Origin of the sequence: Planococcus donghaensis (genome assembly GCF_001687665.2) — a bacterium.
Taxonomy (GTDB): Bacteria; Bacillota; Bacilli; order Bacillales_A; family Planococcaceae; genus Planococcus; species Planococcus donghaensis.
Genome location: NZ_CP016543.2, coordinates 3,056,059 through 3,171,401 on the forward strand (window position 1 = coordinate 3,056,059; position 115,343 = coordinate 3,171,401).

Genomic DNA, 115,343 nt, shown 5'->3' on the forward strand with positions numbered 1-115,343 from the left:
TGACATGTTCTTTAAAAAGGACATCATACCCTTTTTCTTCATATTGCTTTAGTTCTTCGATTGATAGTTGGCGCAATTGCTCGAAATCCATCGAATTTTGCTCAACTACTTGATCCCGGCTCGTATGCACAGTTGATAGCTTTTCCATCTCAAGTTTGTCATTAGGCTCCAAGTAGAACTCATAAGCCATCCACACTTTTCGGCGTTGCATATCTTTGTCTGCAACTGGTAAGGTGGGCTCTCCGTTGAAACGAAAATGATGAACGGTGTTGAACACCATCTCTACATCAGATTCGCTCGTCTTTTGACTAAGTTGGATAAAGCGCTCGTCGAGTATTCTTCGCTCTCCTTCAAGAAAATGCTGTGCACCCGAATTTGTCATCTGTCCATTAATACCGCTGTCGAAAGAAATCGCTACTGAATGGCTCAGACTTTCCACTTCCACCTTCATTGCTATCAAATGCATGTTATTTAACGATACAAAACGGCTGAATTTAAATTGTAATTTTTTCTTTTTTGGAGATTCCCATACGAATGACCGAGTCAATTCTGCTGTTTTTAAATTGAGTTGTTTGATGTATTCATTGGTCTCTCCAAATTCTAGGCTAAAACGTTCCCCATCAACCCGTATATCGAGTTGCGTAAAATCAGCTGCATTTGGCAGTTCAGTCACTTCATTTTCTTGAGATTTATTGAATGTCCCATTGATGAACAAATTTCTCTTTTCTTGTATGTACGGTTCCTCTGTTGCAGAACGAAGTCCCATATAACCATTTCCGAGCATCATAATGGCTTCACTTTTTCCTAATACATCAGCTGAAAAGTCTGTTTCTGCCACAATCCAGTTTTTCAAATCACCCGTCCCAACCGAGTAATTTATCATTAAAAGTCACCTTCTCTCAATTTACGAAAACGTTTTAGTTTTTCTCAAAAAAAATATTCACGCTTAATTTATTAACTATTTTAACTTCTTTTCACATACTATTAACTTTCTGGAATTGAACATATTTTTGGAATTATTATGGAAAACGCTTACATACCCCCTCATTATAGTTACTCTATTTTGAATAGTCAAGAATATAGATCAAGGAACATGCTGACTATTCACCAACCGGAATCACTCTGCGCTTCGAGAAAGGAAAAAGTTTCTCATTTCTGCAGGATAAAAACTTTTAATTTTCCGCAAATTCAAGAAAATCACTCTCTCTCTCTCAATTAACCACGCAAGCAAACAATCTTCAATCACTCTCCATAATTTGTCTTAGAAATAAATTTAATATCTCACTATAGAGCTTTGGTTGTTCAGAATGGACTAAGTGAGAGGCAAATGGAATAATCGAAACATGAACATTATCTTGCATCAACGGATATGTTATCGCCCCTTTCGTCTCATTTGGATTGCCTTCTCCTACAATGAGTAAAATCGGTGATTTGATATCAGTTAAATCTTTTGTTTCACCAAACGGATACCACTCTGAATTACGCACGACATCTAGTAGGTGTTTCCAATCTGATAAATGCAATTGATCAAAATATGCAATAGCTTCGTTATTTTCCAGCAATTCTGTCTGAAACCTAACTTCCTGTTTGTGCATTTCGAGCCAGTCCTCCGGTTTTTCTGGAGTAATACCCGATAGCGTCAAACTCTTTACTTTTTCCGGAAACCTTTTAGCAAAAAATAACCCTACTAACGCTCCTAAAGATGCTCCGACTATATGAGCTGATTCCACTCCTTCTGCATCTAATGTATGAGATAAGTCTACAGCCGAGTCCTCGAAAAAGTTTGATAAATTATTGTTAATCGATTTTCCATGTCCCCTCAAATCAGGAAGAATGATTTGAAAAGAGCTTTTAAAGTATTCTCTTTGGTACTCAAAATCAGTAGTTCCTGCCTGTAATCCCGTATGTAAAAACACAATTGGCTCACCTGATCCAACTTGTTCAGTATGTAATATCAATGTATTCCACCTTTCTTTAAGTATTCTATATAGGTAAATCGCCTTTTTCCCAATCCATAGGTCCTTCATTCGATGGGATAAACTTATTCCAATACTCGCCTGTTTTTTTATCAAAGATGATGAGGTTATTTTCATTTGCCGATATAAATTCATAGCGATGTTCCTCATTAGCGATACCTGGATTCTGCCCTTTTCCAAATGTCATTCCTATAGTAAAACTTAAAATGATAGAAACTATTAATGCAAAACCTATCGCTACTGCCGCTTTTCTTTTCATTTTACCCCTCCTTTTATCAACTTAACATATAGAGTGAATAATGGAATTATTTACATATTATATTATTAGAAAACGAAATTCTCTATCTTCCTAAAAGGAAAACTTACTTTGTACAAAAAAATTATCAAACTCTAAAAAAATGAATATTTCTTACTTTCGAATACCATATTTTGGTTAAAAACTATTCTCTTATCCCAAAAAAAGTCTTATAATGGGAGGCATAAGAATCACGCTATCCAATAGTATGGTAGGAAACAATCCTATTGTCTGAAACGAGGTGAACGATATTACTAACTTCCGTACGATTCATTGGTTCGGTCTATACATATTTCTACACATTTCCATTTACTACTCTTGGATTTTTTTGAGTAGAACAAGTGACAGCAAATTTGTCCTAGTGGAAAACCTCATTTCATGGTTGGCACCAATCGTAGCTTTTGTGACTTTGTTTATCGTTTACCGAAAGTCAGTGGGCAGGCTACGTCTTTTCTGGTTATTGCTTTCTCTCGGTTGTTTAAGCTATGCCATTGCTGAAGGCATTTGGGTGTATAGTTACAATATTTCTCATGTAGAGCCCAATTACCCTGGATGGCCAGACCCTTTTTACTTTCTTCAGATTTTCTTCTACTTAGCAGCATTTATTTATCACCTGATGCAGAAAAAAGAAAACGCTTATCAAATTAAATTCATCTTTGATATGATGATTATCATTGCTGTCTCAACTGCTCTAAGTTGGCATTTTCTAATTCAACTTCTGCTTCCAGATGCCACAGCTTCACCGCTTTTGTTCGTCGTCTCCATTGGTTATCCCGTTGGAGATTTACTACTTCTGTTCGGTGCGGTTAGTTTATATATTGGCTATTCTTACACATTATCACCTCGTGTATTGATTTTGATAATTGCGGGGTTGGTTTTCCAAGTTTTTGCCGATACGGCTTACTTGTATTCCACCGTTGCAAATACTTACAGCGCAGAAAGTTTCTATAATCCATTGTGGTCGTTAAGTCTATTGCTCGTGGCATTTTCCGGTTTGTATTCGCTAGACCCGATAAAAAAATCTGTTTCTGGCAAGACTTTTATGCACATAACAGACCGAATTTCGGTTCGTATGTTATTACCTTATTTTAGTTTACTTATGCTGTTTATCGTTATTATTGTTGAAGAAAGCAAACACACGAGAGGGTTGGTAGCAGGGGCTTTTGTGGCAACTGCCCTAATCGTCACTAGACAGATTTTCACGTTGCGTGATAACCGAAGATTGTTATTCAATTATGACCAACTAACTTCTGAGCTGGAAGAAAAAATTGCACAACGCACGGTAGAAGTAACTTCTAAAAACCAACAATTAGAAAAAGTCATTCACCAAGTAGAACACATTGCTTACCACGATGAATTGACCGGCTTGCCCAATAGAAGACTATTCCTGAAAAATTTAGAGTCTTCCATCGCTACTGCTGATGAGAGTGGTAAAAAACTCGCTGTGGTGTTTATTGATTTAGATCGATTTAAAAACATTAACGATACGTTCGGTCATGAGTTTGGTGATTTGCTGCTTCAAGATTTTTCCCGAAAAATTTCAGAAAACCTGCGCTCTGTTGATACGATTTCACGTCAAGGTGGCGATGAATTCACACTTATTCTTAATAACATACAAGATGAAGCAGACATTACGCCGACCATTCATCGAATACAAGCTGCTTTTCAACAAGCTTTATCCATTAAGGATCAAGAACTGCACGTCTCTATGAGTATCGGAATCGCGATTTATCCCGATAATGGTACATCGACAAGCGAATTATTGAAACACGCCGATAGTGCCATGTATAGTGCGAAGGCAAAAGGAAAAAACAACTACCAGTTTTTCTCGGACGATATGTCACTCGTTGTTTCACGAAAAATTGCATTGGAAAATGAGCTGCGTCGCGCCCTTGCCAACGAAGAGTTCCTCTTGCATTATCAGCCACAATTTAATGCTCATACAAGAGAAATTACGGGGATGGAGGCATTGGTCCGCTGGCAAACAGCAGAAGACGAAATCATTTCTCCTGCCCACTTTATCCCATTAGCAGAAGAAACTCGGTTGATCCTGCCATTAGGTGAATGGGTTCTCAATACAGCTTGCGAACAAGCCAAACTATGGCACGATCGAGGTCATCATCACTTAAAGTTGGCGGTAAACTTGTCTCCTCTTCAATTTTTAGATGATGACTTGTTGGATATGGTCGAGCGTACATTAGAAAAGACTGGCTTCCCAGCCTCTTCGCTAGAGTTAGAAATTACGGAAAACGTGGCAGTTGATGACATCGATTTAGCCTTATTGCGCATGCAAGCGTTAAAAGACCTTGGGGTAAATCTTGCTATTGATGACTTCGGAACGGGTTATTGTTCATTAAGCTACTTGAAAAAATTCCCGCTTACTAATTTAAAAATTGCGCAGTCATTTGTGCGCGACATGGCGACTAACCCTCATGATGAAGCACTTGTCGAAGCGATGGTGTTGATCGGTCACAAACTCAATATGTCTGTCATTGCAGAGGGTGTAGAAACCGAAGAGCAACTAGCCTTATTAAAAGAGCTTGGTTGCGATGAAATTCAAGGTTATCTGTTTAGCAAACCGCTCACTACCGATCATTTTTCTCAGCTCTTGTCGAAAGAACTTGCAAGTAAAAATCCAATTCACTAAAGATCGCTATTTTAATGCAAATAACCCCAGCATCCTATAAAAGGTTGCTGGGGTTATTTATGGTCTAACACCTCATCATGCAAATCCCATCAATTCTTTTACTTTGTCCTTATTCTCTTTTGACGTGACCATTTCAAGCAGTCTAAAAGCCACATCAAACGCTGTTCCTGGGTTTGCAGAAGTAATAATGTGATCCTCACAAACAATTCGCTGGTCCATCACTTGGACACCGTATTGTTTTAATTGATCACGCCGTTTACTTGTCGGGTGATCGTAAGTTGTGGCTCTTTTGTTTTTCAAAACACCGCTATGTGCCACCATCAATGCAGCGACACAAATCGAAGCAATCGGCTTTTTGTGCGCATCAAAATAACGAACTACTTCTTGGAATTCTTCGCTAAATGCATCTTCATAAAATCCTGCTTCTTCAAAACCGCCAGGAATCGCTAAAGCATCAAATTCTTCTAATGAAATGTCACTTAGCTGCTGCTCAGGAATCACTTGAAAGTTCCACGTACATTGTAGCTGTGGATGCTTTCCGACAGTCACCACGTCTGTAGAGCCGTCGCCTTCCCACTTGTTCCACCCCAGTACATCCGTAAACACACTTGCTTCAGAAGCTTCAAATCCATTGGCTAAGAGTAATAATATCTTTGTCATAGAGCACCTCTCCTTTATACTAGATTGTATAGGATAGTTACGTTTCTACAAATGACTTTATAAAAGATAGTTGAGCTTTTCACCTTACTTTTCTTTGAAATAAAGGGGAGTTATATCGTAAATATTTCCAAAAGTTCCATTAAAAATTTGGTAGCCTGTGATCACCTATTCTACTGTATTGTACAAATCAGTTTGAGTACCAACTAATCCATTAAAAAAAGGGAAAGAAATGCTATTGAAATAGCTTTTCTTTCCTTTTTTTAGATTCCTATTAGATTAAAGAGCCGCATTTAACTCCAATACATCAATATTTGTTCCTAAAAAGTATTGGAAAGCTTTCAGAGATCTTTCGATTTCTGAAGGCTGAATCGTTCTTAATATAAATACTAAATGTGAGTGATGTTCTTCTTCTGGCCAAGTATCCAAATGTTCTGGAGGATGGATGATATGCTGTACTCCATTTAAAACAATTGGCCCCTCTTCTCCAACATCCAATAACCCTTTGACACGAAGAATATCCTCGCCGTTTGCATGAAGAAGTGCACTTAACCACAAGCCAAAAGCTGTCCAATCCAACGGGTTATGAAAGGTAAAAGATATAGATTGAATCGTAGAAGAGTAATGATTTTTGCTTTCTAAATCAGGTATTTCTTTTTCTGCCACAGTGCGTGACAGTTGTCGATAATCTCCTTTTAAGTCATCAAAATCAATATTGCCATGAACGGCTTCTAGTATTTCACAAGATGGGTTGATTCTTTTCAGTTGTTGAATCAGCATTTCTTTTTCTGTCGTTGTTGAAATATCGGTTTTAGTTAGAACAATTTTGTCTGCCACAATCACTTGTTTTATCAATTCCGGATTGTTTTTCATATGAAGCATACCGTTCTTTGTGTCTACAGTTACAACCACGCTATCAATATAGTAATGATGTTGTAGCAGTGGATTTGTTAAAATCGTAAATAGAATAGGAGCTGGATCAGCCATCCCCGTTGTTTCGATGACAATCCGGTTGATTGCTGCTTCTTTATTATGGTCCATACTTAAAAATGATTTAAGTTCATTTTCTAGATCTTCACGGTTATTACAGCAAATGCACCCTCCTTTTAGAAGAGTCGTCTTTTCGTCAGCTTTTTTCAATAAGTGATGGTCTAGCCCTACTTTGCCAAATTCATTTACAATTACCGCTGTATTATTCTGCAATTGAGGTTCTTTTAGTAGTTCTCGCAACAAAGTCGTTTTTCCGCTACCTAAACAACCCGTAATAATCGTAATCGGTTTCTTATTTGTTTTTATCATGATTGTTCCGCTCCTAGTAGCTGCCGTTGCTCTTCTTCAATTTGCTGTAGCAAATGCGGATCTAGCGGATTTACAGGTCTCCCAATCATCTTTTCTGCGGTTCCCCATAGTGCACCAAGGTCATGGACAATTTCTTGATTTCCTTTAAGGTCTCGTAAAACAAACTTACTGCTATTCCAGTCTTCCAGTTTCAAACGATAGTAATGAAGGATTTTGTTGGATAATTTAGCACGTTGCAGACGTGTTCTGTGTCGACTTCTTTGAAGATCACCTACTAGAATCTCGTCATCATCATTCGAGGTTTGGTCAGTCCAGTGTATTTGCATGACGAACTCTCCACATAGAATGCACATTCAAAAACCACCCTTTCCTTTGTTGTATAAACAGATGAATCCGCTCTTATAATAAGAGCGGATTATTTTATAAATGAGGTCTATCCTTTAAACGGATTTCGCTTTGCAAAATCATCTGCAATTTCGTCAAATGTAACCCATTTAATTCCCTCATGCTTGTTAATGTGTTCAATAATTCGTTCGTGCATTTTCAAAACTTGCGGCCGCCCACTGACATCTGGGTGAATCGTCATCGTAAATACGGCATGGTCCATATTTTCATAAACCCAGTCAAATTGGTCCATCCACATTTGTTCAATATCTCGAGGATTTACAAAGCCATGGCTGTTCGGTGATTTTTTGATGAACATCATTGGTGGCAGGTCATCTAAATACCAGTTTGCCGGAATTTCTATCAAACTTGTTTCTTTACCTCGCACCAATGGCTTCATCCATTCTTCAGCTGACTTAGAATAGTCAATTTTTGTCCAGCTATCCCCAATTCTAACGTAATAAGGTGAAAAATCATTATGCATTAAACTATGATCATATTTAATGCCATTTTTGTGAAGCAACTCATTCGTAATATTGGAAAACTCCCACCACGGTGCCACGTAACCCGTTGGTTTTTTTCCGGTTAATTCTTCTACTAAAGTGATAGATTTCAATAACACTGCTTCTTCTTGCTGAGCTGTCATTGCAATCGGATTTTCATGAGAATAACCGTGGATTCCAATTTCATGTCCTCTCGTGTGAACATCTTTCATTTGCTCTGGAAAAGTTTCGATAGAATGTCCTGGAATGAACCATGTTGTTTTCAAGTTGTACTTATCGAATAAATCAAGTAAGCGCGGAGCCCCTATTTCCCCTGCAAATAGCCCTCGAGAAATATCATCTGGAGAATCTTCTCCTCCGTACGAGCCAAGCCACCCCGCTACTGCATCTACATCTACTCCATAAGCCACTAAAATTTCTTTTTTTGCCATTTTCCATTTCTCTCCTTTAATCATATTTTAAAGTTATCAAATTATACTTTAGAAAAATCAAGGTTTTACGACATCGTTTGTTGCCGGATTCAACTTATCTATTTCCCAATCTCCTTTTGAGTTTGGCTGTTCTTCAACCAAACCTTCCACTTCCCAATCTCTGCCCACTGTTGTGCCAAGGTAAGCATCTGAATAGTTGGATTCCACTTCTTTTTGTGGATGTTTTTTCAGATACCAGAACTTCATCAATAGATAGTAGAAAATAATACCAAGCGGGAATCCTACAAGGTACATGTATTGGATAAAGTAAACTGCTAGTCCGCCTGCAGCAATCCATGCAATCATCCCTGCCCAGTTGACACCTTTATCAAATCTGAATTGTCCTTTTGGATCATACAAATCTTGAACGGCAAGACGTCTTTTTCGAATGATGTAATAATCACAGATGATAATACCCGCTACTGCTGATAGAATGGCTCCGTAATAACCCAAGAAAGTAAATAACTGATTGAGTATCGACCACGGTTGGAACAAGGTACCCACTACTCCAGCAATGACAATTCCTGACGTATAAGATAAGTTGAATTTAGCGCCTGCGTTAACGAACGTTAATGAAGCAGGGATTAAATTTGCTGCAGAGTTTGTTGACCATTGAGCTAATACGACCATCGTTAAAAGAATGATCAAGACCCAGCCTGAAGAAGTTGCTTGAATAACTTCAATTGGATTCCAAAGCCCCGCTCCAAGAAGGCTGACTGCTCCAATGACACCCATGAAAGTTTGAACGAGCGGCAATGCAATAATATGAGGCAAATAATTATTTTTGTTTCGTTTAAACCAATTCCGTTCATTCATTGGTGCTTTTACATAGCGAGTAATATTTGGAATATCGACAGCTAAAGCAGACCAGAATCCCATATTGGCCACCATAACCAAGAACCATGTAGTAGATTGTGTCGTGCCAACGTAGTTAAATACGTTTATCCCATTATCAGCGGCCAACCCTACCATATCAATGAAAATCCATACAGATATCACAATAATCGCCGGTGCCGCAATAGCAGCAAAACGATCTACTGCTTTAATTCCGATAGCTGTATTAATTATTTGAACTGCTGCAAATACTAAGTACCATACAAACCAAGAATCAAAACCGGTTAACATATTCACAATGTAGTTAATCGCTGTTGCTCCTAGGTACGTTTGAATTCCAAACCATATCGCTGCAATTATTCCCCGACTGATAGCTGGAATATGAACTCCTGCTGTTCCAAAAGGAGCGCGCATATAAGCTGCAAATGACAACCCATGTTCTATACCAATATCGCCACTCAAACTACCAATGATGGCAATGATTAAGTTTGCTAATAAAATTGCTCCTGCAAGTTGCCATAACGACATCGATTCAATACCGTTGGCACCAATTTGAAATGTTGCGATAATGACGGCCATCCCTACCCAAATGTTAAAAAATCCCCATCCAGAGATAACTCTGTTTTTTCCCTTTGTAGGTATAATATCTTTTGAAATCAGCGAATTTTTTCTCATGTTCTCCCTCTTTTCTTATTAAGTTTATTTATCCAGCTATAAACGCACTTTTTGTAAGCGCTTTAAATCCACAATTAACTTAAGCGAATAACTTTATTCATAAGAGGATTTTTGAATTTGTTGTAGCTCTTGCGTAAATAAGGTTTTATTTAAATCTCTTAAATAAGGCAAGGTTCTCCGCTGCTCTGTAACTTGATTCAAGTCAATTTCGGAAATGATAACGTCCCTTTCCTCTTCGGTATAAACTAAAACCGTTCCAAAAGGATCTATTATGGCACTGCCGCCGCCAAATACAGTTTCTCCTTTTTCAATCCCTGTTCTATTAGAGGCAATTACAAAAACTCCATTTTCCAAAGCTCTCGCTCGTGTCGCAATATCCCAAGCATATCTTCGAGCTTTTCCAAATGCTGATGGATATAAAATGATGTCAGCACCTTTCAATGCTAAAATTCTTGCTCCTTCGGGAAATCCAATTTCGTAACATATTTGAAGTCCAATATTTCCAATAGAAGTTTTAAAAACTGGAAGGTTATCTCCTTTAGCAAATCTAATATTCTCAACATTCCAAAGGTGTGTTTTTCGATAATTTCCGATTAATCCTTCCGGGCCAACCAAAATCGCCGTATCGTAAACAATTCCTTGAACATCTCCTTTTTCTAGAATAGCCGTCGACAAGTAGATATTATGCTGTTTCGCAATCTGTTCCATCCAATTAATCGTGTAACCGGGAATCGTTTCTGCCAATTCTACGTCTTTGTCTTCTACTCTATAGCCGGTATTAAATAATTCTGGGAGCACCACTAGTTTTGCGTTTTTTTGAACTGCTACTTCTATTAGTTTTTTTGCTTCCTCTAAATTCCCTTGAAGATCATAAGGAATGGCATTCATTTGAATAGCTGCAACTGCCAATTTTCTATTTTCCAGTTTCCTTACACCTCCTTCCCCTTTGAATCTTGTACCTATTTATAACACCATTATTTTATTGTCACAATACTTTAAATATTAAAAAACTATGCAAAAATGCATAGTTTTTTAATATTTAAAGCTATAATACTGGTAAAAGCAATTAACATTGTAAGTAATAATAACTATGCAAAAATGCATAGTTATTATGCATTTTTGCATTAAATCCTTTCTTTCGTATATTTTTGGAGTTTTCTGCTGATAGTAGATTGGTTTACCTTTAATACTTCCGCAACTTTTGTTGTAGATCCGTACTTCTTTTCTGCCATTTCTAATAATTCTTTTTCAAGTAATTCTACCGCTTCTTTAAGTGGCATGATTTTGTTAATACTTATACTTTTTTCACTAATATTGTCCACGTTAATATATTCCGGAAGATCTTCTAGTTCGATTAATCCTCCCTCTGAAGTTACAAATAACCGTTCAATTATATTTTGCATCTCTTGAACATTTCCAGGCCATGAATATTCCTGCAACTTTCTTAATACCCGAGGTTGGAATTTCTTCTCTTCCCCATACTTCTGATTTAATTGATCGGTAAAATGAATGATTAAAGGTATAATATCTTCATTTCGTTCTCTTAAAGGAGGGATCGTAATTGGAACGACATTTAATAGATAGTATAGATCTTCTCTAAATCCACCTTCTTCTACTTTTTTTCTAAGGTTTTTACTAGATGCTGTTATTATTCTAATGTTGCTAGTTTTGACCTTATTCCCTTTCCCTTGTAACGCTTTTAGGAACTTTATTTGAGTCGACATGGGCATCTCTTCTATTTGTTCTAGAAACAAAGTTCCCGAGTTCGCCATCTCAATCAGACCCATTTTACTTTCTTTGTTTTCATAACCAAACAACTCTGCTTCTAATATAGCTGACGGCATCGAACCACAATTAAGTGTTATAAAAGGGTGATTATTTCGATTGCTCCATTTATGTATAAAAGTAGCAATTACTTCTTTTCCTACTCCAGATTCACCTAGAAGCAACACCGGGGAATCAACTTTCGCGATTTTTTGAGAAAAACTAACGATGCTCTTCATTTTTTCACTTCTGGAAATAATCTCTTTCTCGATTTCTTCTCTTGCTCGAAACTCTTCAATTTCTTGACGGTAACCTTCTGTCATTTGCCTCAATAAGTCCACTTCAGATTCTAGCTCTTTCACTTCCGTGACATCCCTTGATGCATTAATTACTCTAATAACATTGCCTTCGTTATCTTTAACTGGTGTACCCACTACCATCAAACGTCTTCCTGTTTTCGTTGTCTGGATAAACGATACTTTTTCCTTTTTCTCTAGCACCAACCTTGTAACAGAAGGCTTAAATACCCCTTCCTCTTCTAGTTGATAAACTGTTTTACCGATTAAATCACTTTCTTTATATCCCCAAAGTGCTTCACACGCTGCACTGACCCTTAAAGTTTTCCCTTCTCCATCTGATACATAAATAACATCATATGATGTATCAAAAATCGTTTTAAGATCTAACACTAAATCTTGATAAGAATCCAATTCTTGTGTAAATTCTTCTAACGATGATTTTGTTTGAAAAAAAAGACTAAAACCCGAATCCTCATTTAAAAAGTACAGTGACTTTTTTGCCACAAAACTTTCTTCTGCAAATTTAAACTGAAAGATTTCCGTTTCTTCATCTCTGAGCTCTTCACTAAACAAACGCGGGAATACACCATCCCAATACCGACCAATTACTTCTGCCTTGTTACAATATAGTTTTCTTTCAGCAAACTTATTGAGTTGAGTAATTTTATAATCTCGATCGAAAAAAATTAATCCCATAGGTATCAGATCTATTAGCTGAGAGTGATTATTCATTACTTCCCTACACGCCCTTTCCTATACAGCAACAAGTTTTTCTCTAAATTTTCACACTACTCATTTTAACACCTAAAGTTATGTGCGTAACTAGTTGTTGATAAGAAGAGCATTGATAAACTTATTTGCAACTGATTCCAAGAATAGCTAGTCACCAAACAAAAAATGACCCGAAATATACAATCGTATATTTCGGGTCATTTTTATATTAATTTATCCCTCAATCACGGTCTTAGGCTTCCGTACAAGCGCCATAACACCAGCAATCAGGTAGAAAATACCTGCTAAAACGCCGGCTCCACCACTCACAAATGCAACAATCACCGCTGTTGCGATTAAGATGATTCCTGCCACTACTGGTTTTTTATTGCCTTTTAGCAAGACCATCGCGACAATTCCTAAAATGATAGCTACTACTGAAGAAACCGTGAGAAACCATCCTCCTGTGCCTAGCATATCTAACATTTCATCAAAATCGCCCATACCCATTTCCGGATTTTCTGCAGCCATTTCATTAAATGACTCTTCCATAACTCCTCGATTGTTTTGGAGCCAAATCATGAGGCTTCCAATTCCTGCGGTAAACACATAACCCAGTACCCCAATAATGGCTAATACCATTTCTGCTGTTCTTTTCATACTACTCCTCCTCAATTTTTGTTTATTGTCCTGCGATGTCGCGTTTCGTGAATGCTGTCCATGCTGCTCCTAAAAACACAACAAAGTATACAAGGAGCACTACTACTGAAAACGTTAACGTCATGTCTTCATTGATTGGCATACCACCAGCTACATACTGTTTTAAATTGGTGTTGGCAAATAGAATATATTTAGCCCAGTCGTATTGCGCGAAAAATACAACAATCGTATTGCCTGCCATCATTAAAAAAATCGCCAGTCCAATTGCCATGCCGCTGCTTCTGAAAATCGCCGAAATCATAAAGGCAAAAGTCGCCATCATAACTAAAGTGACCAAACTGTACCCATATGCTTCAACGATTTCACCAAATACACCGACTTGAACAAAGCCTTCTATTTGTCGCTGAACTAACGATGGATTCCAACCATTTAATCCAAACAACACAGTCCCCGTCATCCAAGAAGTTACTAATAGGAATAAGAGCAGGGTTAGTGCAAAAACCAATACGGACAAATATTTGGAGAATAAAATCTTTGTCCTAGAAATGGGACGAATCAGTAACAACTTAATTGTACCCCATTTAAACTCATTTGAAATGATTCCAGCAGCCACGACAATCGTGAACAAGCTGATCAATGACGAAAGGACGCTGTTTTCTAGTACATACTCCCAGCCATCATAAGGTGCAGGCTTAATATCGTTTTCTAAATAGTAGTTGTTTTCTTCAATCATCGGTTGATTTATGCTTTGGATAAATTCATCATTTTCCATCTCAGCGAGAAGCTGTGCGTTTTCTTCTTGAAGCTCAGTTCGCCAGTTATCGCCGTATTCTTTAAAGTCGGCTTCTTCCCCCATAAACTTGGTTAACAATCCACCACCAATGGCAATTGCGAGTATGACAATAAACATCACCCACGTTGATTTTTGGGCATATAATTTTATTTGTTCGTTCCAGATTAAGTTCATGAAATTACTCAATGGTATTCTCTCCAATCAAGTCAAAGAATTTATCTTCGAGTGTCGCTTGCAGCACACGAACGCCATAAATGCTGATTCCTTGTTCGACTAATTTTTTCAAAATGGCTGGAATTTCTTCACGTTTAACTGACAACGACAGTTCTTTCGCAGTCACGCCGATTTTGTTTGCTAATTGCGTTTCTAAATACGTTTTAGCAGGAGCTAACGGTTCTGCTTCGATATAAACTTCTTGAAGCGATTCTTCCGTTTCGACGCTCTGTACGTTTTCAATGGCAACCAATTCGCCATTTTTAATAATGCCGATCCGGTCACACATTAATTCGATTTCCGATAGCAAATGACTCGAAACAATCACTGCGACATTTTCTTTTTCCGCTAAATTGCGTATGTATTTGCGAATTTCTCGAATACCTGATGGATCCAGTCCGTTAGTAGGCTCATCTAATATTAATATCGATGGTCGGTGTAACAACGCTTGTGCAATCCCGAGACGCTGACGCATACCTAGTGAATAGCGCCCTGCTTTTTCGTGAATGGCGTTACCTAAACCGACCAGTGAAACCACTTCGTTCATGCGCGCTTCTGTTACGCCATCTACCATGCGCGCGTATTGCTGCAAGTTTTTCCAACCGCTTAAAAATGGGTACGTCTCCGGATTTTCAACGATTGCGCCTACATGTTGAATCGCATTTTTAAAATCCGTCTTAATACTTTTTCCTTCGATCAACACATCACCATCCGTAATGTCGATCAAGCCCACCATCATTCGGATTGTGGTCGTCTTGCCCGCTCCGTTCGGTCCTAAAAATCCGAACACTTCGCCTGCTTGAATTTCAAAATCGAGTCCTTTAATAATCGGTTTTTTCCCGATGGTCTTTTTTAACTTCACCAATTGCATTGCTGGTTTAGACATACACTCGCCCCCATAAATTATCTTTCCTCCTACTTTTACGAATAGGAAGACAAATAGTTCCTGTAAATGGGAAAATACATGAAAAAGCAACAAGGAAGTTATCTTCACTCCTCTTAATTTACGTTTTTTCACCCTTATTTGCTTGAAGAAGACCTATAAAGGATATAGTAACAGTACAAGATAAAATTCAAACCGGGAAATAGCTGATATTCAATAGGAGGTCTTCATCGTGAAACCACAAATATTGATCGTAGGAGCTGGCCCAACCGGTCTGGCTCTTGCTCATAGCCTTGCCACTCAAGGCGTTCCTTTTCGAATCATTGAAAAAAATTCGGGTACGGGAAAAGCTTCTCGTGCCTTAGCTGTTCATGCGCGAATCTTGGAGCATTATCAACAACTGGGGTTGTCTGAGCGGCTCGTCAGTAGAGGGCAGCCGATTTTGTCATTGGATTTGAGTGATGGCAAAGAAGTAAAAGCCAACCTCAAATTTAACGATTTCGGAAAAGGGCTGAGTCCTTTTCCGTTTATCCTTAGCTTGCCGCAAGATGAACAAGAAGAAATGCTTGTAGATGAATTAAAGAAAATCGGAGTCGAAATTGAATGGGGTACGGAGTTGTCTTCTTTTGCAGACAACGGAGACTCGGTAACTGCAGTGTTAAAGAAAGAGGGACTTCCAGAAGAATCGGCTGACTTTGAGTATTTATGCGGCTGTGATGGTGCCAGCAGCATGGTGCGAAAAGGAATGGAATTCGAGTTTCCAGGAGGCACGTACGAGCAATTATTTTTTGTTGCCGATGTGGAAACCGAAAAATTAGAAGAAAAAATGGAAAAAATGGACATGTATATGGACGATGATGGCTTTATGTTGTATATGTCTGTACGCAACGCCCGCACGAAAAGAATTCTCGGCGTCGTCCCTGAAGAATTTAACGATCAAAAAGGAATCGAATATCGTCATATTAGCGAATACATTGAAGATAAAATTAGAGTGAAAGCATCAATTGTCAATTGGTTTTCTACTTACCGCGTCCATAACCGCGTGAGTGAGCACTTTTCCAAAGGACGCATTTTTATATTAGGAGACGCGGGGCATCTTCATAGCCCAGCAGGCGGACAAGGGATGAATACCGGCATTGGGGATGCCATTAATTTATCGTGGAAACTTGCAGCGGTATGCCAAGGCAAAGCGGCCCCTTCTCTACTCGATACGTATGAATTGGAGCGGATTGGTTTTGCCCGAAAGTTAATCGCGACGACCGACAAAGCGTTCCAAACTATCATTAATCAGCATCTTCGCGGAACTCTATTACGTAAGGTTATAGTTCCGCATATTTTGCCTTCTATGTTCAAGCTAGCGTTTGTTAAAAAGAACGGCTTTAAAATTTTGTCGCAAATCCACATTAACTACCGAGACAGCCCCATAAGTAAAGGCAAAGCCGGCAAAGTCTATGGGGGCATGCGCTTGCCGTGGATTCAAACAGCAGGTCGCGACAATTTCACTCCGTTGCAATCCGTGGATTGGCAAATTCACGTATACGGCAAAGCTAGCAAAGAACTGATCGATTTTGCTCGCTCTCATTCTTTCGAACTTCATGAATTTGCATGGGAACCTGCTATGCAAAAAGCCGGGTTCCACCAAAACGCCTTGTACTTTATCCGCCCGGATGGCCATGTGGCTTTGGCGAATAAAACGCAAGACGTTGGGGTGTTGAAGGGGTATATTGATGAATTTGAATTTGCTGCTTTTCGTGCACAGTGAATTAAACTGAAAAACTTTAGTTAGAGTTTTCTAGATTAGTCAATCTCGTAATAATTTCTTCAATAACAATAAAGAAGACAGTTCGTGTTTTCTCGAACGGTAATAAGTTAGCATCTTGATTGAACTCGGATAAGTAGAACACATAATCTGCAATAGATCCTAGCGTGTTCATATACTCTTCAAGTATCAACATGATACTTGCGCCATTTTCTTTTGCTTTTTCAAACAAAGGATCAAACGAAGAGAATTTGCCCGTTACGGAAAGAACGATGAGCAATGTGTTTTCATCTAATAGCCGCTCGGCAAAATCTTCACTTTGGGTGACCGTTACATTTTTGTCTGATACCGTTGCCAATTTATATGCAAAGTATTCAGCGCTTATATAGGATGGTCCTAATCCAAAGATAATCACTTTATCGTATTTTTGAAACACAGAAACAAAATCATCGATTATTTCTGAGTCAAAATTCTCCAAGAATCGGATTAACCGCTCGATTTCACTTGATTTTTGTTGTTGGTCCAAATTGATTTCTTGTCCACTGCAGTACAATTTGTATTGTTTAAAATTGTGAAAGCCTAGTTTCCGAACCATTTTTGATATTTTAGAGGGGGACACTTCACATATCTTGGCAGCCTCTATTATTTTCAATTTATTGTTGGTAGAAACGGTTGTTGAGAGCTTGGCATGCACCTCTTCTTCTAACTTTGTTAAATTATCTGTTACTAGTTTTATCATGTGGGATAACACTTCCTTTCGCTTAAAAATTATTCTCGACTAACGGGTCTTCTCTTCATGAAGTACCACAACTTATTCTAGACAAAAATTTGTCCGGTAAAACTAGCGCTGATCACATTTCTTTAACTGTACATTAGTTTTGTGTTTTTTAAAATTTTGAGGCGCAAAATCAGGCTGTTACACCCCAAAAGAATTTGATGGTGTAACAGCCTGATCACCTTAATAGATTTGCCATTCAGTTTTTAGATCAATCAACAGGTTGGGCTGTAACTTGATCAGGCACTGGAATTTCAACTTTTTTCGTAACGCCTAGTTTGAAGATTACTGTAACCGTAACGCCTAGTACACCAGCTAGTGCACTAAAGAGGAAGTAAGCATTGTAACCGCCGGCATCGCCAAATGATGAGATCATAAAACTCATCACAAGAGGCAGCAAAATATCCGGCAAATACCCAACAAATGAAATCAACCCAATCGACAGCCCTAGCCGTTCATCGGCAATATTGCAATCGCCTAATAATGACCAATACAGTCCACGAATGGTATAAACAGCAAGTCCGCTTAAGATAACCAATACGTAAAAGAAATATGCAGGCAATGTAGTTGGCAGCACGGAGATCAAGATTAGTAATCCTGATGCTGATGCTAGTGCAATCATTAACACATTACTCTTCCCAAATTTATCCCCTAAGAAACCACCTGCGATACCACCAACTGGTCTCATCCATAGCATGACTACTGTAACCGTCCCAACTATAGATACGTTGACCCCAACATTTGTTTGTAAAAAGCCACCGAAATAATAAATTGTCCATGTCACAATATAGCTCATGAATATGATGCCTCCAAGGAGCCATACAAAGCGGTTCGAAAATACTTGTTTGATCGCATCAACATTTGCAACTGATTTATTTTTCTCTTTCTTGTCTTTTTTGGGTGGTGCACTCTTATCATCGACGCTTACAAAAAGCATGATTAAGATTGATACTAAAATCAGCACTCCCGAATACATGTAAATAACGTTGACCAATGCTTCTTGTTTATCTGCAACGGCCGTACTCGAACCTAGAATTCTAGAGAAGATAAAGATAGCGACACTTGCTAGTACTGCTTCTATTACGCCTCTACCACCATCCAAAATTCCAAAAAATCGACCTTCTTCTTCTCTTCTCGAAATAAGTTTCACCAGTTTTAAATGCGCTGACCAGAACGTTAAAACTGAAAATATCCCCCAAATAACAAAAATCAAAATGACGATTGGATAACTTGGAACTTGAGCAAACCATAATCCCGCTAATCCTACAAACAACAACGAAATCGAAATGAGTTTTTTAGATGAAAATCGATCCGAAATCCATCCACTTGGGAAATAACCAACAATGAACGCTAGCCCTAACACTGAAAAAATCGTATTCAACTGCGGCAAAGTCATTCCGTAAACTTCAAGAATGGTTTCTTGATAATTGGTTCTCAGGTAAATCAATGGAAATATTGCACCGGCAGCTAGAACGATAAGGAGAAACTGAAAATATCTTTTAAATTTAGTTGATTGCATGAGCACCATCCACCTTCTATTTAAAAATAGGATACGTAAGCTTTAGAATATTATCCGTGTGTGTTCTTACGTTTTTTACAACCGTATTATTTAAATCTGTATAAAAAGCATGGTTTTTTGAATCGGGTAAAAAAGTCTTTTCAGTTTCCACCATTTTAGTGATAGCTGCAGAAAAGTCATCATAAATTGATAAGTAAGTAGCTACACAAATAGCTGCTCCCAGACAAGCACTGCTACTGCCTTTTCGTCTGTGCACTGGCAAGCCAAACAAATCAGAGATGATTTGCATCAAAACATCACTCTTCGAACCTCCACCGATGACAATGACTTGATCAAGTTCTAAATTGATTTCTTCTGTCATGTCTTCAATATTGTTTTTAATATTAAATGCAATCGCTTCCAGTATGGACCGATAAATATGGTATCGTGAATGGCGTTGATCAAACCCAATCATGATGCCTTTACGATACGGTTGACCCGAAGAAGCCAACCAATCCAGTATCGTAATTAACCCATCGCTGCCGACTGGTACTTCTTGAGCTTTTCGGTTTAAATATTCCTCTTCGGAAACTCCGATTTTAGACGCTTCTGCAACTAATTCTTCTCCAATTAGCTTTTTGAACCAGCTGACCGTCCATAATCCTCGCCTTATCCCTATTGACTCGTATACGAATTTAAAAGGTACCGAAGCAAGTGTCGGAAAAAAGTTGTTAGCGTTTTCATAATCTTCATCTCTAACGACCATGGCCGAAATAAACGTCCCTAACGAAATCATGATGGCTTGCTCGTTATCCAAACCTGAACCTAGAGCTTCAACAGCCTTATCATTTGATGTCGCTATGACGGGTACACCTTTTTTTAACCCAAACTCAGCGGCAAGTTCTTTACGTAGCGAGCCTAATTTTTCACCTGGTTTTACAAGATTGAATAACATGTCGCGAGTTACTCCATTTGCTTTCATGACTTCGTCGTCTGTTGACCAATCCCATGTTTCGCGATCCAACGGCCAATACAGCTCACAATTCCCAGCAGTGTCATTATATTCTCCTGTTAATTTCAACCCTAAATAACCTGAAGTCGTCGTAACAAACTTTACTTGGTCATCTTGATGCTCATACGGTTTGAATAACCTAACATCCATCCAGCTTAAAACTGGATGGGCTAGATCACCATTTTCTTGCAATAACACGCGACAACAACGAATTGTGCATAACCCAATGCCTTCGATTGCTTTTGGGTCTCCTTGAAAATTCTCCAAACAATTTTTTATCCCGATATAAACGCTGTCCCACAAATCATTGTCGGGGTGAATGACAACGCCTGGTTCAGGAGTTAAGGTTTCTCGCAAAGCACAAGAACCAAAAGCAACTTCATTTCCCTCTAGATCAAAGATAGCTACTTTGCTGCTTTGTGAGCCATTATCAATCCCCATAATGTATCTGTCTGTCATACTTCTCCCCCCATTCCCGCTACCCTCGAATATACTTTTTCACTTCGTTTGGTTGAGGGAAGATTGTTCCATGATTCATAATCCCTTTCGGATCAAAAACTTCTTTTAGTTTTTCTAACATGTAATAAGCCGAACCGTGTTCTTCTTTTGTCCATTCTGAACGATATTTCCCAATGCCATGGTGATGGCACATAGACCCGCCGAGTTTTAGCGTTTCTTCGATAATGATTTCATGAATTGGGTGGTGATAAGTAAGCAGTTCGTCTTCTGGTGCACAGTTGATGGTGTAATTGTAGACAAAGTACATGTTTGTACCGTTAAGATAACTATGAGATGAGTGACCACCAAGCATCGTCAAATCGTCAGCTCGATCAAATTCGTTTTTAATCCTGCTGATTACATTATGGTAAATTTTCACAACATTTTCCCAATCTGCAGATATTTCTGTGGTATAACCATCGTGCGAATTGTGATCAATCATGTCTTGAATTTCTTTTTGAATTCTACTTTCGTCCCAATTCAGGTTATTAAACCACGTTTCGATCAACGAAGAATCCACTTTTTCGATAATGCCTTCTTGGAACTTTTCAATTGCTTCATTGATGCCTTCGTTTGTTGCCTTGACGAGACCTTTTGCTCCTTCTGTTGTAAAGATCAACACACATTTTTCGTTATAGAAGTTTCCGAAATGTTGTCTTGCATCTTCCTCAGAATAAACACGAGCTACTGATGGTCTATATCCGTTTACCATCACTTCTCTCAAAATTTTGATGCCAGTGTCGACGTCTTTAATAAGGTATCCGTGAAACTCATTGTTTTCTGGTGTGTATTTAAATATTTTCACCGTTACTTCGGTGATATAGCATAATGCGCCTTCATTGCCGATTGCAATATGTCTAATATCTGGCCCACCGGCTCTTCTTGGAACGTTCTTGATTTTTGAAACTTGTCCTTCTGGGAATACGCATTCTAATCCAACTACCATGTCTTCGATTGCACCGTAAAGTGTAGAAAACTGACCGATACTTCTAGTTGCGACTAAACCACCAAACTGCGCAACCGGTTTGGATTGAGGTGAGTGACCCGTTGTATAACCTAACTCACGCAATTCGTCTTCAAGTTTTTGCAACTTGACTCCCGTTTGTACCGTAGCTTGCATATTGTACGTGTCAATTTTAATGATGTTGTTCATTTTGGAGCCGTCTATAACAATCGACGTTTCTTTCCAGTTTTCTAAGCCGCCTTCGGTTCCTGTTTTCCCGCTTCTTGGAATCACATTAATATCATTGTCGTTACAATACATCAGAAGCGATTTTACTTCGTCTGTCGACAAAGGAAAAACGATGGCAACTGGTGCAGGCACGTTAAGTGCATTTTTAGTTTTTGCATACTTTTTATATCGATCAGCTGAAGCATCATACAAAGCTTCTGCATTTGTGACAATTTGGTCGGCTGACAGCAATGCTGTTAAATCTTCAATCACCTGTGAGTGCGTTAATGTGTACATAATTTAGTCTCCTTGAATTTCAGTTTTTTAAATCCTGACTCTTATTCAGCTCATCGAACTAAGTATCCGCCATCCACATTCACTAAGGAACCGTTTACATAATTTGAAGCGTTACTTGCTAAGAATACAATGGTGCCCATCAAATCTTGAATGTCTCCCCATCTATTAGCAGGAATATGATCTAGCACTCTTTGGTTACTTTCTGGATTTGCTCTAGTTTCCTTTGTAACATCTGTCGCAAAGTATCCAGGTGCAATGCCGTTCACTTGAATATTAAACTGTGCCAATTCATCACAATACGCTTTAGTAAATCCGGCTAGACCGTGTTTAGTTGCTGCATATGCTGGTGACCATTGACCTCCAAGATAGGAAAACAGTGAACAGGTGTTAATAATTTTTCCACTCTGCTGTGGAATCATGTGCTTAGCAACTTCGTGTGATAGCTCAAATGGTGCAGTTAAATTAACTGAAACCATTTTGTCCCATTGAAACCTAGTAAATTGCGTTACATCTTTTACGTTAATCCCAATTCCCGCGTTATTAATCAGAATGTCGATTTTTCCGAAAGTCTCTAAGCATTCATCTACAACTTGTTTGCATGCACCATCTTTCGTGATGTCCGAAATCATCAAGTGAAATTTAACGCCTTCTGCTTCTATCAACTCTTTTGTTACGTTATTGTCTTCTGCCATGCTAACTGCGAATATATTTGCGCCTGCTTTCGCAAGGGCTAGAGCAAATCCTTGCCCCAATCCAGAATTCCCTCCAGTGATAATTGCAACTTTCCCTTTCAAACTAAAAAAATTCATATTAAAATCGGTGATTTTGTTATTTTCAATTGACATACTGAATCTTCCCACCTTTCAGATTTTTTAAGATAAATTCATTCTAATCTGCAAAAATGCAAAAAGCAATAAAAATTTAGAAAATTTCTTTTTTAAAGCCACTTATTTTTGTTTAAAGGAAAATTTTCCTCATAAACACTTGTTCAGGTCTTAAATTTTCATAGAAAAGGAGAAAAAAGACTTTATAGAATCTCTTTCTTTTAAAGCCATTGAAGTTGATCAATAGGGGTATATGCAATTATTCATTTTTGTCTTTCTATATTACGGCAGACTCTGGACGTTTCTAGTAATAGTCACTTGAAAGATTAACGAGGACGGGCTATGCTTCAATTAGCTATTAGTACAAGACCGTGAGTTTATAAAATTAACCGGGTAAGGGAGCTCTTTCTATGAATTCTTTTCAGCATGTGTACGTCCGAAAAAATACCGGCTCTGTTAAATGGGACATGATCGGTGAAATTTACGGCCTAGAAGATACGTCAGACATTTTGCCCATGTGGATTGCAGATATGGACTTCCCTGCACCGCCAGCTATTTTAAAAGCATTGCATGAACGTGTGGAGCATTCGATTTTTGGCTATTCTTTCATGTGTGAAGAATGTCGAACTTCCGTGATCAACTGGCAAGAAAAACGAAACGGGTGGAAAATCGAAACCGATTGGATGCTGTTTCACCAAGGCATCATTCCAGCCATTGCATCGATTATTGAAACCTTTACCGAAAAACACGATAAAATTGTGGTGACGCCTCCTGTCTATCCCCCGTTTTTCCAACTTGCTGAGCATCAAGATCGAGAGGTTTTGTATTCTCCGCTTGTCGTGCAGGACGGACAATACACAATTGACTTTAACGACTTTGAAGAAAAGCTAAAACAAGCGGCACTGTTTATCTTGTGCAATCCGCACAACCCAGGTGGACGTGTTTGGACTGTTGACGAGCTGACTGAAATACTTCGCTTGTGTACAAAACACAACGTGCTCATTATTTCCGATGAAATTCACGGGGATTTAATGTTAGGTGAAAGCCGTCATACGCCAATTGCCAAAATCGCTGGCAAAGAAAGCGACCGCGTGTTCACGTGTCTGGCACCGACCAAAACCTTTAACTTAGCGGGCATTCAAGTGGCGATGATTGTCGCAACCGACAAAGAAAAACGCGCCAAACTAGAAAAGCATGCACTTGCCCATGGCTCCGGAATACTTAATGCCTTCGCGCCAACCGCTCTGACCGCTGCCTATAATGACAGCGACGCGTGGCTTGAAGAGATGTTACAGACAATTGCCGACAACATCGAGTTTGCCCAGAACGAATTAGAGAACAAAGTGCCAGGCTTGCAAGTGATGAAGCCACAATCGACTTATTTGCTGTGGATCGATTACAGCAAGTTAAACTTAACCGAAGACGAAGTCATGAAAAAATTGCTGTTAACGGGGAAAGTGGCATTAGAACCAGGCAGTAAGTACGGCGATGCTGGACTTGGCTATTTACGGCTAAACGCAGCTTGTCCGAGAGAAACTTTGGCTGACGGCATCAACCGGATTGCGTTGGCGTTAGCAGAGAATAGAGAAAATGGGGGCGTATGATTGAATGAATGCTAAATTTGAAAATAAGTTAATGGTTTTTGAAAACGAACGTTACGCAACGGAGATGACCATTACCGGTAAAGGCGAAGGTCACGACAGAGGAGAACCTCGACTACGTTGCGCGGTTTCTATTAAGCTTCAAGCGAAAGAAACCGAAAACGAATTAAATCTTCGCGCAAATATTTACTGGGATGCGAAATACCCAAAAACCCACCTATTTTTCACCGGTGGAAGCCTTGTGGAGTTTATCGGTCAACAAGGGGATGACTACAGTCAGTTTAAAACAGCGTACTGGAATAAAGTAAAACGTTTGTCTGCTAACGCCTTTACGGATGAAGAAGTTTTAGAATACCAAAAGATGATGAGTGCCAGTAAAGCCTAATTGCTATTTTATAAAACACAAACAAAGCCTCCGAGGATTCCATTTTAGGAACCTTCGGAGGCTTTCTTCCGTTTATTCCAGCTGCGCTACTGGAATAAGCTTATTTTTTCTTGCCTTCGTATAATTTTTCTTCTGCTTTGAGTGACTTGAGCAGCGACCAAACCATCAAGATCATTACAAACGAGAACGGCAAGGCCGCGATGATGATGGTGTTTTGAATAGCGGCTAACCCACCAACCGATAACAAAATAGCGGCAATCGACGACTGAAGAACTCCCCAGACAATTTTGACGCTATTAACAGGCGTTAACGAACCATTGGTAGACTGCATGCCAAGCACAAACGTCGCCGAATCGGCAGACGAGATAAAGAATGTCAACAATAACAAGATGGCGATAATGGAAAGGCCAAAACCAAATGGCATTTCGTTAAAGACCATAAACAAGATGGTTTCGACAGCACCAGCGGTTAAATCGACAGCGCCACTTTGTTGGATGTCGATCGCCGTTGCGCCAAACGTAGAAAACCAAATCGCACACAATAATGTCGGCAAAAGAACGACATAGATTAAGAATTCGCGAATGGTTCGCCCTCTAGAAACACGGGCGATAAACATACTAACGAATGGTGCCCACGAAATCCACCAAGCCCAGTAGAAAATCGTCCAGGCATCTAGCCACTGGCGATCGTCGCTACTAAAAGCTTCGGTTTTTGTGCTGATCGACATCAAATTTTGGATGTACTCACCAAACGATTGAGTGAAGACATTCAAAATGAGGAGAGTGGGTCCCAAAATGACAACCAATACTAGCAGAAGAACCGCCAACACCATGTTGATGTTGGATAAATACTTGATCCCTCGTGAAAGCCCTGACCATGCAGATGCCAAAAATAGAATCGTGATAATGGCAATAATAATCAACTGACTCCAATTGTTGTTGCTAACCCCAAACAAAAAGCTGAGACCGCCGTTTATTTGAACTGCACCAAACCCGAGTGACGTCGCAACACCAAATACCGTTGCGAAAATAGCGATAACGTCAATCATCGTTCCCCAACCTGTGTTCATTTTGTCTCCAAAAAGAGGACGTAACGTACTCGAGATGAGACCACGTTCACCTTTACGGAATTGGAAATAAGCCAGTACCAATGCGACGATTCCATACATCGCCCAAGCGTTAAACCCGTAGTGGAAAAATGTGCGTTGCATCGATTCCTGGAACGCGGCTTGTGTCCCAGGTTCTGCGGTTGCCGGTGAGATGGCAAAGTGGGAGAGCGGTTCATAGGAGCCATAAAATACGAGCCCGATTCCAAGTCCTGCTGAGAAAAGCATGGCTACCCAAGTCGGCGTTCTAAACTCCGGCCGATCTTCAGGGTTCCCAAGTCGGATATTGCCGTACGGACTAATAATGAGAAACCCAACGACTACCAAGATGAGTGTCATAATCAGCATGTAATACCAGCCGAATACGGTACTCAGTAAAGAAGTAATGTTGCTTGTCACTTGTTCGTATGCACCAGGCATCAGTGCAGCAACCAATACGGCGATAATCACCAGTGTGATGGTAATATAAAATACTCTTGTGACTTCCTTCATAGGAGTCTCCTTTCCAACACAAATTTGCGCATAGTAAAACATATATAAAGATAAAAGCGTCCATTCAATCAGGTGTAAATTGACGGAATATACGATTTATATTCCCGAAAATCCAATTATTATGCCTTTTTTCTTTGATTTTCTAGAAAAAACGTAAATTTTGCATTAAAAAAGCACTGCAGAATTTACTCTTCTGCAGTGCTTTCGTTGGATATTTTTTTCGCTAAAGGAATCTATCACCTAAATCAGTAACCTTATTCAAATAAAGGCGTGACCGGTTTTTCGTTATGCACGTGTTCAATCGCTTCAGCTAATAGCGGAGCGACCGACAAAATTTTAACTTTCGGTGTTTGTTTTTCTTCTGGCACAGCGATGGTATTGGTAACCACCAATTCCGTAATCGCCGACTTTTCAATTTTTTGAATGGCTTGACCTGATAACACGGCGTGCGTACAGCAAGCATAAACGGCTTTCGCACCATTTTCGACAAGCACATCCGCCGCGGCGGAAACCGTCGTTGCCGTATCGATGATGTCGACAATAATGATGACGTTTTTGCCTTTGATATCTCCAACAATGTTGACCATTTCCGGCTCATCAGGGTGCATCCGACGTTTATCGATAAATCCGATAGGCACGTCTAAATGACTTGCTAGTTTACGAGCACGTCCGAGTCCTCCGTTGTCTGGAGCTACCACAATCGCATCTTCTAATCCTTTGTCTGTAAAATATTGCTCTAAAATTTTTCCGCCAAGCAATTGATCGACCGGCACATTAAAGAACCCTTGAATTTGCGGAGCGTGTAAATCCATTGTGATAACGTGTGTTGCGCCTGCTTTTTCCAACATATTCGCCACTAGCTTGGCCGTAATCGGCTCACGCGAACTGGCTTTTCGGTCTTGGCGCGCATAGCCGTAATACGGAATAACCACATTAATGGTTTTTACAGAGGCACGTTTTAACGCATCAATCATGATCAATAACTCCATCACATGCTCAGTTCCCGGCTGCGATGTCGATTGTACGATGTAGACATCTGCCCCGCGGACACTTTCTTTAATGTGAATTTGAATTTCTCCGTCACTAAAATGTGTAATCGAGCTTTGCCCTAATTTACATCCAAGCGAATCCGCAATTTCTTGTGCCAACTCCGGATTTGAGTTTAATGTAAACAGTTTAAAGTTTTTTCTTAATTGATATGGCAAGTGATAGCCCCCTCTAGATTTTTTTATCTTCTACTAGCTTACTCGCTATTGCCATGGTCAAGCAATTGATAAATGGCCTGTAGCTGTTGGTTTTATGATAACCTTTTAGTGGGGTAATAGCCATAGATAAAAGCAGAGAAATGGCTATAGACGGTCGCTTTCCGCCTTTTCTACTATTCTTATTAAATTAATTTAATCCAGTAAATATCGATTTTTTCCCAAAATATGCATGAAGTCGATACTCTGCTATTTCCTGAGTCCACCTATACAAACTCTCATTTTCTTCCTGAGAAGGCTGCAAATTGAATTTGAACATATTGTTTTCGAAAGTAACTAACCCTTCTTTTGCGCTACCGCTCCATTTTGTCATCGGCATCTCTGAAATTAAATCAGTCATGTTCTTTTCATCATACTCACGCAATCTTTTCCCCTTAGCATCACTAAAGTCTACTTTCATACGGTAATCTTTTTCCGTTAAATAGTTATGGAAAAATGGAGCCGCTTCTTGTGGAGTTATCGGCTCGAGCCACGTCTCTACCCCTTTTGAAAGCATATAACTCAAAATAACCAGTTTGTAACTTTTGGTCATCAAGGTTTTCTCAACATCTAAAAGCCAGTTCTTGTATTTCAACCACACCTTTTGTTCTGGATCTGTTAGTTCACTTGCGTAAGCGAGCATACCAACATAACTCCCAAACTCTTGCTTTACCGCCTTAGATTCAAGATTAGCATGAAGATGGAACTCCAAATAACTTGGACGTCTTCCCATTTCTTTCTTCAACTCTTGATATTCCATAACTAACAATTCTTTACGCGGGGATCTTTTTCTACGCATTTCTGTTAATAAATCGATGACTTGCAAATCTAAATTAAATTCGCATTGAACAGGAATAAGCGGTTCGACATTCTTATTTCCTACTTTTGTTTCTTCTTTATTAAATACAGCTAATTTCAAATCAGCATTTCGGTAATTGCCAATAAAATCAATAATGACACAATGTGTTTTGCCATCCGCAATACGTAAACCACGTCCAATTTGTTGCGTATAAACTGCAAGTGATTCTGTCGGTCGAATAAATACGAGCGTATCCACTTTCGGAATGTCGACTCCTTCATTGAATAGATCTACCGTGAAAATCAATTCAATATCGCCAGCATCTAATTTGGTACGTGCCGTTTTCCGTTCTTGTGGATGAGATTCACCATAAAGCGCAATAGAGCGCACACCTTTACTCTGGAAAAAGTTATTCATATAAAGAGCTTGTTTTACTGAAGAACAAAAAACAATGGTTCTCGTTTGTTTGTAACGGTTCCACTCATCAAAAATCTTTTCCGCAAAACTCTCACGTAACTGTAACTGCATTAACTCTTGCTCGTCATACCGGTTACCTCGCCATGGTATAGCTGAGTAATCAGTATCATCATGGACACCGTAGTAATGGAACGGCGCTAGCCAATTTCGCTCGATGGCATCAAGAAAATGAATCGAAATTGCTACGTTCCCATCGCATAAAGCATAGACATCTTTATTATCCATACGATCTGGTGTGGCAGTAATCCCTAGCAGAAATTCCGGTTTAAAATGATTTAACAATCGCTCGTAAGTTGGAGCTGCTGCATGATGAAATTCATCCACAACAATTAAATCAAAAGCTTCTTTATCAAAGCGATCTAAATGATATTGGCTGCTCAATGTATAGATAGAAGCAAAAATAAAAGCAGCATCCGTCTTTTTTTCCGAAGCATTGTAAAAAGCACTCGTTCTATCCGGATGTACATGCTTAAATGATTGCTTGGCTTGCGTCAAAATTTCCTCGCGGTGAGCGATAAACAACACTCGCTCGAATTTCTCCGCAAAAAAAGCAGCTAAGTACGTTTTTCCTAAACCTGTTGCTAAAACTACCATTGCCCGACTGTACTCTTCTTCGAGTACATTGTCTAAAGCTTCTAGCGCTTCTTTTTGCGCCGGTCTTGGAGAGATTGACGTATTGTAAATTTCTTGAGTTTCAGCTACTTCTGGTTGTTGCGGCTGAGCCGGTCCTAATGTAATTTCAACTTCTTCCGCCTCTGACCATACCGGACTGATAGGTCTTTGTATATTTGCTTCTTTATGTAATGACCGATATTCTGCTAATGTCTCTGTATTTAGAGCCACTGTTTGATCGGCATAAAAATATTTTAAGAACTGAGTAGTCGCTTCTTCAAAAACTTCTGCATCTACTGCAGTTGGTGCGATTAAGTTCCACTCAACTCCATTAGTTAAAGCAGACGCTGATAAATTAGAAGAGCCCACGATTAACTGAGAGGCTTCAGTCCCACGAAATAAATAAGATTTCGGATGAAATGAAGTTCCCCCGCTCCGCCAAACTCGAATTTCTGCAGAAGGTAACTCTTCTAGTAGTAATTGCAAAGCGTCTGGTTGCGTAACAAAAAGGTAGTCGCCTACTAATAACTTTATCGACACACCTCTATCCGTCGCTTCTTTTAAGAATGGAATGATTTTCTTCACACCAGATTTCATCGCAAAAGCTGTAATCCATTGAATCTCAACGGCTTCTTTTGATAACCTTGCTAAATGTGAAACGAGCTGAGAAGTAACCAGTTCTAGCTTAGTCATCTTCTACCTCGATTAAAAAGATCCGCTTCTCAAAACCACCACGTTTCTCCGCTTTTGTTTTACGAATATTTTCGAGTTCTTCAACTGAAGATCCGTGAATTTTTGTAGCTGCATGTAGAAGTTCAAGTATGTCTGCCAATTCTTCCACTGCTTCCTCGTTATTGTTTGCTGCATTATACTCATCAAGTTCTTCGCTTAGTTTCTTTTTCAACTCCACTCTATACTCGTCTTCTGATAAAATTCGAGTTAAAAATTCTTTCCCTGTTTTTGCGATTACTTCAGGTATCGCATCGCGTACTAGTTTGTTGTAAGTTGGCATGGGTAGGCTCCTTTAAATTATATTTTTAGAAATCATCACTTTAGTACTTTTTACGGTATAAGGATGACATAGTCTCTTGCATACCGAGAAATGCGTATAGAGACATATAGTAATTTTTTGTATCAAATTTTTCAATATATTTCATAGCGTTGGATAGTAGAAACTCAAAGTAGAACTAGAGAGATTAAAGAAAATCCTCTCTAGTTCTATATTTTTTTATCTGAATTTTCATGGTCTTTATATCGAATGCCATCACTTTAATCAAAGAATTTGCTAGTTAATAAAAATCTAATTCGGAACTGTAAACTTCCTCTTTGCAATTTATACAATACCCTTTACCGTTGGTTAATGGTACTGGACACCCACATTCACAACGTCCAAGTACTTTCTAAGTTTGATCTATAGGGACAAACCTATGTCCACAGTACTTAGATTTTTTCATGTAGCTATTATTTTCTTTATTACATTTAGAGCATTTCAATTTCTGGTACCTCTATTCTGCATACTTCACTTTTCAGCTATTTATAATAAAGTTATTTTTCACTTTCAAATCCTTTTTGAGCAACTTTTGATAGATACTAAGAAAGTCCCTAATAGGCACTTTCAAAATCTCGTCTCTGTTTTCCGTAAATTCTACTTGAGCATTTTTCAAAATACCCATCATCATCTGGATAGATATATTCCAGTTTTCGAGGTAGTAGTTCTCTTCTAACCATCTTAAAATAATCGATCTCCACACTTGGTTCGAAGATAATATATAACTAGCACCCTCTACTCGCATCGTTTTCATTCGCTCCAAAAACTCGTTGTATTTTTTTTCAGAGACATGAAAGGTTAAATTCTGTACTTTGCCTCTATTTAACTCATAAAAGAGTTGGCGAAAATGTTCATCCAATTCTTTTTCCTGTCGGGTCATAGCAGTAGATGCAGAAGCTTTCTGAGAAGAAGAGAGAGAGTTATCAGGCTGAGAACTAACTACTTCATATGTTTCTACTTTTTCAATTACTGCTGGATCAACTGCATCTTCATTCTCTTGTTCCCGATTTTCTTGAAGAATTTTTGCTTGTTCCTCTTGCTCGTTAAGCACTCGTTGTTCTATTTCCTCTTTTCTCATCTTAGCTTGCAAGAACGTATCTTTAAAATTCTTTCGAAAAGAAAGTTCTTGTTCTGGGTCTCTTAGCATAAATGCTTCATTTTCAATATGTAATGCTTGGCTAAATGATACTCTAGAAGTTTCGCCAATCAAAAAGCCTCGATAAATACTCTCTTTTAAATCATCAATAAAGCGAAAGACACGTATATAGTTTTTATCTTCTATTAGAGAAATGTAATAGATACTTTTCATTTCAGTCACACGATTTGCTTTTATTCCTGAAGTTGTATATCCCAAAACCTCAAATAGCTCTTCTCGATTTGTATAGGTGGCTATTTCTTTCTTCCATGTATAATCTTCTTTACTAGTATGTGAACTCAACCATTCAATTTCCCACATCAAAATACTGCTCTTCATCGTTTCAGCCGTAAAGTTCGCTTTATCGATTAACCAAAGTGGAACTAGTCCATTTTCAATGAAGTACTGATGTCTTGCTTTAAAATTCCGACTGTGTTCAATGCTTTCATGTTCTGTCATATCTGTTAATACTGTAATGGCCCATTCTTTGCTGCCTATTTGAACATATAAATCTGGATAGTGTTTCGTAAATCGTGGAACTCGATAACCCTCCACAATTTCAACTAAATCTCTTCCGGCTGCAGCTGTGTCTAATTCGTCTTTTATCATACTGACTAGCACTGGATGTCTTAAGGATTCTCGTTGAATTTGCTTTTTGTATTGTCGATAGGCAACCTCTACCTGCTTAGATTCTAAGCAAGCCAAGTTTGAAGGATGGGCGAAATAGGTTCCTCTGTCTTCCCCAGATTTAACTCGTAGCGGTACCTGACAATAAGGACACGTATATAAGTTCTTTTTGGCTAGTTGTTTTAACTGATCGATGGAATACATCTCTTTTAATACATCAATAAACTCTTCTGTTTTATCCCCTTTGTTTATAGCAAAATTCATCTTTTCTCCTTTCTCTGCTTATACTTATAGTAAATTCTAAGTTGACCTCCACTTATTATACCTTATATTACCAATAATGTAGTTCACATTATTTATTATTCCACAAAAAAACAAGCGCTATATAGCGCTTGCCAGTATTCTGTCGTTTTAGAGAGATAGATATTTATTGAGGAATTGAGAAACCTTATGAAGGTTTGACAGTTTCTCGGCAACATTATCAACTGCTATCAAAAACCATTGTTTTTGAGATAAATTATTTTATAGTTTTCTTTGCAAACACTGTAGGGATTGTATCACTAGGTGCCACTATAATTGGCCACCAAAAAGGAGCATCATTCCAACCATTAATTTTTAATCCATTCTGTTTCAATAAAATTAAGGCTGGGATATCATTTGCTAATGACCGTGCTAATCTCAACTCACCTTTTTCACCTTTAGGTGTATCGGGAGAGTTTTCAAAACGATTTTCTCGATCTATGCGTTTAATATTTCTCCCTTCCTTAATAACTAACCATACGTATCCTTGGTTAGGAGAATCGGTTTCAAATGATAAATAATCTAATACCGATAGATACTCTTCTAAGTCCCACTCATAACCCTCTTCCATTTTCAAAGTTTCAAATATCAAAGTAATAATTTGCTTTGCAACATCTACCGATACTTTAATTGTGTCTTCATCTTGCTGAGAATCTTTTTGATTTTGAATTATTTTATCAATTTGCATTATATTTTTCTGTATTTTTGTTTTTGAATTTGTTTGAAATCCTACTGGTAAAAATCGTTTATGTGGTTTTATCATTGTAATATTCGAAAGCAAGATTTTATTTGGACTGCAGGGTATAATTTTATTCACATTATCTCTTTGAATAAATACGACTCCTTGTCCATGTCCTCCTACTTCGACAGCTCTTCGAAGTTCACTATCAAATTCATGTATCTTTTTCATAACATCATAGAGTCTTTTTGTTGTATAAAATCTAGTAACTGACAAATCTTCTATCGATCTAGCGCCATACATCCTCGAGTGTTGTAAAACTGTGTCTTGTTGAAATGACTTTGGGTTACGTCCATAATAAAATCCGATTAGATTTCTGATTGTCACTCCGCGGTCTAATATTTGACCTCCTATAAAAATGTTCATCGGGGTTCTCAATCTCAATTGTCCCGTTTCATCTAATAATTGGTTGACATCCTTTTCAGAATTCACAATTGAACTTAATAAAAATTCATTAACGAGAGAATCTCGGACAGCATTTATTATTTCTTCAAAAGAAGGGCAAGGTAAATTTAATAGACTGACAGATTTCATCAAATCGTTATATGACTCTTTTACAAGAAGGTTAAAAACTTCATCTTGTACTTCAGCAACTCTGCGTAAATTAAGTTCAATCTCAGTTATAATTTGTTCTTGCCACTCATGAGAAGATTTGCCTCTCTCCGTATGAATGATGAATGCATATTTTTGAATTTTTTGACCTAGTTTTTCTTGCTGCCATCTCCTGATACAACTTCCTACAAGAAAATTAACTATAGAAGAACGAATATCTTTTACTGCCGAACTGGATAACAATTTGTCCATCTTAATTCGCCTTAAATCTGGACTCTTTAAAATAACTAATTCCTTTTCTGCTACTTCGTGGTATAAATATGATGCTAAATGACCTTCTTCCTCTGATTTTTCGAAGTACAATTCTCCACCAACATATTGGTCGTGTATAGGAACGAGCTCAGTAAAAGAGGGTCTTATAGGTTGAAATATTTTATGTTCATGAACTCGCATGTCTTCAGGTTGAAGATACAAGGAATATGGTGTAGCTGTTACTTGTAAAAACGATGCTTTGTTCAGCTTCTCTCTTAATTGATCTATTTTTCCTGAGATAACTTTCATCTCAGTAATATCAGATTCTTTTTTACGTTCAAAAGCCACACTAGCAAAATCAGCTTCATCATCAACAAAGAGTATCCTTTTATTTTCCAAATCTGGATACAGTTCAAATAAAGCCTTGTATAATCTGTCCATATTTTTAGTTTCTTTTTTGACAATGATGGCTAGCTTTTGAGAAAGTTCAAATCTTCTTAAATTTGTGGGTAAAGACATAATATCGAAGACCTGCATTTTATCATTTAAAACTTGTTCTGCGAATTCATTACTTAATCTTTCATAAGTTTGTTTCGCTAAAGCATTTGAGTTTTTTGTTAATACAATCACAACATCAACAGAGTTGTCGTACGATAAGCCCATAATTCCTATGAATGTTCTAGTTTTACCTGATTGTATTTTCCCTAATAAAATCCCAGGTGTATTAGAGGTTGTTGATTCCGATTTTAATTTCTCTACAGTGTTTTCAATACATGTTTTGGTATCTTTATCGTATTTATTTTTTTCCGATAAATAATTATAGAACAGTCCATTTTTATTAATTTGAACTTGCATCTCACTTATCATATAAATCCCCCTTTTAATTTACTATTTCTTCAAATTAGTATAGTCAGCTCTAAAGTAAACCTTAAAATCACTAGCCTTTAAATCATATTCTTTCAACATTTTTATAATCAGATTACGAATTCCATTTGCATTTTGATTCGTATCAATATAAATCGAGTCATTAATTTTATACGGTTTTTTCAAATTAACCATATCTTTTGAAAAATATTGATTGATCTTACCATTCATATTAGGTTTCACTTCAAAAGACAAAAATTTCTCTTCGTTCAAGCTAACTAGGATTTCACTCAGTCTTATGAGCATATCACTCCAGCTATTTGTTTCGATTAATTCTAGTGTGTCAAACTTAAATCCAAACGGACGCTTATGTTTGAAGTCTTCATATAGAGTATGTTCCACATTATTATCAACTACGTATTCCAAATAATTCGGTAATGCTCTGATTTTCTTCTCCTCATCTTCCATATCTCCAACTATTTCTTCAACTTCAAGTAAATCGATAATTTCAGCAATCTTTTTTTCATATGAATGTCCTTGCATAGACAATTGGCTATAGGAATCTAAGTTTACAAACTGCCTCTCGTTCACTAAACTTTGTAGCTTGTAACCAATAGTATCTACAGTATCTGAAATAACTGACTGAAGTAACTCCAAACTTTCTATAATATCAATAGCTTTTTCTGGGAAATCTATGCGTATGAGTTCTATAGCATTATTGAGCTGATAAAAATCAATATGCTCCACTTCTTTTTCATTAATCATTTTTTCTTCATTTATTTCTTTATTACTATAGTCCTTTGCCATGTATAATCCTCCAAATATTATGATTTAGTTAGGATATCAAATCGCTAAAATGAAACTAATTAACTAGTAATATTTTACCACAAAGGGGAGTTTTATAAATAAATAGATTTTCCAGGGAAAAAGAAAATAAAGTTGCATAAAATAATGTGAAAATAGACTAAGTAGAAAGAAACTAATGCATTCCTTTCAAGTTCTTAGTTTTTTATATAAGTAAAAGAGACAGGAAGAAAATTAAAATCTTCTTCTCTGTCACTTATAAATTATCGTTTAGACATGCACATTATAACCAATTATTAGATAAGACAAATTTACCAAGAACACCTATCACTAACTACAACGTCTCAGTCAATTTCATTTCTATAAAACTTTCTCCATTTATTAAGTAGACATACGTTTGTTCAATAATACTGTTCAAATCTTCGGTATGTTCTTCATTTAATATAAGATCAGGTTTATCTGTAAGAATAATAAATCGTTCTTCCCCATTAAATCGTTCGCTATAGAAATCCACTAACCCAAAATTACCGTATGTTTTTAATAATTTGCGACCATGATTTCTTTCATGAGTTTCGATTAATTCCGCATAATCTGTTGCGATCAAACGATAGGATAGACCATTCGGAATTAGTTCAAATTGTGCAACTCTCTTTGGAGGCTGCAGTGTAATGGTACGCTGCTTGTCAATAATTCCAAGTCTTTTTGTTTTCTGTTCTTCGATATCAATTAATTGAGCGTTCATTTGATTAATTAGGGCAGAGTTTTTATTGTCCTGATTGTCAGTTTGATAATGCATTAAGCGATCTAATACTTCATTATATTGTTGCTGGAATGTATCAACTAAATAATCATGCATTTTATTTAATTGCGATGTGCGTTTTTTCTCTAATTTGTTTCTTTCTTCAATGGCTAACTGTAAAACCTTCTGTTGCAAAACGGGTTGTTCGTTAAAAGGAAGTTCTGTAACAGCAGGAGTAAATCGATCCATTGATAACCAATAGGGCGTTAATTGGACAACTGAACCGTCCATACGCTTCGCAATAAAGAATAAATGGTTTTTCAATTCTTTGCCGATACCATCTTTATAAACAAGTCGATAAGCATCGACTTCCAAATGTTCAGGTACACTATAAGTCATTAAATAACGCTTAAAGACAAATTGATCCCTTGTTTTTAATAACAATTTCTTAGCTAGTCCGTATAAGGGATGCAATTTGGTTATATAAGATACTTCATCGCTACTGTGCTTCATATAACCTGTATACCGATAAGAATCTGTAAAGCTTCCTTCTTTTGCGAATTGATCGCGAATAAGTTTAGGGAATCGATCTACACGTTTTATTTGGTTTTCATGACTATTAAATATTTTTACATTCGAGCTGATAAAGGCATGATCCATCAATTCAATGTACATTCGATTTGGTACTTTGTTGATTTCAATATCGACTTGAGACTGCTTTATTGCAGAAACATCCATGGCATCAGAGTCGAACTGCATTTTTTTCATCGTTTGAATTAATTCGTGGTGTTCGTCACTCAGTCCCTTGTCCATTTTCTTTATGACATCATCTAAGTTCTCACGTGTTAAGATAGCTTCTTTCATTAACTCGGCCAGATTTATTTCGCCGTCTAATAAATCTCCCATAATGTTATAGACTAAATCATTACCAAGATCTTCTTTCATCGAATCTAGCTTTGTTAACAACCGGGATAAAACATAACCTTCTCGTGTATTCGCAGCCACCAGGTTAAAAATAAACACTTCGTTTTTCTGCCCAATTCGATGAATTCGTCCCATACGTTGCTCTAATCTATTGGGATTCCAAGGGATATCATAATTAATCATTTGATTACAAAATTGAAGGTTAATAGATTCTCCACCAGCGTCTGTAGCCAACATAATTTGGGCATGGTGACGGAACATCTCTACTTGGTTACGTCGTTCATCCATAGAGTAACTCCCCATAATTTTTGCAATTTGATCAACTCTAGTACTCAATTTTGTATCTAAATATTTTAGCGTATCTACGGATTCTGTGAAAATCAGTATTTTCTCTCCCGTGTAAATTAAGCCATCTATTCCAAATAACATCGTTTCTAATTCTAAATATTTTTTCTCTATCTCATGCTTTTTCAAAGAAGTTGTCATGTGTAATAACTTTTCAAGCTCAGAAATTTCTTCCTCTAGCAAGTGAATATCGATAGTATCTATAGAAAGTTCAAATTTCTGTTCAAGTAAGTCCAGGGACTCCACTACATCTTCTTCTAAATTACTTTCATATAGCTTTTCAAGCTTTTGTGCGTATTCTTTTCTTTCCAATTCGGTATTAGCTAAAATAGCTTGTACTTTTTCATACCGACGCTCAAGAGATTTATGTATGGCTTCAATTGATGAACTTAATCGACGCTGCAAGAGCATCATTGCAAAGGCAGTACTATTATGACCTGTATTTAATGCCCGATTAAAATGAGTTTGTACATACTCTGTTACCGCATTATACAATTCCAACTCGGGTTCTGTTAAATTATATTGAATCGTTTTGGTCGTCCGTTTTGGAAAAATAGGTGTACCATCAAAATTAACCATTGACTCTTTTAATCTACGAATAATAAAGGGATTGGTCTTGTCTTGAAGTGTCTGATTTGCTGAGATGTGTTGAAATATATCCGGTTCTATCAGCTTCATTAACAAACGAAAGTTTTCAGCATCTCCTTTATGAGGAGTTGCAGTTAATAATAAACAATGTTCTGTTTTAGCTAGTAACTTTTCACCAAGCTGATACAGTTTTGTTTTAGATGTTTTCTTTTTACTTTTGCCATAGGAATATGCAGCCATCTTATGCGCTTCATCTACGATGACTAAATCGAATTGAGCTTCTAAAATCAATTCTTTAATTTCATCTCGCGTAGACCAGTAAATCGAAGCCAGGCAGTGGTCGTTTTCGATAAAAGGATTTAAACTGCCATATTCATTTAAAACAGCTCTATTAATAATTTTAAAAGATTCCTGGAATTTTTCGTCCATCTCTTCTTGCCATTGACGAAGTACTAGTGGTGGCACAAGAACTAAAATACGTTGAACGCTTTCACGTGCCTTCAATTCCTTTATTAACATACCAGACATAATAGTTTTTCCAGCACCAGGATCATCTGCTAATAAGTATCGAATATTCGAAGATGGCAACATCCGACTATAAACAGCCTCGATTTGATGAGGCAATGGAATAACTTCTTGATTTCCAAGTGCACGTGTTTTAGAAAATTTATCTTCCAATTCGAGTATTAAATATAATAACTTTTGTTGAATGGATTCTCCTAACAGATCAACGCTCAAATCCTTAGAAGTGCTAACGACTATTAGTTTCTCAATATCATGTGACGTTAATAATTGCTCATAATATTGATTGGATTGACGTCCGATACCCTCTAACAAATGATAGCCTTCTCCATAAGCTTCTAGTTTTTTAATTTCAATTGTCTCAGGAAAAAATGGTCCATTTATAATATCTCCAATGTTCATGCTCTGCCTCCAAAAAAGCCCCTCACTCAAAAGAGCAAGGGACTGTAGGGTTTTTTTCTATTATCGTGTCTCGAATGGTTGTGATGATTGTAAACCGTTCCCGGTCTAAGTCCCCTATACGTACATGGTAATTGAATGGGAAGAAGATTGCACTAGTATTTATTACTTCAAGCGAAATTGTGTTCGTTTCATGGTGCGCCATTAAAACTTCTAGCAATAACGACGATAATAAAGAATTCTCAAGTATTAGTTTAAGCTGTTTTTTTTCATAGACACCCGATTGGATCCTATTTAATATATCCCACTCTTTTATCGAAGAAAAAACTGCACTAGTTGCTACTTCCACACGCCTGCGATCCCCATAGAGATTTTTCATTTGAGATAGTGTTGTTCGACTATATACCTCATCGGCCATTTTTAAATTTTTCCCTACGTATATCATTTGCTCTCTAAAATAAGGGTAGGCAATGCAAACTAAACAATAATGAACAAACTTCTTTTCTATCGCATTTAAATAGGGATACTCCGCAACTAATTTCTCACGGATATCTTGAATAGAAGGCTCTACTAAGCTCCAGGTTTTCATTAACATAGTAATGGCATTTTTTCTTGATTTTGCACCTTTAATCGAACCAAGTAATTCAGCATCCAATTGTGTGTACATATCTTTTTTATCTGTATAATGTCGCAGGAGATTAGCCGTAGTGTCTAGGTGTGCGAGTTGAATTTTCTGGTCAAAACCTACTGCTTTCATAATATCTACCTACTTCCTATCTGCTTACTTTGATGAATGGCACAATCATTTCTTCTATATGAATCCCACCATGCGTCACAATTTTTTGATACTTAGGAACAAAAGCGCTATTTTTATCAGCTAATAAGACATGATAATCACTTGGTAAGCTAGTATCATCCCAGCTGATTGTATCTGGTTGCTCATTAGCTGTATGGTTTCTTATATTAAGTGAACTATATATTCGAGCACGCTCACCTTTGGATTCAACAGTCACACCTTGCGCAATGCGCCCTCTCCCAATACATTCAACGTTTCCATGGTCTGCAGTAAGGTAAACTTCGAAACCAGCATTCATTAAATCCTCTATAAATAAAGTTAGATAATCTGACTGTAGCCACGTGTTCAATTCGGACTGTACCGACTGAAGCCCTTGTGTCGCCCCGTGCATAAATTGATCAACCACATCAATGACTGCACCATATATGCGGATGGCAGGTGACAATTGATAAGCTAGATCCTTTTGATTATAGTGAGCCAAACCCAAAGACTTTTCAAACGCGATATTTTGTTTTGAAAATCCCTGCTCTTCCCAAAATGCTGTCCATAATGACTTCTCTTTATAAGTACTTGTAATGGTTCCGGGAAAGAACCTCGGTTCTTTCCCGGAAAATAATGCTTGTCTAGAAACTGACGTTACACTCGGTACCCAAGCAAACAAAGCATCTTCCTCATATTTCCAATCATTATTATTTAGATGACTTTTAATCATATGCCACTGCGTAAAGCTCATGCCATCCAAAACAATGAGTGCTACTTTGTTATTAGATTGTCGTGCTAAATAATGGGGAATTTGATGAACCATTTTAGGTTTAGGCACGACAGGTAACGATCGAAGTTGATGAAAATTCTCTAGCATCCACTTTTTGAATGCTTTATTTGCATTTTCTATGTCAGCTTGGAAAATTTCTTGGTGCTTTCCCTTACTTAATTGTTGCTGTTGAAGCTCTCCAAGTTCATTAGCAAAACGCAGCCAGTCATTTCGATTGAAATCTTTATATGTCTCCTTGAATGGAGAATGTTCAATAGAAGGCTTCTCTTCTTGCATGATTAATCCAGGCAACATCCATTGTTGAAATGAAATTTCGCTTGGTACTTCAATGGGATTAATGTATGTTTCAATATACTGCTGTAAAAAAGAGTCTTGGAATAAATTGTCGGCATAGGACTCATGACTTTCTGCAACTTGCTTCTTCGCCTGCTTAATATAATAATGGACGTATTGTCGCCATTTTTCATTAAAAAAACGAATGAATTTTTCTTTGGATTGAAAAATTTTTATACTATCTGCTGAAAGTTGATTTGGTGGCATTATGAGCAAGTTCTTTAGGTGCTCCCATAAAAAAGCAGGCAACCCCTCATCAAATTTATCGTAATAGAGCAAGCCAGCTTTCACTAAATCCCTTAAATTATAAATTCTTGATGCATGAATATCACAGACGTCATTGAGCAAGAAATCTGTGGTTTCACGACCATTTAATCTATATCCAATTGAGTTTTGAGCTAAATATATAAGCTCGTACACCCAAATAGGACACTGCCGAACAATGGCAGGATCTAAATTTGGAAACAACTTATTAAAAGATAATGTTACAAAAACCGCTTGTGCATATACATCATAGGGAACTTGATTGAATTGGTTGTTCGAAATAACAAGCAGCAAGCTTGAACGTTCGGTCCTATCTACATGTCGAAAATTCAGCTCATAATACTCACGGAAAACTACAGTGTCTTCATAAAAATGAAACATACACTTTTGTTGGGAGAACGTCTCTTGTATTGCTTTTTGGCTAAGCAGATTATGTTCATCAGACACAACATACAGAAGCCCTTTTCCTGTGAAATATGACGCTATTTTTTCAGACCAATTCAACCTCTTCACCCACTTTTCTTCTTACATATCTAAACGGATTTGTGCATTGTCATAATACATTAATAGCTTATCATCTTCCTGGATGACACTTTCAGGTAAACGATCACCAACTGTAACAATTTTTGTGTAATCTTTATCGCTCCATGATTTTTTGAATCCTGCTCGGATGGCTTCTGTACGGAATTGCTTTAATTTCTTTTTGTGCGTACTCAATTCCTCTACATAACTACCAAATTCACGTAATAACGACTTCTCTCGTAATTTTTCAAGATCTGCTTGCTTATTTGGATCGGCAACATACCACCGATTCATCGCTTTATTTTTCATCTTTATATCGCTATTCTCAAACCCACGTAAATCATGATAATTTCGACGTAGATAGCTACCAATTTGATCTGGAACTACCTCATCTCCTTCATAACGCAAGAAATTTTGCACTAATAGAGAATCTAATTCAGGTAATTGCTCATGTTTGGCAATATGTCGAATTTCTTTCATAAATTGTGGATGCAAGTCTTGACGAGTCTGCGGCTTCCTCATCAATTGTTGACGAATCCATTCAATAGCACTATTCTCGTCCGAAACAAATAAACTCATTTGAGAAAACTCTTTCACAATAGTTCGCTTCTTATCATAATCGGCTACTTGTGATTCTAAGAAAGCCATACCATCTCGCATAGGAAAACGCTGTGTAACACCTAATTGAAATTCAGCTGACGAGATGGGAACCGGGAATCCATGTTGTACATGAAAAGCAATCATCCTATCAAATAAAATACGCGTTGTTCGCTCAGCAATAATTGAAGCTTCACCTTTTGAACCAGAAAATACTGGCAATTTCTCCAAATGTTGATTAAGAAATATCCAGGCAGATTCTTCTGTATTTGTTTGCTTACGCATCTTATCAATATTAAGTTTAGAAGGTTTATACGCAGTTATAACCAAATCTTGCTTAACTGCAATAGTTGAAGTAACTGCTTTAAAGCTACCTTGTTTTTTGTCTAATGCAGAAACGTCAGCAATTACAAAACCAACCTTTTGTAGGGATTCCTGAATAGCGTTCCAGACACTAGCTTGTGAATTACTAAATTCAATAGTTATCCATCTTCCGGGTTTTAATACTCTAAAGTACTGAGCAAAACTTTTTTCCATCAGTTTTTGATATTCAAATAAGGTCTTTTTCTGAGTGTTGTTCATAATGGCTTCAGTCTTATTATTAGTTAAAACTTTCAGCCATGCTTCCCATAGAAAATTCAACTCAGAATACATTAGGTTTTTCCCGAAAGGAGGATCTGTAAATATATAATCTACAGAGTTGTTAGGTATACTATTTGCTTCAGTAATAGATTGAGTAGTAACTAAGGATTTGTTTTTTTCAGTGCTGCCCGTTTCTTTGATCATTTTCAAAAAATCACGAAGCTTATTCTTTAGAAGTAAAATTACATTCCGTTCAAATGTTAAAGAAGGGATATATAAAGTACCACTGAGCCCTCCAGTTCCTCCAAATCTAAAACGATTTGTTTTTGTTGCTCTTGTAATAGACGCTTGGAAGAAGAATAGGAGTTGGTTAACATATTTGGACTTAACCGCGTGTTTATAAAATGTCGATAAGACTATTAAATTTCTTTTTGTAAAATACTGATGAACATGTGTAATGCCGATTCTATCGTTTCTTCTGGACTCATCTCCCTCTGGCATCCTAATAAGGGGAATCCATGATTCCAATTTGTATTGTTCTATTTTTTTTAATAATTTCATTTGCTCTTCGTCTACTTTATGATCATATCTTTTTGTACCTATTGAATAATTAATATTTACCGGAACTTGCTTTGCCATTGAAATATTTTCTTTTAAAAATTCATCGTACACTTGATGCCATGATCGATCTAAAGATTTTTTATCTAACCGAACAGAACAAGTATCACATTGGAATTCATTATACATTTTTTTCTCAGTAGTATTGACTGCAACGTCCCAATAAATAATTTCACTAGAACATGAAGGACAAGTGAATACATCACTCCAAACTGTATAATTAATATTCTCTTTGGAATTGGATTGATCAGAGTTTTTATACAACCACTTACATTCTTGCTCAACAATATCAATAATTTTATTAGCTTCTTGCTCAAATTCAATTATATTAAAGTCATTATTGTAGTTTTGACTGATTAGACTTGCTGCTGGTGACAAATCTGATAAAATTATATTTCTTTCACCAAGTTTACTAATTAATTCGTCACTTGCTTTGACATCTAATTCATCGATACTATAACCAAGTTTCTCAATTTCTGATGGATCCGCACATCTTTTAGCGGCTACACCCGTCATACCTGTACCTGAAAAACCGTCAAACACTAAATCTCCGGGTTCGGTATAGTGAAGTATGTATCGCATAATTGCTTTGTAAGGTACTTTTGTATGATAACTATGCGCATTATATACAGCATCATTTTTCCCCTCAACTATATCACCAATATAAGGAGTTTTATTATATGGACTTTGTTGCTCAACCTTCATTTCTTTAGCTATAACTTCACCTAGCCATGGATTTGGACAAGCAGTGTAGTACGGTGGATCGGATAAAGCAATAATATCTTCATCTTCCCCAATTGGATATCCCTCAATTACTTTTAACTCAGGTAGTTTTTTTCGCAGTTCTTCCCTAAAATAATTTCTACGTACTTCTTCGCTTTCAAATGTCATGCCTAAGCAGACAACGGGTGCGTTGTCTGCAGCAGATTTTTCATCTAAGAAAGAAAGCTGATTGTCTTTTTGGGACATGTGCGTCTCCTCATTTCTTTAACATAATACGTACTTGATTTGTTGGCGTGTTACCAACAGTTTTTGCAATAAGTTCTTCGAATCGTTTGCGCAACTCATCGACTGCTAACGGGTGTCCATTTGCCATCATTTCTTCGATATCTGAAATGGATAATTCGACTTTATGGATTCCTTTTAATAAGTCATTGATTGCCTGGATTAAGCGAATATCTAACGGTAAAGAGAATTCTCGGTTTGCAATGAGTGTTTCCACGAGTTGTTGTTGTTCAGGTTTTAGTAGTGAAATATTTTCTTTTACAGATGGATCATTAAAGTTCGTAAGTAATGTTTCTGTCCAGTTTGTCAGCATTTCAGGAAGCTCGTCTTGCATTTTCTTCAAAGTAGCTTTTTCGTTTGTTGCAATTTCTGTAGGACGGAATTTACACTCGGAGCACACAGGGCTATGTTCTAACTTCTCTTTCGTCACGTGATAGCAAGTCTTTAATTGAGTTAATGTACGTTCCCAACTAAATAGCTCCTCTTTAGGTAATATTGAAATATGCGCAGATAATTCTTTTAATGCCATTGTCTGTGAATCGTTTAATAATGCATTTTTCACCATATTTTCTGAAGCATTTAAACGGGATTGATCATGTGCTTCAATATACAACTGGACATATTCTTTTTTCAATATGTCGAGAGTATTGAGTTCTTTAGTTGTATCTTGATGTTCTTTTAACGCGTCCTGTAATTCATCCAACGCATCATCTACACGCGAAGACCATTCAGACTGGCTGCCAACGTTTGGTTGCGCAATTTGCAAGTAACTTACACGCTGTTGAATTTCTTTAATTTGATGTTCTAACTTTGCAAATGAAGCGAGTTTATTAATGGCTTTTTTTTGCTTTTCAATTATTTCAAGATCATATTTTAAATTACGCATTTTGGCAGGTGTATCATACCGTTTCAGACCTTCACAGAAGTCTTTGTATTCCTCGAGTAGAGTCACATTCTCTTGAATTTCGGCAGGTTTTAATAATGGTCCATCCCATGTAGGAAATCCTTTTTTCACGATTTGAATGGTGTTTAACGCGTCAAGAATCGCATTATTTGCTTTGCCTGCAATCGTCGTAATGGTGCGCTTTAACATTTCATCTTCATAGTTAGGGATGCGCTCGTCAAAGAGATCAGCTACAGCATTTAACTCCGCAATAGGAAGTCCAGTCGGCTTTTTGATATGGCTGAATTGAGCGAGCTTCGGCAAAGGAAGTTGAATGTACTCTTGTAAATTAGAGGCATTATATGTCTTCCCTTCAACTGTCACTTCGACTGTCCCTGTATAAATCATTGCGCCAAATAGAACGACCAAAAGCTCAGGTTCTAGATGAAACTGTTTTGTATATTGAAGGTCTTCAACCCCACGAATAAATACGGTTTCAATAAGTTCATTATGATTAACAACCTGGCCATGTCCTTTTTGTTCTAACAAGTCTACTACCCATGCAGCATATCCAGATTGTTTAATTGACACTTTACCGGCTGGATCAAGTAGAACTAAGCCATCTAAGATAGCTTCCCCTTGCTTCGTTTCTTTTCCATTGAAATAGTAGAGTGCATCACGCACATACGTTTCTAAGTTGTTTTTGGATAAATAAGAACCTTGAATTTTTCTGAACGAAGGATAGTCTTCATATTTTTGCGCAAACCAATCCGTTAAAATCCCCTCTGAAATGATATTGATAATTTCTTGAATGGTAACGTTTGCGGGTAAAAACATTCCGAATTCGAGCACACTTCCCTTTTTCCCTTTATAAGTAATTTCAAATGAGTGTACAAAGTTATCATTTAGCCATTTATTGATTTCTTTAAAGTAACTTTCTATTTTCCTGGTGTATAAATTTCTTGTTGCAGATGCAGATTCTGCTTTCAAATCGTTGGCAGCTGCGTATAAGCGTAACAACTGTGTAAAATGTTCATCTTTTTGATTGAGTTCGAAAAAGAGCTCATCAGGCTTTTGTTCATCTTTAAAAGGTGTTTTTAGGAAAGGACGTAGCATGTAGATATAAAAATCGCGTTCAGGCTGCGCAGTTGAGCGTTCATTTGGTGCACCAAAAAACAAGTATCCTTGCCGAGTAATACGACGTGCATCCCAAGGAAGATTGTGTCGCCAGATTTTATATCCGGATACATACGTATTGTCATCGAGCGTAATCGCTTGCTTTAAAATATCGTAGTAGAAGCGATCTAATTTATCATCCTCAATTTTTTCGGCTTTTTGCTGAATTAAGCTATCAATATCAATATCCTTTTTCAGATCCAAATAATATTGCCCATTCGACTCGTTTGCAGATAGATACTGGTAACTAACTGTTTTTTGGATCTCTCTAACTGCTGCATCGACATTGGTTTTTAAGAAGTCTGACGCATCATCTAAATCCTTTAGAAGATCCATTCCTCCTGGAGGTGTTAATAGCAATTCATCTCTCAATTCTTCAGCGGTTAAACCAACCTTGTCATAAATATCGGATGTAGATAAACGATATAATGACAGTGCATTAATGATTCTTAAAGACATCGGTTTATAAGTACGCTTCTCCAGAGCATTCTGTACACGGTCTTTCAATATTTTTGCTTTATCCATAACTTCTTTAACATCTGGATTTGATTTGTAGGAAGGATCTTCCTCGATGAATTTCCAGTAGCTATCATATGAAATGAGCCCTGGCTCTTCTTCAGGTAGTTCCTTTTCAAGAATGCCATTCATCTCTATGCTTATTGTCTTTAACGCTACACGTTTTTCTATACCGTTTACTTTTTCAAATGCACTCAAGTACGCAGGGTGAATTGGGAAAAGGTTTACGTATGCTTCCATATCTTCATTTAATCGTCCGTATAGCGTCGTGAATTTAGAGAGGTGCTCCCGAATTAACGCTTTTTGCTCTTCGTTCTTTTTTAATAGTCTCTCTGATACGACATGTGCGATATCTTCCCGAACGATACGAACTTGCTCAAAGCGTTCTTTTACACGACGTAATGGTTCGGCTACAAAATTGAAACTAGGATTATCGAAGAGCATTTCCTGAATACCAGCTATGAAGCGAAGACGCGTCTTACTGCAAATCTCTCCTAATTCACGTAAGAACCCTAAATCCAGTGTGATTTCTTGTTCTTTTCTGCCGCGTAAATAATCAAGTAACTCATCTACTACGATAAGTAGCCCGTGCTTGGGATACTTTTCATTGAACAGCCCCATCATTTCTTCGAGTGCATCTTTATTATTTGTAATTTGATCGAATGAAGGGAATGTAAAATTGACATCCATTTCAGCAAGTCCATCTTCAATGTTGGATACTAAAATATCACGTAAAGATGTACCTACGCTTCCGATTTCCAAGCGAATTACTTTGAATTTCCCTTCGATATCTTTAGATTTCTCTGCAACAGAAGGATTTGAAATATGAGCACTGGCCCCTTCGCGTTCTGCAATCGTAGAAATGACGCTCATTAAGTGGGATTTACCTGTACCGTAGTTACCGACAATGAGTAATCCCTTATTATCAATAGATCGATCAAATTGAAGTTGATTGATGATCATATCATTTAATTGTTCGGCCATACGTTCAGAGATTACATATGTATCTAGTAATTGAAACGCGCGATCTTTGTCATTAGCATCTTTTAATTGGATAACTGATTCGATTGGTTCGAATTGTAATAGATCCTTATATTGCATAATAGTCACTCCTTTTATTTGATAACAATTGCATCTTTTGTAGAATACTTAGTGTACTCTGGGTGGCCGGGTTCAGCATAAATAAAATAGTCGCCTTCAATTCTGCCTCGCCAAGTAATAATTAACGTTTTATTTCTACTTAGATTGGTAAATAAATCAAATGGATTAACTCCTAAAGATGGTTCAAATAACATTTCATAATAATCAATACAGACAATTTCAGAATCTACCTTATTAATTAATTCATTTAAAATCTCTGCTACTTTATAAGGTCTTCTTTTCTGAGCTACGGTTTTGATTCTTTCGGATAACAACAAATTTATATTCATTAAGGGATAATGATTAGCCTGACTAAAATACTCTACGCTATTACCTCGCTCATATTCATATACATAAACTTGTTTATAATAAAGTTGAGAAATATTCTGCAGCTTAACGCTAAGATTGTTTAATACAGAAATATTCAATTTAGTAAAACCCCCAAGTGAATGTTTTTGATAATAAACGATTAAGCTTTTAGATGATTTCTTAAAGCTTCTTCCACTATTTCCAACATTGTCTTATCCTGTTCAACTGCAGCCGTTTTCAAACGTTTATGCAAATCTGCAGGCAACATAAAAGTTGCTTTTTTCGTTATTTTTTTTTGAGAGACTTCGTAAATTTTTTGATTAGAAAAATCATAGTCCCCGTCTAAATTGTTACTATCGTTATTTTTAGTTGGCATATTTAAACATCCCCTAAACGAATTAAATTATTAGATATTCATATCTGTCAAAAGAAACCTTTTTTGAATCTAAAGTACTTATAAAATTGTACCAAGAAACCTGATGGACATAAAGCTGTATTTACAGAAACACAGTTTCATACTTAATGAGGGAGAAACAAAATAATTTAATAAGTGGGCGTGAGGACAAAAAAGAATGTCATTTAAATTGACATCCTTTTGATTCATTCACTTATCAAATTCTTGTTTGGCGATTTGAATGTGTTCTTTGAGCTTTTTTTATTTCTTTCTTTTTCTTCTTGTAATTGTATTTAAAAGTATAATGAAGAACCAACATTAAGAAAATATATCCCAAAACTAGAGGAATCATTTGTTTCCAAAAACCAATTATTAATACTGATTCGGCACCGTAAAAAGCTTGACGATCATATAAATATGCTAAATCGCTCACCAATGCTGCACCTAAAAGTAAGGAAACGAGCGTTAATAATATTTGTAGAACCACCCCAATCATATAAAGATTTCTTAAATGTCCTACACTTAAAAATCCATTTGCCATTAACCAATCTACTCCTATCATCTTTTACTCTCTTCATCGGCATATTAAGCTTATTTATTAACTAGAGGAGATGCTCACTAATTACATAAGCCATATATGTTTAATATAGAACTCAATTCATTTGAGGAGGTCTAAGTTGAACATAGGAACACTCTTTCAACTTTAATTACAGTTGAAAAGATCCTTCACCTATTTATCTTGTTTCACCAAATTGCTAAGTGAAAGGTCTCCTCAAAAATGATAAAATTTTTTCATTTAATTTCTTGCAAGATCAGAAGAAAGTTAGGATGTAAATTAGTTGTAACAATCCTCTACTTTCTATATTAAATGAGATTATCAAAGGTTGCGTTTTCAAAATTCTTATACGCCCCTGCTGGTTAAATAAATATTCTTTTTTCTAATAATGACATGCCACATACTTTATAAAATTATATATGAGAAGACAGAGTACTTAAAACGAACCAAGGTAGATCTTTTAAAAGATCCTACCTTGGTTCGTTTCTTCTATATATACGCTCACCATTAAAAGAACCTTCTAACATTTAAAGATTTATTCGATTTCCAAATAAATTTAAATTTAAAATGTTTCTATTGTAATCTCTCCAACAGATTGGACAGTGCACGTCCCAATTATTTTGAACTTGATTATTGTAATTAAGCGATGCATATTTCATTAGTCTAATATCTTGTGTCCGGTGATAATCCCATCTTGAACCACATTTATTAGAGACCCAGACCTCGCCTTCTTCAGCACAAATGTACACCATTTTATGCTTATCTTTTACGCCTTTCACAACCTTACCGCAACTAGGACATATTTCTTCGAGTTCGAAAAAGTAATGAAGTAGCCTTGTCATATAAATTTCTAAATTACCTAATTCTCCTGGAAGCACAGAAAAATGACTAGTTTTATAAATCGAGTCAGAATCTATATTCCAATGAGTAGATTGCTTATCAATATGCACTAAAGCCGCACTTCTCATAGTAGTATTGTCAATATTGATCTGACGATAATATCTTCTACAAGAACGTTCCAAATCATATTCAAATATTTCTACAGCGAAGTCAGAATAAGGTTTATATTTAGCATCGAGCGAATGAACTTGCCATATATCTGATTTAGAACGACGGTAACATATTAAATAGTCGGGTTTGAGTAAACCATTATCTTCTCCTCTAAGGTTCGGTTCATAGTAAATCCAAAATTCTCCTTGGTTTTGCAAAGAGGGAAGATGACAATTCCAGCCATTTATCTTCTTCTCTCTAGTGTATTTCTCAACTAGGCTCTCCCATACTTGCGAGCAATCAAATTGAAGCCGTCTAAACTGATGAATTAACTGAAGAAGCATCCACACTTCATATAGATGGGGTGAATTCATCATTGCTTCTATAAAATCCTGCTCATGTAATTGAATCTTAGGCGTTAACAAATCAATTTCTTCCAACAAATCAAATGTTGCCATATAAGATGGTTCACTAGAGAACAAATGAGTAAATTCTTTTTCTATTGGTGTAACTTGAAAAATCGGTTCTTCTAAAAAGGCTTCTACCTTTGTTAAGCATCCTATCCAGTCCTCTTGTCTTTGCTCGAGGATTCCAATGTCTCGTCGAATTAAGGAGCAACGGAGTTCCATTTCTTTTTTAAAAGAATTGTTATCTTTTGAAAGAGCTTCAATACGTTTAATTAAATCACTATTCAAGTTAACAAGCATTGATTCTTCCACTTCTTTATCTTGAAGTATTCTACTTTTAATCATATCTAACATGCCGCGGATCATCCCGTGCTCCATTAGGTTGGTATCTTTTAGTGTTTCCCTAACTGAAATCTTTTCGCGATATGGATAAATTGTTTTTTCAATAATCGCCTGACTATCCCATCTTTTAATTTGACTCTGAACTTTTTTTGTTCTTACATGCTCTAATTGTTCCATCGGATTTTCAATTATTTTATTCATCCATGGGTCTAATTCTATTAAAAGAGACTTCAAACGGCGAATTGGATACATTACAATTTGGGATTCTCTTAAGATAGTACCGGCTTCTTCTGTACGATTAAATGCAAGAACTTCAAATAAACTCTTTACTTCCTTTTGCATTAATTGGTATTGCTGAAAAGTAAAGTGCTTTGGAAGAACAACAACTTGTTGTTTTGCAATAGGTTTGTCGGACTCATCAAAAGCTGTTATTTCAAAGTTTCCACAAGCATTCATTCCAAAGCGAGATTCCGAACGAATAAAAAAACCGTTTTCAATCCATCGTTTAGACGGTTCATACCAAATTTCCGGTCTGTTTTTAGAACGAACTAATTCTATACTTTTATTTCCCATAGCTACTGAAATCCGTTTAGCTTCTAGTGATTCTACGCCAATTTGGAGCAGCTGATTATTCTCCCTACTATATTCTTTCATTACATATTGATGTTTTTCTTTTGGTAACTCATCAATTACTTTCGTTTCTAATTCTAAATAAATAGGGGATGTTCTATTTACCGGCTCTTGTTCTCTTACATATATTTCATACAGTTTCATATTCATCACCAAAAACGAATGATTCGTTCGTCTTCCAACATACTCTCTAACTTTTGTAAAGAACGCGGATAATTTTTTATACTTGCTTTAAAGTTATTTATTGCTTCTGTACCGTCTGAATCTCGTCTAGATAGTTCAATTCTAGGTAAAATTTTAGTGAATACTAATTGGTCAGTATATTTACTTTCTATTTCAAGAGTACGTTCTTGCTCTGGTGTTCTACTTAAGTAACCAACTAATTGCTTGTATCCTCTGCTATTCAAAGGAGCATTGGGAACCGCGTCTAGTTGATGAGATAAATCCATAATTTTTTGGGCTTCACTTTTTATAGTTTCTTCGTCATGAAGAGGTTTCGAGAATTCTTCCAATGAAAGATCAATAGCACCCACATTTACGTAAGTCTTTAATTCTCTTTCGATTCTTTCTCTGTTTCTTCTTTCTAAGTGGCCTAATTCAATAATAAAACTGCGGTCGATTACTTTAGGACTTAACGGTTTGACGGTATGATCCATATTTACAGTTCCAATAAACCGGACATTTTTAGGAATTGAGAAATCATAAGTATAGCGTTCGATTAATTCAGCAGCATTCACATATTTCTCTTCTAATTTATTTTCAGCTGTCATACTGTTGAGTAATGATTTTGCACTTATAAAATACCGTTTACTATATAAACGAATAGAAGGCTTTTCCTTCTCTCGGGCACTCAAGAATTCAGAGAAATAGTATTCTACATGAGCTAGATTCATTTCATCCAGGCAAATCAAATGAAGATTTTCTGAATCTTGTTTTGCATCTGCTAAAGCTTCCATAAAGGGAGATGCCACATAACACTTATCAATCGGGTTAAAGTATCCGAGTAAATCTTGTGTATCTGTCCAACTTGATTGAACAGGAATCATATGAACTTTAGCCCCTTTGATGGCCTCTCCCATCGCTGAAACAATACTTGACTTACCCGTGCCAGAAGGACCACTAAGAACAACCATTGTATTTGATTGGATTCCCCTTATAAATTGTTCAATTATTACTTCGTCGTATATTAAATCATCATCTGAATTATGATAAATCAACGATTGCAGTAGACTAATCATTTTTTGCGGTTCTTCAAGAGAATATGTTTCTTTTCTTACTTCTTCAACTACCTCATCGAGCTCCCTCAACTCTAAAACTCTATTAAAAATTTTTAGCCATTCTTTGTTTTTATTATCTAATAACACTTCTCGGTTCTCGTATTCTTGCTCTAGAGCAGTTAACTGTTTGGTTAATTGTTGAATTTTCTTTTTTTCTCTACTTATATCTTTTTGAACATCTTTAGACAGTAGTATCAATCTTTCAGTAAGGACTTTTTCCATGTCGCTTTCTAACTCGTTAAGTGCTTGAATATATAAAGTATCGCCTCCGAATCTTTTTAGAACTTCTTCGAAAGACTTTTCTATGCTTTTAAATTTATGAAGGTCAATAGAAAAAATACTAGTCGATGCGATTTTAGGATGTCGTATTTTATAAACTGTATTGAATAACATACCTTCAACTAAAGGTTCACTTAGCTTTTCTTTTTTAATCGTAGCCTTCACTTCCCATTTTTCATTAGGAAGTAGTGGATTAGAGCAATATTGATACTTGCTTCCTTCCATTTGCATGATGTAAGCAGTGATGACATAAAAATTAGTTTCTGTTACATGAAAATTTTTAATTTTACACGTTAGAGTGTTTCCTAAAGGGCCCTCACTTAATAATTCTACAAATCGAGTAATATCTTCCTCAGTAGCACTTTCATTCAACAAAGCTTCTCTTAAGTCATCTATGTCTGCCTTACCATCGGTTTCCATCCATTGTTCGAACGAATATGTTTGATTTACTTCTTCTACAGTAACAACATCCATCTTAAATCCCCCAATCACAGGTATATATACCTTTTTTTATAATATTACTTAGTAGTATTATAAACACTTCCCACTAAATAATATACATTTTTTAGTAATATAATAGTTATTTGTTTACTATACTTATTAATAATTTTTTAAAATTTAATGAAAGAAATTATAATGCTTTTCTTGTAATAAGTGAGTCAAAACTCTTATTGAAATTTTATTTACAATTTTAATTCACAAAAAATTATTCAAAAGATAATGAAAGTAGCGTAGATAAGAAATTTTAATTTTCCAGTAGGTGTTTCCCTACTATTTTCTCCTGAAATATCTATTAAAATTGTCGTTCCAATTACTCGAAAGCGGCCAGTATATTTGATTCGTTTTTTAATATTAATCTTTATACATTGAAATTCAGAGATTTTAATCATAACAATGAGCCAACACAAAATTAAACCTCGGTTCCAAGAACGTGCAACAGTTATTTAATTTTGTGTTGACGAACCGATAATCTTAAGTGAATCAAAATGCTCTATAAGAATTAATTAAATAAACCACTTTTTTTTTGAACTACCAAGTAGAGACTACCGTCTCTACTTTTTTATTTCTCCTAATTTATATAGATAGAGGCTACCGCCTCTACTTTTAATGAATTAAAGAGAATAAAGGCTAACGCCATATCGAGTGAGGGGTGAATAAAACGTGTTTTTTATCTTGCAATACATATTCAGAGGCAATTAGGAATTTCATCTTTCTGTATTGTCACAGCGTAAAAAACCAGTATATTCATCACTTTGATAAAAAAATCACTCACCTAAAAAAAATAGAAATTTGGAGGTTTTTATCATGACAATTAGTCAACATGCAATACAACGATTCCAAGAACGAGTAACAAATGAATCACCTGAATTTATCCGCCTATTTATCATAAGCGATATTCAATCCAGTACTTTTCTATACAGTGTAGAGGATATAGCTACCTTAGAATGTAATGGCATCACGTATATCGTGGACTATCGGAACGCATCGAATCCATTTGTGAGAACGGTATATCTATCAGCATAAATTCAAATACCGATTGATAGATATACCTTTTACAAACCCATAACTAAACAAGAAGAATTAGAAGGAGCTGTTGTGTCATGTTAAGTAACGAAGATCAAAAAGGGTTCGCACAGATATTTGAAGAAACATTTGGGTATTTACTAAATGAATTCGAGGAACAGCAAGAAGAAGTACCAAAAAAATTCGCAGTTGTGCGAAAAGGCCTGCAGATCAAAAATTTTAAGAGTAAGCAACTACTCCCACCGCTAAGCAAGGCACAAGAGTCTCGTGCAATTTCAATTGCACTTCAAGAGATTCGAAAAACGAGAGAATACACACTTACGATTTTCGATCACCAAACCACTGAATTGAATCGTGTATATGCTAGTTACCCACTCCTCTTAGCTAAAAAGTTCGATAAAATTTATTCGGAAGCTTTTCAAAGCATTCAAAACGTAACGAGTAACGCGGAGCATTTCATTACTGGAGATTTTCATAATATCGAAGCTGTAAGAAATGATTTAAGACTAATTCCATCATTAAAGGAAAAACGTTTATCCGTTTTATCTAGCATTCTAGACGTCTACAATCAAAAAAGATAACTCTCATAACGCTTCATTAATCGATATGAAAAAACAGAGCCCATCATTTAATGTTGAGCTCTGTTCCACTATTATCACCTATGACTTTGAAAAATAAATTACCTCTTTATTCACTTTCCCACCTTGTACTGATTTTTCAATAATATCGAGTTCATTTCGTCGAAAAACCGCTGTGATAATCTTTCTTTTCTTTGGGTCATGCCAATGTTGATTTAATAAGTTCTTCAGTGCACTTCCGTTCGTAACTTTCCCTACTGCTGCGGGCAACTTAATATTTTCATTTATAATTTTCTCAGCTGCCTCTTTAACTTTTTCGTCTAATCTCGCCTCAAACTTCGAATCTTTTTCTACGTCCGTTTGAATCAAGCTGACTTTCCCATCAAACATCTTCATCATTCCTTCAATTAAATGATCAAAATTAGTTGCTATGAATATGTGCACGGTCTCATCAGATGAAACCGATAAATTGCGGATATTACTTCGGCTAATTATTTGAAACAGTTCTGCCCGCAAACTTTCTTCATAGATTTTTTCAATTCGTTCATCAGCAAACCAAGCGTTCTTGTTCTTCTTGTCTTTCACTTCCATTGAAAAATCGAGTGGCAAAACCGCGTTCTCATATAAGCTAATCGCCATGGCTTTGTAATAGCTGGCAGTCCTATTGGGTAATGACGTTAAGTACAAACTGTTTTGATCTGACAGGTAATTTTTCCCAACTGTATTCAATAAGTTAATCGGTAACGTAGAATCATCTGAGTCAGATATTTGGAAGTAGGTTTCAAAATTTTCTTTACTAATCACGTTCAATTTCACGTATTCCTTAATCTCAAATTTACTCATAATTGGAAACGGTACAATGCCTAAATTCTGCTGTATCTTTTGAATATCACTTGCTATTAACTTTTGGGTTGAGAACCCTCTCATGATTCTTCTCTTTCTAGCAGAAGTGTTTATACGTTGTTGGTGAATCGTTAATCGTTCATACTTCGTGTGATTGACCGAGGAATGAAGCCTATATTCTTTATTGTAGATTTCTCGCGTATGGGAAGCCGTTCCATCAAGAATCAGAATTGAACAGCCTGACTTTCGATAATCAATTCTCCTGCTACAAATAATCTTTTTATGATCCGAATAGCTTTCTGAGTAAAAACCTGTGTCTATGTATCCTGTCGCATCCACGTAAACCAATTTCTTAAACCACTGAAAAATCCCTATACTCTCTGCTTTACTCATCTTTTCCATGTGATTTTCTACTATTTCAAAAAACTTTATTAGCACTTCTCGATATATCTCACTATCTAAGTGAGATATCAGTGCTTTAGTTTTAACTTCTTTATTTTGCAGAAATTCTCTGGCCAATAGAATTTGAATTAAGCTACGAATCATGATTTGTTGTTCACTAGTAAAAATATGGCCACCGGCTTTGAAACAATCATCTAGCCACTCCAACCCTTTGCCTAATTCGAATGTAGTACTGTCAACAAACACTGGAGCTTCATCAATAATTAGGACTCTTTTTCGGTCTTTCCAAACTTTAAATGCTGACAAGTGATTGGTTGTTCCCTCATTCAAAATTAAATTTTTCAATCGTTCATGAGTAATGATGACAAATTGATAGTCTGAAATGAACGCTTTCACCTGATGGTAATTTTCACTATCCACATATAAAACTCCATTTGGATACCCTTCTGCAAAAGACGCTAATTCTTTTATTTGTTTTTTTTCACGCAAAACAATCAAGCCGCTAACTGAGCTTCGATTTTCCAGATTTTTTTTGATAAATATTTTCAATGCAGTTGTCTTCCCATGCCCTGGTAAAGCATTTAAGACCTCATAAACTGAATCAATCTCGCTTCTCTCCATAAACGTGTCAAAAAATTCTAAACTCTCTATTAATGCTTCCGTTTTCAACGTTTTTAAATACTCTTTCGAAAAATCTCTTTCCCATCCGGTATACCACTTTTCTTTTATCTCTAGCATCGATTGTCCCATCCATTCATTTAACATCCATATTTAAAGAGCTAGTCGACCATAGCATTATGAAATGGAACTCTTCACAGCGCGGTTAAAATTTAACCTCTTCTTTCTTCTATATCGGCGTACAGCACACATTTTTTAACTTCGAAAATCAAAAAGAATGCATTAAAAAGTGAATCAAATGACTTTATAGAAATGATCAATATCCATCCACTTTTTTGAGAATGAATATGTAGTCTTTTTGTTCCTCCGGGAAATGATGGGATAGTGAAATATGTTAGTCTCTTTTGCCCCTCCGGGGGACTTAGGGTGATTTAAAAATTATTTATTACAAAAATCGAGGAGGAATTCGTAATGTCAATTACAAACCATGCAATTCAACGTTTTCAAGAAAGAGTCACAGAAGAGTCCGAAAGTTTTATTCGTTCTTATATTTGCTCTGCTGTAAAAGCTAGTACGCTGCTTTATAGAATAAATGGGATTGAAAAATGGGAATTTGAAGGTATTGTTTTCATAATTGATTCAAAAAGTGGGAATACTCCCGTAGTGCGTACGGTTTATCTTGCTTAAATTGTTGAGATCGGGCGACTTTTCTGTTGTCCGGTCTTATATATATTATGACTAAATTAATTATCCTTAGGAGGAATTCATATGTTACTTATGCCGCGTAAAGAATACGTAGTACATTGCAGAGATATAGACCAAATAGAGTATCGATGGCACTTAGATATGCAACCTGGGAAAAAGTCCTGGCTGGTTGTCAATAAAATAATCGAACCGGGACTTATTTTTAAAGACCACTTAATATTGTCAGTTGAAGAGTTAATAGCTCCTCAATCAAGTTCTACTTTTTATAATTCAACTAAAAAAGCGATTTCAAAAAATGAATTCGACTTTGCTAGTGATACATCAGATTTTATTCACGCTGGCAACCCTTTGTATGGTGATGCTTACAGATGTCACATTTGCGATGGTGTAGTAACAAATAATCGCTGTTCTAGCTGCATGTTTGATTGGGACGATTAAGTAAATAAAAGAAATGGGAAGAGTCTATTCGACTCCTCCCATCCTACTACAACGCTAACCAACTGAGGAACAAATTTAAAAACGAGCTCGATAGAATATCAAACTTAGGCATAGCTTTTTAATTTTAAATCCCATTTTTTACTTCAAATCATTCTTTACCAACAATATGAGCCAAATGAGCCAAATAATTTACTTATGGTATATAACCGCATCCATGGAAGGGAGTGTAATTTGATGTCCTACTACTGATTCATATGTGTTGGATCCTGTTAGTTCTCCATAAACAGTAATTGTATCTCCATCATAAATGCCTTCCATTCCTCCCCACCTTTGGGAAGTCACATATAATATTTCGTCAGGACGGCCATCAATTTGCAAGCGTAGAAACGTGTTGGTGGTACTTCTACCTAGTTCATTCACTCCCTCCTCTTCTTGAATTTGTAAGACTTGCCCAGTGAAAGAAGTAGGAGTCTCATTAAATTTAAAAGGGTTTTTTTCTAACTCTTTATAAAGAATTTTTTCCTTTGCATAATATGCGTATACTTCTTCTATTTCATGAGCTTCATTTACTTCAAAACTATCATCGAATCTAAAATCATACCCTACTCCATCTACAGCTGTACTGAACCAAAAAGTAGTTGATGCAGGGAATTTTTCATTAAAATCTTCTTCCGTAGAGATTTCATCTTGTATAAAAGAATTTTTCGCTTTTGTTACGGGTATTCTTATTAGCGTATATATCATAGAGCTAGGTAATGGCAAACTATTGAAATGGGCGTCATCGAATGTATAACTTATCAGTCCACCTGTTACTGTTGTCTCTACTTCTTTATAAGACAATCGCTCTACATACTCATCAAGTACGTCATATTTTTCTCCCCAGCTGTCTGGGTGACCACTATTCAATATTATTTCTACTATTGTGCCTTCAGGCAATGCTGTTTCGTATTCAATATGCAATGAATTTTCTTCTTTGTTAAACTCCGAAGTCTTCAAGTCAATATCCAGACTTTTTTCATTAAGCAGTGTTTTTTCTTCCTGTTCTTCAACCTCAATTTGATTTGACACTGTTTCTACTGATCCGCACCCTGCTACTATTAGCATACAGAATACTACAACGATAATCTTCTTCATAATAACCACCTAAAATGTATTTTTGGGACTTCGTTCCTTTTCTAGCTTACTATTTTTCTCCTTAAACTAAAACAAAGAATATAACTTATTTAGTTTAAATTATTTATTTTAAAGGTTATTATTGGAAGATTTTATGATTTACAGGCAGAAGAAGCTTCAAAGCTCGCTTTATTACTATGGCCAGATCATACATTAGAGGAATTTGTTCAAGAAATGAATCAGCTTATTATTTAGGACGACTCCACTATTTTCTTAGCCTATCGCAACAACGAAGTAATTGGATTTGTACAATGTTAACTACGAAATAATTAGATTGAAGAGACAAGTTCAAATCCTGTTGGGTATTTAGAGAAGAGTAGCTCGGTGGTGCACCCCAGAAGTTAGAATTCAAACCTAACTTTTGGGGGGATTTAATAGCAAAGATTAATCAATACTTTTAAAAAGTTATTTCTTGTAAATTGTCTCTTCTCTAATCGATAGCTGAAATGGAGACGACTTCACGAACTGAGACGCTTCTTCTTTTGTTGACCTCCGCATAAATTAATACTTGATTTCGAAAATCGATGTCGATAATGACTCCTTCATGATCATGAAATTCCCCTTCTCTCCACGTTTGAATGCAAATCGAACACTTTCTTTTCATCGCCAGTTCCATTTCTTCTTGGATCAGTTGCAAATCCATTTCGGTTAAATCTGGCTTCGCTACCTTTTCTTCTTTTCCTCGCCATGCTTTAATCAGTTCGACATGGTCGGTCAAAAACATCCCTTGCCACTTAATGATTCCACGGTCTTTGATTTCGCCCACGTGTTTCATGTGTTTATTCCGTTTCATGCAATCACCTCCCAAAAATAAGAACATACGTTCTTAATATACCGCTTAAATTCTATTTCTAAGCATGGGTTTTTAAATAAAAAAAGACCCAAAGAATGAATTCACTCTTCGGATCTTACTACATGGGTATTCAGTTCACTCTTTTTTCAAGACAATCTTCAAGTACCGTCACAGCGTACGTTCATTATTCACTACTCATGTACTGCACAATTTGTTTCAATCCTTCTTTACTAATCCACGCTTCGCCAATTCGAATGGCTTCATCGGCAACTTTTCCCGTTACAGCGCACACGTATCGCTGACGATGAGGTTCAATGATGATTTGGCGTTCATTGTGTGTGATGTCGACTTGGTCGCCCTCATGCAACTGAAAAATATCCAGAATTTCTTTTGGTATAACCAAACGTCCTGCGTTGTTAATTCGTTTTGTATGCACGATTTCCCCCCTTACTCTGCCTTCACACTTTCTTCGACTGCTTGATTGAGTTCTTTTAAGCGTGCTTCATATTTCTTTACTGCTTTTTTATCTTTTTCTTTGGCTAACGCTTCTTCAATTTGCTGTTTCTCTGTTCGCCATTCCTTTAACGCGAGTGCCTTCTTTTCGGCTTCGAGCACCTGGCTCATCCATGCTTCCTCGGTTAAACTGTGTTTTTCAAGAAAACCTTTAGCTCCTTGGAAATCCTTTTCTTCAACAAATGCTTCGATGACGGTTTCAATCCGACAATCTGTTAAATCCACTTGATTCTGCAGTTCTACCGTCCCCTTTCAATTTACACCTATAGGATTTAGAAAGGTCTAGCCACAGACAACTCTGGGAATATATAGGTAGACTCTCGTATTGTCCTGCTTTATCGTTAATCTAGGATTGGCAATGAAAAGACAAGCCCAAATGCTATTCAACAAAACCAAACAACAGAAAGGTGGCAACCCGATGAAAGCTATTCAAGTGACAGGATATGGTGATGTAGACAAGCTCAAGCTGGTGGAACTGCCGATTCCAGAACCTGGAGACAACGACGTGCTCATCAAAGTAAAAGCTTGCGCCATTAATAATACGGAAATTTGGATGAGAGAAGGAGCTTATGGGACTGACGCGAAGTCCGGATGGCGCCCAGAAGGTGTTCACTTTCCGAGAACACCCGGTTCAGATATAGCAGGCACAATCGTAAAAGCAGGAAAACGCGTAGACAAATCCATGATTGGAAAAGATGTTGTCATATTCCCCTTCACCTCGAGTGGACAGGAAGGAACGGAACATATCTCAGAAGACATGTCATTTATCGGGTCGGAATATGATGGTGGATATGCGGAATACGTAGTCTGGCCGGCTGACCTTTGTTTTGATATGCCGCTCGCGGACTACACAGAAAGTGCTGTTTTTTCTGTTAGTGGGATGACTGCCTGGCATATGGCAGAACAAATTCAAGCTCATTCTGGTGAGACCATTGTGGTGACTGGCGCAAACGGAGGGGTTGGATCGTTAAACGTCCAAATTGCCTCTAACGTATTTGGCGCGAAGGTCATTGCGATCGTTGGCGACCTAGCTTTAACCGACCGAGTAAAAAAGCTGGGGGCAACACACGTCTTGTCTTATAAATCACCGAACCTCGCCGAAGACATACTCGAGGTAAATGGCGGCCCCGTGGATTCAGTCTTAGATGTTGTTGGCGACGCCTTGTTCTCCACTTCTCTTCAAGTCTTGAAAAAAGGCGGGAAATTTTGTACTTCTGGCTCTGCAGGTGGACAACACACAAACCTGGACTTTAGAACCTTGTACTTAAAACACCTTACGCTTTACGGATCTGTTTTGGGCACGATAGAAGAATTCAAACGGATGCTCAAAGCCATTTCAGAAGGCAAAATCAAACCCGTCATCGACCGGACTTTCCCTCTCGAACAAGCTCCAGAAGCTCAAGTGTACTTTAAGAAATCAGGAAAACTAGGGAAAATTGTCTTGCTGCCAGAAGAATGAGTAAGTACGGATAAAAGAAGTTTGAGATTGTCTGATGATGAATGGATTCACCATGAATTATGCAAATCCGCTCTTATAAACATACAGAAGCGACCCTCCAAATCAGTTAACCTGATTGAGGGTCGCTTTTTCGTCATGCACTTTTGATGAATAGCTGGTACGTCAACACTAAATCAAACAACGTTTTAGGGCTACGTTTCGATAAAGGCCGGATATCAAAATTCAGGATTTCATCCCCCAATATCTCTCACTGATGTCATCCGGATTCAATGAGAATAAAGAGCGTCCAATTTATTACCAAATAAAATATTGTTATTTCCTTACATTCCCCCCTTATTACATGGTATATTTTGGACTAGAAATTAGAGAGAAAGATTTATAGAGAAATAATAGGGGGATTTTTAAATGGATATCGTTTTTGGTTTATTACTATTTGTTGCCTTAGTGGCTTTAGTCGCTAGTATCGTGATGCTACTGGTCAGTTCAATATTTAAAAAGGGATGGACGACAAAACAAGCAGGTTTAGCTACAGGGGTTTCATTTGCAATCATGGTTGGTTCTTTTATTGGCCTGGGCTTTACGATCGAAGAAGTACAGACTACAGAAGAAGTTGAAAGTGAGCCTACAGTAGCGGATTCAGAGAAAGAAAAGGAAGAACTTCTAGCTCAGGAAAATGCTGAAAAGCAGGCTGCCGAAGAAAAGAAAAAAGAAGAAGCACGTCTCTTAGCTGAGAAAGAAGAAAAAGAAAAAGCTGAGGAGCTTTTGAAAGAGCAAGAAGAAGAACGTTTGGCTAAAGAAAAAATTGCAGAAGAGGAAGCTTTAGCAAAACAAAACAATGACTTATTCGCCGGATACAGACTCATCGAAGTCGATGGCGGAGATCAATCCGGACATCGCGAGGCAAACGTAGTCGTCGAAGTCGGGTTTGGTGACCGGGAATATTGGGCGTTCACGAACGAATACGGCCAATTAGAACGGGTTGTAGCGGACGAAATCGTTTTGCAAGATGACGATAATGAACCTGTATTGGCGTCTGGCCGATATTATTCGGATGAAGCCAAAGTTCCGGGTGTGGAAAGTGATGTGTTAGATGAAGGACACGTACTTGCCGATTCGCTTGGTGGGGTATCGAACGCTTATAATATCACGCCACAAGAAAGTACGCTCAACCGACATGGCGATCAAGCCTATATGGAAGATGCGATTCGCAAAGCAGGTGGTGCGACCCATTTTGAAGCAATCATCACCTATGCGGATACAGAAACGCAGATTCCTTCAAGTTATCAATATACGTATACGATAATGGGGAACGAAGTTGTTGATACTTTTGATAACATAAACCCTGATGAACTAAATGCATCGCTCGGTTTAACCCAAAGCGAGCCGACAGAGTCCAGTAGTCCAACGACAACCGAAGATGTTTCGAGTGTAGATACAAACGGCAATGGACAAGTAACGATAGCAGAAGCCAAAGCAGCCGGCTTTAGTATGCCAATCATGCGTGATCATTGGTTATACCCGCATATGCGAGATAACGACAATGATGGTATGGTCGGCGAGTGATTTTTTAACTTGCGAATAGCACTCTACTTTTTCGAACGAATAAAGCCGCAATCAAAAACTTACTTGTTTTTGATTGCGGCTTTATTTTTTTACTTCAGTCCTTTTATAAAATCGTGCTCGAGGTCTCTCCATAAAGTTCTGGTCATTCCTATTGTGTTTCTATGCTAATGTTCAATTACTTCTTTGTTGAATCGTGAATGCCTATTAAACTTCTTTCTTTGAAAAAGACAAATAGGAGAATTTCATCAATACAAAACTAATTAAACTTATTCCAAATAGAAATAGCAACACGGGTAATTGTAGATATAAAAATGAGATAGCCCCTATACTAATTGCCATGATCAAAGTATGCAAGGGGCGGGCAATAACAAGGATAAATGCATGTTTTGGATACTGTGAAAGCTTTAAATCGTAGTGAACAAATACAGAGAAGATATACATTAAACTAAGAAGATATACGAATATAACAACCATAGTGGCACTCATCAGAATTGTATAAAGTGTATCCTGATTTATATAATGTAATGCTTTAAAATCTGCATATAATACTAGTCCAATAAACAACATAATATAGCCTACAATATTGGCTGCTACGAATTCCGATTTAAATTTGGTCCAAAATAATTTTGTGATGGAACTACTGTCTGACTCCATGATAATAAGCCTCATAACCGCAAATAACGCTGCAGTTGCAGGGAAAATCCCTACTATAAACAAACCGAAAAAAGAAAACACAATCCATAAAAAATTTAACAATACTAAATTAAATCCAAGATTCCCTATTCGCATGTACCATTGTGTTCCATACATAATTACCTGGACCCCCATTTAAGCCGGCAAAATTAAATCTTCAGCTGATGTTATTCTCTATATTAGATGACTTCGTCTAAAGTTGGAATAGCAGAAATTGCCCCTATTCTAGTACAAACAATCGCCCCAACTTTATTGCTTATAGAAGTTATTTTTTTGATCTCCTCAAAATTCTCTAGCGTTTTTTTCACATCTTTTTCTTTAGCCAACTGGTAGAGCATTGCACCCACAAACGCATCTCCCGCACCCGTCGTATCTATAGAATCTATTGTAATACTTGGAATGACTTCTTGCTTATCGTCATTCGAAATTAACGTTCCTTCCTTGCCAAGGGTAAGTGCAATTAAGCTTGCTCCCATTTGGTGTAGAAGTTGAATCCCTTTGCTAAAATCTTTTGTACCAGTAATAATCTCTAATTCTTCTTGACTGACTTTCACAAAATCAGCTATTGCAATCCCTTGTTTTGCTAGCTCTATAAAACTAGGTTTATTGTTTTTCCAAAGATCGGATCTGTAATTGGGATCAAACGAAACAAATTGTCCATTTTCCTTTGCCAACTTCATAGTATTTAAATATGTAGATTGAAACGGTCCTTCTAGTAAAGCAGTTGCAGATCCAAAATGAAGAATAGCAGATTGTTGTAATTTCGTCTTATCCAACTCTTCTTCTTTTAAAAATGCATCGGCGCCTCTGTTAAAAACAAAATCTCTTTCTCCACTTTCCATCAACGAAACAAAGGCTAATGTAGTCGGGTGACTATCATCAACTACCAGCATAGAAGTATCGACATTTATAGCTTCCAACGTGTTTTTCAGAAATTCCCCAAACGGATCGTTTCCTACTTTCCCACAGAATAAAGCAGTTCCACCTAACTTTACAATGGTCGCACATACATTAGCAGGTGCTCCGCCAGCCTGTTTTTCAAAAATATTTCCGTCCACTAAATGATCGCCTGCATCTTTACAGTAAAAATCGATTAACAACTCTCCGATACAAACTACGGATGTATTTTTACTCATACCTTTACTCCCCTCGTCAATGTACCAATTATTCTCTTCTTAAACTTTAAAAAGAGGAAACAATCAAATGTTTCCTCTTTTTTAGGTAACCAAACACTATTTAACTTCATGATTATCCCGTTACATTTTTAGCGGGAATTGCTACATAACCATCCTCAACAATCATACGTCCACCTTGACTATAAAGTATTATGCTTTCACAAGTTTCATCCGGATATACTAAACTTGTAATGGCATACGTGCCATCATTGATAAAGATTTCAATGGAATACTTTTCAATAATCACGCGTAATTGAATATGATTTCTCTCACTCATTTCAAGTTCTTGATCGGTCGAAAACATTTCGGAAAACTCCACATTTCCAGAATTTCTTCTTTTTAATAAGATCACTTGATTTATTGCATCATACTCGATGGTGGTGATGTGGGTTGACGTATGATTCAACGCCACACCAAACCGATCCGCCTCATTATTGATATCCAAAAACAAGTCCACATATCGCTCATTCACTTCAAATTTCTTTGAATTAGAAGGGTTTACTTCACAATCTTTAATGGCTTCACTTATTTCAAAATAAGAAGTTAACTCTTCTACCGGATATTGAATAACTTTATAGCTGCCTTCTATGTTCCGAAGGTAAAGTTCTCGCGGAATCGTCATCTGATTTCTCCATCCATCCGTCGGAACCACATTGGCATATCTCCAGTTGCTCATCCATCCCAAGTAAATTCGCCGTCCATCTTCCTCCGGGATATCCGAAAAACTTACACCTGCATAATTGTCTCTTCCATGGTCTAGCCACCTAATGTCCTCATGTTCCGGCGTAAAGACAGAACCATTAAACGTACCCACAAAATACTGTGTGCGCGAACCCATTGTTGATATTCCATTGTCTCCAATGCTGACTATCAAAACCCACTTTTCTTCTCCTGTATCTTCTACCTTTAGTTTAAATAGGTCAGGACATTCCCATACCCCATCATGGGATCCGCAATTATCCCCAAACTCACTTTCAAATTCCCAATCTATTAAATTTGATGAGGAATAAAAAGAAATAGATTGACCTGTTGCTAATGACATAATCCATTTACCTGTTTCGATGTGGTGAAAAACTTTAGGATCTCTGAAATCACTTTTTGTCGCATGAGAAAGTACAGGATTGCCTTCATACTTCACCCACGTTCTGCCATCGTCTTTGCTATACGCTAGACTTTGTGTTTGTTTTTGTGCTATTTCAGCACTGCCATCTTGGTGATGTGTAAAAATGGCTACTAAGCCTGGTTCATCTGGAAAGAACCCTGTCGTATTATTCCAATCTACTACTATACTTCCAGAGAAAATAGTTCCGTTCTCATCGGGATATAATGCTATTTCAAGTTCTTCCCAAGTAATCAAGTCCTTGCTGACAGCATGCCCCCAGTGCATAGGTCCCCATATATTGTCATTCGGATTATGTTGAAAAAACAAATGATATTCACCTTTAAAATAGACTAATCCGTTTGGATCGTTTAACCAATTTTTCTTCGTTGCAAAGTGCAAACTAGGTCTGTATTGTAGCAATTCTTGTTTTATCAATTGGTTCTCCCCCATTAGCTATCAGTTCGATCATAACCTTTTTGTTTAATTTCTAACCATTCTTGTAACCCAAGACGATCTAGCTCCGTCAAGTACTCGTCCCATTCTTCTTCTACCGTTCCCTTTGCAATCCATTCAGCTTTTTTCCGTTGAATATACGGTATCAAATCTGCTTCGATTGTAGATAGACGCTCTAATTCTTCTAGACTGAAAAACACTTTTGGGTATATATTATCCGCCTTCATATGTGGAACCATTACTTCTTTCATTAAATCCAATCTCCAAGCAGCATCATCGGGCTTTGTTGTTACTTTTCCATAATAGCTGTCCAAAATCGCCAACGGGCCGCCAACTGAAGTTCTTTCTCGTAATTCAACAGGTGCAGTTCCTTCAAGACTGAGGTGTTTTAACATATCTTCCTCTTTATCAAATTCAAAGATATTCTGCATGTCTTCGTCTCCATACGTCCCCCAGTTGTTTTGTACAGATTGGTGAGGGGCATAAAATTCATCTACCCATTTTGCCGTTAATTCAAGATTTTGATTGGCACCAGTGATCACCATTTTTGAACGATCAAAACCTAAACCATTTGTTCTAGCGACATTTTTTTGACCATTCGGCCCTTCCAAAGGTGGCATAAGTTCATAGTCGTCATTCATACCTGAAATATTGGCTTTATCCCATGTAAAGTACATTCCATATCGTCCCTCTTGGCCTTTAGCTACATACGTAGACCACTCTTGTTCAAAGGCTTCGATATCAATTAGCTCTTCCTTGTGCAATTCATTCATAAATTTGATAGCTTCTTTGTATCCAGCTTCGCTAGATGTCAATTTAACTTCTCCATCATTTGTCACAACGGTGTGATCCCAATTATCACCTAGACCAAAAGAGCCGAATAAGAATCCAGGATCCTGTCCTCCGTCATTGATAATAAATGACATCGGAATTGTTTGTCCGTTACCTGCAAGGTCATTCTCTTTAAAAGCGATTAACACTTCTTTTAGTTCTTGCGTTGTTGTAGGCATTTCTAAGCCCAGTTCTTTTAACCATGTGACGTTTATCCACGGGAAATTATCTACAGAGTGAATACTTTCTTTTCCTTGACCCAGTTCTTCTATCCAAGGAAATGCATAGATATTTCCGTCTGGGGCAGTCATCATCTCTCTATATTCTGGAACTTCTTCTAGAACTGCTTGCAGATTAGGCATATGACTGTCTATTAAATCGTTCAGAGGAATAATAGCACCATCTTCTGCCAAATTTAATAATTCATAGTCACTGTAACCAGCATTATTAATTGCATCTGGCATATCTCCACTAGTCATTGCTAGATTTCTTTTCTCTCCAAATGTTTCCCCTGTAAAGTTTCTCCATTCAATATGAACGTTTGTTTCCTCTTCTAATCGCTGATTAATCAACTTTTCATTTGGGTCTTCAGGTGCTAACGGAGAACTTTGTGTCATGATTTTTAGGGTCACTTTTTCCTCTAAAGGAAATTCAACGTCCGAAAGTCCATAATCCTCTGACCAAGTATTTTTGTCATTGCCGCTACACCCTGAAACTACTGCTCCGATAATCAGCAGCGATGAAACTGCTTTTAATGCTTTTTTCATAATGATTCCCCGCTTTCTTTATTTTAATGAGCCGACCATTACACCTTTTTCGAAATACTTTTGGAAAAAAGGATACATAATCAATAGTGGTAAGCTTGAAACTACAATAGAAGAATACTTTATCATTTCGGCAATTTTTTGAATCTCGGCTCTTGCAAGCTGATCTGCAATCATCCCCGGCTGTACTTCGTTCTGGATCAGAATTTCACGTAACACTAGCTGCAACGGATAAAGTGATTGATCTTCGAGATAAATCATTGCATTGAAATAAGAGTTCCACTGACCTATAAAAGCATATAAAGCTAATACAAAGATAATCGGCTTAGACAGCGGCAAAATAATCGTTAAAAATATTTTGAAATCTGAAGCACCATCAATTCTTGCTGCTTCCTTCAGTTCATTCGGTAACCCTTTAAAATAAGTTCTAGAAAGGATAATATTCCACACACTTACAGCCCCTGGCAATATGATTGCCCAAGGTGTATTGATCATGCCTAACTCTTTAATGAGTAAGTATGTAGGGATCATTCCCCCATTGAAGAACATGGTTACAATAAAGAAGAGCATAAAGTATTTTTTTCCAACTAAGTTGTCTACGGATAAAGCGTATCCAGCAAGAACTGAAAATAAAACAGAAACGATAGAAAATCCACCTGCATAGAGAATCGAGTTAAGAAACCCTCTGACGATGGTGCCGTCTTCAAATATTCTTCTATAACTATCCAGCGTCCAGTCATCGGGATTAAATGACATCCCTTTTGTCAGCAATACATTGGGATGAAGAAACGAGCCGAACAACACATACAAAAGTGGAACCGTAATAATGAGCACCATTAAAATTAAAATGATTTTGTTAATCAAGAGAAGCATTCTATCTGCTTTAGAATTATTTACAAGGTCAATTTTGGATTTCATTGATTGTGCTCCCTTCTAGTAAAGTGTTTCACCATTTAGTTTTTTGACAACAGTATTAGCAATTACTAGAAGAAGCAAACTAATAACCGAATTGAATAATCCTACAGCAGCTCCAAATGACCAATCCCCTGCTTGTAAACCTCTTTTATATACATACGTATCAATAATTTCTGAAGCAGGTAGGTTCATATCGGTTTGAAGTAAGTATGCTTTTTCAAAACCAATCCCCATGATCCCACCGATTGCTAAAATAAACAGGACCGCTATAGTCGGTTTAAGCACTTGCAGATCAATATGAATAATTCTTTGAAAAAGGGAAGCACCATCAATCGTAGCAGCATCATGAAGTTGAGGATCAACATTCGAAAGTGCAGCAACATAAATAATGGATGAAAAACCTGCTACTTGCCAAACACTAGATGCAATGAATACGCTTCTAAAATACGATGGGTCTGTTAAAAAGGACACTGGCTCATCTCGAAACAAAGTCAAAAATTCATTAATCGGTCCTGCGGGAGATAGAAAGATGAATAACATCCCCGATATGACGACTGTAGAAAGAAAATATGGTGCATAAATAATTAATTGGATATGCTTTTTAACTTTGGCTCTCCTCAGCTGATTTAACATCAGTGCCAAAATAATTGGAATGGGAAAGCCGATGAGCAATTCAAAAGCACTCAACTTTATCGTATTTGTAAATATTTGTTGAAAGTTAGGCGACTGTAAGAAATTAATGAAATGGTCGAAACCAACCCATTCACTCCCCATAATCCCTTTGATCGGACTAAAATCTTTGAAAGCAATTGTAACCCCATACATTGGTATGTAATTGAACACGAACACTAGCACAACTGCTGGCAGCAAAAATAAATACAAAAGGAAATTATTTTTGATGTAGTTTTTATGGCTTTCTTTGCTTTTTGTTGCTTGAACTGTTTTCTCAAATACTGCTTTAGCCACGATCCCTTCCTCCTTCTTATGTTTCATAAATAAACACAGTTTAAAATTCCATTGGCGATGAGCAAGTTAACGCTTTCATAAACGGTTAAAATAACAAAAGACCGAGCTTTTTTTGAATATGTTAACCGGTTGACATATCGTCTTATGAATCTGATTATAAGTAAATCCCTTTTTTATGTCAACCGGTTATCATAAAAAAACAAAAAATTTTAAATATTGACTAATCTTTTGTTTTATGTTGTTTCACTTTCAATTAACTTGACCGGGAGCTTCCATTCCATTTCCGATTCCCTCTCACCATTAATTTGCTTTAATAACAGTTCTACCGCTAACTCTGCTATTTCTTTTACTGGTTGCTGAATCGTAGTTAGTTCCGGTAACAACATTCTAGTTACTTCTGAACCATCATAACCAACCACTTTCAAATCACCGGGTATATTTATGTTTCTTTTCTTTGCTTCTTTTATCACACTTGATGCTATCAGATCATCACTTGCAAAAATCCCATCCATGTTGAGATTCTCATCAAAAATAGTTTCTATAACATTTCCCCCCATTATGTAACTCTGAGGAAGATACTGATTTTCTCTCATTGTATCTTCATACGCTTCTCTTCTTAAATTCGCAGGGGTTTCCAAAGAAGGAGAACCGTTTATATGAATAATCTTTTTACAACCTTTATCAATTAATAATTGGGTAGCCTTTTTCCCGCCATCATAATTATCACCGGATACAACGGGAGTATTTTTAGATAAATAACGATCAATACCTACCAACGGGAGATTTGGGTTGTCATATTCTAAAATCCCTCGGTTATGAGACCCTGCTATAATTCCATCCACCTGGTGTCTTTGCAACATCTCCAAGTAACTCTTTTCTTTATCTTCACGACCTTGACTGTTGCATAATAATACTTTATAGCCTAAAGATTCACATGTGTTTTCTAAATGGAAAATCAATTGTCCATAAAAAGGATTGCTTGTAGTTGGAAAAATAAGGCCAATGATAAAGGTCTTATTAATAAAGAGGGACCTCGCAATTTCATTTGGATGATAATTTAACAGTTCCACTGCTTCATGTACTTTCTTTCTTGTTTTTTCGCTTATATATCCCCGATTGTTTAACACCCTTGAGACAGTTGTCTTAGAGACTCCAGCTTCGGTAGCAACATCATCTAATTTCACTTTTTGATTTAAGCTTTCGTTTGGATTACTCACCATTCATCACCCCTACTATACTATTTGCTAATTCAGCTTTTACTAAAACAAATTAAAATACAATTAAATAAGTTTCACTCGTTAGTTGAAAGCATTCACCTCATCATTCTTATATCTTTTGATAAGCACTTCTTAAATAGAGCTTCTCTTCTTAATCATAGCTTCCAAAAATAAAAAAAGGTGAGTACTATTCAAGGAATAATAAGTATAGGAAGATTCCTTTAAACATCATATCCAACGGGGCATAACGGTGCAACTTTTTTACAACCCAACTACAGCATTCTTCTGACTGAGTCGCGCTGCCATTTCTCCAACATTTGTGGAAAGAGTCCGAAAGTAGAACTGTGAATGTGAAGTGAAACTAACTAAAGAAAGGATGTGTAAATAGAATGATCTATCTAGGAGATAAACCACTACTCGTAGGCGAAAAAGTAATTCTTAGACCGTTTAAGGATGAGGATTTCCCTTTTATAGAGGAATGTTTAAAAGATCCCGAAGTATTAAAACTGACAGGAAGCAATTCCGATTTTAATCAGGAAGTGACTCGCCATTGGTACAAAACGAGAAATAGCCAGACGGATCGGTTGGATCTTGCGATTGTGGACTCGTCTAATGACTTTTTAGTCGGAGAAGTGGTGATTAATGCATACGATGAAGAAAATCACAGCATGAATTTCAGAATTCTCATTGGTCCAAGAGGAAGAAATCAAGGATTCGGAACAGAAGCCACTCAACTGATCATTGATTATGTATTTGAAAATACGACACTCACCCAACTAACTTTAAGCGTCTTCGATTTTAACCCAAGAGCCAAACATGTTTACAAAAAGCTAGGCTTTGTACAATATGGCATTGATAAAAACGATTTGGAGTTCGAAGGCAACTGGATTGATTCGATTAATATGAAGTTAACAAGAGAGAATTGGCGTGACAGACGCAAAAAAGATTGTTGAATGAAAATGGTGTAGCGACTTCTTTCTTAAACGGCTGATCCAAGTGTTAGAAAAAGCGATACATGAAAAAACAGTTAAAATAACTTTTTTGCACATGAGTAGCATTGTTAAGTGCATCTTTTGAAAAAGAGTCACCAAGTGGTGCACTCCTGGCGACTCTTTTTCACTTTTTTGTATGGAAGTGAATGCCGCAACTTTTTTTAAGTCGTTTTATCTAAGATTCGCTTTTTTTGTTTTGCAGCTCATGCAAGAGAACGCGCGCGCCCTCTAGACTTAATGTGAGCCCCGGCGCAAATTCTTTATTTTCTGCTAACACTTCACCTGTTACTAAACAAGCACCCACAGCTTGGGATTTCCTTAACATAATCACGTCTTCTTCTACTAAAACCTCTACTGGATCTCCAACGTTTATCTCCATTCCTCTTCTCAATTCTTTCGGAATGACGATGCGTCCCAGTGGGTCGGTGTTTCTCACGATTCCTGTAGTTTTCATGGTTCGACTCTCCTTTTAATACATACATGTTTTGATCAAATTCATTTCGTGACAAGCATCAACTTGTATTTCTTGAATGCCTGATTTGCTTTTTGTATTCGTAGTATTCAAAACTCCCGCCAAAAAGAACGTACGTTCCTATCATATCATTTAATCTCTACTTTTACACATAAAATTTGGTGAAAAAATTGAAGAAATCAATACTTTTCCAAACCTCTTTCATCGAGTGTGTGTTTTCTATTTTCCTCTTATTTATATTTGTTCTTTACTAAAAACAGTGAAACAAAAGCAAAGCTGACTCGTACTAAGGTTATAGGCATTAAAAAACGGTTCAATTTTTACTAAAGGTGGGAAATCTACCCCCTATTCAAAAGGAGGTTACGGTATTGCGAAAAAGTTTATCGGTAATTTTATTGGTCATTTTCTTAAGTGCGTGTAACCCAGTTAAGGATAGCGATATTGAATTCGAGCAAGGGGAAATCATAACTAATTCGGAGAAATTTGAAGCATTTATCGAAAATCTTAAAAATGGAAAAGAAGATAAAATCCGTATTGTTCAAAGAACGACAGAAGGCGATCCAATTTTTGATACGTTAGATTATAATGGCGAAAATATTACGTATACGTACGATAATTCTCATGATGAACATGGAGGTTTAAATAAAGGAACACAAAGTGGGACTTGCGAAAACCTAGACAGTGAACAAAGTGAAAACGGAAGAATATACCGCCTAAGTGGCTGTTCTTCTGAAATTGGAAAGTATTTTGAACTTGAAGTTTCAGAATAACTTTTTTATATTGTGGCCATCATTAACGAACTTTTAAAGAGGAGTGGTTTCATGACTAATTTAACGAATAACGTCATTCTTGTCACTGGAGCTAATCGCGGTCAAGGAAAGGCAATTGCCGAGCACCTTACTACATTAGGCGCCGTAGTCGGAGTTGGTGCTCGGAATTACGACGAAGCGAAAAGAGTCGCTGAGATGATTGGCGAACGTGCCTTCCCGGTTCAGTTAGATGTTACAAAAGAGCCGGAGTGGCAATCAGCGGTTGAAACGATGGTCAACAAATTCGGCAAACTGGATGTGTTAGTGAATAATGCTGGCGCACTGACGCGCAAATCGTTTCGAGAGACAACGCTTGATGATTTCCAACAATTGATCAGCGTTAACCAACTCGGTGTTTTTCTTGGCATGCAAGCGGTACTTCCGCAAATGGAAAAGCAGCGAAAAGGTTCGATTGTCAACAACATCTCGATTTCTGCATTTTCCCCTATTGCGAAATCCGCCGCTTATGCAGCAACAAAAGCATCTGTCGTGGCCATATCTAAAGTGGCCGCTATTGAACTCGGTTCACTCGGAATCCGCGTAAATATGGTCCACCCAGGCGGAATCGAAACGGACATGGCTACTGGCGGAAAAGAAGTTCCTGCCTTTTACGATTCTGTTCCATTAGGGCGTATTGGCCAACCCATTGAAATCGCAAAAGCAGTCGCCTTTCTCGCTTCTGACGACAGCTCTTATTGCACGGGCACGGAGATTGTTGTTGATGGTGGGATGACGCTTGGGGTTGCGGATGAGTGAGTGTCACCCGACTAATAGTGGATCAAAAGCTCTTATCCAATAAATGAGTTTTGAAAAATAGCGTGATTTTTTATTTCTTATGCCTATATTTGCGAGTTGAATATAGAAGGATTTTGGGTTTTGTAATTCTTTTACTAATGACTTTAAATAGCGAATGAATTCCTGGCGATGCCGCTACGATATTAATTATTTGTACTTGTATCACGAAGTTTTTTCCATATATTTGGATATACTGTCCGAATTAGTCGAAATACTGTCCGATTTGTCTTAAATACTGTCCAAATTGAACTGAATACTGTCCAAATCAACTCATTTACTAGCGAACGAAATTTTTCAGAGGTCAATCAAATTTTCTATAAAGAGATTCCCATTCAAAACAGCCACAGATACCTCTTCTTAAGAGATTTTGTGGCTATTTTCATTCGACAACTACTCTTATACGTTCTTTCTTATTTTATAAATTCTTATAGTTGTCTTAATTAACAGAATAAAATGATAATTAAATGACATTTTGATGAATTTATTGTATAATCCCCCTAACTATTTATAAGCGCGGTATGCAATTTCCGAGTAGAAATTAAGAAGCTATCAAGTCAGTTATGGAATTTTGGTTATCTGCACTTCGAAAAGGAGGAGTAACCATGAAGAAAATACTCTCTATTGATGGCGGAGGCGTTCGCGGCGTCATTCCTGCACTTGTCTTAGCGGAAATTGAAAAACGTACAGGCAAACCCATCTCTGAGCTTTTTGACTTAATTGCGGGTACATCGACGGGCGGACTTCTTACTTTGGGTCTTGTGAGCCCAAACAAAAATGCGACGACCATGTATACGGCACTGGAACTGGTGCAGTTGTATGAAAATGAACGTAAAGTAATTTTTGCTAATTCGTTTCAACACCGACTCCTTTCACTTGGTGGACTTTTGGATGAGCGGTACCCTTCCACAGGAGCTGAATCTGTATTTGAGAAATATTTTGGTGACGCAAAACTTTCTGAAGCTTTGACGGATGTCATTATCACGAGTTACGAAATTGAAACCCGTACTTCTTGGTTTTTTAAAAGTAGGAAAGCCAAAATGAAAGATCAACAAAATCGAGATGCCTATATGAAGGACGTTGCGAGAGCGACTTCCGCAGCTCCAACCTATTTCGAACCAAAGCAAATCAAAATGCACGACACATTTAGTTTTATCGATGGTGGTGTTTTTGCAAACAACCCTGCTATGTGTGCATACGTTGAAGCTAAATGCACTTATTTGAATGAAGAAAATTTTTTAGTCGTTTCTTTAGGAACAGGCGAACAGCAAGATCCCATTTTATATAAAGATGCAAAAGATTGGGGTCTTGCCGAATGGGCCGGTCCGTTATTGAATGTTGTATTTGATGGAGTCAGTGACACGGTTGATTATCAGCTCAGAAATCTTTTGCCCCATCAAGAAGGTTTTGAGCGATATTACCGTTTTCAAACAGATTTAGATACAGTAAGTGACAAATTGGATGATTCTTCCGATGAGAACTTTTATGCGTTGGTTGGTTTAGCAAAAGATTTGATTGCACGGAATGACCAACAGATTACGGCTTTATGTGAGCAGTTAAAATAATTTTTGCTAACTAGCTTATTTTTATTAATTTTATATTTAAATAAAAAGGAAATTAATATTAAAATCAATTAGACTTATTATTACAATCGTGCATTCGGGCGATAAGACTCTACTATATAGCAGAAGTCGATAGATTAAAGTAATTTAAGAGACCACTAACTCATTTGGTTAGTGGTCTCTGTTTTTTTAGACTATTAAATTACCCATGCAAGAGCATCTTAATTATGCATTAAAATAAATCATCTAACCAATCAGCAATTTTGTCAGAAAGATCTGTCTCCTCGTCAATTTTTGTGCCAATCGCCCAACCAAGCTCAAAAGCACCAATCAATAAACCTCCTACACTTGGTTTGCCACTTGACTTCCCACTTTTTTTGTACATTGTGGTAACTTTCCCTTGATCATTGTTAGTCAAATCCTGCATATCTTGTAGTCTGCCAACGGTAATTGGAACCAATGGCTCTACTAAGATTTTCAAATCTTTATCCACTTGATATGATAAAATTTCAGCATCTCCATGTCTTTTACCCGTACCCTCTTGTTTTGTCCCAGTCGGAAGCCATATAATTATGTCTTCTAACTTGTCACAAGGGCATGGTTCTGTCACGCATATACAGTTAGGAAATGGCCGAATAGGAAACCAACCTTTATACGGCTCTTTTTGAAGAGGGATTCCCCTAATCTCAGTTAAAGTGACTTTTTGTAACAGCTCTTCTTTCGTGTTTCTATAATCTCCCATATACTTTTCACTCCCTTTCTTGATAATTTTAAACTTTTGTAAAACCTATCCTATATTTAACGTAGCATTTGATAAATGCGGCTAACACACGTTAAATTAATTTAAACCACTGATTAAAAAAGGAGTTACGAAAGTATTTTTAGCGTAAGGTTTTTCTATTATTTGAGATGAGTTATTTAATTCTCTTTGTCCTTCGAATTCAATGTGATAATTCAATAAATCCTTTATCATATACGACTTTAATGTCTCTGCGCTGCTAACTGTATTTCAGCAAATCTTAAATCGCATGGCTACATTAGTCGTCATTGAAGTACCCTTATGAACACCAGAAATAAGAAATTAAACTACCAAATATATCTATGAATTTTACCTTATGTATGATATTTATTATATTTTTGATTTTTTTACTAATTAATTGTTTATTTGTTCACGGCCCATTATACACCGATAAAAAGAAGATGCAATGAAAAGCACTTATTTTTTTAAATATTTAGAAAACTTTTCGCTCTTCGTATTTTATTTATCTTTTATTCAATTTATGAAAGTTATTAAAAAAGCCTGAAGAATAGACTTATTCTTCATGTTTAGACTCCGAAAATACTAACTTTCACAGGATTTACAACTTTTTAATTTTTATCTAGCAAAAAACGAAAAACCAGCCACAAAATTCTCTTTAAAAGAAATTTTGTGGCTGGTTTCATTTAGCTAAAGTATTTCTTTATTCACCCTTAAAGTCCTGGCAATATTCCCGCAAACAAGTTTAAGATAAACACCGTGATTAAAGCAGTCACGCCTGCAACAAATCCTCCACCTGTCCATGCTAGTAGAGTTTGTGGAATTGTCAGCTTACCAAAACGGTTAACGACCCAAAAGCCGGAATCGTTTGGCAGTGATAGACCAATACCCCCCGCACAAATTGCAAGACCTAGTAGAATTGGCGAAACGCCAAGTTCCCCGACCATTGGTCCAAGAATACTCGATGTCGTAACCAGTGCCACCGTTGCTGAACCAAGTGAAGCACGCAAAATTTGAGAAAAGATAAATGCTAGTAACAGAACTGGAATGCTCCAACTTTGCATTGTCGCAATCAAGTGATCGCCAATTCCACTGCTGTTAATAACTGCACCGAACGCACCACCTGCACCGGTGATCAAAATGATCATTCCTGCTGAGTTGATCGCGTCAGAATACAAACGATTGTTTGGAATTGCGATGTACGGGCGTAAAAAGATAATGGCTGCGAACACACTGATTAAAAGTGCTACGTTTTTCTCTCCAACAAAACCGAAGAAACTGGCAATTGCGGTACCCGGCAACAATAGTTGAGAAACTGTATTTGTTAAGATTAAAACGATTGGTAAAGCTAACATCATGAAGCTTAAGCCTGTGCTAATTTCTTTTTTCGGTAAATCTGCTTTTTCGATGACAATTTCTTCTACTTCTCCTGAATGTTTAATGCGCTTTCCAATAAACATCCCGTATAAGTAACCTCCAACTAACGTAGCTGGAATGGCGACGATAATGCCGTAGATGATAAAGAGACCAAGTTCTGCCCCTGTATTTTCTGCAACCACCAGTGGCCCTGGAGTTGGAGCAATCATATTATGTGACACGATCAAGCCGACACCAAGTGCCGTTACAAAGCTAACGACCGAAATGCCTGTTTTTGTAGCAAGCGAACGAATCAACCCACTTAAAATAACAAATGCGGCGTCAAAAAATACTGGAATCGAAACAGCTGTACCTGTTAATGCTAGACCTGCGGAAGATCGTTTAATCCCAAATACATTTAAGACAGCTTGTGCAATTTTTTCAACCGCACCTGATGCACCTAAAAATTGACCAAAAATCACGCCAAGACCAATTAAGATCCCGACACCCGCGAGCGTATTTCCGAATCCTGCTGTAACAGTCGAAGCGACTTCTTTTAAAGGCATGCCAATAGATAATGCAGTTAAAATAGCGATTGTGATTAACGCGAGAAACGGTTCGATTTTCAGCTTAAGAATTGCAAAAAACAAAATAGCCAGTGATAGAACAAAAATCAAAATCAACAAATTACCAGTAATCATGGAAACCTCTCCCTTTTCAATTCAGTTTTTATGAGGTATAGCTAGTGAAACTACAGTTAAAAAAATGATAACGGTTTCATTGAATTTAACCCTTATCTTCTGAGGCATGCGCGCTATGGCTTCTGCTCGTGAGAAAAGGATTTTCACTCGGGTTGTTATTTTTTGAGCACTTGGATAAATTTCGCTATTACCGGCTCTATTGCTTGTTGCATACCTGCCATGACATCTGAGAGATGCATTGTTTCTTCCTCTTTCAAAACTTGCTTGAGGTAAGAAGTCGCGGCCATCGAGACTTCTGTATTAACATTCACTTTGCAAATTCCTTTTTCAACTGCTCTTTTCATCACATGTTCTGGCGTCCCAGAACCCCCGTGTAAAACTAACGGGATGCTGACAGACTGTTGAATTTCTTCTAACAGCGCTAAGTTAATATTCGGCTCCCCTGTATACATGCCGTGAACCGTACCAATCGCGGCTGCCAAAAAATCAACGCCTGTTTCTTCTACAAACTTCTTAGCATCCTGTGGATTGGTCAATGTGCCATCGCCGTCTTCTTCATCTGAAAACGCACCACGCGCAACTGATCCAATTTCAGCTTCTACACTAACTCCTGCCATATGGGCAATTTTTACGATTTCTTTTGTGTAGCTTATATTTTTTTCAAGATTGTGTTTAGAACCATCAAACATCACCGAAGTAAATCCACAGTTGATCGCTCGAATAACTGATTTTTTTTGATAAGCATGATCTAAGTGAAGCGCAATCGGAATGGCCGATTTTTCAGCCAAGACTTTGGTTAAAGCGGCAAAGCCCTCTACGTCTACCGTATCGAAGTATCTTTCGCCTAACGCAATAATTACTGGATGATTTTCTGCTTCTGCTACGCGAATGACTGCCTGCAAAGTCTCAAGACTGTAAACATTAAAAGCGGCTACGCCGTACTGTTCTTTTTGAGCTGTTAAAAGAATATCTTTTGTATTTAGTAACATTCACAGTCCACCTTCTCCTTGTATTTGCTTGCCATACGTATGAACATTCAATTTATTGGTGCAATAGTTCAGCTACTTCTTTTAAGGTTGTTTTCGAACCGACATTCCCTGGGAAAATAACATAAGCTAAGCCTGGAAACTTACTTTCACTGCCAGTCAGCCATACCGGAATTCCTGGCTTGATTTGGCCGGCAACTGTTGCTCGCTTTACGCCAAGTCCATTCGTTCCAATATCACTAGAGGTAATGCCCCCTTTGGCAATAATAAAGCTCGGTCTTGTTTGAATGTTTTTAACGATACTTGTGACAGCATCCGAAATTTTCACAGACAACAACAACTCTTCTTCTTTTTTATCTTCACCAAGATCGAGCCGCTCCCGCTTCGTATATACGGCAACCGTCTTTCCTTTTTGAATCAGTTGTTCGCTTTTTTGAATGACTCGTTGAATTTCGGTTTCAAACTTCTCTGGATCTAATACTAAATGAACATCGAACTCGATAAATTCTATAAACTTGCATGTTTGCAGTACGTTAAACTGTTCGGTTGTTTTTTTCACATGGGAGCCAATCATTATTAACCCGCCATTTCCAGAATGATCTTTTACCAATTCGTCTCCTGTTAAAAGCGCTTTGTCTTCAATACCGCCAATAATTTTCGTTAATGCGGCAGCACTTCGGAACATAAAATTCTTTCCTGCTTTCATCGCGAGAATAAGAGCGATTACGACAACTTTCACGTCCACATAGTGTGTCGCATTGACAATTACTTTGTTAAAGTCTTCTACTGCCATAAGCTGCTCTACCAGACGGTCAATTTCGAGACCCCGTATGTCTTCTAAAGAAAGATATGTCGCATCGGATGCTTTAAAGGCACCAGCTGACTTTTCTTCTGCCCATTCTCCAAGATGCGAAGACGCATAACCAAATGTGCGATCTTTTGCAAATTCGGTTTCCCCTGCCGGAATTAATTGATCTTCATCTTGCACGTAATGAATATTTTCGATTGTGAAACGTCCGCCTTCTTTGAAAAACGGCATAATCACTTCTCCATCAAATAGACGATTTGATTGCGCTTCTATCGTATTTTTTAATACTTCTGTTTCAAGCGGATAATGACCACGTAATGTCGAGTCCCCACGACTAATGATCATATAGTCTTTTTGTTGTTGCTCCGCCGTTTGAAGAATCGTCTTCGCTATTTCTTCGTGTGCGACTTTTGTTTCCGCAGCTGTAAACCCTCTTGAGTTGGTTAAGATAAAAAACATCGAGTTTTCTTCAGCAAAACCTGCTTCTATGCTTTCAGCTGTCCAATCTGTGTAAACCGAAATGCCGTGTACGGTTTGAACGCCTGTCGGATCGTCATCTAGCACAATGATTTTTTTGTTGAAACTTTGCAATTCATTTGCGAGTAGTTGATTTACTTTTTCTTCATCCGGGACGGATGGCAGATGGCTAAGTGTTTCGGATGCATTTAAAGTTGTAGAATTGGCCATGATCAGGTTACCCCCTTTTTACTTCAACGTTTGCCAATTTTTCGTAGTATTGAATGATGCCGCCATGATCATCGCCAGCTTTTCCATCTACTTTTAATGCATGAAAAATTTCAAGCAATTGGCTCGTAAGTGGTAAAGGCACGCCAATATCATGTGCTGTTTCCATTACGTTTGTAATATCTTTTAAGTTGATGTCAATTCGTCCACCTGCTACGAAGTTGCGATCTAATATTAAAGGCACTTTCGCATCTAGTACCGCACTTCCAGCAAGTCCGCCTCGAATTGCTTGATACATTTTTTCAATATCAATGCCTGCTTTTGCAGCAAGAATAAGGGCTTCAGACATTGCTGCGATGTTTAGGTTTACGATAATTTGATTTGCCAATTTGGCTGTGACACCGCTTCCACTTTTGCCAACGAGTGTAATGTCTGAACCTACCGCTTGCAGTACGGGTTTCACGGATTCGAATACCGTTTCTTTACCGCCTACCATAATCGATAGCGTGCCATCGATTGCTTTTGGCTCTCCACCACTTACCGGAGCATCTAGCATTTCGACGCCTCGTTTTGCAGCCTCGTTAGAAATTTCAACCGAAGCCACAGGAGAAATGGAACTCATATCTATAATGACAAGTCCTTCTTTTGCCGTTTTCAAAATGCCATTTTCCCCAGTCACTACTTGTTTCACATGCTGAGAAGCTGGCAACATCGTAATAATTACCTTACACACAGATCCCATTTCCTGCGGCGTACCTGCTGTTGCTCCAGCTTCTACTAGTGCATTTACACTTTCTGTATTGAGATCATTTACCATTACCTTGTATCCTGCTTTAAGTAGGTTCAGTGACATCGGCTTCCCCATTATTCCTAAACCAATAACTCCAATAGTCTGTGCCATTTCAATTTCCCCTTTCAGTCTTTAAATAGATTTCTTTAGATAGCGCTTTCATAACTCTTAAAATGAATTGTACACACAATTTTATATTTTGTATACATTTTATTTTAAATTGTATACAAAATCTCCGCCCTTTTAAATTTTGGTTATTAAACTTATACTTTAAAATAAGACAACTTACTTTAGGAGACGATTAGATTGACAAAAAAACCAACACAACTTGCTTACGTCCATGCTTATGAATATATACGGGATCGAATTTTAAGTGGAGAGCTCGAGCGCGGAACAAAGTTGGTTGAGGAACGGCTAGCGGAAGAGATGGGCATTAGCCGTACGCCGGTGCGAGATTCTATACGGAAGCTTGAACAAGAAGGTTTGATCAAACAAAAATGTGTTGTAAATCCTAGCGATATGGATCTTCGCCACGTCTTTCAAGTTCGTACGTTACTAGAAGGTTTTGCGGCGAACTATTGTGCTACTTATATAACAGATGAGGCATTGGCTAAACTGAAAAACTGTGTAGACATCGGTCGAACAGGTACAATCGAAGAAGTCATGGCGGCAAATAAAGAATTTCATGAAATCATTGTAGGCGCTACCAACAACCCTGTAATGATTGATATATTTGACCGCATGCAGTCGATTATTTACTTGTTCCGAAAAACAGTAGTCCTTCACAAGCGTCCACTATTAATCGAAGAACATCATGATATTTATGAGGCTATCCGACAACACCATGCGGATGAAGCAGAGCGGTTGATGAAAGAACACCTGCAACTCGATTTGGAGTTTTGTCTAAATCGAATGAAAGGCTAACAGATTTGTTAGACGCATGAAAAAAGAGCATGGCTTGAGTGAATTCAAGCCATGCTCTTTTTTGCGTATTTTTTGTTCATTTAGTGATTATGAAGACTTTTGCTATGAATTTTGGAGAGAATCCTTTTGAAATCACTGCTTTTCGCATGCTTAGCTCGTGTTATTTCCAGTTAATTGGACATACTGTCGGGTTTAGTAGAAATACTGTCCATTTCACAGCAAATACTGTCCAAATGAGGCTAAATACTGTCCAAATGAGGCTAAATACTGTCCAAATCACGCTATTTACTAGCGAAAAATAAAACCAGCCACAAAATCGCTTCAAAAGAGACGGTGTGGCTGGTTTTATTTAACTACATTTAGTGATTGGTTTTCGGAAAAAGCCCTTTATCATTTTTAACAAATGTCCACGCACTGGCACTTAGCAATAAGACGATCCCGCCGACTAACACGGCTTGAATCGTTGTTGCCATCGTTGCGTCTAAGACCCCGCTTGCATATGCGCTATAGATGCCAAAGAAAGCCCAGGCGATAGGAAGCGGGAATGCGGCGTTTTTGTATAGCGCTAAGTAGAAAAATGCAAATCCAATGGCGACAAACAAGATGACCATTGTCCAAATTGAATCAGATAGTCCAAAGCCACCCCACTCTTGCTGCACTAAAAATAACGATGTGTTGACGATTGAGGCAATGAAAACCCATGAGCTGTAGAGTGTAAAACTGATGCCTGCTAATGTACTTGGAAATTGAGAACGATTGTTGGTGATTCGTTTGACGATCAAAATTAACGAGAACAGCAATCCCAAAATCAGTAGCGTGGAAAGCCCGAGTAATTCGTATGAGAACACGATAATCCACGCCATATTAAATATAGCGCTGGCGATAAACAAAGGCGATACCAATCGAATGAGCTTACCGACGCGTTGATCTTTTCGTTTAATAAAGAAATAAATTAACGTTGCCAGCAGCAGCGTGTAGATCACGCCCCAAATTGAAAACGTGAACGGCGCTGGTGAGATGAGTGTCATGTATTTGTCTGACAGGTCTTTTTGACTCATGCCATTAAAAAATCCCGATGACCCGAGATAGTTTACCCCTAAGGTTAGGAAGTAAAAAACTAAATTCAAGATGGAGAAAAACTTTGTTTGCTTGCGTGTTTTATCGTCCATTAGGATTGCGCCTCCTGATTTTTAGTTTTCAAAATGCATCGCTTTAATAAGTTTTCCCTTATGTATGCTCTACTAAACAAAACCTCGATTCTAGCCCCTCTGTTTTAAGTTGGCATTTGATCATCATTCGACAGTTTCGTCATAAATGGATACAGTCCTAAAAACACAATCATTAACGCGGCCGCAAGCAAGAAAATGCCCCACCCATCGAGGTCTAAAATTAGCGTCAGTGCAATAATGAGTAAAGTAGGAATGTAACTGAAAATGGCAGTTAGTTTTCTTGATTTTGGTTTAAGGTATTGAGTTTTTTCGCAATAAGGACATTTGGCTTTATTGGTAAACTTCATTGTATTTTTCACTACTGTTTTCCACGGCCATTTTTGACCACAATTTTCACAGTTCGGCATGATTTCGCTCCTTATTTGATTGATTTTCCTTATGATCTGTTTGCGTATAGCGAATAAAGTAAGCACCGGTAATTAACAATGCCACGGTTAGCACCATAGTGAACACACCAAGTAAGTCGAACCAGTAGCCAACTAAGTTAACACCACTAATTAGAAAAAAACACATTGCGGTTACTCTACTTTGGGGATCTGTATTGGATGTTTTTTTCGCTTTTATGATTTTATTGATTGAGATGCCTAATGCTACAATTGCTAGTAACGTAAAGACGATTGGCCACAAAACAGCGCCCCCCTTATTTCTTATACCAGTATTTACGAGTTGAATACGGAGAAGTTTCGGTTTTTTAAGGATTTTACTTCGCATATGTGGGTGAATCTTCTTTGAAATCGACGCTTTTTGCTTATGGTCCGCCGTCTATTTCCAGTTATTTGGATATACTGTCCAATTTAGTGGAAATACTGTCCGATTCGCATCAAATACTGTCCAAATGGGACCGAATACTGTCCGATTCGTGGCATTTACTAGCGAACGACGCTTTTTAAGCAATTAATATAAAGTAATAGCTCGATATTCTTGGAAACGTAAAAAAGACTGCCAGCTTTAAATAGCCTGGCAGTCTTTTTGGGGTACTCATTATAATACATGAATTCCCTAGTCTCTTCTTTATTAAACCATTTTTTTATTTTATTGAATGAATCGACTAGTCATCGATGCCCATCGATTGTTTATACCCGGTTAAATATGTTTTTTCAGATGCACTGCCCATGTCAAACGAGTTCATGGCGCGGTGCCAGTTCGGATACAGCGGCGCTGGTCGCGCGACCGATTCAATCTGGTCGTGCTCTTCTTTTGTTAACTCGATTTCAAAAGAAGCGATGTTTTCTTTTAGCTGCTCTTCGTTGCGTGCCGCGATAACTATCGGACCGACATTTGGCCGGTCTCGTACCCATGCATAAGCGATTTGCGGCACTGACGCATTGTGGTTGGCTGCGACTCTTTCTAACGCATCAATTACTTGGTAAAGTCTCTCCTGATCTTGTACCCATGGCTCTGGCCATCCAGCTCCTTGGCGTGTATTCGCCGGTGCTTGTTTGTTGCGGCCGATTTTGCCGTTTAGCAGCCCTTCTCCGAGCGGACTCCAAATCATTGAGCCAATGCCGAGCTCACTGCCTGCAGGAAGTAGTTCATATTCCGCTTCTCTGGCTTCTGGTGTGTAATAGATTTGTTGCGTAATCGGTGGAATAAAACCAGATTGCTCAGCGACCGTGAACGTTCGGGCCAATGCCCAGCCGCTATAATTTGAGACACCCCAATGGCGGATTTTACCGGATTTGACGAGGCTCGTCATCGTTTCGACTGTTTCCTCAACCGGTGTCTGCCCGTCCCATAAATGAACAAAATAGACGTCGAGGTAATCTGTGCCTAAACGTTCCAGTGATTGGTCAATGGAGGTTAAGATATTGCTTCTCGAAGCTCCCCTAGCGTTAGGATTTTCACCTAATGGAAATCCGGTTTTCGAAGTTAGCAATAGCTCGTCACGGCGTCCTTTAATAGCCGCACCCAATACACGTTCTGCATCGCCTTTTGAGTACAAATTGGCAGTATCAAACATGTTGATGCCAGCTTCAAGTGACATGTCTACCATGCGTCGAGCTGTGTCTTCATCAATGTTCCCTGCAGCGTTAAAACCATTCGTTCCACTAAAAGGAACTGTTCCGAGTATGTACTTTGGAACCCGCAAACCTGAGTTTCCTAAATAGATATAATCCATAATTGCCTCCTTCTGAATATGTATTTTCTACTAATTAGATTCCCCCGACCATCTCCAGCTAAACTGAAAAGACAAGCTTTCCATTTCCAGTTGTTTACTTTAATTCGACAACGGGAAGTTCTACACTAATACCGTTTTACATTAAAGGAGGAGAACTAGTTGGGACATTATATTGAAGTGGAAGATGGCGTGAACGTTTATGTAGAAGATATCGGATCGGGGCAACCGGTTGTCTTTATTCACGGTTGGCCTTTAAACAGCAAAGCATTTGAGTCACAAGTGAGCGTGCTTGCAGAGCAAAACTTCCGATTTATTGGCATTGACCTTAGAGGTTACGGGAAATCGGACAAGCCATGGTCGAGCTATGATTACGACATGGCAGCAAATGACGTGAAAGCTGTCGTTGATTACTTGAAGCTTGATCATTTTGTGCTTGCCGGATTTTCCATGGGCGGACCGATTGCCATTCGGTACTTAACAAATTTCGATCAGCAAGGCGTTGATAAATTAATGCTGTTAGCAGCGGCGGCTCCGGTGTTTACGCAACGTGATGATTTCCAACACAACTTAAAACCCGAAGAAGTCGATGGCATTATCGACCAACTTAAACAAGACCGTCCCGCTTTTCTTGGTCAATTCGCGGATATGTTCTTTGAACAAGAAAAATCACCGGAATTTATACACTGGTTCCAAACTCTTGGACTCGAAGCCGGTGCTCACTCAACTATTAAATCAGCGATTGCTTTACGAGACGAGGACTTGCGCGATGAGTTAGCTAGCATCACTGTGCCAACGGCTATTTTCCACGGGAAAAAAGACCAAATTTGTACGTATGAATTAGCTGAAGAACTGGACAAACAAATCTCCAACTCCGTGCTCGTTTCGTTTGAAGACAGCGGACATGGCATCAACGCCGATGAGCCAGAACGTTTTAACAGTGAGTTGTTGAAGTTCTTGAAGGGTTCTGATGCAAAATAAAGACTTTATGCAGCATGGAAGTTGTTAGGCAATTAGATGACCCATCGTGATGTCTTGTTCCAGACCTAGTTGCTAACTCAAAAGGATCATTAAGAAAGAGGAGGAAATGTTTTAATGGCTAACGAGCAGTTTTTCACATTTCACAACGGCGTACCAATTCCCAAGATTGGTTTTGGTACGTGGCAAATTCCAAACGAAGAAGCTTACGACGCAGTAACGATTGCGTTGAAAACTGGCTATACGCACATTGATACGGCGTTAGCATATAAAAATGAAGAAAATGTCGGGAAAGCAATCAAAGATTTTAATATTTCCCGGGAAAACGTCTTTATTACAAGTAAGCTACCAGCCGAAACAAAAGGATATGAAGAGACTTTGAAGGCTTTTGAAGAAACGATTTCAAATCTTGGCGTGGATTTCTTGGATCTTTATTTGATTCATGCGCCGTGGCCTTGGGATGACATTGGCAAAGATTGCACAGCAGCCAATATTGAATCGTGGAAAGCGATGGAGAAGCTTTATAAAGAAGGCAAAATCCGTGCCATCGGCGTTTCCAATTTTGCGGAAAGCGATATTCAAGCACTTGTTGATGCTTGCGAGATCGTGCCAATGGCCAACCAAATTCCGTTTTATGTCGGTCGCGACCAAAAGAGCTTGCTGCAGTTTTGTGCAAAGCATGACATTGTGGTCGAAGCGTATTCGCCACTTGCAACGGGTCAAGTTTTGGACAGTCTTGAACTCAAGGAAATGGCCGCTAAATATGATGTTACGCCTGCGCAGTTGTGCATTCGTTACTGTTTAGAAAAAAATACATTGCCCCTTCCGAAATCGACAAACGAAGATCGCATTTTAGAAAATAGCCAATTGGATTTCTCGATTTCTCCAGAAGATGTGGAAGCACTCGATGCATTTGAAGATGTTCGCGCTAAATCGTGATAAAAACCGCCCTCGGGCGGTTTTTTTAGAGAGAATTCGCGTATATTTCGCATGAATTTCCCAGTTAATTGGATATACAGTCCAATTAACTGGAAATACTGTCCGATTTAGATCAAATACTGTCCGATTGAGACTAAATACTGTCCAAATCACTCTATTTACTGTCGAAATAAAATTCCTAACTATTTTTTACCGAAAATGTGATCTAAACTTCAACTCTCTCCGTTATGTCCATAACAGATTAAAAAACGAGGAGTGTTTTTATATGAAATGGAATAAAATCTTAGCACCTGTATTAGGGGCAACGCTTTTAATACCGGGCATGGCAACAAACGTATTAGCAGCTGAAGTATCACCAACTGAAACGACAGGCGTGGAACTTCGCGCAACATTGGATTCATTATTATCCGAGCATTACGCATTAGCAGTAGATTCAATGATGAAAATTTATGACGAAGACGAAGCAGCAGAAGCAGCAATTGCAGCGCTTGACGCCAACGCAGCAGACATGGAGCCTGTTATTGCTTCTGTTTACGGTGAAGAAGGTGGCGCAGCATTCACGGAAATTTTTGACAAGCACAATACTGGGACAGATGATTATGCCGCAGCGGTTAGAGATGGCGATGACGCAATGAAAGAAGAAGCGTTAGACGAAATTCAATCTTTTGTTGACGACATGGGCGCATTTCTTGGTACAGCGACAGAAGGCAACCTTCCTGAAGATGGTGCCACTGCAGCTCTTCGTGAACACGAAGATTTTGTTCAAAACACATTTGACCTTTATGTAGAAGGAGATTATGTTGCGGCTTATACCTCTTACTTAGATGGATTCACACAAATCTTTGGAGCTGGTGGCGCAATTAGTGGCGCTATTTCAACTCAGTTTCCCGATCAGTTTTCAGATCCAAATACGCCAGCTGGTGACTTCCGTTCGACAGTAAACCGGATTGCGGCTGAGCATTTCGCGTTAGCACAGTTGAGCATGCAAAAAGGCTATAATGGTTCTGAAGACTTTGATTTTGCCGATTGGGCGCAAGATCAAAATACAGAAGAATTCCGTGCAGCACTTGCTACGGTTTATGGTGAAGAAGCAAGCAACGAATTTGTTCAACTGTGGAACAACCAACACATTTCTGTTCAAGGTGACTTAGTGATTGCTGTAGCAGCTGATGATAAAGAAGCGGCTGAAGAAGCAACAAATACATTAACAAGTACATTTGCAAAAGACTTAGGAACATTTTTAAACACAGCGACAGAAGATCGCATGCCTTTGGATGAAACCATTGCAGGTGTGAAAGCTCACGAAACGTCAGTTATCGATACGTTCCAACAATACGTATCTGGTGATTACACCACTTCTTATGAAACATACCGTTCAGGCTATGCGATTATGTTCGACATTGGTAAAGGATTGAGCGGCGCAGTTGTTGATCAGTTCCCTGAGAAATTCGAAAACACAGCACCTGAAAAAATGCCTGCTACAGGACTTGGCGGCATGGCCAACCAATCAAACACAATGGTTCTTTGGATCACATTGAGCATGATGATTTTATTGGCAGCTGGAACGATTACTTATCGCCAAACGAAAAACCAACAGTAAAACTTATTAGAGAGAGCCTCAAGCTCTCTCTGTTCCCGATTAGAAAGGAGGAATGACAAATGAAGCAGCTTGTTACCATTGGAACTGCGTTAGTTTTATGTCTCGCTTTGTTTATCATATTAAAGCCTTTGGCCGCTAGTCCCACTTTTGAAGAGCAAATTGAACAGGTCAAAAAAGTGGAAGAAAAAGAGCCGATTAAAAAAGAAGAAGTGACTGGCAACTATGTAGACAAGATTGCGGAGTTTCCCATTCTTCCAGAACAACGCGAAAAGCTACAAATGTTGCAACGCGAACGACAAGAAAGCATTAAGGGCATGGAGCCTTTTCAAATTAAAATTCCTTCCATCGGCGTTGACGCAGCAATCGAGTCGACTGGTATTTTAGACAACGGTGAAATGGGTGTACCTGAAGATGTAGACCAAGTTGGCTGGTTTGAGCCTGGTTATAAAGTGGGCGCAAAAGGCCATGCAGTTTTAGCAGGACACGTTGACAGCTTGACAGGACCCGCCGTGTTTTATGAACTGGAAAATATAAAAATTGGTGAAACCGTTACGGTAACAGGTCCAGACGGACGCGAAATGGTCTATAAAGTGACGGACTTAACGAGCTACGTAACAGATGATGCACCGATTGAAAAAATATTCGGTAGTTCAGACAAACGTCTCTTGAGTTTGATCACGTGTACTGGCGATTATAACCGCGACATCGGTTCACACGAAGAGCGTCTAGTTGTAACGGCTGAATTGATTTCTGATTCAAGCGTTACTGATAAACAACCTGAACCACCGGCAAATGTTTTTGCTACAGCATTCAACATTTCTTGGCACGCAGTGCGTGACGATGCGATTATCGGCTACCGCATTTACGAAGAAGACATCCAAACTGGTGAAATGACAAAAATCGAAACGGTTTCGTTGTTTGACCGCAAAAAAGTAGACATTCAAAAAGATGATACAAAGCGTTATTTTGTTACTTCAGTTGATGTTGATTTGAATGAATCGAAAAAAGCATTAGCAGAAACGAAATAAGTTTTATAGTAGAAAAAATCGTTCTAGCTGGACGCTTCCAAGGGTCACGGCTCACGCAATTAGCCTTTGGACGCACCCTCGCTTAGAAAAACCTAAAACCTGAGAAAGAAAAGCCCTCCACTTTTCTCTCTCAGGTTTTTAAGTATAAGCTGATTGAACAACAAAAAAGCTGTCCCAAAAATCATTCACACGATTTTCGGGACAGCTTTTCGATGTCATCATTAAACTGATTGATTGTCACTGCATGCTTTTTCGTGACGCAGTAGCCATTCTTTTCGCGGCAATGTGCCGGCGTAGCCTGTTAGTTTGCCGTTTGCGCCAATAATGCGGTGACACGGCACGACAATGCTTAGTTTATTTTTGCTGTTGGCGTTGCCTACTGCTCTGACCGCTTTTTCACTGCCGACAGCTTTAGCAATCGCACCGTAAGACACGGTTTCTGCATACGGCACATCGGTTAACGCCGTCCACACTCTTTGCTGAAATTCTGTTCCTGCAGACTCACACGCAAATGTGAAATCCATGCGCTTCCCTTGAAAATATTCTTCAAGTTGCTGTTGGCAATCTTTTAACACTTGCGGGCTATCTGGAGAGAGCGGCATTGTCACTCTACTTTTTTCACTAAACAAAATCGATCGAATGGCTTTGTCGGTTCCGGTGATTTCTACGATGCCGATAGGTGATTGAAATTCAATTTGATGCACGTGATTCATAATAATGACCTCCATAAATAGAATGTGGCATAGGCTTCCCACCCGCTCCAATTGGTCGAAAGCTCGGTAATTTCTGCGAGTGTTGGTTTTCGTTCCATGTTTAATTGAAATTTTAGGGCATTATGCAGCCCAACATCTGCAAGCGGAAAAGCAGATGCATCGTGCAAACATTTCATCATGACGTAATTGGCCGACCATGCGCCGACTCCTCGAATTTCTAACAATTTACTTTCCATGTCTGGCTCTTCTAGCAATCGCTCTTTGTTTAAATCACCGGTCGCCATCATAGATGCAATGCCTAAAATATATTCTGATTTCCGTCCCGTTAACTGTAACGCTCTCAATTCTTCAAGCGTCAATGCCGCGATTGTTTCAGGATGCGGGAAAGTCCAATACGTTTCCTCTTCGTAAACAACTGAATCTCCATAACTTTCGACAAATCTTTTCTTTAAAGTATACGCAAATGTTAAATTGATTTGCTGCCCCATGACAGCCCACACCAATGCTTCGAACAAGTCCGGGACACCTATTATACGCAAGCCGTAATATTGTTGGACTACTGGATTTAAGACAGAATCCGTTTCCGCCATTTCGTAAAATCCTCGCAAATCGGTGTTCAAATCAAACCAGTCTTCTATATATGCAACGACTTGCTCCCTTTCATCTGGAGTAGGTGTACTTAGCGGAAACTCAATGCGTAAAGCTCCCGGAACTGCTGTTAGTTGAAACAGCACCCGTTCTCCGTTTATGTTGAGCAACTTGATCACTTTGTCTTTTTTAATCCGGTATAAGTTTTCTTGCGAAGACCTGCCAAGATGCACGAGACATTCTTCATAATTAAAATCAGCAGGTGTTGAGATTTCTATATAGTGCGTACTTTGTACAGGCTTCATAGAAGAACCAACTCACTTTGCTTTCGATATTCTGATGGTGAATGGTTTGTTAGCTTACGAAATACTTTATAGAAGTTTGATGGGCTTTGAAACCCCACTTCTAGCGCGACTTCAAGGTTTGATAAATCGGTACTTGTTAATAAGCATAACGCTTTATCGATGCGAATTTTTTCAAGACAGGCATGTGGCGTTTCTGCAGTTTCTTCTTTGAAAATGCGCTCTAAGTATGACGGACTCATGCCGACATGGTGTGCGATTTGTTGAAGACTAACCCGCTCTTTATAATTGGCAGTCAAATAAGTCATAACGTTACGCGTAAGTTCTTCAGCAGGAGAATATTCCGTTTCTGGCTGACAACGTTTGCATGCGCGGAATCCGTTTGCCTCTGCCTCTTCTATCGTCAGACAAAATTCCACGTTCACTTTTTTCGGCTTTCGAGAACGACAAGAAGGGCGGCAGTAAATTTTGGTGGTTTTCACGCATGTGTAAAAAAGACCGTCGTACTTACGATCGCAAGCTATTACTTTGTTCCACATTTCATCAAAAGATAACCCCATACTCTCACTCCCGTTCACACTGTTTTAAAGTTTTGCTGCTCCCCAACGCTTGATCTTTAGTTTATCTCTTTTGACTAAAAAGATGCATCCTCAATCTTGCCTTTACAGTCTATAATGACTTTATCAAACCAATTAAGCTAAAAAATCACTCTAACATCGATTACACGATTGCAGAGTGATTTTTTTGGTTACCTTTGGAATTGCCCCACAAATTCACCCAGCGAATCCAGAGTTTTAATATTGCCATTGCACACCGTAGCATCTTGGCAAATGTAATTGCCCCGCTTAACAAATTGCTCGTTCCCTGAGTTTTTCGTCTTGGCGACAAACAGCCCTACTTCACTATGGTGATTGCAGACTTTGCAAATCCCTTGTTTTTGGCTGCGTGTGAAACTGCCTTGAAGACCTATCAATTGATCATTTAACTCCACAACCAAATAGCGCAAGTTGGAGCTTTCCGTCCAGCTTAAATAAGAAGTTTTATGGAAATTAATGATCTCCGTGTTCGGCCCTTTCAGCTTTTTGGCTTTGGGGAATAATTTTTTCAAGTTTTGCTCGGTAACTGCTTTAAAAGAAATAAGATATGGTTGCAGTTGTTCTAAAAAGCTCTCTGCCTCACTTAATTCTTTTATCTGGACGAGTGGCTGAAGAATTTTCTTTTGTTTTTCGGTCAAAACAGGAAATAGATTCTGAACTTTTTCATACGCCAAATGTTTTAGGACATGCAATACTTCAACGTCATTCGTGCTAGTTTGTGCCGTTAACAAAATTTTTGTTTGGTCTTTAATGAAGTTATATTGGTCATTTCGAATAAACGCTTTCGAATGCTCACCATGCTGATTTTCTATTGTTTCTTTTGCCTGAATCATTAACACCCACTCCTTACGTTTTGATACTTGCCCTTTACGGAAGAAAGAGGTTTTCTACATAACAATTTCTGTTACTCACCATGGTTACTTATGATTTCATCATACTTTATCCATTGTTTCTTTTCCATCCATCAGATTTTAGTTGCCCCTATCTGTATCAAAAATGCCCATTAAAAAAAGCTGCATAGCGCAGCTTTTTGAGTCTACCGTCTATTGAGTTGTATAGCCGCCATCCACCATAATCGTAGTGCCTGTAACAAATTCGTTTTCAACTAAAAAGACAATGGCATGTGCGATTTCTTCCGGCTGACCAATTCTACCGACAGGATGCCTAGCGATTACAACATCATAAAGCTCACCTAAGGTTTCTCTATTGACCAATCCCGTTTCTACATACCCCGGGGCTACTGCATTCACACGAATTTTATGCTCAGCATATTGTAACGCCAAAGACTTAGTCATAAGATTCACAGCGCCTTTTGAAGCGTTGTAAGCAAACGCACCACCTTCTCCGACCGACCCCAAAATTGACGAAGTATTAACGATGGCACCCCCTTCTCCGTGTTCAAGCATTTTCTTAATGGCGTGCTTAGCACCGAAAAAGACGCCATCCTGATTGACAGCAATCACCTTATGATAATCTTCATACGTCAGTTCATGTGTTACGCTAAATTCCCCAATGCCCGCATTGTTCACAATAATATCCACTCTGCCAAAACGTTCGACAGTGGCTGAGACCATTTTCTCCACTGACTCTTCACGTGAGACATCGACGCTAACAAATGCTACCTCGTCGCTGCTTTCCTTTAATTGTTGCTCGGCTTGCTGCCCGCCTTCTTCATTGTAGTCACCAATCACCACTTTTGCGCCTTTATCTAGAAATGCTTTCGCTGTTGCAAAACCAATACCAGATGCTCCGCCAGTTACAATTGCTACTTTTCCTGCAAGTTCCACTCGTTCCGCCTCCTTGTATTGGAAAGATGTTACCTCCTATTAAACATCAATTATCTGAATATTACAATTTTAATAACTATTTATGAATGACACAAAAAAAATCTAACCGAAGATCTTTTCACGGTTAGAATTTTTTATTTCATTGTATTTACTTACTTAACTCTACAGCGAGCCATCCTCGCACACCATTGATAAACCAAATAGCATCATACTCTTTTAACTCTTCTTTTAAAATGATTTTTTCTTCAATTTTTTGTTGATCTAATAGGTGCTGCCTAAAAGTGCCTGCTAACAAACCACATTCTACTGGTGGCGTGAAAAATCGACCGTCTTTTTCGACTATCACATTGCCAATGGTGAATTCGGTAATTTGCTGTTTTTCATTCCATAATAAGACTGAAAAGAACTCTTTTGAATGTTCAACACTTGCCTGTTCATAAACTTCACGGTGCGTGGTTTTATGAAAAAAAAATGGGTTTTTGCTATTTATAGGAGAACTAGCTAAGGCACATGTTACCGGTTCCTTCATCGGAGTTGTTTCTTGCGCTTGCAGTTCCAGTTCACCTTTACGATCTACTAAAAGACGCACTTTGTAAGTTCCTTGTGGATATTGTTGGGTCAGTTTGCCCAATTCAGCTTTTACTTTTTCACTATTTCCCGGGAAATGAAAATAATCCGAAGAGTCTTTTAGACGCGCCAAATGATACGACAACAACGGGTACTCCCCATTTTCAAGTTTTAACGATTCGAGCAATTTAAATACAGGACGTTTTGCAGTAAGTACTTCTGCTTTAGTCTGCAACTCTCGGTATTCTCCCTCAGCTGTTGAATCCCACGTAATGCCGCCGCCCACTCCGTAACGTGCTACACCTTTTTCTGCGTCAATCACAACGGTCCGGATAGGTACGTTAAAAACTGCTTCCTTTTTTGGTGTGATAAACCCGATAGCTCCGCAATAAACTTCTCTTGGTGTTTGTTCTAATTCGGCTATGTATTTCATCGTACTAATTTTCGGAGCTCCAGTAATCGAGCCACATGGGAACAGTGCATGAAACCAATCCCAAACTGTTGTGTTGTCTTTTAAATCAGCAGTGACCGTTGAAGTTAGTTGATGAACTGTTGGATAAGTCTCTACTGTGAAAAGAGGATCTGCTTTTACGCTTCCTTTTTCGGCTAAGCGACTCATGTCGTTTCGCAACAAATCCACAATCATTACGTTTTCAGCTTTTTCTTTTTCAGACGACAACAAGGTTTTTATGTGTTCTTGGTCTTCTTGTGTCGTTCGTCCTCTTGGCGCTGTGCCTTTCATGGGCTTCGCGATTAACTTGCCCTCTTCGACTTTGAAAAACAGTTCTGGCGATGCCGATAATAAACGAAAGCGCCCTAAGTTTAAGTAAGCTCCGTAATCTGCTTGTTGGTTTCTTGCTAGCTGGTGATAAAATGCTAAGTCATCGCCAGTAAATTTTGCAGACAAGCGTTCTGTATAATTCACTTGATACGTATGGCCTTCTTCGATGGCTGTTTTGATTTGTTGGATGCCGGTTTTGTACTGTTCTACCGAACTCGCCATTTCCCAATCCGATACACGATAGGTTTCTTGTTCTTTAAAGACTAAAGGCGTTTTTTGCGGCTCTTTAAAAATGCCAAACCAAAGAAGCGGCAGTTCACCTGCCGATTGAACTTGCATTTCCGGTCGAAAAGCTGGAGCTGCTTCGTACGCCACATAACCTGCTGCATAAAATCCTTTATTCACTGCTCGTTCGACTTCCGCTAAAATATCAGCGACTTTTTCCAGTTCGTGTGTTTCAAAAACCTTGACCGGATCACTAAAATACAGCGGTTCGATGTCTCCAACACTGTTTTTAAACTCATACAGTAGGTGAGGGTTCGTCATATTCAGTACCTCCCTTGTTTGTTTCTTTCCACTTTTTAGCTTGCTCATAACTATTTTTCAGCATTTGAAAGCCTTCCACCGTTAATATAGATTCCGGATGAAACTGGATGCCTTCCACTGGCAATTGGCGATGGCGAACGGCCATAATCACACCGTCTTCAGAACGAGCCGTCACTAGTAAGCATTCCGGTAGCGTATTTTCGGCCACTAACGAATGATAGCGAGTAACCGATGTTGGATTGGTGATTTTTTTAAAAAGTCCTTTTCCATCATGTGTTAGGCTAGAAACTTTGCCGTGCATGGGCTGATGGCCTTTTGTCACTATGCCGCCGAAATGTTCCACGATGGTTTGGTGCCCGAGACAAACGCCTAGTATCGGCACGTGTCCACTTAAGTTTGTTAATACGCGCTTGCTCGCTCCACTTGTTGCAGGTCGCCCCGGTCCTGGAGACAGGACGATTAAATCGGGATTTAGCGCTTCTAATTGTTTTTCTATCAATTCATCGTTTTGAAATATACGGACGGATGGATCTAGTTGCTCAAAATAATGAACCAGATTATAAGTAAATGAATCTTGGTTATCGATGATGACAATCATGGAGCACACCTCTTACCTTCGCTTTTATAAAATCAATCAGGTGTTTTTATTATACGCTGTAGACCGCCTCAGATGGAAATGTATGCATTAAAAAAGCCGGTTGTGTATCATCACAACCGGCTTTTTCATCGTTTTTTGTCAAATTCATCATTTGGGTTTGTGTTATTTCTAGTGTTATTAAACTCTGCACTTCATTAAAAACGCCTTTGTTGCTTCAGATGGTCTTGGTTTGCGATTGCCCATCAGTTTTTCGACACTTTCTACCATTTTATGGCCAATTCCTTCTCCTCTAAACGATGGAATGACAGTAATGTGCTGCACCGTAAAAAACTCGTCGTCTTCTATATGAACACCAATGATGCCTACGTAATAATCATTGGCCTTCCAAAAGAAAAGCTGCCAATCTGGGTGGTCATTGTATAGTTCCATCGTTTTCCTTAGTTGTTTTACATTTCGCTCTTCGGGCATGAATGCCAGCAAGCCCATCGCCACTTTTTCATGCGACCGTTTGTATCTAGTTAGCATTACACTCTCCCCCATTCAGTTGTTACTTTACTAGTGAATTTTGCTCTATCGCGTTAAATACAGCAGATAATCTGGTAGCGAAATCTTCAGGTGATTCTTCTGAAGACATATAGATGCATACAATATTCGGGTTTATGTCCACACGTTGTTGATAGTTTATCGGCAACGGAATAGCCTGCTGGTGAAGCGTGTCTGTAAAAAGAGCTAGCTCTTCCGGGAGTAACAATATTCCTGCCTCATTAAGCGCAGTGCCATCTTCTTTAAGGTTTTTAAACGAAATATCATGATCGAGCACACAATTGAAATTTTTGTTTTGAGAAGAAATATTGATGGCCCTCGTTTTTTTGATTAGGCATTCGCCATTTTGTACTTCTACTTCTGCATTCAGCAACACGCCAACTTGTTCGGCCAATCGCTCGAATCTATCCACCCGGTTCACCCTCCTGTTTTCCCATATCAATTTATATGGGATATTAAAATATTGTAGACACGAAAACACCGAAAAGAATCCTTAGACTCTTTTCGGCGTTCCTTACAGCCAAAATCATTAATGGATTGTATGTTGTTGCGCTTTTAATTCTTGATCGAAAAGATGGTGTAAACGAAAACGCCGATTTCTCATTTAGCTATCTTTTCATAAATACTATAGGTGTAAAGTGTTTACAGACGATAAAAATTCACGACAAAAAGTTCCACCGGTTTCTGCAGCTGGAAATAGTAAGAATCTGCTTTCTCGTTCTTTTCTATCCTATACCCCGTTTTTAAAAAATAAACACTTATAAGCAAAAATAAAAAACCGCCTCTCGGCGATTTTTCATCTTCTATTTAAGGAGTGCTACTAATTTCTCACAGCGAATCACGTCTTTTGGTTGAGGCATCAATTCCACTTTCAAGCTAGCTATCAGCAATGTTTTGACGTATAACATATCTCGAAAACGATCGACCGCTCCACAAAATTCTGCAAAAAAACGATCTCCCGTTCCGAAAACTGCTGTTTGTAACTCTTTGTTACCAAGCTGTTCAATCGCTTGATACAATCCATACATTTCTTTTGGAATTTCACCGCTTCCCCATGTATAAGTGCCAATCAACACTTGAGCAAAATAGGGCAGTTCATCAAGCAAAAATTCTTCTACTCGGTAAAGCTCAACTGGAATCCCTTGATTTAGCAGGGCTGTTTGCAGCATTTCTGCCAAGTGTTCTGTATTCCCAGTAACTGAAGTATAAACGATTGCTGTTCTTGGCTTATAGCTCGTCAAAGCCATTTGACTGCGACACTTTTGTGTAGGTTCTAGACTTTTGTTCAAAAAAGTCAGATTTGGTATCGTTCATCATGTCATCGCCAAACACTTGAATCCAAGGCATTGGATTGTTGCGTTCTTCATATAAATTGTCGAGACCAAGCTGACGCAATCGTTTGTTAGCTAAGTATTCCACGTAACCTTCAAACTCTACCAAATCCAACCCTTCAATATCAGCTAAGATATAGTGTGCCCACTCTTTTTCAAGCTGCACTGCTTTATCAATGGTCGTATAAATGTATTGAATGTTTTCGTCCGTATTCAAGTCCGGATTTTCCGTCAGCATGATGCGGATAAACTGTGCGATAAAATACGCATGCTGCATTTCATCGCGTTGAATATAGCTGATCATCGTGCTGGTTTTCAGCATTTTTTGCTGACGCGCCAAATGATAGAAAAACGCAAAGCCGGCATAAAAATAAATGCCTTCTAAATTAATCGAATTGACGCTTAGCTTAAACAAGTTTTGCGGCGTTGGATTTTGACGAAATTCTTCGTATGCATCCAAAATCAACTCATTGCGTTTTTGAACAACCGGATCGCTTTTTGCTTGATTGAAGCGTGCGTTTTGTTCACTCACGGAAACAAGTGAACTTAAAATATACGAATACGACTCGGTATGAACGGCTTCTTGTTGAGAAATTACCGCAAATATTGCTTTAAAGCTCGAATCGGTCACGTAGTCCATTGCTTGACTCATCGTTGGTGTTTGCAAACTGTCGAGTGATGCGAGTTGTGTATTGATACGTAAAAAGACGTCTTTTTCCACACTGCTCAAGCTATCCCATTGCTTTATATCGTCTTGCATATTGATTTCTTGCGCTTTCCAAAAGTTTGCCAACAACGCTTGGTACAAATCGTACATTTGCGGATACGCAATGTCGTTCCAATTCAATAACCCCGAAGACTGACCGTTTAACACGCCAGTCGATTTATTTGGATGTTCTGGATTTAATAATTTAATTTTTTTTAATGGTTCATGTATTGTCATGATCATTCTCCTTTAGCTTTGACATGCTTCGCATTCTTCGATCTCCGCTTGTGATGTACTGCGGACATAATAAGTCGTTTTTAAGTTTTGCTTCCACGCTTCTAAATGCAAATCCAGTAATTCTTTTGCTTTAATCGTGTGCGGCACATAAAAGTTAAAGCTAATCGATTGATCAATATGGCGTTGACGTGCTGCATTTTGACGAATGCTCCATTTTTGATCCAGTACGTGACGAGAACGACGGTAGAAATCATACGTATGGTGATCCAAGTCAGGCGCAGTCACTTTAAATTTGAAGTTCTTTTTCTCTTCAGCGTATTCAACAGCATAGAGCGGATCGATGCCGTCTGTTGAACCACCGATTTTCGCAGTTGATGAGTTTGGCGCAACGGCCATCATCCAGCCATTTCGAACTCCTGTTGTTGCTACTTGCTGTTGCAAGTCGTTCCAACGCTCACTCGTGTAGTTGCGGCGTTCAAAATACTCGCCTGTGTGCCATTCTGATCCGGAAAATTGACTGAACGCCCCTTTTTCTTCCGCTAATTGCATAGAAGCACGAATCGTTTGATAAGCAATTTCTTCGTATAACTTATCGGCAAACTCAACTGCTTTTTCGCTTTCCCAATGAATGCCTTCAAGCGCAAGCAAGTGGTGCCATCCAAATGTTCCTAAACCAATTGCGCGGTATTTTTTATTTGTTACTTCAGCTTGTCCAACCGAAATCGTATTTAAATCAATAACGTTATCGAGCATGCGCGTTTGAATCGGCACTAAACGCTCTAATACGTCTGCTTTAATTGCTCTTGGCAAGTTGATTGATGACAAATTACACACCACAAAATCGCCTGGTTTGCGAATCATAACAAGATTGCCGTCTTCATCAGTATATTCTTTAACAATGGTTGTAGCTGACATGTTTTGCATAATTTCTGTACACAAATTACTGCAATAAATCGATGTTAACCCGCGACCTCTCGTGTGCTTGTTCGGATTTTGACGATTGACTTCGTCGCGATAAAACATGTACGGTGTGCCGGTTTCTAGTTGCGACACCATAATGCGCGCCATAATTTCCATTGCGCGGTACGTTTTGCGCGGCAATAATGGGTGATCAACTGCCTCTTGGTATTTATCGCTAAAGTATTTGGTGTCTTTTTCATCGTAAAAATCTTCGAGTCCTAATGCGTTGCCATTCGCATCTTTCCACCCCATCACTTGCTTGACTTGATGCGGACAGAACGTATGCCACTCCCCAATGCTGCGCCCATTTTCATCTTTTTCTTGCAAACGTTCCATAAACAAATCTGGAATTGATACGCCTGTAAAAATGTCGTGTGCTTTACGACGCTCATCGCCATTGTTTGTTTTCAAATCCAAAAAGCCGTTCATGATGTCTTTATGGAAAACATCTAAGTAAATCGCGACAGCACCTTGACGCTGACCAAGCTGATCGACACTGACCGCCGTATCGTTAAGCAAACGAATCCACGGCACGACGCCTGAAGAATTGCCTTTGAATTTTTTAATATCTGAGCCTAACGCGCGCACTTTGCCGTAATAAATGCCGATGCCGCCCCCGTCTTTACTAAGACGGGCGATATCCCAATTGTTTAAATAAATACCGTCTAAAGAATCGTCTACCGTATCGATAAAGCACGATGACAACTGCCCAAAACTTTTACCAGCATTTGATAAAGTTGGTGTAGCAACCGTCATATACAAATGACTCATCGCCCAGTATGCTTCTTTTACTAGTTCTAAGCGCTGTTCTTTTGGTTCGTTTTGCATCAATGTCATGGCAATGACCAAAAAGCGCTCTTGTGGCAGTTCAAACAAACGCCCTTCGTAATCTTTGGCTAAATAACGGTCTGCTAACAAAAACAAGCCAATGTAATTAAACAGTAAGTCTCGCTCCGCATCGATTTCTTGTCCAAGTTCTGTGATTTCTTCTTGTGTATAAGCAGACAGTAATTCTGTCGAATAAATCCCAACTTGCGTTAGCTCTTGAATAAGTTTGTAAAAATCGCCGTATTTCTCAGAAGCGGAATACTCCCGATGTTCTGCAGCTTTTTTGTATAAATCACTTGCATACAATTCAGCAGCTACATAGGTCCAATCGGGCTGATCCATCGTAATATGGTTTAGCGCATACAATAACGATTGTTCGCCTTTTGCTTGTTCCGCTAGTTCTCCTGCTCGCTCAAGTAGCTCTCGTGTATCTAAACCGTATACTTCTGTTGCCCGTTCAAGCGCTTTTTCGACTGAGGATATTTCCGCCGTCTCAATTTTCATGTTCATATCAGCACAACTCCTTTGAGTATTCGTTTACTTGCATGCGTCGTTGTTTTCGTTCTTGTGCACTTTGGAATAACTTTTTCTCTGCGTCCGTTTCAGGGATTACGCCTTTAACAGGGATTGGTTTGCCGTCACTATCGACTGCAACCATTGTCAATATTGCGGTTGTTGTTAAATTGGTCACGCCCGTTTCAATTTGTTGGCATTCTGCTTTCACATAAACTTCCATCGATGTTCTTCCTGTCGAAATGACGACTCCTTCTAAAATAAAGATGTCTCCTACTTTGGCAGAAGATAAAAAGTTCACGGTATCGATTGAAGCGGTCACAACTGCTTCTCCACTGTGCCTCATTGCGGTAATCGCCGCGATTTCATCTATGTATGCGAGTACCGTTCCTCCAAATATTGTGCCTAAATGATTGGTATCTGGTGGCAACACCAATTTTGTTTGAACTGTTCTAGCCACGCTTGCAGCTAATGCTTCTGTCATACCTTCCATTCCTCCATCTCTACAAAACAAAAAACCCATCCTCTCAAGGAGAGGATGGGTTTGAAAACGCAGAATAACATACCAAGACAGCTGAACTTAACTGCTTGCGCATCATATCTTCGTTATCCCTCTCTACTCCCGGAGAAGATCATAAACTTGTAACGAAGACAGGTCTCCTGGCTCGTGCGTCATCCTTTGCTATCTCCTTCCCGTCCATTGGACAGTGGGTTGTGATAGCTCGTCAGCACTTACAGTTGCGGGTACAGCTCCGGAGTTTCACCGGATTCCCTATTAAGCCTATTTAGGCACCTTCGTTATCGATTTCTACTATATATAGTTTTTTTTTAGAATAAAACACTAAATATTGTACTTAATAAACTATAAACCACTTTTCCACTTTAAACAAGGGGATGATTTTAATTAGCTGTTAACTATTGTTTTAAAGTTTATTTCACAGCATTTATAGTTTTTAACGGGTTAAATTTTACACGTATCGAAAACTTTTATTCCCTAATAAGTTTCCAAAATATCTGAATGATTCTTTTATTTACAGTTATATTTCAACCCATATTAGAACAAAGATGTGTGCTATGATAATAAATTGTGATTTTAGAATATTTTTTGATACTAATTTTGGAAATATAGTAACCAAGTGTTACAGCAATTGGAGATGCACTATGAAACAATTAACAGGAAACGCTTTTCATTATGGCTGGGTCATTATCGCGATCGCTGCCTTGTCTCAATTTTTCTCTGGACCTGGACAAACATATTCTAATTCGATTTTCATCGACTACTATATAGAGGAATTCGGTTGGAGCCGCTCGACGGTTTCGGGAATCTACTCAGCTGCGACATTAACTGCAGGGTTTATGTTATTTTTTGTCGGCCGCCTAATTGACCGAAACGGTTCGCGAAAAATGGCTGTGACCGTTTCCATCGCCTTGGCAGTGGCTTGCTTTTTCAACAGTTTCGTTACCAGTTTGGTTATGTTGTTTATCGGCTTCTTTTTTATACGGCTCCTTGGTCAAGGTTCTATGGCACTTATTTCAAGCTCACTTATCCCTCAATGGTTTGTTAAAAAGAGAGGGCGCGCTATTAGCATTGCCGCAATTGGTGGATTAGTCAGCTCGGCGGCTTTTCCTTTACTAAATGTCTGGCTAATTGAAGCATTTGGCTGGCGCAGTTCATGGCTGATTTTAGGTGCCATCATTGTTGTCTGCTTTACGCCTCTCGCTCTTTTTCTGATTCAAAATTCACCTGAAGAAATGGGCTTATTGCCCGATAATGGGGAAATCCTTAAAAACAAACTCCCCAAAAAAGAAGCGGTTGAAGTTAGTTGGGCAGTAAAGGAAGCTTCTAAAACCCGCGCTTTTTGGTTATTGTTGCTATGTGCCGCTATACCCGGAATCGTTAATACCGGATTAACCTTCCATTTGGTATCGATCTTCGCTGAAAAATCTTTATCGTTAGAAACAGCTGCTGGTATCTTAAGCTTAACAGCATTGATTGGCTTGCCGATTACTTTTATCACAGGTATCTTGTTGGAAAAAGTAAAAGTCCAGTACATGCTTGCAGTCGTTTTTGCAGGGGAACTTTTTTCTATATTGCTTCTTCAAAAAGTAGATGTTTTCGCTGGGGCCGTTATTTTCGGTTTAGTTTGGGGCATTAGTATGGGGATTGAGCGGATTGTCATGGCTGTGGTATGGCCAAATTATTTTGGCAGAAAACATATCGGGAGTTTAAGTGGTATTGCAATGGCTATGGTTGTTACTGGTTCCGCACTCGGACCATTGCCGCTCGGCATTGCTTTTGACTTTTTTGGTGGATATGTAGAAATCTTGTGGATTTTAATGATTTTCCCGGCCTTTGGCATGCTTGCCGCTTTGCTAGCACACCCGCCTGTAAAACAGGATGAAGGCATCCAAAAACGGGTTGACCATACAAATCGACCTGCTAAAAACCCTTTACTCATGGAGTAAAGGGTTTTTTAGAAACTTCCGCTCTGCCACACACAAAAAAAAGGATGCCCTTTTGGACAACCCTCGACATTTTATCTATGCATCGACCCATACAGAAGCTTTTTCTTTATCTGTTTTCGGTTCGTCCGCTTTTTTGTTATTTTTGCTAGTATACGGTTTGAAACTCTTTGCTTTGTTTGCGCCAGATTTCCAGCGAGTCCAGCCTTTTTTGCCAGTTCCTTGACCCGTACCACTTTTTGCTTTCGCTTTTGCTTTGCTCATTTTAATCACTCCATTACTGCTACGATGATGTACAGCTTATCACATCACGGCCTCTAGTGAAACAGAAACCTTTTCGTTAAGAGCGAGTAAGTACTTTTTCGATGTCTTTTCTAAACGACTCCGGCGTATCTTTTGGAGAAAAACGGGATACAATATCGCCATTTGCGTCCACTAAAAACTTCGTGAAATTCCATTTGATATCACTTGTTAAAAACCCTTTTGTATTGCTCGTTAAATACTTAAAAAGTGGATGCGCATCGCTTCCGTTCACTTTCACTAAATCATGCATCGGGAACGTCACCCCATAGGTCATACGGCAAGCTTCTTGTGCTTGTGCCCCTGTAGCTTCTTCTTGCTTAAACTGATTCGACGGGAACCCTAGAACGACTAGCCCTTGTTCTTTGTATTCTTCGTATAATTTTTCGAGACCATCAAACTGATCGCGTAGTCCGCATTTTGTTGCAGTGTTCACAATTAACAGGGTTTTGCCTTTATATTCACTTAATGAGTACTCTTCACCGTTTGGTTTTGATACTTCAATATCGTAAATAGTCATCTTGCTCACTCCTTATTTACTGATTCACGCGACTTTTTACAAATTCATTGTTTTAAACGCTGCGTTCAACTCTTTTAAGTTCTGCATTAACGTCATTGCATTTATGCCCATAAAATTGCAACTCTCCACTTTTTCAAAAACGGCTCTTTCGATAGCCGATTGTTCGTTTTGCGCTTTTTCGGTCAACGCAATTACAAATGCACGTTTATCTTTTTCCGATTGTTGTTTCGATAAATGGCCATTATCAATCATTCGTTTAATGATTGGATTTAATGTACCAGTTCCTAGTCCCAACCGTTCCCCGATATCTTTCGACAGCAATTCGGGCTCCTCCCACAGAACAAGAAGCACCAAGTATTGTGAAAAAGTTAAATTGAAGGGTTCTAATGCTCTTGCATACATTTTTGAAAAATTGCTAGAAGCTTTGTACACTTCAAAACACAGTTGTTGCTCGAGTTTCGTCGGTTTCTCCATTTACATCTCACCTATACTGGTTATTATAGAACAGTTATTTCTACATCTACAGATCCTGCAATCGCTTTTGAATACGGGCAGGTTTTATGCGCTTTTTCTACATATTCTTGTTTTAGTTCTTCATCAATGCCAGTTATATCGACTACCAGTTTGACCGCTAGTTTTACGCCGCCATTTGCTTTGTCTCCGATTAACGCAACAGTTGCTGTTACTTCACTTTTCTCTATCTCCACTTTACCAGCTTCAAGTACTAATTCCAACGCGCTGTTAAAGCAGGCGCTATAGCCAGCCGCAAAAAGTTGTTCTGGATTTGTCGCAGTTGTAGCAGATCCACCAAGCGCTTGAGGTTTTGCTACGTCCATATAAAAAATATTGTCCGGAGAATACACCGCTCCGTCTCTTCCGCCTGTATTGGTCATTGTTGTTTCAAATAATGTTTTCATTGTATGTAGTCCTCCTCTTATTTATATCGCACACGACTTACATTAAACTATATCGTACACGATGTAAAAAGAACTGCTCACCAATGAATAAATCTTATTAATAAACGAACGGGATAAGTCTGGCACGTTTCTTCATCCAAATTTCATAATCGGGACCAAACTTTTCAACCAGTAAACGCTCCTCGTAATTGATGCGCCGAAGCAAAGCCCATACCATTGCAATGCCCCCTATAATTGTCGCAACTAAGCTACCAAAAAACAGGGCCATGCCGAGCGTGATCAAAAATAAGCCGGTATAAAGTGGATGGCGTAGCTTTCTATAAGGCCCACTACTGACAATTTGGTCGCCCTCTCGAACTGTGACGTAACGTGTGAATTGAGATTTCAAGTGCAAAATTCCCCAAAAACGCAAAAACACTCCTGTCGCGAGAAAGATGATACCCACTACTTGCCCTATAAACGAAAGTGTTTGAAACGGCTTGAGTTCTTGTAAAAAATACGCCATTACAATGGTGCCGATTAATACTCCAAAAATCGCAACAAAAGTACGTTTTTCCAACGAATCTCCTTGACCAACTCCACGATTACGAAAAATCAAAAATTCACAAAGCCAAAAGACACTTATTGCTGTAAATACCCACTCCATTATCGTCATATGAAAAGCCTCAACTTCCTATTCTTTTCTTCCCATATTATAGAAGGTTTTCATGTAAAACAATTTCTATTGCTTATTTATAAATTTGTTCATTCGCAGATTCCGAGGGATACATTAGAAGGAACTTTCTTCCACAGTGGCGAATTTATACTATAAGAAACAAGGAGGAATGCTAAATGACGTTAAAATACTCTAATATTTTAGTAGCAGTCGACGGCTCGAAAGAATCAGAACTCGCTTTTAAAAAAGGTTTAGCTGCTGCCGTTCGAAACAATGCAACCTTACACCTTGCACATATTATTGATAACCGCTCATTTGGTTCTATTGAAGCTTACGACCGTACGATTGCAGATCGTACAAAAAAAACGTCTCAAGAGTTATTAGGCAAGTACAAAGAAGAAGCACTCGCTGCCGGCGTTGAAAACGTAAATGTCATTATTGAATACGGCGTACCCAAAATCGCCATTCCAAAAGAACTCGCCCCCAAGCTAAATGTGGATGTCATCATTTGTGGAGCTACCGGATTAAATGCGGCTGAACGATTCGTAATGGGCAGTGTCTCTGAACGAATTGTCCGTACTGCCAAATGCGATGTACTCATTGTTCGCAGAGATCAAGCTGACGTATTAGCAGAAGAATAGCCAAAAGCCTTTCCCGAATTAGATGGGAAAGGCTTTTTCATTTTCACTTTGTTGCAGCTTCCCCTCTTACAAAATTCCTCACACCAACTCAAATAATTAATAAAACTCATAAATAATTACAGAAAAATCTGATTTCTAGTGATTTTTTATTAAAAAACAGCATATAAATATTATTTTCTGATAGTTTGTCATTTACGCATTGAAATTGATAAGAAACTGTAATAATAAATAGGTTTATGTGGTGTTACAATGATTCTGCTGGATTTTTCCTAACAGACACCAAAGTTTCGGGAGAAACCATTTTTTATGTAAAGAATTTTACGATAACTTATAAATAGTCACGGAGTAACTCATAGATAGATAGTCACGGATATATGAAAGGGGAGCAATAGTTTTGAATAGATCATCAAAATTTTTAACAGTCGCTTTATCAACTGTATTGGCTTTAACGATGTTTTTGCCTTCCGCAAATGCTGATAAATTAAGCGATTTAGAAAAACAACAGCAAGAGGTTCAACAAAAGCAAAGCGAATTGAACGCTGGCATCCAACAAAAAGCTAGTGAAATTTCCCAGAACCAAACCACTCTCGAAAAAATCATCGCAAAAATTAGCGAATTAGATAACCAAATCATTGAAACTCAAGATAAAATTGACGTGGCTCAAGCCGAAATCGATCAAACAAAAGTGGAAATCGATGAACTGAGAAAGTCTATTGAAGAATTGGAAAGAAAAATCGCTGAACGCGAAGAATTATTAAAAGAACGTGCACGTGCAATTCAATTAAGTGGTGGATCAGTAGATTACATAGATGTACTACTAGGTGCAAATAGCTTTGTTGATTTCATTGACCGTTTTTCAGCAGTTAACATCTTAATCGAAGCTGATCGTGAAATTATGCGTGAACAAGCAGCTGACAAAAAACTTCTTGCTGAACAAAAAGCTGAAGTTGAAACAAAACTAGCTGAACAAGAAGCGAAAAAAGCTGAACTAGTGGACTTGAAAAATTCACTAGCTGCTAAGAAAAATGAACAAGCTCAACTTGAAGAAGATTTAAAAGCTGAACAAGCGCGTTTAGCAAAAGAAAAGTCTTCATTAGAAGCTGAACATAGTGAAACATTGGACATCAGTGCGGATCTTGAGAAAAAAATTGGTGCAGAACAAGCACGCCTTGCAGAAATTGCACGTAAAGCTGAAGCGGCTCGTTTAGCGAAAGAAGCAGCGGCACGTAAAGCGGCAGCGGCAGCAGCGGCTAAAGCATCTACATCTAAAGCACCTGTACAAGCGGTAGCATCATCTGCTCCATCTACAGGCGGTTCAACATTCATTCTTCCTGCAGCTGGACGCTTTACATCAGGATATGGCGGACGTGACATTGGCGTAGGCGCAGAATCACACCTTGGTATGGATATTGCAAACGTACCTGGTACACGTATTTCTGCTGCAGCTAGCGGTATCGTTTCTTACGCTGGTAACATGGGTGGATACGGAAATGTTGTTATTTTGACACACTCTATTAATGGACGTACACATGCTACCGTTTACGCTCATATGAGTTCAATCAATGTATCAGTAGGTCAACCCGTATCACAAGGCCAACAAGTTGGCGGTATGGGTAATACTGGCCGTTCTACTGGCACACACCTTCACTTTGAAATTCACGTAGGACCATGGAACGGCTCACGTTCTAACGCAGTCAATCCTGCTCCTTACGTACGATAATAGATAAACTCTCGAATTCTCGAATGAGAATTTGGGGGTTTTTTATTTTGGCCTTTCGATTGAAAAAATTTCGCCTATATGCGCATAATTTGCACCTGCTAAACGGCTAACTGCCCCTAAGCCTATAGGGTCAATACGGCCACTTTCGTATATTTTTTCATCTACGTGGAACTGGATTACCTCTCCGATAAACAAATCACTACCAGATCCGTCCCCTCCTAACGAAACGGCTTGTACTAAACGACATTCCATACGCACTTTCGATTCTTTTACACCAGGCACTGAAATTTCTGTACTAGGAATGAGTGTTAAATTGACTTTTTCCACTTCACTTTCTGATGGTGGCAAAGTTGCTGCGGTTTCATTGATTTGTGCCACATTTTCATCATCTACAATATGAACTACAAACTCACCCGTATCATAAATATTTCGAGCAGTGTCTTTCAACTTTCCAGTCGATCGTTGTATGGAAACAGATACCATTGGCGGATTGGAAGACACGATGTTGAAATAACTAAATGGCGCTCCGTTTACTATTCCTGATTCAGATTGAGTAGTGATAAACGCAATTGGTCGCGGAATAATCGAACCTACTAATAATTTGTAATTGTCTCGCTCACTATTTTGTTTAGGGTTGATCGAAATCATTCTAAATATCCTCTTTTCTATTTGAGTGTTTAACATTTTTTAAGTTATTCAAATACTCCTTTTAAAAGATTGATCAACTATTTATTAACTCAGTAAGGTAGCCAAACTTATTTGGCTACCTTACTTTTTTACTTATAACAGTTTTTATTTAGTTGCTAAAACATCTTCAAATTCCGAACGATTTGAAAGTTCTTTTTTGGCAAATGGACAACTTGCCGTAATTTGGACGCCTTCTTGTCTCGCGTAATCTACTACTTTCTCCACAAGCATTTCACCTACACCTTGTCCTCGTAAGCTCTCACTCACATACGTGTGATCGATGTTTATTAACTTAGAGTCGGTTGGTTCATAGTGAAGCTCTGCATCCGGGTCTCCTGAGTCATTCCCAATATAAAATTTGTTTTCTCCAGTTTTAATCTCCATCTTCCATTTCCTCCTCTACTCCATTTTCAGCGGTATAAAGTAATGAGAACAGCCTTCCCACTCTAATTCCGCCTGTAAGACATCAAAAGTCGTGCGGAAAAACGCTTGAACTGTTTCACTTGGGTTGTCTGATTTCATCACGCTTTCAAGATCTAAAAAATATTCGCTCAAACTTGCTTCGTAATAGGCTTCAGCTGGCTTAACACTCGGATAATTTAAATCTTTGTTGATAAATGGATAGGGCAATACAAAGAAAGAAGGTGTATCGGTTTTCTCGTCGCCTAGCCAACATCCATACTCGATCATATGCTCGTCAAATGCCGCTTTTTCAATCACTTTATCTTCCGGAAACTCTTCCATAATTCCGTTTACAATGATGGCTGAAACATCGAACGTTCCCCAAAAAAGAGCCGGTTTTACTTTACGGCATCGTAATGGAGCTAAAAATTTCAGCTGCTCATTTAGGACAAATTGAAAAAGCGTTAATCCTCTCACTGCATCTTGCTGATGGAACGTTAATGGGGTCTCGTCTTCATTTAATAGCTTTTTGTATGCCATTTCCTGTGGTTTTGGGTTTATCGTTACGTCGACCCCTCGTGAATGCAAACTGTGAAATATTTCATCAAAATAATCTTTGATCGATTTTGACGTTTCAATCGGGATGTCTTCGGTTGTTCCATTGACATTTATCGAGATCAAACTATTTCTGACATCGACATCCAGTTGCAAAAGGTCATCCCCTGCAAATAACAAACCCGTAGTAAAGCCGTTTGGCGTTAGCGGAAGTGTGATATGCGCCCATTGAGGTTCTTTATGAGCCGTGACTAGTTTTATCTTCCCTAAAATCTGAGAGACTAAATGCAGCGTAAACTTCGTATCTGCCCATTCTGAATGCTTTATCATACTCGCTTTCATCGTGTCTCCTCCCTCCTCTATTTTGCTCCTTATTAAATTCATATACCCGCGAGAAATTTTTTCTAACATAGAGTAGAGAACTTAACGACAAAACACCCCCAAAGTTAGTTTTTATTGCTAACTTTGGGGGTGTACTATCTTTTTAGTGCTTATTCTTTTCCACCATACAATTGCTTCAGTTCTTCTTCTTTCATCGTGAAGCGATGTTCTTCTGCAGGAAATACGCCTGATTTTACTTCATTCACATACTGAATCAAGCCGTTTTTCATACTCTCGCCTGTTTCAGCATACGAACGAACAAATTTCGGCAAATGATGCGAGCCGTATTTTAAGGTGTCGTGGTAAACAAGTACTTGTCCATCTGTTTCACTGCCAGCACCAATGCCAATGACTGGTATCATAAGGGCTGCCGTTACTTTCTCAGCTAATTGGTAAGGGATGCATTCAAGAACCAGCATGCACGCTCCTGCCGCTTCACAAGCGAGGGCATCGTCGATCAGTTTTTGTGCAGCATCTGCTGTTTTGCCTTGCACTTTGTAGCCACCAAGAACCCCTGCCGATTGAGGAAGCAAACCTAAATGCGCCACAACCGGAATGCCTGTGCGGGTCAATAATTTCATGGCGTCTACCACTTCATCTGCCCCTTCTACTTTCAATGCTTCCGCTCCGGTTTCTTGGAACATGCGAACTGCATTATCTAGTATTCGTTCGGCACTTCCATGAAACGATGCAAACGGCATATCCACTACTAAAAATGTGTCCGGAGCTCCGCGACGAGCGGCTTTGCCGTGATGAATCATGTCGTCTACGGTTACTTTCACAGTGGAATCATAGCCGAGAACGACCATTCCAAGAGAATCGCCGACTAAAATGACATCCACGCCGGCTTCTTCAGCAAGCTTGGCTGATGGGTAATCATAAGCCGTCAGCATGGCGATTTTTTCATTTTGTGTTTTCATTTTGATCAGTGAAGCGGTATTCTTCATTTTTTCTCTCTCCTTTTGGGAGGAAAACCAAAAATAAAGCCCATCTTTCCAATTTTGGACAGACGGGCAGGAAGTTTATTGTAGGTTTTCTCCGTCCCTGTCGATTTATGATCAAGGCAGAACTATGCGATTGTAGGGTAATTTTTACGGGTGCAGTTCAGCAAGGATACTGCCCTTAATTTCACTATAGCAGAAGTGAAGGGATTGGGACATGGTTTGAGTCTTGGCATATACCGATGTTACCAAAATAAGCTATTGTAACATTTCACTCCCCCAAATACTCAACCACCAATTCCTCTTCTCCGCCTTTAAATACGCGGTACGCTTTAGCTGCTAGTCTTGAGCTAACTACCTTTTTAATGTCTTGGTCGATATAATGGACTGCTGCTCCGTCATCTGCGGCAATGCCTGGTTGGAGCGTTCCTTGCTCCACAAATTGACGATAGGTCGGTCTTCTTTCTGCCTCGCCATCGTAATGCGGACAATGACTGCCCAGTAAAAACCCGAGCGCCTCGAGTGGTTCGAGTTTGTCGCCATAAGAATCGGTAACACCTTGTTCATACCAGCAAATCGAACCTGCGCTAAGACCCGCTAAAACAATTCCTTGATCCCACGCAGTTTTCAATAGTTGATCCAATCCCCATTCTTTCCAAAGCACCAATAAATTTTTGGTGTTGCCGCCACCCACATAAATAATGTCTTGTTGTAATACAAACGCCTCTAAGTTTCGTGTATGTGGTTTGAATAAAGACAAATGACTCGGTTCACAGTCTTGCTGATTGAAAAAGTTATAAAATTTTTCAATATAACTATCTGCATCTCCACTTGCTGTTGGAATAAAACAGATTTTTGGTCGAGTTTTGTTTGCTTGTTTTAATATGTATTGATCGATTAGCGGGTTGTCTGGCTCCATAGAGAATCCACCGCCGCCCATCGCGATAATTTGTCGCATGTAAAACACCTCTTTTTTTAGAATTGGAACTTTTATCCTCTTCTGCTATAATAAAAAAATTCAGTCATTGGAGGAATTGCTTATGCTTACGCAAGAAATTGCCGTACAACAAATTACGGAGAGCTTAATAAAAAGCCCATATGTGCGCGCCGTTTTTCTAAAAGGTTCCATGGGTAGAAATGAACACGATGAACATTCGGATATTGATCTGTATTGCTTAGTGGACTCAGAACATGAAGAATTGTTTTTGAAAGAACGACTTGCTCACCTTGAAGCGTATCGACCGGTGCTGTTTCAAGACGATATCTTCATTATTGCGCCTCAATTGATTGTGGTTTTTGATAATTTGTTGCATATCGACTTGTTTACGGTAACGGTTGAATCATTTACCACAAAGGATTTTTTCAAAGTGGTGCATGATCCAGAAAATTTGCTCGATCAATTTGTTGCATCGCAAAACCTTGAGCTGAGTAAAGAAGAATATACAGACCATGTTATTGACGTTGCTTGGTTTTTATTTCAAT

Annotated in this window: 102 protein-coding genes, 1 pseudogene and 1 riboswitch (2 of these 104 only partly in view); of the genes and pseudogenes, 23 read left to right on the top strand and 80 right to left on the bottom strand. The window is 38.2% G+C overall.

Features of this window, described 5'->3' with window-relative positions:
* From BCM40_RS15015 to BCM40_RS15025, 3 genes are all read right to left on the bottom strand, one after another.
* A protein-coding gene (locus BCM40_RS15015) for a glycoside hydrolase family 65 protein (RefSeq protein ID WP_065525164.1) crosses the window boundary here: on the bottom strand, nt 1-883 show its 5' end (the start). It extends 1,496 nt beyond the left edge of the window; the window shows 883 of its 2,379 coding nt (coding positions 1-883); its start codon is at nt 881-883; the stop codon falls past the left edge of the window.
* Nucleotides 884-1,238: 355 nt separating this feature from the next.
* On the bottom strand, nt 1,239-1,958 hold the full coding sequence (locus BCM40_RS15020) for an alpha/beta fold hydrolase (protein WP_065525163.1): 720 nt from the start codon (nt 1,956-1,958) through the stop codon (nt 1,239-1,241).
* A gap of 25 nt (nt 1,959-1,983) precedes the next feature.
* Nucleotides 1,984-2,235, bottom strand: a complete 252-nt coding sequence (locus BCM40_RS15025; RefSeq protein WP_065525162.1) for a hypothetical protein — start codon at nt 2,233-2,235, stop codon at nt 1,984-1,986.
* Nucleotides 2,236-2,632: 397 nt separating this feature from the next.
* Here BCM40_RS15025 and BCM40_RS15030 point away from each other — a divergent pair, with 397 nt between their 5' ends.
* Entirely contained in the window at nt 2,633-4,918 is a 2,286-nt protein-coding gene (locus BCM40_RS15030) for a putative bifunctional diguanylate cyclase/phosphodiesterase (protein ID WP_083394541.1), read from the top strand.
* Between the two features lie 75 nt (nt 4,919-4,993).
* On the opposite strand, the gene BCM40_RS15035 is transcribed toward BCM40_RS15030, so the two are convergent.
* The 10 genes from BCM40_RS15035 to BCM40_RS15080 form a co-directional block, all read right to left on the bottom strand.
* Nucleotides 4,994-5,578, bottom strand: coding sequence for a DJ-1/PfpI family protein (locus BCM40_RS15035; RefSeq protein ID WP_065525161.1), 585 nt, complete (start codon nt 5,576-5,578; stop codon nt 4,994-4,996).
* Nucleotides 5,579-5,854: 276 nt separating this feature from the next.
* Nucleotides 5,855-6,874: a CobW family GTP-binding protein gene (locus tag BCM40_RS15040; protein ID WP_065525160.1), complete on the bottom strand. Its 1,020-nt coding sequence runs from the start codon at nt 6,872-6,874 to the stop codon at nt 5,855-5,857.
* A complete protein-coding gene (locus BCM40_RS15045) occupies nt 6,871-7,200 on the bottom strand; it encodes a hypothetical protein (protein WP_083394542.1) in 330 nt (109 codons plus the stop codon). Before BCM40_RS15045 ends, BCM40_RS15040 begins: the two co-directional genes overlap by 4 nt.
* Before the next feature lie 107 nt (nt 7,201-7,307).
* Nucleotides 7,308-8,192, bottom strand: coding sequence for a polysaccharide deacetylase family protein (locus tag BCM40_RS15050; protein WP_065525158.1), 885 nt, complete (start codon nt 8,190-8,192; stop codon nt 7,308-7,310).
* A gap of 57 nt (nt 8,193-8,249) precedes the next feature.
* A complete protein-coding gene (locus tag BCM40_RS15055; RefSeq protein ID WP_065525157.1) occupies nt 8,250-9,740 on the bottom strand; it encodes an NCS1 family transporter in 1,491 nt (496 codons plus the stop codon).
* A gap of 93 nt (nt 9,741-9,833) precedes the next feature.
* On the bottom strand, nt 9,834-10,649 hold the full coding sequence (locus BCM40_RS15060) for a carbon-nitrogen hydrolase family protein (protein WP_238323736.1): 816 nt from the start codon (nt 10,647-10,649) through the stop codon (nt 9,834-9,836).
* A gap of 215 nt (nt 10,650-10,864) precedes the next feature.
* The gene (locus BCM40_RS15065) at nt 10,865-12,535 is read right to left on the bottom strand and encodes a sigma 54-interacting transcriptional regulator (RefSeq protein ID WP_065525156.1); all 1,671 of its coding nucleotides are present in this window, start codon (nt 12,533-12,535) and stop codon (nt 10,865-10,867) included.
* 213 nt (nt 12,536-12,748) lie between these two features.
* The gene (locus BCM40_RS15070; protein WP_065525155.1) at nt 12,749-13,174 is read right to left on the bottom strand and encodes a DUF4064 domain-containing protein; all 426 of its coding nucleotides are present in this window, start codon (nt 13,172-13,174) and stop codon (nt 12,749-12,751) included.
* A 22-nt stretch (nt 13,175-13,196) separates the two neighbouring features.
* Complete coding sequence (locus BCM40_RS15075) at nt 13,197-14,153, bottom strand: ABC transporter permease (protein ID WP_065525154.1); 957 nt, start codon at nt 14,151-14,153, stop codon at nt 13,197-13,199.
* A complete protein-coding gene (locus BCM40_RS15080) occupies nt 14,146-15,066 on the bottom strand; it encodes an ABC transporter ATP-binding protein (RefSeq protein ID WP_065525153.1) in 921 nt (306 codons plus the stop codon). Before BCM40_RS15080 ends, BCM40_RS15075 begins: the two co-directional genes overlap by 8 nt.
* A 229-nt stretch (nt 15,067-15,295) precedes the next feature.
* Here BCM40_RS15080 and BCM40_RS15085 point away from each other — a divergent pair, with 229 nt between their 5' ends.
* Nucleotides 15,296-16,825, top strand: coding sequence for an FAD-dependent oxidoreductase (locus BCM40_RS15085; protein WP_065525152.1), 1,530 nt, complete (start codon nt 15,296-15,298; stop codon nt 16,823-16,825).
* A gap of 16 nt (nt 16,826-16,841) precedes the next feature.
* On the opposite strand, the gene BCM40_RS15090 is transcribed toward BCM40_RS15085, so the two are convergent.
* From BCM40_RS15090 to BCM40_RS15110, 5 genes are all read right to left on the bottom strand, one after another.
* On the bottom strand, nt 16,842-17,561 hold the full coding sequence (locus BCM40_RS15090) for a MurR/RpiR family transcriptional regulator (RefSeq protein ID WP_083394544.1): 720 nt from the start codon (nt 17,559-17,561) through the stop codon (nt 16,842-16,844).
* A gap of 247 nt (nt 17,562-17,808) precedes the next feature.
* Nucleotides 17,809-19,116, bottom strand: coding sequence for an MFS transporter (locus BCM40_RS15095; RefSeq protein WP_065525151.1), 1,308 nt, complete (start codon nt 19,114-19,116; stop codon nt 17,809-17,811).
* A gap of 16 nt (nt 19,117-19,132) precedes the next feature.
* Nucleotides 19,133-20,566 (bottom strand): FGGY-family carbohydrate kinase, encoded by a 1,434-nt coding sequence (locus BCM40_RS15100; protein ID WP_065525150.1) that lies wholly within the window; start codon nt 20,564-20,566, stop codon nt 19,133-19,135.
* A gap of 19 nt (nt 20,567-20,585) precedes the next feature.
* A complete protein-coding gene (locus tag BCM40_RS15105) occupies nt 20,586-22,073 on the bottom strand; it encodes an FAD-binding oxidoreductase (RefSeq protein ID WP_065525149.1) in 1,488 nt (495 codons plus the stop codon).
* Between the two features lie 50 nt (nt 22,074-22,123).
* Nucleotides 22,124-22,918, bottom strand: a complete 795-nt coding sequence (locus tag BCM40_RS15110) for an SDR family oxidoreductase (RefSeq protein ID WP_156851310.1) — start codon at nt 22,916-22,918, stop codon at nt 22,124-22,126.
* A gap of 389 nt (nt 22,919-23,307) precedes the next feature.
* On the opposite strand from BCM40_RS15110, the gene BCM40_RS15115 reads away from it, so the two are divergent.
* Nucleotides 23,308-24,501: a MalY/PatB family protein gene (locus BCM40_RS15115; protein ID WP_065525148.1), complete on the top strand. Its 1,194-nt coding sequence runs from the start codon at nt 23,308-23,310 to the stop codon at nt 24,499-24,501.
* Between the two features lie 4 nt (nt 24,502-24,505).
* Nucleotides 24,506-24,883: a hypothetical protein gene (locus tag BCM40_RS15120; protein WP_065525147.1), complete on the top strand. Its 378-nt coding sequence runs from the start codon at nt 24,506-24,508 to the stop codon at nt 24,881-24,883.
* Nucleotides 24,884-24,983: 100 nt separating this feature from the next.
* Here BCM40_RS15120 and BCM40_RS15125 read toward each other — a convergent pair whose 3' ends face one another.
* From BCM40_RS15125 to BCM40_RS15205, 17 genes are all read right to left on the bottom strand, one after another.
* On the bottom strand, nt 24,984-26,480 hold the full coding sequence (locus BCM40_RS15125) for a BCCT family transporter (RefSeq protein WP_065525146.1): 1,497 nt from the start codon (nt 26,478-26,480) through the stop codon (nt 24,984-24,986).
* Between the two features lie 254 nt (nt 26,481-26,734).
* Nucleotides 26,735-27,685, bottom strand: a complete 951-nt coding sequence (locus tag BCM40_RS15130) for a ribose-phosphate diphosphokinase (protein WP_065525145.1) — start codon at nt 27,683-27,685, stop codon at nt 26,735-26,737.
* A 187-nt stretch (nt 27,686-27,872) separates the two neighbouring features.
* Nucleotides 27,873-30,302, bottom strand: a complete 2,430-nt coding sequence (locus BCM40_RS15135) for a DEAD/DEAH box helicase family protein (RefSeq protein ID WP_065525144.1) — start codon at nt 30,300-30,302, stop codon at nt 27,873-27,875.
* The gene (locus tag BCM40_RS15140) at nt 30,295-30,621 is read right to left on the bottom strand and encodes a nucleoside triphosphate pyrophosphohydrolase (protein ID WP_065525143.1); all 327 of its coding nucleotides are present in this window, start codon (nt 30,619-30,621) and stop codon (nt 30,295-30,297) included. Before BCM40_RS15140 ends, BCM40_RS15135 begins: the two co-directional genes overlap by 8 nt.
* A gap of 514 nt (nt 30,622-31,135) precedes the next feature.
* Nucleotides 31,136-32,683 (bottom strand): competence protein CoiA family protein, encoded by a 1,548-nt coding sequence (locus BCM40_RS15145; protein WP_065525142.1) that lies wholly within the window; start codon nt 32,681-32,683, stop codon nt 31,136-31,138.
* A 253-nt stretch (nt 32,684-32,936) separates the two neighbouring features.
* Nucleotides 32,937-35,129, bottom strand: coding sequence for a Z1 domain-containing protein (locus BCM40_RS15150; protein WP_065525141.1), 2,193 nt, complete (start codon nt 35,127-35,129; stop codon nt 32,937-32,939).
* 21 nt (nt 35,130-35,150) lie between these two features.
* Nucleotides 35,151-35,933 carry a hypothetical protein gene (locus BCM40_RS15155; RefSeq protein ID WP_083394545.1) on the bottom strand — a complete coding sequence of 261 codons (783 nt, stop codon included), beginning with the start codon at nt 35,931-35,933 and terminating at the stop codon, nt 35,151-35,153.
* Between the two features lie 331 nt (nt 35,934-36,264).
* Nucleotides 36,265-39,450: a DEAD/DEAH box helicase gene (locus BCM40_RS15160; protein ID WP_065525140.1), complete on the bottom strand. Its 3,186-nt coding sequence runs from the start codon at nt 39,448-39,450 to the stop codon at nt 36,265-36,267.
* A 22-nt stretch (nt 39,451-39,472) separates the two neighbouring features.
* Entirely contained in the window at nt 39,473-40,204 is a 732-nt protein-coding gene (locus BCM40_RS15165) for a hypothetical protein (protein ID WP_065525139.1), read from the bottom strand.
* A 16-nt stretch (nt 40,205-40,220) separates the two neighbouring features.
* On the bottom strand, nt 40,221-42,116 hold the full coding sequence (gene pglZ / locus BCM40_RS15170) for a BREX-3 system phosphatase PglZ (protein WP_065527643.1): 1,896 nt from the start codon (nt 42,114-42,116) through the stop codon (nt 40,221-40,223).
* A gap of 21 nt (nt 42,117-42,137) precedes the next feature.
* Nucleotides 42,138-44,900 (bottom strand): DNA methyltransferase, encoded by a 2,763-nt coding sequence (locus tag BCM40_RS15175; RefSeq protein ID WP_065525138.1) that lies wholly within the window; start codon nt 44,898-44,900, stop codon nt 42,138-42,140.
* Nucleotides 44,901-44,910: 10 nt separating this feature from the next.
* The gene (locus BCM40_RS15180; RefSeq protein WP_065525137.1) at nt 44,911-48,612 is read right to left on the bottom strand and encodes a DUF6079 family protein; all 3,702 of its coding nucleotides are present in this window, start codon (nt 48,610-48,612) and stop codon (nt 44,911-44,913) included.
* 14 nt (nt 48,613-48,626) lie between these two features.
* Nucleotides 48,627-49,079, bottom strand: a complete 453-nt coding sequence (gene brxF, locus BCM40_RS15185; RefSeq protein WP_065525136.1) for a BREX-3 system P-loop-containing protein BrxF — start codon at nt 49,077-49,079, stop codon at nt 48,627-48,629.
* Between the two features lie 41 nt (nt 49,080-49,120).
* Nucleotides 49,121-49,336, bottom strand: coding sequence for a hypothetical protein (locus BCM40_RS15190; RefSeq protein ID WP_065525135.1), 216 nt, complete (start codon nt 49,334-49,336; stop codon nt 49,121-49,123).
* 235 nt (nt 49,337-49,571) lie between these two features.
* Nucleotides 49,572-49,916, bottom strand: coding sequence for a hypothetical protein (locus tag BCM40_RS15195; RefSeq protein ID WP_065525134.1), 345 nt, complete (start codon nt 49,914-49,916; stop codon nt 49,572-49,574).
* A 521-nt stretch (nt 49,917-50,437) separates the two neighbouring features.
* Complete coding sequence (locus tag BCM40_RS15200; RefSeq protein ID WP_156851312.1) at nt 50,438-52,423, bottom strand: hypothetical protein; 1,986 nt, start codon at nt 52,421-52,423, stop codon at nt 50,438-50,440.
* Between the two features lie 5 nt (nt 52,424-52,428).
* Nucleotides 52,429-54,309, bottom strand: a complete 1,881-nt coding sequence (locus BCM40_RS15205; RefSeq protein WP_065525132.1) for an McrB family protein — start codon at nt 54,307-54,309, stop codon at nt 52,429-52,431.
* Nucleotides 54,310-55,140: 831 nt separating this feature from the next.
* Between BCM40_RS15205 and BCM40_RS15210 the strand changes: the two genes are divergently transcribed.
* Complete coding sequence (locus BCM40_RS15210) at nt 55,141-55,359, top strand: hypothetical protein (protein WP_065525131.1); 219 nt, start codon at nt 55,141-55,143, stop codon at nt 55,357-55,359.
* Between the two features lie 77 nt (nt 55,360-55,436).
* On the top strand, nt 55,437-55,940 hold the full coding sequence (locus BCM40_RS15215) for a hypothetical protein (RefSeq protein ID WP_065525130.1): 504 nt from the start codon (nt 55,437-55,439) through the stop codon (nt 55,938-55,940).
* Nucleotides 55,941-56,018: 78 nt separating this feature from the next.
* On the opposite strand, the gene BCM40_RS16535 is transcribed toward BCM40_RS15215, so the two are convergent.
* Nucleotides 56,019-57,920, bottom strand: a complete 1,902-nt coding sequence (locus tag BCM40_RS16535) for a DEAD/DEAH box helicase family protein (protein WP_065525129.1) — start codon at nt 57,918-57,920, stop codon at nt 56,019-56,021.
* Between the two features lie 351 nt (nt 57,921-58,271).
* On the opposite strand from BCM40_RS16535, the gene BCM40_RS15225 reads away from it, so the two are divergent.
* Complete coding sequence (locus BCM40_RS15225) at nt 58,272-58,487, top strand: hypothetical protein (protein WP_065525128.1); 216 nt, start codon at nt 58,272-58,274, stop codon at nt 58,485-58,487.
* A gap of 81 nt (nt 58,488-58,568) precedes the next feature.
* Nucleotides 58,569-58,943: a hypothetical protein gene (locus BCM40_RS15230; protein ID WP_065525127.1), complete on the top strand. Its 375-nt coding sequence runs from the start codon at nt 58,569-58,571 to the stop codon at nt 58,941-58,943.
* Nucleotides 58,944-59,132: 189 nt separating this feature from the next.
* Here BCM40_RS15230 and BCM40_RS15235 read toward each other — a convergent pair whose 3' ends face one another.
* The 4 genes from BCM40_RS15235 to BCM40_RS15250 form a co-directional block, all read right to left on the bottom strand.
* A complete protein-coding gene (locus BCM40_RS15235; RefSeq protein WP_065525126.1) occupies nt 59,133-60,077 on the bottom strand; it encodes a hypothetical protein in 945 nt (314 codons plus the stop codon).
* A gap of 469 nt (nt 60,078-60,546) precedes the next feature.
* Complete coding sequence (locus tag BCM40_RS15240) at nt 60,547-60,909, bottom strand: YolD-like family protein (protein WP_065525125.1); 363 nt, start codon at nt 60,907-60,909, stop codon at nt 60,547-60,549.
* A 184-nt stretch (nt 60,910-61,093) separates the two neighbouring features.
* On the bottom strand, nt 61,094-61,345 hold the full coding sequence (locus BCM40_RS15245) for an AbrB/MazE/SpoVT family DNA-binding domain-containing protein (RefSeq protein ID WP_008498882.1): 252 nt from the start codon (nt 61,343-61,345) through the stop codon (nt 61,094-61,096).
* A gap of 11 nt (nt 61,346-61,356) precedes the next feature.
* A complete protein-coding gene (locus BCM40_RS15250; protein ID WP_065525124.1) occupies nt 61,357-61,647 on the bottom strand; it encodes a hypothetical protein in 291 nt (96 codons plus the stop codon).
* Nucleotides 61,648-61,840: 193 nt separating this feature from the next.
* On the opposite strand from BCM40_RS15250, the gene BCM40_RS15255 reads away from it, so the two are divergent.
* Both BCM40_RS15255 and BCM40_RS15260 read left to right on the top strand, forming a co-directional pair.
* Nucleotides 61,841-62,881, top strand: coding sequence for a zinc-binding dehydrogenase (locus BCM40_RS15255; RefSeq protein ID WP_065525123.1), 1,041 nt, complete (start codon nt 61,841-61,843; stop codon nt 62,879-62,881).
* A gap of 405 nt (nt 62,882-63,286) precedes the next feature.
* On the top strand, nt 63,287-64,444 hold the full coding sequence (locus tag BCM40_RS15260; RefSeq protein ID WP_065525122.1) for a DNA/RNA non-specific endonuclease: 1,158 nt from the start codon (nt 63,287-63,289) through the stop codon (nt 64,442-64,444).
* A gap of 204 nt (nt 64,445-64,648) precedes the next feature.
* Here BCM40_RS15260 and BCM40_RS15265 read toward each other — a convergent pair whose 3' ends face one another.
* The 7 genes from BCM40_RS15265 to BCM40_RS15295 all read right to left on the bottom strand — a co-directional run bounded on the left by BCM40_RS15265 (nt 64,649) and on the right by BCM40_RS15295 (nt 72,560).
* Nucleotides 64,649-65,254 (bottom strand): YesL family protein, encoded by a 606-nt coding sequence (locus tag BCM40_RS15265; protein WP_065525121.1) that lies wholly within the window; start codon nt 65,252-65,254, stop codon nt 64,649-64,651.
* Nucleotides 65,255-65,316: 62 nt separating this feature from the next.
* Entirely contained in the window at nt 65,317-66,273 is a 957-nt protein-coding gene (locus BCM40_RS15270; RefSeq protein WP_065525120.1) for a carbohydrate kinase family protein, read from the bottom strand.
* 112 nt (nt 66,274-66,385) lie between these two features.
* Nucleotides 66,386-67,849 carry a glycoside hydrolase family 32 protein gene (locus tag BCM40_RS15275; protein ID WP_156851314.1) on the bottom strand — a complete coding sequence of 488 codons (1,464 nt, stop codon included), beginning with the start codon at nt 67,847-67,849 and terminating at the stop codon, nt 66,386-66,388.
* A gap of 14 nt (nt 67,850-67,863) precedes the next feature.
* Nucleotides 67,864-69,465: an ABC transporter substrate-binding protein gene (locus BCM40_RS15280; RefSeq protein WP_065525118.1), complete on the bottom strand. Its 1,602-nt coding sequence runs from the start codon at nt 69,463-69,465 to the stop codon at nt 67,864-67,866.
* Nucleotides 69,466-69,483: 18 nt separating this feature from the next.
* Nucleotides 69,484-70,380 carry a carbohydrate ABC transporter permease gene (locus BCM40_RS15285; RefSeq protein ID WP_065525117.1) on the bottom strand — a complete coding sequence of 299 codons (897 nt, stop codon included), beginning with the start codon at nt 70,378-70,380 and terminating at the stop codon, nt 69,484-69,486.
* Between the two features lie 15 nt (nt 70,381-70,395).
* A complete protein-coding gene (locus BCM40_RS15290; protein ID WP_420330061.1) occupies nt 70,396-71,277 on the bottom strand; it encodes an ABC transporter permease in 882 nt (293 codons plus the stop codon).
* Between the two features lie 299 nt (nt 71,278-71,576).
* On the bottom strand, nt 71,577-72,560 hold the full coding sequence (locus tag BCM40_RS15295) for a LacI family DNA-binding transcriptional regulator (RefSeq protein WP_238323737.1): 984 nt from the start codon (nt 72,558-72,560) through the stop codon (nt 71,577-71,579).
* 389 nt (nt 72,561-72,949) lie between these two features.
* On the opposite strand from BCM40_RS15295, the gene BCM40_RS15300 reads away from it, so the two are divergent.
* Nucleotides 72,950-73,513, top strand: coding sequence for a GNAT family N-acetyltransferase (locus BCM40_RS15300; protein WP_065525114.1), 564 nt, complete (start codon nt 72,950-72,952; stop codon nt 73,511-73,513).
* 214 nt (nt 73,514-73,727) lie between these two features.
* Here BCM40_RS15300 and BCM40_RS15305 read toward each other — a convergent pair whose 3' ends face one another.
* Nucleotides 73,728-74,006 carry an AbrB/MazE/SpoVT family DNA-binding domain-containing protein gene (locus BCM40_RS15305; RefSeq protein ID WP_065525113.1) on the bottom strand — a complete coding sequence of 93 codons (279 nt, stop codon included), beginning with the start codon at nt 74,004-74,006 and terminating at the stop codon, nt 73,728-73,730.
* A gap of 386 nt (nt 74,007-74,392) precedes the next feature.
* Between BCM40_RS15305 and BCM40_RS15310 the strand changes: the two genes are divergently transcribed.
* The 3 genes from BCM40_RS15310 (at nt 74,393) to BCM40_RS15320 (ending at nt 77,190) form a co-directional block, all read left to right on the top strand.
* A complete protein-coding gene (locus tag BCM40_RS15310; RefSeq protein WP_065525112.1) occupies nt 74,393-74,794 on the top strand; it encodes a DUF4362 domain-containing protein in 402 nt (133 codons plus the stop codon).
* A 51-nt stretch (nt 74,795-74,845) separates the two neighbouring features.
* Nucleotides 74,846-75,589 (top strand): SDR family NAD(P)-dependent oxidoreductase, encoded by a 744-nt coding sequence (locus tag BCM40_RS15315; protein ID WP_065525111.1) that lies wholly within the window; start codon nt 74,846-74,848, stop codon nt 75,587-75,589.
* A gap of 641 nt (nt 75,590-76,230) precedes the next feature.
* Nucleotides 76,231-77,190: a patatin-like phospholipase family protein gene (locus tag BCM40_RS15320; protein WP_065525110.1), complete on the top strand. Its 960-nt coding sequence runs from the start codon at nt 76,231-76,233 to the stop codon at nt 77,188-77,190.
* A gap of 229 nt (nt 77,191-77,419) precedes the next feature.
* On the opposite strand, the gene BCM40_RS15325 is transcribed toward BCM40_RS15320, so the two are convergent.
* The 5 genes from BCM40_RS15325 to garR form a co-directional block, all read right to left on the bottom strand.
* Nucleotides 77,420-77,929 carry a hypothetical protein gene (locus tag BCM40_RS15325; protein ID WP_065525109.1) on the bottom strand — a complete coding sequence of 170 codons (510 nt, stop codon included), beginning with the start codon at nt 77,927-77,929 and terminating at the stop codon, nt 77,420-77,422.
* Between the two features lie 728 nt (nt 77,930-78,657).
* Nucleotides 78,658-80,001, bottom strand: coding sequence for a GntP family permease (locus BCM40_RS15330; RefSeq protein WP_065525108.1), 1,344 nt, complete (start codon nt 79,999-80,001; stop codon nt 78,658-78,660).
* A gap of 155 nt (nt 80,002-80,156) precedes the next feature.
* The gene (locus BCM40_RS15335) at nt 80,157-80,990 is read right to left on the bottom strand and encodes a class II fructose-bisphosphate aldolase (RefSeq protein WP_065525107.1); all 834 of its coding nucleotides are present in this window, start codon (nt 80,988-80,990) and stop codon (nt 80,157-80,159) included.
* Nucleotides 80,991-81,042: 52 nt separating this feature from the next.
* The gene (locus BCM40_RS15340) at nt 81,043-82,482 is read right to left on the bottom strand and encodes a four-carbon acid sugar kinase family protein (protein ID WP_065525106.1); all 1,440 of its coding nucleotides are present in this window, start codon (nt 82,480-82,482) and stop codon (nt 81,043-81,045) included.
* A gap of 7 nt (nt 82,483-82,489) precedes the next feature.
* A complete protein-coding gene (garR, locus tag BCM40_RS15345; RefSeq protein WP_065525105.1) occupies nt 82,490-83,380 on the bottom strand; it encodes a 2-hydroxy-3-oxopropionate reductase in 891 nt (296 codons plus the stop codon).
* Nucleotides 83,381-83,575: 195 nt separating this feature from the next.
* On the opposite strand from garR, the gene BCM40_RS15350 reads away from it, so the two are divergent.
* Complete coding sequence (locus BCM40_RS15350) at nt 83,576-84,193, top strand: GntR family transcriptional regulator (RefSeq protein WP_008427965.1); 618 nt, start codon at nt 83,576-83,578, stop codon at nt 84,191-84,193.
* Nucleotides 84,194-84,552: 359 nt separating this feature from the next.
* Here BCM40_RS15350 and BCM40_RS15360 read toward each other — a convergent pair whose 3' ends face one another.
* The 4 genes from BCM40_RS15360 to BCM40_RS15375 all read right to left on the bottom strand — a co-directional run bounded on the left by BCM40_RS15360 (nt 84,553) and on the right by BCM40_RS15375 (nt 87,541).
* The gene (locus BCM40_RS15360) at nt 84,553-85,362 is read right to left on the bottom strand and encodes a hypothetical protein (protein ID WP_065525103.1); all 810 of its coding nucleotides are present in this window, start codon (nt 85,360-85,362) and stop codon (nt 84,553-84,555) included.
* 104 nt (nt 85,363-85,466) lie between these two features.
* Nucleotides 85,467-85,769 (bottom strand): TIGR04104 family putative zinc finger protein, encoded by a 303-nt coding sequence (locus tag BCM40_RS15365; protein ID WP_065525102.1) that lies wholly within the window; start codon nt 85,767-85,769, stop codon nt 85,467-85,469.
* Nucleotides 85,756-86,049: a hypothetical protein gene (locus BCM40_RS15370; RefSeq protein ID WP_065527642.1), complete on the bottom strand. Its 294-nt coding sequence runs from the start codon at nt 86,047-86,049 to the stop codon at nt 85,756-85,758. Before BCM40_RS15370 ends, BCM40_RS15365 begins: the two co-directional genes overlap by 14 nt.
* A gap of 421 nt (nt 86,050-86,470) precedes the next feature.
* Nucleotides 86,471-87,541, bottom strand: a complete 1,071-nt coding sequence (locus BCM40_RS15375; RefSeq protein WP_065525101.1) for an aldo/keto reductase — start codon at nt 87,539-87,541, stop codon at nt 86,471-86,473.
* Between the two features lie 159 nt (nt 87,542-87,700).
* Here BCM40_RS15375 and BCM40_RS15380 point away from each other — a divergent pair, with 159 nt between their 5' ends.
* From BCM40_RS15380 to BCM40_RS15395, 4 genes are all read left to right on the top strand, one after another.
* Nucleotides 87,701-88,519, top strand: a complete 819-nt coding sequence (locus BCM40_RS15380; protein WP_065525100.1) for an alpha/beta fold hydrolase — start codon at nt 87,701-87,703, stop codon at nt 88,517-88,519.
* Between the two features lie 114 nt (nt 88,520-88,633).
* Nucleotides 88,634-89,455: an aldo/keto reductase gene (locus tag BCM40_RS15385; protein WP_065525099.1), complete on the top strand. Its 822-nt coding sequence runs from the start codon at nt 88,634-88,636 to the stop codon at nt 89,453-89,455.
* Nucleotides 89,456-89,720: 265 nt separating this feature from the next.
* Nucleotides 89,721-91,055 carry a hypothetical protein gene (locus tag BCM40_RS15390; protein WP_065525098.1) on the top strand — a complete coding sequence of 445 codons (1,335 nt, stop codon included), beginning with the start codon at nt 89,721-89,723 and terminating at the stop codon, nt 91,053-91,055.
* A 59-nt stretch (nt 91,056-91,114) separates the two neighbouring features.
* Nucleotides 91,115-92,083, top strand: coding sequence for a class F sortase (locus BCM40_RS15395; RefSeq protein WP_065525097.1), 969 nt, complete (start codon nt 91,115-91,117; stop codon nt 92,081-92,083).
* Between the two features lie 221 nt (nt 92,084-92,304).
* Here the strand turns inward: BCM40_RS15395 and BCM40_RS15400 are convergent, their stop codons facing one another.
* The 13 genes from BCM40_RS15400 to BCM40_RS15460 all read right to left on the bottom strand — a co-directional run bounded on the left by BCM40_RS15400 (nt 92,305) and on the right by BCM40_RS15460 (nt 104,163).
* Nucleotides 92,305-92,796 (bottom strand): methylated-DNA--[protein]-cysteine S-methyltransferase, encoded by a 492-nt coding sequence (locus BCM40_RS15400; RefSeq protein WP_065525096.1) that lies wholly within the window; start codon nt 92,794-92,796, stop codon nt 92,305-92,307.
* Nucleotides 92,793-93,689 carry a DNA-3-methyladenine glycosylase family protein gene (locus tag BCM40_RS15405; protein ID WP_065525095.1) on the bottom strand — a complete coding sequence of 299 codons (897 nt, stop codon included), beginning with the start codon at nt 93,687-93,689 and terminating at the stop codon, nt 92,793-92,795. Before BCM40_RS15405 ends, BCM40_RS15400 begins: the two co-directional genes overlap by 4 nt.
* Nucleotides 93,686-94,246 carry a bifunctional transcriptional activator/DNA repair enzyme AdaA gene (locus BCM40_RS15410; protein WP_065525094.1) on the bottom strand — a complete coding sequence of 187 codons (561 nt, stop codon included), beginning with the start codon at nt 94,244-94,246 and terminating at the stop codon, nt 93,686-93,688. Before BCM40_RS15410 ends, BCM40_RS15405 begins: the two co-directional genes overlap by 4 nt.
* A gap of 188 nt (nt 94,247-94,434) precedes the next feature.
* Nucleotides 94,435-95,115 carry a FusB/FusC family EF-G-binding protein gene (locus BCM40_RS15415; RefSeq protein WP_065525093.1) on the bottom strand — a complete coding sequence of 227 codons (681 nt, stop codon included), beginning with the start codon at nt 95,113-95,115 and terminating at the stop codon, nt 94,435-94,437.
* Between the two features lie 210 nt (nt 95,116-95,325).
* On the bottom strand, nt 95,326-96,069 hold the full coding sequence (locus BCM40_RS15420; protein ID WP_065525092.1) for an SDR family NAD(P)-dependent oxidoreductase: 744 nt from the start codon (nt 96,067-96,069) through the stop codon (nt 95,326-95,328).
* A 148-nt stretch (nt 96,070-96,217) separates the two neighbouring features.
* Nucleotides 96,218-97,963, bottom strand: coding sequence for an aminodeoxychorismate synthase component I (gene pabB / locus BCM40_RS15425; RefSeq protein ID WP_065525091.1), 1,746 nt, complete (start codon nt 97,961-97,963; stop codon nt 96,218-96,220).
* Nucleotides 97,938-98,561, bottom strand: coding sequence for an anthranilate synthase component II (locus BCM40_RS15430; RefSeq protein WP_065525090.1), 624 nt, complete (start codon nt 98,559-98,561; stop codon nt 97,938-97,940). The genes pabB and BCM40_RS15430 overlap by 26 nt, the downstream gene beginning before the upstream one ends.
* A 177-nt stretch (nt 98,562-98,738) precedes the next feature.
* On the bottom strand, nt 98,739-99,086 hold the full coding sequence (locus tag BCM40_RS15435; RefSeq protein WP_065525089.1) for a GNAT family N-acetyltransferase: 348 nt from the start codon (nt 99,084-99,086) through the stop codon (nt 98,739-98,741).
* A 22-nt stretch (nt 99,087-99,108) separates the two neighbouring features.
* Nucleotides 99,109-99,516 (bottom strand): DUF1259 domain-containing protein, encoded by a 408-nt coding sequence (locus BCM40_RS15440; RefSeq protein ID WP_065525088.1) that lies wholly within the window; start codon nt 99,514-99,516, stop codon nt 99,109-99,111.
* 391 nt (nt 99,517-99,907) lie between these two features.
* A complete protein-coding gene (locus BCM40_RS15445) occupies nt 99,908-100,351 on the bottom strand; it encodes a flavodoxin domain-containing protein (RefSeq protein ID WP_065525087.1) in 444 nt (147 codons plus the stop codon).
* Nucleotides 100,332-101,378 (bottom strand): ribonucleotide-diphosphate reductase subunit beta, encoded by a 1,047-nt coding sequence (locus BCM40_RS15450; protein WP_065525086.1) that lies wholly within the window; start codon nt 101,376-101,378, stop codon nt 100,332-100,334. The genes BCM40_RS15445 and BCM40_RS15450 overlap by 20 nt, the downstream gene beginning before the upstream one ends.
* Nucleotides 101,379-101,390: 12 nt before the next feature.
* Nucleotides 101,391-103,676 carry a ribonucleoside-diphosphate reductase subunit alpha gene (locus BCM40_RS15455; protein ID WP_083394548.1) on the bottom strand — a complete coding sequence of 762 codons (2,286 nt, stop codon included), beginning with the start codon at nt 103,674-103,676 and terminating at the stop codon, nt 101,391-101,393.
* 1 nt (nt 103,677) lies between these two features.
* Nucleotides 103,678-104,163, bottom strand: a complete 486-nt coding sequence (locus tag BCM40_RS15460) for an acyl-CoA thioesterase (protein ID WP_065525085.1) — start codon at nt 104,161-104,163, stop codon at nt 103,678-103,680.
* Between the two features lie 149 nt (nt 104,164-104,312).
* Nucleotides 104,313-104,491: riboswitch (cobalamin riboswitch) on the bottom strand.
* 349 nt (nt 104,492-104,840) lie between these two features.
* Here BCM40_RS15460 and BCM40_RS15465 point away from each other — a divergent pair.
* Nucleotides 104,841-106,145 carry an MFS transporter gene (locus BCM40_RS15465; protein WP_065525084.1) on the top strand — a complete coding sequence of 435 codons (1,305 nt, stop codon included), beginning with the start codon at nt 104,841-104,843 and terminating at the stop codon, nt 106,143-106,145.
* Nucleotides 106,146-106,274: 129 nt separating this feature from the next.
* Here BCM40_RS15465 and BCM40_RS15470 read toward each other — a convergent pair.
* The 5 genes and pseudogenes from BCM40_RS15470 to BCM40_RS15490 all read right to left on the bottom strand — a co-directional run.
* Nucleotides 106,275-106,406, bottom strand: a pseudogene (locus BCM40_RS15470) (DUF3934 family protein); the annotation flags it as partial.
* A 76-nt stretch (nt 106,407-106,482) separates the two neighbouring features.
* Nucleotides 106,483-106,962, bottom strand: coding sequence for a glutathione peroxidase (locus tag BCM40_RS15475; protein WP_065525083.1), 480 nt, complete (start codon nt 106,960-106,962; stop codon nt 106,483-106,485).
* A 36-nt stretch (nt 106,963-106,998) separates the two neighbouring features.
* Nucleotides 106,999-107,436, bottom strand: a complete 438-nt coding sequence (locus BCM40_RS15480) for a MarR family winged helix-turn-helix transcriptional regulator (RefSeq protein ID WP_065525082.1) — start codon at nt 107,434-107,436, stop codon at nt 106,999-107,001.
* A 23-nt stretch (nt 107,437-107,459) separates the two neighbouring features.
* On the bottom strand, nt 107,460-107,879 hold the full coding sequence (locus BCM40_RS15485) for an organic hydroperoxide resistance protein (RefSeq protein WP_065525081.1): 420 nt from the start codon (nt 107,877-107,879) through the stop codon (nt 107,460-107,462).
* A gap of 97 nt (nt 107,880-107,976) precedes the next feature.
* Nucleotides 107,977-108,534, bottom strand: coding sequence for a methyltransferase family protein (locus BCM40_RS15490; protein ID WP_065525080.1), 558 nt, complete (start codon nt 108,532-108,534; stop codon nt 107,977-107,979).
* Nucleotides 108,535-108,710: 176 nt separating this feature from the next.
* Here BCM40_RS15490 and BCM40_RS15495 point away from each other — a divergent pair, with 176 nt between their 5' ends.
* Together BCM40_RS15495 and BCM40_RS15500 are read left to right on the top strand one after the other, a co-directional pair.
* Nucleotides 108,711-109,175: a universal stress protein gene (locus BCM40_RS15495; RefSeq protein ID WP_065525079.1), complete on the top strand. Its 465-nt coding sequence runs from the start codon at nt 108,711-108,713 to the stop codon at nt 109,173-109,175.
* 394 nt (nt 109,176-109,569) lie between these two features.
* Nucleotides 109,570-110,895, top strand: a complete 1,326-nt coding sequence (locus BCM40_RS15500; protein ID WP_065525078.1) for a murein hydrolase activator EnvC family protein — start codon at nt 109,570-109,572, stop codon at nt 110,893-110,895.
* Nucleotides 110,896-110,937: 42 nt separating this feature from the next.
* Here BCM40_RS15500 and BCM40_RS15505 read toward each other — a convergent pair whose 3' ends face one another.
* From BCM40_RS15505 to BCM40_RS15525, 5 genes are all read right to left on the bottom strand, one after another.
* Nucleotides 110,938-111,543 (bottom strand): flavin reductase family protein, encoded by a 606-nt coding sequence (locus BCM40_RS15505; RefSeq protein WP_065525077.1) that lies wholly within the window; start codon nt 111,541-111,543, stop codon nt 110,938-110,940.
* Nucleotides 111,544-111,687: 144 nt separating this feature from the next.
* Nucleotides 111,688-111,966 (bottom strand): GNAT family N-acetyltransferase, encoded by a 279-nt coding sequence (locus BCM40_RS15510; RefSeq protein WP_065525076.1) that lies wholly within the window; start codon nt 111,964-111,966, stop codon nt 111,688-111,690.
* Nucleotides 111,967-111,981: 15 nt separating this feature from the next.
* The gene (locus BCM40_RS15515; protein ID WP_083394549.1) at nt 111,982-112,881 is read right to left on the bottom strand and encodes a DUF5996 family protein; all 900 of its coding nucleotides are present in this window, start codon (nt 112,879-112,881) and stop codon (nt 111,982-111,984) included.
* A 149-nt stretch (nt 112,882-113,030) separates the two neighbouring features.
* Nucleotides 113,031-113,867 carry a 3-methyl-2-oxobutanoate hydroxymethyltransferase gene (gene panB / locus BCM40_RS15520; protein ID WP_065525075.1) on the bottom strand — a complete coding sequence of 279 codons (837 nt, stop codon included), beginning with the start codon at nt 113,865-113,867 and terminating at the stop codon, nt 113,031-113,033.
* A gap of 265 nt (nt 113,868-114,132) precedes the next feature.
* Nucleotides 114,133-114,819: a Type 1 glutamine amidotransferase-like domain-containing protein gene (locus BCM40_RS15525; RefSeq protein WP_065525074.1), complete on the bottom strand. Its 687-nt coding sequence runs from the start codon at nt 114,817-114,819 to the stop codon at nt 114,133-114,135.
* A gap of 82 nt (nt 114,820-114,901) precedes the next feature.
* Between BCM40_RS15525 and BCM40_RS15530 the strand changes: the two genes are divergently transcribed.
* On the top strand, nt 114,902-115,343 hold the 5' portion of the coding sequence (locus tag BCM40_RS15530) for a nucleotidyltransferase domain-containing protein (RefSeq protein ID WP_065525073.1). 326 nt of this gene lie beyond the right edge of the window; 442 of the gene's 768 nt are visible here — the first part of the coding sequence; it begins with the start codon at nt 114,902-114,904; its stop codon lies off the right edge, out of view.

Bases quoted from the DNA above. Each gene is read 5' to 3' on its own strand.
- BCM40_RS15495 (WP_065525079.1), top strand. From the start codon at position 108,711: ATGACGTTAAAATACTCTAATATTTTAGTAGCAGTCGACGGCTCGAAA.
- BCM40_RS15125 (WP_065525146.1), bottom strand. From the start codon at position 26,480: ATGAAGGAAGTCACAAGAGTATTTTATATTACCATCACACTGGTGATT.
- BCM40_RS15110 (WP_156851310.1), bottom strand. From the start codon at position 22,918: ATGTCAATTGAAAATAACAAAATCACCGATTTTAATATGAATTTTTTT.
- BCM40_RS15090 (WP_083394544.1), bottom strand. From the start codon at position 17,561: ATGATAAAACTAGTAACAGATAATTTAACAAAGTTAGAAGAAGAGGTG.
- BCM40_RS15055 (WP_065525157.1), bottom strand. From the start codon at position 9,740: ATGAGAAAAAATTCGCTGATTTCAAAAGATATTATACCTACAAAGGGA.
- BCM40_RS15330 (WP_065525108.1), bottom strand. From the start codon at position 80,001: ATGATTACTGGTAATTTGTTGATTTTGATTTTTGTTCTATCACTGGCT.
- BCM40_RS15045 (WP_083394542.1), bottom strand. From the start codon at position 7,200: ATGCAAATACACTGGACTGACCAAACCTCGAATGATGATGACGAGATT.
- BCM40_RS15340 (WP_065525106.1), bottom strand. From the start codon at position 82,482: ATGGCCAATTCTACAACTTTAAATGCATCCGAAACACTTAGCCATCTG.
- BCM40_RS15510 (WP_065525076.1), bottom strand. From the start codon at position 111,966: ATGGAGATTAAAACTGGAGAAAACAAATTTTATATTGGGAATGACTCA.
- BCM40_RS15070 (WP_065525155.1), bottom strand. From the start codon at position 13,174: ATGAAAAGAACAGCAGAAATGGTATTAGCCATTATTGGGGTACTGGGT.
- BCM40_RS15395 (WP_065525097.1), top strand. From the start codon at position 91,115: ATGAAGCAGCTTGTTACCATTGGAACTGCGTTAGTTTTATGTCTCGCT.
- BCM40_RS15195 (WP_065525134.1), bottom strand. From the start codon at position 49,916: ATGATAGGAGTAGATTGGTTAATGGCAAATGGATTTTTAAGTGTAGGA.
- BCM40_RS15080 (WP_065525153.1), bottom strand. From the start codon at position 15,066: ATGTCTAAACCAGCAATGCAATTGGTGAAGTTAAAAAAGACCATCGGG.
- BCM40_RS16535 (WP_065525129.1), bottom strand. From the start codon at position 57,920: ATGCTAGAGATAAAAGAAAAGTGGTATACCGGATGGGAAAGAGATTTT.
- BCM40_RS15515 (WP_083394549.1), bottom strand. From the start codon at position 112,881: ATGAAAGCGAGTATGATAAAGCATTCAGAATGGGCAGATACGAAGTTT.
- pabB (WP_065525091.1), bottom strand. From the start codon at position 97,963: ATGACGAACCCTCACCTACTGTATGAGTTTAAAAACAGTGTTGGAGAC.
- BCM40_RS15365 (WP_065525102.1), bottom strand. From the start codon at position 85,769: ATGCCGAACTGTGAAAATTGTGGTCAAAAATGGCCGTGGAAAACAGTA.
- BCM40_RS15225 (WP_065525128.1), top strand. From the start codon at position 58,272: ATGTCAATTACAAACCATGCAATTCAACGTTTTCAAGAAAGAGTCACA.
- BCM40_RS15270 (WP_065525120.1), bottom strand. From the start codon at position 66,273: ATGAGTAAAAATACATCCGTAGTTTGTATCGGAGAGTTGTTAATCGAT.
- BCM40_RS15410 (WP_065525094.1), bottom strand. From the start codon at position 94,246: ATGGGGTTATCTTTTGATGAAATGTGGAACAAAGTAATAGCTTGCGAT.
- BCM40_RS15120 (WP_065525147.1), top strand. From the start codon at position 24,506: ATGAATGCTAAATTTGAAAATAAGTTAATGGTTTTTGAAAACGAACGT.
- BCM40_RS15025 (WP_065525162.1), bottom strand. From the start codon at position 2,235: ATGAAAAGAAAAGCGGCAGTAGCGATAGGTTTTGCATTAATAGTTTCT.
- BCM40_RS15230 (WP_065525127.1), top strand. From the start codon at position 58,569: ATGTTACTTATGCCGCGTAAAGAATACGTAGTACATTGCAGAGATATA.
- BCM40_RS15145 (WP_065525142.1), bottom strand. From the start codon at position 32,683: ATGAATTTTGCTATAAACAAAGGGGATAAAACAGAAGAGTTTATTGAT.
- BCM40_RS15285 (WP_065525117.1), bottom strand. From the start codon at position 70,380: ATGAAATCCAAAATTGACCTTGTAAATAATTCTAAAGCAGATAGAATG.
- BCM40_RS15525 (WP_065525074.1), bottom strand. From the start codon at position 114,819: ATGCGACAAATTATCGCGATGGGCGGCGGTGGATTCTCTATGGAGCCA.
- BCM40_RS15460 (WP_065525085.1), bottom strand. From the start codon at position 104,163: ATGACAGAAGCATTAGCTGCAAGCGTGGCTAGAACAGTTCAAACAAAA.
- garR (WP_065525105.1), bottom strand. From the start codon at position 83,380: ATGGCACAGACTATTGGAGTTATTGGTTTAGGAATAATGGGGAAGCCG.
- BCM40_RS15105 (WP_065525149.1), bottom strand. From the start codon at position 22,073: ATGTACACATTAACGCACTCACAGGTGATTGAAGATTTAACAGCATTG.
- BCM40_RS15065 (WP_065525156.1), bottom strand. From the start codon at position 12,535: ATGAATAATCACTCTCAGCTAATAGATCTGATACCTATGGGATTAATT.
- BCM40_RS15180 (WP_065525137.1), bottom strand. From the start codon at position 48,612: ATGCAATATAAGGATCTATTACAATTCGAACCAATCGAATCAGTTATC.
- BCM40_RS15390 (WP_065525098.1), top strand. From the start codon at position 89,721: ATGAAATGGAATAAAATCTTAGCACCTGTATTAGGGGCAACGCTTTTA.
- BCM40_RS15280 (WP_065525118.1), bottom strand. From the start codon at position 69,465: ATGAAAAAAGCATTAAAAGCAGTTTCATCGCTGCTGATTATCGGAGCA.
- BCM40_RS15455 (WP_083394548.1), bottom strand. From the start codon at position 103,676: ATGAACATGAAAATTGAGACGGCGGAAATATCCTCAGTCGAAAAAGCG.
- BCM40_RS15200 (WP_156851312.1), bottom strand. From the start codon at position 52,423: ATGAAACTGTATGAAATATATGTAAGAGAACAAGAGCCGGTAAATAGA.
- BCM40_RS15360 (WP_065525103.1), bottom strand. From the start codon at position 85,362: ATGGACGATAAAACACGCAAGCAAACAAAGTTTTTCTCCATCTTGAAT.
- BCM40_RS15315 (WP_065525111.1), top strand. From the start codon at position 74,846: ATGACTAATTTAACGAATAACGTCATTCTTGTCACTGGAGCTAATCGC.
- BCM40_RS15035 (WP_065525161.1), bottom strand. From the start codon at position 5,578: ATGACAAAGATATTATTACTCTTAGCCAATGGATTTGAAGCTTCTGAA.
- panB (WP_065525075.1), bottom strand. From the start codon at position 113,867: ATGAAGAATACCGCTTCACTGATCAAAATGAAAACACAAAATGAAAAA.
- BCM40_RS15415 (WP_065525093.1), bottom strand. From the start codon at position 95,115: ATGATTCAGGCAAAAGAAACAATAGAAAATCAGCATGGTGAGCATTCG.
- BCM40_RS15485 (WP_065525081.1), bottom strand. From the start codon at position 107,879: ATGAAAACATTATTTGAAACAACAATGACCAATACAGGCGGAAGAGAC.
- BCM40_RS15115 (WP_065525148.1), top strand. From the start codon at position 23,308: ATGAATTCTTTTCAGCATGTGTACGTCCGAAAAAATACCGGCTCTGTT.
- BCM40_RS15210 (WP_065525131.1), top strand. From the start codon at position 55,141: ATGACAATTAGTCAACATGCAATACAACGATTCCAAGAACGAGTAACA.
- BCM40_RS15320 (WP_065525110.1), top strand. From the start codon at position 76,231: ATGAAGAAAATACTCTCTATTGATGGCGGAGGCGTTCGCGGCGTCATT.
- BCM40_RS15100 (WP_065525150.1), bottom strand. From the start codon at position 20,566: ATGACAGACAGATACATTATGGGGATTGATAATGGCTCACAAAGCAGC.
- BCM40_RS15050 (WP_065525158.1), bottom strand. From the start codon at position 8,192: ATGGCAAAAAAAGAAATTTTAGTGGCTTATGGAGTAGATGTAGATGCA.
- BCM40_RS15305 (WP_065525113.1), bottom strand. From the start codon at position 74,006: ATGAAAACTACAGGAATCGTGAGAAACACCGACCCACTGGGACGCATC.
- BCM40_RS15135 (WP_065525144.1), bottom strand. From the start codon at position 30,302: ATGACTAAGCTAGAACTGGTTACTTCTCAGCTCGTTTCACATTTAGCA.
- BCM40_RS15435 (WP_065525089.1), bottom strand. From the start codon at position 99,086: ATGCTAACTAGATACAAACGGTCGCATGAAAAAGTGGCGATGGGCTTG.
- BCM40_RS15480 (WP_065525082.1), bottom strand. From the start codon at position 107,436: ATGGAGAAACCGACGAAACTCGAGCAACAACTGTGTTTTGAAGTGTAC.
- BCM40_RS15040 (WP_065525160.1), bottom strand. From the start codon at position 6,874: ATGATAAAAACAAATAAGAAACCGATTACGATTATTACGGGTTGTTTA.
- BCM40_RS15405 (WP_065525095.1), bottom strand. From the start codon at position 93,689: ATGAAGCCTGTACAAAGTACGCACTATATAGAAATCTCAACACCTGCT.
- BCM40_RS15260 (WP_065525122.1), top strand. From the start codon at position 63,287: ATGGATATCGTTTTTGGTTTATTACTATTTGTTGCCTTAGTGGCTTTA.
- BCM40_RS15300 (WP_065525114.1), top strand. From the start codon at position 72,950: ATGATCTATCTAGGAGATAAACCACTACTCGTAGGCGAAAAAGTAATT.
- BCM40_RS15155 (WP_083394545.1), bottom strand. From the start codon at position 35,933: ATGGCAAAGGACTATAGTAATAAAGAAATAAATGAAGAAAAAATGATT.
- BCM40_RS15450 (WP_065525086.1), bottom strand. From the start codon at position 101,378: ATGACAATACATGAACCATTAAAAAAAATTAAATTATTAAATCCAGAA.
- BCM40_RS15490 (WP_065525080.1), bottom strand. From the start codon at position 108,534: ATGACGATAATGGAGTGGGTATTTACAGCAATAAGTGTCTTTTGGCTT.
- BCM40_RS15400 (WP_065525096.1), bottom strand. From the start codon at position 92,796: ATGAATCACGTGCATCAAATTGAATTTCAATCACCTATCGGCATCGTA.
- BCM40_RS15160 (WP_065525140.1), bottom strand. From the start codon at position 39,450: ATGAACATTGGAGATATTATAAATGGACCATTTTTTCCTGAGACAATT.
- BCM40_RS15175 (WP_065525138.1), bottom strand. From the start codon at position 44,900: ATGTCCCAAAAAGACAATCAGCTTTCTTTCTTAGATGAAAAATCTGCT.
- BCM40_RS15430 (WP_065525090.1), bottom strand. From the start codon at position 98,561: ATGATTGTCATCATCGATAACCAAGATTCATTTACTTATAATCTGGTT.
- BCM40_RS15325 (WP_065525109.1), bottom strand. From the start codon at position 77,929: ATGGGAGATTATAGAAACACGAAAGAAGAGCTGTTACAAAAAGTCACT.
- BCM40_RS15255 (WP_065525123.1), top strand. From the start codon at position 61,841: ATGAAAGCTATTCAAGTGACAGGATATGGTGATGTAGACAAGCTCAAG.
- BCM40_RS15335 (WP_065525107.1), bottom strand. From the start codon at position 80,990: ATGTTACTAAATACAAAAGATATTCTTTTAACAGCTCAAAAAGAACAG.
- BCM40_RS15095 (WP_065525151.1), bottom strand. From the start codon at position 19,116: ATGCAATCAACTAAATTTAAAAGATATTTTCAGTTTCTCCTTATCGTT.
- BCM40_RS15165 (WP_065525139.1), bottom strand. From the start codon at position 40,204: ATGAAAGCAGTAGGTTTTGACCAGAAAATTCAACTCGCACACCTAGAC.
- BCM40_RS15190 (WP_065525135.1), bottom strand. From the start codon at position 49,336: ATGCCAACTAAAAATAACGATAGTAACAATTTAGACGGGGACTATGAT.
- BCM40_RS15385 (WP_065525099.1), top strand. From the start codon at position 88,634: ATGGCTAACGAGCAGTTTTTCACATTTCACAACGGCGTACCAATTCCC.
- BCM40_RS15240 (WP_065525125.1), bottom strand. From the start codon at position 60,909: ATGAAACGGAATAAACACATGAAACACGTGGGCGAAATCAAAGACCGT.
- BCM40_RS15235 (WP_065525126.1), bottom strand. From the start codon at position 60,077: ATGAAGAAGATTATCGTTGTAGTATTCTGTATGCTAATAGTAGCAGGG.
- BCM40_RS15150 (WP_065525141.1), bottom strand. From the start codon at position 35,129: ATGATAAGTGAGATGCAAGTTCAAATTAATAAAAATGGACTGTTCTAT.
- BCM40_RS15445 (WP_065525087.1), bottom strand. From the start codon at position 100,351: ATGGCTTTGACGAGCTATAAGCCAAGAACAGCAATCGTTTATACTTCA.
- BCM40_RS15505 (WP_065525077.1), bottom strand. From the start codon at position 111,543: ATGATTTCGATCAACCCTAAACAAAATAGTGAGCGAGACAATTACAAA.
- BCM40_RS15465 (WP_065525084.1), top strand. From the start codon at position 104,841: ATGAAACAATTAACAGGAAACGCTTTTCATTATGGCTGGGTCATTATC.
- BCM40_RS15475 (WP_065525083.1), bottom strand. From the start codon at position 106,962: ATGACTATTTACGATATTGAAGTATCAAAACCAAACGGTGAAGAGTAC.
- BCM40_RS15375 (WP_065525101.1), bottom strand. From the start codon at position 87,541: ATGGATTATATCTATTTAGGAAACTCAGGTTTGCGGGTTCCAAAGTAC.
- BCM40_RS15140 (WP_065525143.1), bottom strand. From the start codon at position 30,621: ATGCCAACTTACAACAAACTAGTACGCGATGCGATACCTGAAGTAATC.
- BCM40_RS15265 (WP_065525121.1), bottom strand. From the start codon at position 65,254: ATGTATGGAACACAATGGTACATGCGAATAGGGAATCTTGGATTTAAT.
- BCM40_RS15205 (WP_065525132.1), bottom strand. From the start codon at position 54,309: ATGGATGTTGTTACTGTAGAAGAAGTAAATCAAACATATTCGTTCGAA.
- BCM40_RS15215 (WP_065525130.1), top strand. From the start codon at position 55,437: ATGTTAAGTAACGAAGATCAAAAAGGGTTCGCACAGATATTTGAAGAA.